We start from the raw sequence: 113326 nt of genomic DNA on the forward strand, positions 1-113326 counted from the left end.
CTATCTCGGCGAAGAGGACGAGGCGCTGGTCGATCCCGACGACGTGCCGCTGCCGCGGGAGAGCGCGGCATGATGGACTACGCCGGGCGCGCCGCACGGGCCGACACCTTTCCCAAGATACTGCGGCTCAATGCCAGGGAACATGGCAGCGAGATCGCGCTGCGTGAGAAGGATCTTGGTCTGTGGCGTGAATTCACCTGGGACGATTACCAGACGCGCGTGCGGGATTTCGCGCTCGGCATGATCGAACTGGGCCTCGGCCGTGGCGACGTGATCGGCATCATCGGCGACAATCGCCCGGACTGGGTGGCTGCCGAAATCGCGAGCCACGCGATCGGCGGCATGAGTCTTGGGCTTTACCGCGACGTGCTGGATGAGGAGGCGGCCTACCTCCTGAACTATGGTGAGGCGAAACTCGTATTCGCCGAGGACGAGGAACAGGTCGACAAGCTTCTGGGCCTGGCCGACCGCGCGCCGCACCTGAAGCACATCGTCTATTCCGATCCGCGCGGCATGCGGAAATATGACGATCCGCGCCTGATGGAGGCGAACAACCTTGCCAACCTCGGCCGCGAGCGCGCCCTGCGCGAGCCCGGCCTCTACGACACGCTGGTCGACGCCACTGATGGCGAAGACGTCGCGATCCTCTGCACGACGTCGGGCACGACAGCCAATCCGAAGCTCGCAATGCTCGCCGCTGGCCGCGTGCTCAAGCACTGCGCGACCTATCTCTCCTTCGATCCGAAGGGGCCGGACGACGAATATGTCTCGGTGCTGCCGCTGCCCTGGATCATGGAGCAGGTCTACGCGCTCGGCAAAGGTCTGCTCTGCCGGATGAAGGTCAACTTCGTCGAAGAGCCCGATACCATGATGCACGATTTCCGCGAGATCGCGCCGACCTTCGTGCTGTTCGCGCCGCGGGTATGGGAGGCGATCGCGGCCGACGTGCGCGCCGGCGTGATGGATTCATCGCCCTTGAAGCAAAGGCTGTACGACCTCGGCATGAAAACAGGGCTTGCGGCGCTCGCGCAGGGCAACCGCTCGGTGGTTGCCGACCAGCTTCTGTTCCGAGCGCTGCGCGACCGCCTTGGTTTCACGCGGCTGCGCTCGGCGGCAACCGGCGGCGCGGCGCTTGGCCCTGATACGTTCAAGTTCTTCCGAGCGATGGGCGTGCCGCTGCGCACGCTTTACGGCCAGACCGAGCTGCTCGGTGCCTATACCCTGCATCCGCCCGGCGCGGTCGATCCCGATACCACGGGCGTCGCGATGGCCGAGACGATCGAGATCCGCGTCGACAACCCTGATGTCAACGGCGTCGGCGAGATCGTGGTGCGTCATCCCAACATGTTCCTGGGCTACTACAAGAACCCGGAAGCATCCGCGGCCGACATGGAGGATGGCTGGATGCGTTCCGGCGATGCCGGCTACTTCAATGACAACAGGCAGCTCGTGGTGATCGACCGCATCAAGGATCTCGCCGAGACTTCGCGCGGCGATCGGTTCTCGCCGCAATATATCGAGAATAAGCTGAAGTTCTCGCCCTATATTGCGGAAGCGGTGGTGCTGGGCGCCGGCCGCGACGCACTCGCCGCGATGATCTGCATCCGCTATTCCATCATCTCGAAGTGGGCGGAAAAGAACCGGATCTCGTTCACGACGTATAGCGACCTCTCCTCGCGTCCCGAGGTCTATGCACTGCTGCGCAAGGAAGTCGAGACCGTCAACGCCTCGCTGCCGCCGGCCCAGCGCATCTCCCGCTTCCTGCTGCTCTACAAGGAACTCGACGCCGACGATGGTGAGCTGACCCGCACCCGAAAAGTGCGCCGCGGCGTCATCAACGAGAAATACGCAGATATCATCGACGCGATCTATCGTGGCGACGCGAATATTCCGGTCGACACCGTGATCCGCTTCCAGGACGGGACGACCCAACGGGTACGAACCACACTGAAGGTGGTGGATCTGGCGCCTGCGGCAACTGCGGAGGCCGCGGAATGATACTCCAGGAACAGAGCGTGATGCGCATTGTGGCGCCCTCTCCCCTTGTGGGAGAGGGCTGCTCCTCTAGCAGACAAGGCCTCGATAGGGTGAGGGGTTCCCTCCCCGCACTCCCGACGCCGAGACAACCCCTCACCCGGCGTCGCCTCGCGACGCCACCCTCTCCCACAAGGGGAGAGGGTGCAGCGGCGCTCCCCTCTTTCGCTAGTCGCAAATCAACATGAACATCCAGTTCCTGCTCCAGCTCCTGATCAACGGCCTTGTCGTCGGCACCCTCTATGGCGTGGTCGCCATGTCGTTTGTGCTGATCTACAAAGCGACGCAGGTCGTGAACTTCGCGCAGGGCGAATTGCTGCTGATCGGCGCCTGGGTGTGCTGGGCGCTGCTTGCCAAATACCAGCTGCCGTTCTGGCTTGGCATGCCGATCACGCTGGTTTTCATGTTCGTCTTCGGCATCGCGATCCAGATTGTGATCCTGCGGCCAATGATTGGAGAGCCGATCATCTCCGTCATCATGGTGACCATCGGGCTCTCGACGGTGTTCCAGGCCGCGCTGAAATGGATGTTCGGTGTCAACCCGCAGCCGTTCCCGCGCGTGTTCCAGAGCCAATCGGTCAACCTGTTCGGCCTGCAGATCCAGACCGTCTACGTGATGAGCCTCGTGGTCTCGATCGCGATGATGATCGGCATGGCCTGGTTCTTCCGCGCTTCCAAATACGGCCTGGCGATGCGGGCTACGGCCTTCAACCAGCAGGTCGCACAGTCGCTCGGCATTTCCGTGAAGAGCGTGTTTGCGATGGCCTGGGCGATCTCGGCGACCGTGTCGGCGGTCGCAGGCGTCGTCGTCGCCGTCGTCAACGGCGTCTCTTCCGGCCTCTCCGCCTACGGCATCAAGGTATTTCCGGCGGCGATCCTCGGCGGGCTCGATTCGGTCGGCGGCGCCGTGCTCGGCGGCATCATCATCGGGCTGCTCGAGAACGTCGCGCAATATGTCGACAGCGAGTACCTGCACTGGGGCAACCTCTACGAGATCGCGCCGTTCTACGTCTTGATCATCATCCTGATGATCAAGCCCTACGGCCTGTTCGGCACCAAGGATATTGAGCGGGTCTGACCATGGCGACGCGTTCCCTGATTCCCTCCGGCGACTTCCGCACCACCTACGCTGCCGACACCACGATCTTTCCGACCATAACCAGCCGCAACTTTGCGATTCTGGGGATCCTGCTGGCGTGCTTCGCGCCCTATGTGTTCTCCAACTACTGGCTCAGCATCTCGATCCAGATCGGTATCTTCGCGATTGCAGCGCTCGGCCTCAACGTGCTGGTCGGCTTCACCGGGCAGATCTCGATCGGCCACGCGGCGTTCTTCCTGCTTGGCGCCTTCACCTCGGCCTATATTTCGAACAATGCGCCGATCCCGGTGTTCTTCGCCATCCCGCTTGCGGGTCTCGTCACCGCGCTGGTCGGCCTCATCTTCGGCGTGCCGGCGGCGCGGCTGAAGGGGCTTTATCTCGCGATCGCGACGCTCGCCGCGCAATACATCCTGCTCGACTTCTTCTCCCGCGCCGAATGGTTCTCCGGCGGCTCGGTGCCGGCGAGCGCCGAGCCATTTTCGATCTTCGGCTATACACTGCGCGGCGACCGCCAGTATTTCTACGTCGTGCTGGCTTACCTTGTCGTCAGCTATCTCCTCGTCACCAATTTGATGCGCACGCGCGACGGCCGCGCGCTGATTGCGATCCGCGACCATTATCTTTCCGCCGAGATCATGGGCATCAACCTCACCAAATACCGAACGCTGTCGTTCGGTATTGCCGCGTTCTTCGCCGGTATCGCTGGCGCACTCTATGCGCACTATCAGCTTGTGGTCTCGCAGGAAGGTTTCGGCATCGAGCGCTCCGTGCTGTTCCTCGCCATGATCATCATCGGCGGCACGGGTTCGGTCATGGGTACGCTGATGGGCACGGCCTTCGTGGTGCTGCTGCCTGAGACAATGGAGTGGATCAGCCTGGAGCTGAAGGGGAGCGCGATCGACAGGGCGCTGGAGCTCAACACCAACATCACTTTCCTGCGCGAGATCGCGATCGGGCTGATCATCATCGCGTTCCTGATGTTCGAGCCGGATGGGCTCGCGCATCGCTGGCGGCAGATCAAGGCATATTGGAAACTCTACCCGTTCTCGCATTGAGGTCGGGGCAAAGACTTACAATCGTATCAACGAATAACAGGAGGAAAGACCATGACGATTAAATCCCTTTTGAGCACGGCCTCATTGGCGCTGCTGATCGGTGGCGCATCCGTGGCCGCGCAGGCCCAGATCGCGATCGGCCACCTCGCCGACTATTCCGGCGGCACCTCGGACGTCGGCACGCCTTACGGGCAGGCCGTCGCCGACACCTTTGCGTGGGTCAACAAGAATGGCGGCATCGGCGGCAAGAAGCTCAATGTCGATACCAACGACTACGGCTATCAGGTGCCGCGCGCGATCGCGCTCTACAAGAAATGGTCGGCGCCGGACGGCAAGGTCGCGGCGATCATGGGCTGGGGCACCGCCGATACGGAGGCGCTGACCGGCTTCCTCGCCCAGGACAAGATCCCGGATATCTCGGGCTCTTATGCGGCAGCGTTGACCGATCCGGAGGGTACCAGCGGCAAGGCAAAGCCCGCGCCCTACAATTTCTTCTATGGTCCGAGCTATTCGGACGCGCTGCGCGCGATGCTGATCTGGGCAGCGGACGATTGGAAAGCCAAGGGCAAGTCGGGCAAACCCAAGTTCGTTCACATGGGCGCCAACCATCCCTATCCCAACGCACCAAAGGCGGCCGGCGAAGCCATCGCCACCGAACTCGGCTTCGAGGTGCTGCCGCCGCTCGTATTCGCGCTCACCCCCGGCGACTATTCCGCGCAATGCCTCAGCCTCAAGAGCTCCGGCGCCAATTACGCCTATCTCGGCAATACGGCAGCGTCCAACATCTCCGTGTTGAAGGCCTGCAAGGCGGCCGGCGCCGACGTGCAGTTCCTGGGCAACGTCTGGGGCATGGATGAGAACGCGGCCAAGACCGCCGGTGATGCGGCCGATGGCGTGATCTTCCCGCTGCGCACGGCGGTCGGCTGGGGTGGCGATGCGCCCGGCATGAAGACGGTGATGGAAATCTCCAAAATCTCGGACCCGTCGGGCAAGATCTATCGTCCCGTGCATTATATCGCCGCCGTCTGCTCGGCCCTCTACATGAAGGAGGCGATCGAGTGGGCCGACAAGAACGGCGGCGCGACCGGCGAGAACGTCGCCAAGGGCTTCCATCAGAAGAAGGACTGGATACCGGCCGGCATGGAAGGCGTCTGCAACGCCTCGACCTGGACCGCAAAGGACCATCGCCCGACCACGAAGGTCGATCTCTACCGTTCCAAGGTCACCGGCTCGACCGACGGCGATCTCAACGACCTCATGGCCAAGGGCGCGATCAAGCTCGAGAAGGTCAAGACCGTGGAGCTGCCGCGCAAGCCGGAATGGCTGGGGTGGTGAGGCACACTGACATCAACAACACTCCGTCGTCATCCCCCGCGGAGGCGGGGGATCCAGTGCGCAGCGGCTTCGCAGTGGAATTGCAAGCGCCGCTGGAATACCGGGTCACCCGCCTTCGCGAGTGACGACTAGAAGGTGATCACGATGACCCAAACCGTCGAAGCAACTCATCCGGGACCAGCTGCGGTCCCCGCGCCGCCCCTCCTCAGTGTCAACAACATCGAGGTGGTCTACGATGACGTCATCCTGGTGTTGCGAGGCCTGAGCCTCGAAGTGCCCAGAGGTTCGATCGTGGCGCTGCTGGGGGCCAACGGCGCGGGCAAATCGACCACGCTGAAGGCGATCTCGGGGCTGCTCAAGACCGAAGACGGCGAGGTGACGCGCGGCGAGATCATCTTTAACGGCGAGCGCATCAACGGCATCGATCCCGACAAGATCGTCCGCCGCGGCATATTCCAGGTGATGGAGGGACGGCGCATCATCGCCGACATGACATCGCTGGAGAATTTGCGGCTCGGCGCGTTCACCCGCAGCGACGGCCAGGTCGATGCCGACATCGACATGGTCTTCAACTATTTCCCGCGCCTGAAGGAGCGCACGGGGCTGGCCGGCTATCTCTCCGGCGGCGAACAGCAGATGCTGGCGATCGGCCGCGCGCTGATGGCACGCCCGAAGATGATCCTGATGGACGAGCCGTCTATGGGTCTGTCGCCGCTGCTGGTGAAGGAGGTGTTCGCCATCATCAAGGAGATCAACCGCGACCTCGGCGTCACCATCCTCCTGGTGGAGCAGAATGCGCGGGCAGCGCTTTCGGTGGCGAGCCACGGCTACATTATGGAACAGGGCAAGGTGGTGCTTGACGGCAGCGCCGACGAATTGCGCGACAACGAGGACGTCAAGGAGTTCTACCTCGGCGGCGCTGGCGAGCAACGCAAGAGTTTCAAGAACCTCAAGAGCTTCAAGCGGCGGAAGCGGTGGCTATGAGCGCAGCCGGGTGCCTATTGCAGCACCTGCTCCGCTTCCGTCACCGCACAGAGAACATGATAGAACGAAGACGCAGGGATGGTGGCGACAAGCGACTTGCCGTCGCGGTCGAACTGATCGTACCAGCCGCCCGCAACGGGATGGCTCAGGTAATGCCGCTCAAGGCGCGCCAAGGCGGCACGCGCCTGGTCAGCAGCCCCCGCCTCGCCGGATTCGGCTTGCGCGATCCAGGCCTTTGCGATCTCGCTCTGCGGCCACAGACGCCGAGAGTTGCGCCGGATAAGGCCCTCGACATTGCCTTCGTCGGTCAGGCAACCGGTCGCCTCGTCACGATAGCGCAATGCCGAAGCCAGCAATTCACCGCGATAGCGTCCCGTCGGGCAGCCCGTGATGCGTTCAAAGCCTTTCAAGAGCCAGACCCATTCGGCCAAGTGTCCAGGCTCGACGCTGACGGGCGAAATCCTGGACCAGTCTTCCTCGAAATATTCGCCAAGCACATGGGTCTGCTTGTCGTAGAGATTGGCAAGGAAGAGCGCAAAAAACTCGCCGGCGCGCTGCTGGAACGCCAAGTCATGCGTGGCGTCGAATATGGCGATCATCGCCTCGAACAGATGCATCTGCGGATTCTGCCGCCGCGGCAGGGACGCCGGCACCCCCTCGAGAAAGCCGCCATTCGGCGAGCGCAGATGCGCGTCGAGATAGGCGAGCAGCGCGTCGATCTCCGAGCGCACCTGCGCGTCGCGATCAAGCTCATAAACAGTCGCGAGCGCCAGCAGCACGAAGGCGTGGTCATAGGTGTCGCGCCGCGCGTCGAGCACGCCACCGTCGGGTGTCAGCCTGTGGACGAAGCCCGGCCGGCCGTCTGGCGCCTTCGCCTTCGTCAAGAGATGATCGAGCCCCTTCAGCGCGATCTCGCGGCCTTCGCTATACCAGCCCATCTGCGCGGCCTTGGCGTAGCAATAGATCTGTCGGGCCTGAACGAATACGCGCCGCGGGGCGAGCCGATCGGCACCGCCGTCGGGGTCGAGCCGGTCGACAAAGCCCCCTGCCGCATCATCCCACCCTTCCGTGCGCCACAGCGGCAGGCAGTGCTCGATGACGCGACGCTTCAGCCTGCCGACGACATCGGCATCCGAAGGGTCGCTCGCTGCGGCGGTCTGCGTATCTGCCATTGCATTTCCCGGAGCATCGCCGATCCGGCGAGAAGCCGTCTGATAGCACGTCGAAGGCGGAGCGCAATCGCGCGAACCCGTGAGGATCACCCATGACGGACCACTATGACGCCCGCGAAACCCGCGATCCCGCCGAGCGCGAGGCGGAACTGTTCGCCCGCCTGCCTGATATCCTGCGGCGGGCCATGGCGGCACCGGCCTATGCCGAGCACCTCAACGGCGTCGATCCTGCCGCCATCACCAGCCGCGCCGCGCTGGCTCGCCTGCCGGTGCTGCGCAAGTCGGAACTCCCGGCCCTGCACAAGGCCGCCCCACCCTTCGGCGGCTTCGTTGCCGGGCCGCCAGGATCGTTTGCGCGCCTGTTCACCTCGCCCGGACCGATCTTTGAGCCCGAGGCCGCCCACGACGACGCCTGGCGCGGGGCGCGGGCGCTGTTCGCGGCAGGCTTTCGTCCGGGCGACGTGGTTCTTAACACCTTCAGCTATCATCTCACCCCCGGCGGCTTCATCTTCGATACCTCCGCCCGGGCGCTTGGTTGCGGGGTGATCCCCGCCGGCCCCGGGAATACCGAGCAGCAATTCGAGCTGATCGAGGCCTACCGGCCGATTGGCTACAGTGGCACGCCGGATTTCCTGAAGATCCTGCTCGATGCGGCCGCGGGCGCCGGACGCGATGTCTCCTCGATCAAGCGCGCGCTGGTATCGGGGGCCGCCTTTCCGAAATCGCTGCAGGAGGAGATCAAGGCGCGCGGCATCGACGCCTATCAGGCGTTCGGCACCGCCGATCTGGGCATGATCGCGTTCGAGACCGAGGCGCGCGACGGCATGGTGGTCAACGAGGATCTGATCCTAGAGATCGTCAGGCCCGGCACCGGCGACCCCGTCGCAACGGGTGACGTCGGCGAGATCGTGGTCACCTCCCTGGACCCGCACCATCCCTGGATCCGCCTCGCACTGGGCGACCTCACGGCTGCCCTCCCAGGAGTAAGCTCATGCGGGCGCACCAGCATGCGCATCAAGGGCTGGATGGGACGCGCCGACCAGACGACCAAGGTCAAAGGCATGTTCGTGCGACCTGAGCAGATCGCCGAGGTCAGCAAACGACACCCCGAACTCGGGCGGCTGCGCCTGGTGGTGACGCGCTCCGGCGAGACCGACGTCATGACGCTGAAAGCAGAGACAGCCGCAGCGAGCCCAGCCCTTCAGAGTGAGCTCGCCGTGACCTTGCGGGCCGTGACGAAACTCGGCGGCAATGTCGAGTTGGTCGGTGCCGGCGCGCTGCCGAACGACGGCAAGGTGATATCCGACGAACGCAGCGCGTAGCGTCAGCGCAGCTCCATCCGAATCAACCGTTCGCCAGGCTCATACTTGAGAATATCCTTTGGACCTGGGTGGCGCGTCAGATCCGCGCCGTCCAGCACGTAGAGATCGTCGGTGTGCTTGCAGCGCCATTCGCCGCGGCCGGACAGAGGCAGATCGATCTTCTCGCCGAACGCGCTCACCCAGCCGACCTGGCGCGCCGGCGTTCCCACCATCATCGACCAGTCCTTGGAGCTCTTGGTCAGCGTCGCGCCGGCGGCGAGGAAGGTGCCCACGCCGCAGGTAAGGTCGGGGACCACGGTCGAGTTCGCCCCGAGTGTCGTGCCGGTCTTCACCAGCGTCTTCTTGAACACCGCGTGGCGGTTGATCGCGGCACGGGGAAAGGAGATGTGGGTGAACACCATGTACGGGGCGCAGAAGATGAAGTCCTCGAGCTCGACATGCGAGAAGATCGAGACCGAATTGCCGAGGCGGCACGCATTGCCCACGATGGCGTTGCGCTCGACATAGGTGTTCTGGCCGAGGCTGCAATTCTCGCCGATGACAGCGCCCGGCGCGACATGCGAGAAGTACCAGACCTTGGTGAAGTCACCGACCTTTGCTCCCTCTTCAACGACCGCAGTCGGGTGAATAAACGGTGCTGCACCACCTTCTTGAAGCGTCGTCATGCCGGATTCTTGCCCTCTTTCGCGCCGTTGCCCTGCCGCGCGAGCGATACGTCGCCGGTGACGCACCCCTTCTGCCGGCTCCGTCCTATATTAAGAAAAGCCGCCGGGAATCAAGGCGGAAACTAGCTCCGAACGCCTCCGGATTTACCACGTTTGGCCTCCCGGAACTTGCATGATCTGCCTCCCATCGAATATCGGAGGGGTTGTTCATTGGATGGTTGCGGTGCTAGTGAACCTCGATGATCGGCTGGGGGAGCGCATCTATGTTCCGTGCCATGCGCCTCCTTTTGGCGAGGCCGAGCGACTTTGCTTGGGATCAGTGTGCGATAGTTCTATTTGCTGTCCTTTTTGCTGCTAGTCCGCTCGCAGTTTTAGCACACGGATGGTTCTCGACTGGCTCCTGGTTCACCGGGTTTCTGATGGCTGGATCAACCGTTGCTCTGCTCGTCCTCGGACGGTGGCGTGACTTCGAAATCGATACGCGCGACGTGATATTTTGCTGCTTGCTAGCGGTGATCGGCATTTCTCTGGCGTTGAACGGTATCGGTCCTAATCGGAACGAGTTCTATCTCCTGCTGCTTACGCTAGCTGCGTATCCGGCGGCGCGACTGTGTTCGATGCATGTGTCGTCCGGCGCCTTCATCCTCGTCATCGCGGTACTGGTCGCGGCGGGAACGCTGGCGACGATTCCTTGGCTGATCGAGCAGTGGAGCGATCCAAAGCATCCTAAGGTGGCGGTGTTCGGTGTCTATGACGCGGCGCCGGCGCAGTTCACGATGCTGTTAGGTTTTCTGCTGCTATCTGTGACTTCTCGGCGGCTGACCCCGCGCTGGACAATCCTCGTCGCTGGACTGTCGGCCATTCCGGCATTCGTATTCGCAGCCTGCCAGGTGAGGTTTACGTTCGTTGCGATAGCCGCAGCGATGCTGGTCGCAGTCGGCATCGCAAAGCAAGCGCAACAGCGCCTCTATATCATAATGATTCTGGGCGTCGTCTCGGTGGCGGGATTTGCAGGCACCGCGGCGCGTTGGGGAACAACTAAGCTCTTTGTTGAACATGCCTTCGAGAGTGCTACAACATCCTTGGACTCAGGATGTGCGCAGATCGACATCCGCAATTCAATCGACATCCGCAAGCAACTCTACATCGAGGCATTCCGACTTCTGGCTAGAGGCGAGGCATTTGGTATCGGCTTTGAGCGCTTCCCAACGATGTCGTGCATTCCGGGGACGCAGGTCCATAGCGCGCCGCTGCAGGTCGCCATCGAGTTCGGGCCACTGGCTGGCGTGCTGTTTGTGATCCTGATCGCGAAATGCATCGGCGCCCGGTTGTACTGGCTCGGACGGATCAACCCTGAAGCGCGATTCGTTGTAGCAGGCGTCGTCTTCGCCACCATTCTGAGCCTGGCACATGGCCGGGTCAGCCGCGAGATTCCCTTATTCTTGCTCTTGGGCTGCGCTGCCGCAGTTAGTAGCCGTGGCCATCACTGTGCCATGGAATGGATGCGGGACGCTTTAAGAGGATATTCGATGCCTTCAGACCCGTGGAGTTTCGACGTGTCCAAGCCGGCCCCGTCTGCAGGCCCTGCCGAGCGCGAACACGCACCCTCCGCTTTTTAGGCAGGTCGGAGTGCAGGGCGACACGACTGACGTGTTCGTTTGTAGTAAAGTGCTCAAACCTTCGTTTGCAGCAGCGGACGGATAAAATCTGCAAGATCGCCGCCCTCAAACAAATATCCTTGTATTCCAGCGGCTGCGGCGGCCTCCAGATCGTGCGGCTTGTCGCCGATCAGAATGCTTGCCTCTTTTCGCACCGGCCAATCTCTGAGGCAGTCCAGTATCATTCCGGGTGCTGGCTTGCGCCGGTCGCTGGCACGCCGCCACTGCTCCACAACCCCGTCCTCATGATAGGGGCAATATTGGAAGTCGTCGATGTGGGCACCAATTTTGGCGAGTTCGCTGTTCATCCATTTATGCAATCGATGGACGGCTTCGATTCCGTAATAGCCACGCGCAACGCCAGCTTGGTTCGTCACCACAAAGGTCAGGTAACCGAGGTCGTTGCAGAGCCTAATCGCTTCTCGTGCGCCGGCAATCCACTCGAAGTCCTCGACCCTATGGACGTAATTCTTGTCAACGTTGAGCACGCCGTCGCGGTCGAAAAAGACCGCTGGTCGGCTAATCCGATTTGTTGGCTCCATTTCTCGCCTGATGGTGATCAAGAGTCGGACCGTGATGCAAGCTTCAACGAACTAATTCGACATCCATGTGAGCACCTCCGTCTCATCGAGTCCGTCTCATCGAGTCCATCTGATGCTTCGGTCGCTGAGCCAAACACGATCCGCCAAAGCGATGCGGGCCTTACGGTCCCGTTCCTCAGCTTACCATAACACCACCATCAAGATACATATTGGCTTCTCAGGGCAATGCCGATACGCCAGCTCCCTTCTGCAACGCCATGATGCATCAGATCCTGACCGTAATCCAGGAACCGAAACGACCGCTGCCGTTCGACGACCACCCTGCGCCGGCTTCATCGACTCCTACAGGAACAACTGGTCGTCGGCGGGATCGAAGTGGTATCGATCGGACAATTACTTTATTGGACGGCGCCGCAGCATCGCGCATCTTCCTGCTGTGGTACCTGACGCCGCGCGAGATATTTCGCGAACGCGAGGCAAGCGATAGAGTGATGGCCTAGCAAGACATGCGGATACTCGTCCTCAATGCGGACTACCCACGCTTTCTGGCGTGGCTTTATCGCGGCCAACCCGGGCTTGAAAATGCGCCCTACGCCGCGCAAATGGCGGCGCGCAACGCGAGCCTGTTCGGGAGCGCCGATTTCTATTCGAAGAATTTCACCGCCTGGGGCCATCCGGCGGCGGAGATCCACGTTAACAACGCTTGGCTTCAGGCGGCATGGGCGCGCGAGCATGGCATGGCCGTGGCCGTTACTCAGCCGTCTACCAACACCGGAAACAAGCTCCCGGCGTGGCTATTGCAGGCGATCGCGCCGTTCAAACCGATGTTGAGACCGTTAGCCCGGAAGATTGGCCTCAGCCCGAAACTCGATGCCCAGGCCGAAGCGATCTTGGTCGCCCAGATCGAGGATTTCAGGCCCGATCTGGTGCTGAACCAGGATACCTTTCATATCGATACCGCCCTGATGCGTCGCATCAAGGGCATCGGCAAGCCGATCCTCGTTGGTCAGATCGGAATTTCGCCGACCCGCGGCGAAGACTGGAGCGTCTACGATCTGTTGATTTCGCAGTTGGCCGCGACAGTGAACTACTTCCGAGGTCTTGGCGTTCGCGCCGAGGTGAGTCACCTTGCGTTCGAGCGTGGCGTGATCGATGCCCTGCCCGCAGCACCGGCTACCGATATCGACGTCTCCTTCGTCGGCACCGTATCTGCCGATCACCAGCAGCGGATCGCGCTTCTGGAAGCGGTTGCCGATCGATACACTCTAAAGTTGTTCGGCAATATCGCACCGGGTCTTCCTGCTTCCTCGCCGCTGCACCGCTGCTTCCAAAGCGAGGCCTGGGGCGTCGACATGTATCAAGCCCTGCGGCGTTCGCGAATCACGTTGAACTCCCATATCGACATGGCTGGTCGCGAGGCGGGAAACGTACGGCTCTTCGAAGCGACAGGCGTCGGCACATTCCTGCTGACCGACTTCAAAGACAATCTGCACACGTTGCTCGAGCCGGATCGGGAGGTCGCAGTGTGGCGCTCGGTTGAGGACTGCATCGCCAAGATCGAGCGATACCTGAACGACGATGCGGCTCGACAGGAGATTGCTGCGGCCGGTCAACGCCGCACGTTGGCAGCACACAGTTACCGTGAACGGACCAAGCACATTCTGGCGTCCGCGCAAGAATTGTGACGCGCCGAATATCCTTGACGGCGAAGTGCAAAATAGCCACATTGCACCGCGATCGACCGCTTGGCGGTTGAATTTACTAAGCTTTTTGGCCGCCTGATGGATAGCGTCGAACACTGTCGCTTTAACGATCAGCTCTACGCGATCATTGTTCGCGCCTCTTTTCGGGAACCGGGGATCACGTTTTTCTCCACGCCCGAATTGTCGCAGCAGCTTGCCTATATGAGCCACCCCAAGGGCAAGAGCATCGCCCCGCATCGGCACAACAAGGTGACGCGCGAGGTTCACTACACCCAGGAAGTGCTGGTGATCCAGAGGGGCAAGTTGCAGGTCGACTTTTACACCGAGCGCGAAGAGTACCTAGAGAGCCGTGTGCTGTCGGCCGGAGACGTCATTCTTCTTTGCAGCGGCGCCCACGGATTCGAGGTGCTGGAGCCTCTTGAGATGATTGAAATCAAGCAGGGCCCCTACGCGGGCGATGGCGACAAGACGCGCTTCGCCGAAGCACCGGCTGCGGTGAAGCGGATCAAGGGCCCGGTTGCGTGACGCAGGATTTCGTTCCAGTCAACACGCCGCTCCTGAACGGAAACGAAGCTGAATATCTGGCCGAGTGCGTTCGGACCGGATGGATATCGTCCGAAGGTCCGTTCATTCCGCGCTTTGAGGCGGCCATGGCCGAGATTGCGGGACGCCGCCACGGCGTCGCCGTCACGAACGGGTCCGTTGCGCTCGATATTGCCGTTCACGCGCTTTCGCTTGAACCGGGCAGCGAAGTCATCATCCCGACGTTTACGATCATCAGCTGCGCATCCGCAGTGATCCGCGCCGGACTTGTCCCGGTGGTGGTCGACTGTGATCCGAACACTTGGAATATGACGGCGGACGCTGTGGAAGCAGCGATCACGCCAAAGACCGGCGCGATCATGGTGGTGCATATCTATGGCCTGCCAGTCGATCTAGACCCGATCCTCGAGCTTGCGCGCAAGCATGGCCTTCGCGTGATCGAGGACGCCGCCGAGATGCATGGCCAGACCTATCGCGGCCAGCCCTGTGGCAGCTTTGGCGACGTGAGCACGTTCAGCTTCTATCCGAACAAGCACGTCACGACGGGCGAAGGCGGGATGATCCTGACCGATGACGCGCAACTCGCCGATCGGCTGCGCAGCCTCCGCAATCTCTGCTTCAAGCCCGAGCAGCGCTTCGTCCATGAAGAGCTTGGATGGAACGCGCGCATGACCAACCTGCAGGCAGCGCTCGGCGTCGCCCAGACCGAGCGATTGGGCGAGATGATCGACATCAAGCGCCGGACCGGCCGGCGCTACGATGAGCTTCTGGAGGGTGTCGATCTGATCCAGCGCCCCGTCCCCCGTACCAATTACGCGGACAACATCTATTGGGTGTATGGCATCGTCCTGAAAGACGCGGTCGCGTTCGATGCCAAGGAAGCGATGCGTCGGCTGGCCGGCAAAGGCATCGGCACCCGCCCCTTCTTTTGGTGCATGCATGAACAGCCGGTTCTGCGCAGAACCGGCCTGTTCACAAACGATTCGCACCCTCACGCGGAGCGAATCGCGCGCCGCGGTTTCTATCTTCCAAGCGGCCTTGCGTTGACGGACGACCAGATCGTGCGATCTGCAGAGGCGCTGAAGGAGATCCTTGCTTGAGCGCCTTCGAACGCTATGCGCCGTGGTACGACCTCCTTTATCAGGATAAGGATTACACTGCGGAAGCATCCTTTGTGGACGCGCAACTCCGTCGCCATGGCGCTACGCCGGGCACGTTGCTCGATCTCGGTTGCGGCACCGGCGTACACGCCCATGAGTTCGCGCGCAGGGGATGGACGGTCACCGGCGTCGACATCAGCGCAGACATGATCCGCCGGGCCGAGGCGCGCACCGGAGACGGCTCGGAACGCATACGATTCCGGCAGGGCGACGTCTGCGAATCGGGCCCGGAGCGGGATTTCGACGCTGCGGTTGCCCTCTTCCATGTGGCGAGCTACCAGACCAGCCGGGGAAGACTTCAGAACATGCTGGCGAGTGCCGCCATCGCGCTCAAACCGGGCGGCATCCTCCTGTTCGACTATTGGTATGGCGGCGCCGTGCTGGCGCAAGGCGTCGAAACCCGCGTCAAGGTCGTTGACCGTCCACCACTGCGTGTCACCCGGATCGCTCAATCCGATCACAATGAGGCTTGCGCGACCGTTCAGGTGAACTACACGCTGTTCTGCGAGGACGTTGCGCAATCGACGATCCATCGGATCGACGAAGCGCACCACCTGCGTTACTGGTTTCCGTTTGAGATCGAGGCGCTTCTCGGCGCGACCGGTTTCGAGCCAATCGGTCACTATGCGTGGCTGTCGACGACCAGTCCACCGAACTCGCGGGACTGGGCGGCTTATTCCATTGCCAGAAAGACGGTTCAACCGTGAAGCAGTTTCACGTTGGCGTCGTGCTGGAGTTGCCGCTCGAGGTCGGCGGCGGCTTCCAGCAAGGGCTTAGCGACATCACATGGCTGCGCGGCTGGGCAAAGACAGCCGATATAGACGTGACCGTGTTCACCACCCAGCCCAGCAATATCGCCATCCTCGCCGAACTCGGCATCCAGGCCAAACTTTTGCGGATTGGTTGGTTCGACCGCCTGTTCTTGTTCCTGAAATATTGCGGGTGGTTCGATCTCCTGCAGTATGCGTTGCACCTGTGCCCACCCTTCGAGAAGCGGTTGATCCGGGAGAATGTCGATATCGTCTATTTCCTGACGACATCGAACTGGCAACTCGTGCTCTACAAGCTGCCCTTCATCATCACGATATTCGACGGTTGCCACCGCGATTCTCCCGAATTTGACGAGGCGCGCGAATTCGCCGAGTTCGAACGTCGCGAAATCGTCTTTCGCAGCGCCAGCACCAAAGCAGCCTTGGTCGTCGCCAACGCTAAAGAGGTGATCGATGCACTATGTCGTCGCTATGCGATGGAAGAGGATCGCGCGGTTTGTATCCCGTTTTCGCCCTCGCCCTATGTGACGCGATCGATTGAGGCTGGCGAGCAAACGGACGCGGACGCCACGATCCTGCGAAAGCACGGACTCGAGCCCGGTTATCTCTTCTACCCCGCGCAGTTCTGGTCTCACAAGAATCACGCAACCATCCTGCTGGCGATGCGTTTGCTGCAAGATCAGGGGATACAGACCACATTGGTGTTATGCGGATCGGATCGCGGTTCGCGCAGCGCAATCGAGGAGTTGACCACGCAACTCGACCTCGGCGGCCGCGTGCGCATCCTGGGCTTTGTTCCCTCCACCGAACTCGGCCCGCTCTATCGCAACGCAGCGGCATTGGTGATGGCGAGCTACTTCGGCCCGACCAATCTGCCCCCGCTTGAAGCCTGGTCGGTTGGCACGCCCGTGATCTATCCAGAAGCCTTCGAGGCGCAAGCTGGCGATGCCGCCATTCTGTTCGACTACGACAATCCGGCTTCGCTGGCGGAAGCCATCGTCAAGGCCGGCTTGCCCGAGGAGCGTGCCCGGCTGGCCGCCGCAGGCAAGCAGAGGCTCGAATATTTTGCGCGCCAGATCGACGAAGGACATCGTGAGTTCGCGAAGCACCTTCTGAGACTGAGATACCGTCGTTATCCTCGGATCTACTGAGGATCGCACGAGACCCTACTGGGGAATCGTCACGATCAGCTTCGCGCGGATGCTTCCAATCAGCAGCGGGATCGCCGCAACTCCTGCGACCGCCAGCCAGACGGCACATTCCGCGACGAAGCGCAGCACGCCGGTCCAGGGTATCGCGGAACGGATCATGATCCCCAATCCCCATCCGGCCAGTATCGTGGCGAGCATTATTCCCGCCAAAAACATCAGGTGTCGGAACGGGTGCCTGAGCGTTTGGCGCATGATGACGAGCGTCAACAAGCCGAACTGAACCAGGAGATCGCTCGCTACAATCGCAACCGCAGCGCCCAGCGGGCCCAGCTCCGGAATCATCAACAGCGATACGGCGAAAAAGACAATGAACTGCAGCCCCTTGCTCCGTACAAGAAGATCGGCACGATTGCTGTAATTGGCATAGCTTAGCGCCAGGATCGCGGGCGCGGCGACGCCCGTGCCGATCAACATGATCTTCGCCAGCAATGGATCATAGGTGATGGCACCGCGGGTCCAGAGCGCGAAGAAATCAGGCCAGAATGGCAGGAGTCCGGACACCACGGCACTGGCGAGTACTGCGACAAGCACCGAACCACGGGCATAAAGCGCACGTAACCGTTCGGTCGCACCAACAGCATAGTCGTGGCCGAGTTCGGCAGCGAGCGGAAGCGTCGCTTGCAGGCAGAGCGCCCGCAATAGCCCGGCGGCGACGCGGATCAACCCCCATTGCGCGACAGCGACACGATCGGCGACCAGCGCACTGACCAAGAGGACCGGGAGGTTCATCAGCGCCAATTCGGTGGCACCAGCGATTCCGAACGGCGCTGCCTTGCGTAGCTGACCGACCATCCAGCGGATCGAACGTGTGCCCCTCGCCTTGCGCAGGAATGGATGCAGGCGCGGCGCATCGATGGCGACGAGGTAGACTGCGCCCAATATTTGCATCGTGACGTAGACGAAGGTGACGGCAAACAAGCTTCCCGTCGCAACAATGGCAACCAGCTGCGCGATTTGTCCGATCAGCGTTGCGAAGCTCTGCAGCCAGACGGCGCGGCCGTACAGCCCCCGCGCCCGATAGAGCGCCGATACCAAGCCCGCTGGAAGCGTGAGCAGCATACCCACCGTCATCGCCACAAAAGCGGCATCGAAATTTTTGATCGCCTCGAACCGGAAAACCGTGGACGGCGAAACAGCCAGCGCCGCCGTCACCGCCAAACCGACGAGCGTGGCGCTGAGCCAAAGGTAGAGCCGCAGCGTCGCGATATAGAATGCCGCGGTGCGGCCATCGCAATCAACGCTGGACTTGAATGAGAAGAAGCGGTTGATGGCGCGAAGCTGCAGGCCGCCATCGGCAACCAGCACAAGGTTGCCAATCGCATAGATCACGAACCAGGCGGCCAACTCCTCGCCGCTCCAGAAATGCAGGAAGACGGGAACCAGCGCGACCTGCTGGATGATCCCTAACACCATCTGGAAAATGCTGGCGGACCAACCTGCAAGCAGCCTTCGTGCCCGGCTCGGGGGCAAAATGCCCGCGGGGACATCCTCTCTGCCGCCTGCGTTTGGCTCGTCGATCAAATCCGGGCACCCCTGTGGCGTACAGAGCGGGCTAGCAGCAACCCGAAGGGATGTCGATACTCGGCCTTCGAGCCACGTTGAAGAGGATCCGGTGGCCTTCCTGCATCATCCCGGTCAACCCACTCAAAACATCAAATCCGCCATGCCGTTGTCGGCAGGAAGCAGACCTTGCCGGGAGGTTGTCTGGCGCTATTGTAGCGCCGCCGTTCGACCCGGAGCCCCGTAATGCCCGTCCCGCATGCATCGCAAGCCCTGTCCCGATTCACCGTTCTCGACCTCACCCGCGTCCGCTCTGGCCCGACCTGTGTGCGGCAGCTCGCGGACTGGGGTGCCAATGTCATCAAGATCGATGCGTTGACGGAGGACGCCGGCGGCGAGCAACCGGGCGGCCCGCGGCATGGTTCGGACTTCCAGAATCTGCATCGCAACAAGCGCGCGATGACGCTCAATCTCAAGGATCCGAAAGGTCTCGAAGTATTCAGGCGGCTGGCCGAACAGGCTGATGTCGTGGTTGAGAATTTCCGTCCGGACGTCAAAACCAAGCTTGGCGTCGACTACGAGAGTCTCCGCCAGATTAATCCGCGTATTGTCTATGGCAGCATCTCGGGCTTCGGCCAGGACGGGCCCTACCACAAGCGCCCGGGTTTCGATCAGATCGCGCAAGGCATGGGCGGACTGATGTCGGTGACCGGCGCGCCCGGCGGCGGCCCAATGCGGGTTGGTATTCCCGTTGCCGACCTTGCCGCCGGCCTGTTCTGCGCGATTGGCATCCTCACCGCGCTCCTGGAACGCGACGTATCGGGTGAGGGCCAATGGGTGCAGACGTCGCTGTTGCAGGCGCAGATCTTCATGCTGGACTTCCAGGCCGCGCGCTGGCTGATGGAAAAGGAAGTGGCGCAGCAGGCCGGAAACAACCACCCGACGTCGATCCCCACGGGCGTGTTCAAGACGTCGGATGGTTACATCAACATCGCCACGACAGGCGGACGCATCTGGGAGCGCTGCGCGCAGGCGATCGGGGCGCCCGAACTAGTTAGCGATCCCGACTATGCCACAGCGCCGGCGCGCTCCAAGAACCGTGACGCGCTCAACGCGAAGATCAACGAGCTGACGCAGAAGAAATCCACCGAGACCTGGGTCAACGAACTGAACGCGGCCGGCGTGCCTTGTGGGCCGATCTATTCGATCGACCAGATGTTCGAGGATGCGCAAGTGAAGCATCTCGGCATCGCCCAGGACGTGCCGAACGCAGAGAACCGCGACATCCGGCTGGTGGCCCAGCCGGTGACACTGTCGCGGACGCCAAGCACCATGGCAGCGCGACCGCCCGAATTCGGCGAACAGACCGAGGAAGTGCTGGCGGAGTTCGGTTTCAGCAACGAAGAAATCGCCGAGCTCAGGCAGCGCAAGGTCGTGTGAGGCTCAAGCCTTCGCCGGCCGGAGCCGGCGGGTGACGCTGCTGAACGCCTTGTCGATCAAGGGCCAGAACAACAGGATGATCGCAAGCGTCGTGATCGAGCCGACGAGCCCGTTCGACCAGAACACCTTCATATCGCCGCCGGAGCCGATCATCGAGAGCCGGAACGCATCCTCCGCACGATTACCGAGCACGAGCGCGAGCGTGAACGGCGCCAGTGGAATGCCGATCTTCTTGAAGACGTAACCGACCACGCCAAAGCCCAGCATCAGCCAGATATCGAACATCGCATTCTGGATCGCGTAAGCGCCGATCGCACAGGACACCACGATCATAGGCGCAACCGCCGCAAACGGCACGCGCAGGATCGATGCGAAGATCGGTACCGTCGTCAGCACAAGAACCAGGCCAACGACGTTGCCAAGATACATCGAGGCAATCAGGCCCCAGACAAAGTCCTTGTGCTCGACGAACAACAGCGGTCCGGGATTGAGCCCCCATACCATCAGACCGCCGAGCAGGATCGCCGCAGTTCCTGAGCCGGGAATACCAAGTGCGAGCATTGGCAACAGCGCCGAGGTGCCGGACGCATGTGCGGCCGTTTCCGGCGCGAACACGCCCTCGATGCGCCCCTTGCCAAAACTCTCCTGGTCCTTGGCAAAACGTTTGGCAAGATTGTAGCCCATGAAGGAAGCCGCGATCGCGCCGCCCGGCGTGATGCCGAGCCAGCAGCCGATGAAGGATGAGCGAAACAGCGTCACCCAATACTTGGGCAGATCCTTCCATACCAACAGCACCACGCGCAGGCTGATGCCAGCGGCGTGGCCGCGCAGCGCCAGGCGCTCTTCCATCGTCAGCAGGATTTCGCTGATCCCGAACAGGCCGATGACCGCGACCAGGAAGTTGATGCCGCGGAGCAATTCGGCGGAGCCGAAGGTCATGCGGAGCTGGCCGGACACGGTGTCCATGCCAACGCCGGCCAGCAGGAGACCGAGCGACATCGAGGTGACGGTCTTGTGCTTGGCCTCGCGGCCAAGGCCAACGAAAGAGCAAAAGGTGAGGAGATAAACCGCGAAGAATTCCGGTGGGCCGAACTTTAGCGCAAATGAAGAGATCATCGGCGCGAGAAACGTGATGAGAAGCACCGCAACTAGCGAGCCGATGAAAGACGAGGTAAAGGCGGCCGTCAGCGCTTCTGCCGCCCTGCCCTGCTGCGCCATCGGGTAGCCATCAAACGTCGTTGCCACAGACCAGGCTTCGCCCGGAATATTGAACAGGATCGAGGTAATGGCGCCACCGAACAGTGCCCCCCAATAAATGCAGGACAGCATCACGATGGCCGAGGTCGGGTCCATCGTGAAGGTCAACGGCAACAGGATCGCTACACCGTTCGGGCCACCAAGCCCCGGCAATACGCCGACAAAAATGCCGAGCACGAGCCCGACCATCATCAACAGCAGCGTTTTCCAGGTGAGGAGAACGGCAAAGCCGTGGAGGAGCAGGCCAAAAGCTTCCATGACTGAAAGTTCCGCCGATCGATTAGTAGCCAAGAGCCGCTTCGAGCGGCCCCTTCGGCATGATGACGTCGAAGGCGATGTCAAACGTCACGAACATCGCGGCGGTGAAGATGAAAGCGGTAAGCAGAGACTTCCACACCGCGATCTTGCCAACAAAGCGCATGAAGCCGGAGATCAAAAGGAAACTCGCAACATAGAGCCCAAGGAATTGCGTGGCGAGACAGAACAAGACCGTTGGCACGAATACCGCGATGACCCGGCGAAGCTGTGCTCGCGTCACAAAGGTCTCGGAAGCCTCCCTACGAGAAAACGCTGCCGCAAACAGACCGTAAAGGCTGGCGCCGCCAAGAATGACCGAGAGATAGAACGGGAAGTAGCCAGGCTCCGGGCCGGTCGCATCCCAGGCCGCGCCCGTGCGCCAATTATCCCATCCAAGGGTAACGGCAAGCGCGAGCAACCCCAGCGACACGACGGCGTCCACGACGCCATTGCTAGCCACCGCGGGCGAATTGGCTTCGGGCGCAGTCGGATCGTCAACGACGATTTCGATATCGGTGTTGGACATGGAAACGGACGGCTCGGGCAGGCGCTCCAGCGTGGATACGTGCTGACGCAACGGGCGTCAATGCAGTGCTCAGCGTCTGCCAGTCCGCTCCGGGAACGCGCTCGCAAGTGCAGCATGATCAGGCCGGAGCACGCCACGTTCGGTAATCAGGCCAGTCACGAGCCGCGCCGGAGTGACGTCAAAGCCGTAATTGGCGATCGGCGAGCCATCCGGCACCACACGCACGTTCTCAATTCGCCCGTCAGCCGTGCGCCCGCTCATATGCGTCACTTCGCTTGCTGCACGCTGTTCGATCGGAATCTCTCGGCCATCACTGATACTAAAGTCGATGGTCGGTGACGGCAGTGCAACATAGAACGGCACGCCGTTGTCGCGCGCGGCGAGCGCTTTCAGGTAGGTGCCGATCTTGTTGCAGACATCGCCGTTGGCTGCGACCCGGTCGGTTCCAACGATCGCCAGATCCACCATGCCATGCTGCATCAGATGGCCGCCGGTGTTGTCGGGGATCACGGTGTGCGGGACACCGTGGTGGCCGAGTTCCCAGGCCGTGAGCGAGGCCCCCTGATTGCGCGGACGCGTCTCGTCGACCCAGACATGAACCGCAAGCCCGCGATCATGCGCACGATAGATCGGCGCGGTCGCCGTTCCCCAATCGACGGTGGCCAGCCAGCCCGCATTGCAGTGCGTCAAAATGTTGATGGTGTCGCCGGCTTTCTTGGTGGCAGCGATCGCCTCGATCACTTCGAGACCGTATCTGCCGATCGCCTGGTTGATACCAACGTCCTCGTCGGCGATCTCGCCGGCACGCTTGTAGGCCGCCTCGGTCCGCACGGAAGGCGCAAGTGTACGAAGCGCAGCCTGCATCTCGTCAAGCGCCCATTTCAGATTGATGGCCGTCGGTCGCGTCGCAAGCAGCAGCTTATACGCGCGATCGAGCGCCTCGTCGGACGGATCAGCCCGCATGGCCAGCGCCATGCCGTAAGCGGCGGTGGCACCGATCAGCGGCGCGCCACGCACCAGCATGGTTCGGATCGCGTCCGCGGCCTCCTCGGAGCTGGCCAGACGCGCGACGACAAATTCATGCGGCAGTCGTCGCTGATCGATCGCACCGACAGACCATCCGTCAGGCTCAAGCCAGATGCTGCGGAAATGCCGGCCATCGACTTTCATGAACGCAGGATCCGTCCCGCAACCGCATCCAGCTTCTTGAGCAGTTCCGGATCGCGGGCTTCGGGCGCCGTAATCAGTGCCGTCTCAAGCGCGCGGTCTGAGCCGATCGGGCATGGCTCGTGCTCGCGCGGAAAATCCTTTGCCAGGCGCGCCACCAGCGCCTTGGCCTTCTCGGCATTCGAGTTGAGCGCGCGAATGATGTCCTGCACGGTCACCGCATCGTGATCCGGATGCCAGCAGTCGAAGTCGGTCACCATCGCTACGCTCGCGTAGCAGATCTCCGCTTCGCGTGCGAGCTTCGCCTCAGGCATGTTCGTCATGCCGATCACCGAGTAGCCCAGTCCCTTGTACGTCAGACTTTCAGCAAGGCTGGAGAATTGCGGACCTTCCATGCAGAGATAGGTGCCGCCACGCGCAAACGAAATACCTTCGGCTTCCGCGGCAGCCGCCAGATGGATGCGCAAGCGCGGTGATACCGGATGCGCCATCGAGACGTGGGCGACACAGCCCTTGCCGAAGAACGAGCTTTCCCGCTTATACGTGCGGTCCACGAACTGGTCGATGATCACGAAGGTGCCGGGTGGCAGTTCCTCCTTGAACGAGCCGCAGGCCGAGAGCGATACGAGGTCGGTGACCCCTGCCCGCTTCAGGACATCGATATTGGCCCGGTAGTTGATGTCAGACGGGGACAGCCGATGCCCCTTGTCGTGCCGCGGCAGGAACACGATCGGTAGGTCTGCAATGGTGCCGAAGCGGAGCGGCGCGGAGGGCTCGCCCCATGGGCTCCTGATCGCCTCCTCGCGGACGTTTTCAAGACCCGGCAAGTCGTAGATGCCGGATCCGCCGATAATGCCTAGCACGGCGCTGGTCATGGCCTCTCCCGATCAGACTTTCGAAGCAATGTTCGACTATACTGCGACGCAATAATCAAGCATTCTCCTCGGCCGTAAACGGCGTTTGATAGGTTAACCATGAACGACAGGGAAAAACGCCAATCCATCATCGATGCCTGCCTGCGCATGAACGCGCTCGGCATCAATCAGGGGACCTCGGGCAACATCAGCCTGCGGCATGAAGCCGGCCTACTGATCACCCCGACCAGCATCCCCTATGAAGCGATGCAACCGGAGCAGATCGTCTATATGGGCCTCGACGGTTCATTTGATCCGGCGCAGCGCCCATCGAGCGAATGGCGCTTCCATCTGGACATCCTGCGCGCTCGCCCGGACGTGAACGCCGTGGTTCACGCTCATCCGACCTATTGCACGATCCTCGCCATCATGGGGCTGGAGATCCCGCCGATCCACTACATGGTCGCCTGCGCCGGCGGCGACACCATCCGCTGCGCGCCATACGCAACCTTCGGCACGCAGGAACTTTCGGCGCATGCCGTCAAGGCGCTTGATGGAAGGCTCGCCTGCCTCCTCGAACATCACGGCATGATCGCCGTCGGGCCATCGCTTGCGAAAGCCATGTGGCTCGCGGTCGAGGTCGAAACGCTGGCGCGGCAGTACCACGGCTGCCTGCAGATCGGGAAGCCGCCTCTGCTGCCCACGGAAGAGATTGAAAACGTGCGAACGCGCATGGCCGGATACGGCCATGCGGAGAAATGAGACCAGCGATTTTGGCTACTGCCGCGACAGGTTACTTCGCGACGAACCCCGCTTCGTTCATCAGCGCGGCGTTGAGCTTGTCGTCTTCCTCGAGGAACTGCACCATATCCTTGCCGGTGAGGAAGATCGGCTTCAGCGCCTGCTTCTCCATATAGTCCTTGTACTCCGGCGTTTGCGTCACCTTCTGAAACAGGTCGACGTAGAATGCCTGCTGCTCGGCCGTGACCTTGCCGGGCAGGAACATCGCCCGCAGCATCAGGTATTGGACGTCAAGCCCCTCTTCCTTACAGGTCGGGATGTCGTTCCAGGACTGCGTTTCGGTGACCTTGGTCTTATAGGAGATCCGCTCCTTGTCGAACACGCAGAGCGCGCGCACCTGGCCGGCGCGCCAGACTTCCAGATTTTCAGAGGGATTGTTGACGTTGGCTTCGGTGTGATTCCCGACTAATTGCGTCGCCGCCTCTCCGCCGGACTTGTAAGGCAGATAGGAGAATTTCGCGCCGGTCTTTTGCTCCATGAACACGGTGAGCACATGGTCCTCACGCTTGGAGCCGGTGCCGCCCATCTTGAACGGTGAGGATGCAGCTTTCGCTGCTGCAATGAACTCCTTCACGGTCTTTGGACCCGACGCGTTGTCCCACAATACGAACTGGTCCATTGCGACTACCGAAACCGGAGTGAGGTCACGCCAGTTGAACGGAATTTTCGCCGACAGTGGCAGCATGTAAATCAGGGAATAGGCGATCAGCACCTTGTTTGGATCACCCTCGCTCGATTTCATATACATCAGCGCTTCGGCACCCGATGCGCCGCCCTTGAGCGAAACCACCATCGGCTGCTTCATCAGATTGTTCTTCTGGATCGCTGCCTGCATCATGCGCGCCATCTGATCGGAAGCGCCGCCGGCTCCGGCAGCGACGACGATCTCGACTGGCTTGGTCGGCTCCCAGGCCGCAAAGGCCGGCGCGGTCATAAGAACGGCCGTCAAAGCGGTCGCGGCTCCTGCAAAATGTCTCACGTCTCTTCCCTATGTCTTTATTGGATTGGCGCCTCAGAGATGCGCCTCGCCGCTATTCTGCGGACTGGGAACGCGAAGTTCAAGCCGCGAACCGTCGCATTGCTGCTGACTTTGGGATGAGATTGTAAGAGCCGGCGCAATGGATCGGGCCGTCCGTGAGCCCGCCGACGGTTCGCGGCAGCGGCTGTCCAGCGTCCACCGCCCCCAGCAGACGATGATACCTACTTGCCCTTCCAATTCGGTGTGCGCTTGTTCAGGAAGGCGTCCATGCCCTCGCGAAAATCCTCGCTCATATAGGCGCGCAGGATCAAATCCTCTCCCTCATCACGTGAGAGTGTCCGGCGGATGCGACGCACCGCCTCCTTGGTCACCTCGAGCGTGATCGGCGCATGGCTCGCAATGAGCTTTGCCGTCTCGTCCGCGCGGCGCTGCAAGGTCGCGACATCAGGCACGACCTCATTGAGCAAGCCGAGCGCCAGCGCTTCCGGCGCTTCCACCAGGCGAGCCTTGAAAATCATATCCTTGGTGCGCGCCGGACCGATCAGCGCGACGATGCGCGAAATATTCGACATCGACAGGCAATTGCCGAGCGTACGCGCGATTGGAAATCCGATCCGCGTCGCTTCGGTACCAATCCGGATGTCGCAGCAGGCCGCAATCCCGGCGCCGCCCCCCGTGCAGGCACCGGCGATTGCCGCAATCACGGGAACCCGGCACAGTTCGAGAGCGCCGAGCACACGGTCGATCCGCGCTTCATAGTCGAGCGCGTCCTGTGCAGTCTTGAAAGCGCGGAATTGCGAGATATCGGTACCCGAGGCAAAAGCCTTGTCACCGGCACCGGTCAGGATCAGCGCCTTGATCGAGCGGTCCCCATTGATGCTCTCGCAGATCGAGGCCATCTGCTCGTACATCGCGAAGGTCAAGGCGTTACGCGCCTGCGGCCGGTTGAAAGTGATCCTGGCGATCCCCTCCTCGACGGCATAGATCAGGTCTTCGCTGGCAGTGACCGGGGCGTTCATGACGACCTCTCTGTTCTGTTGTTATTGGACCGGCTCAGGCGACAGCAGCGGCCTTGGGCATCGGCACCACATCGCGCCCCTTGAGGACCTCCATAGCCGCTAATACGCCGCCGCTTCGATGCGGTACCTTGGCCAGGTCCAGCCCCATCTCAACGCCCGACAGCGTGCCCATCAGCATCAGGTCGTTGAAATGCCCGATATGGCCGATCCGGAAAACCTTGCCCTTGATCTTGTTCAGGCCGGTACCGAGCGACATGTCGAAATTTTCCAGCACCACCTTGCGGAAATTGTCGGCGTCATGGCCTTCCGGCATCACCACGCCGGTCAGGGCCGGTGAATGTGCTTGGGGATCCTGGCACTGGGTTTCCAACCCCCACACCTTCATCGCCGCGCGGGTAGCCGCGCTGTGGCGCTTGTGGCGGGCGAAGACGTTTTCGAGGCCTTCTTCCTCGAGCATCTTGACGGCCTCCCTGAGCCCGAACAGGAGGTTGATCGCCGGCGTATAAGGCCAGGTGCCGGCCTTGTTGATAGCAATCACTTCCTGCCAGTCCCAATAGGAGCGCATCGACGACGAATTGGCCTTAGCCGCGGCGAGCGCCTTTTCCGACACGGCGTTGAAGCCAAGGCCGGGCGGCAGCATCATGCCCTTCTGCGAGCCCGCGACCGAAACGTCGATCCCCCAAGCGTCATGCTCATATTCCATGGAAGCGAGGCCGGAGATGGTGTCGACCATCAGGAGCGCGGGATGCTTGACCCGGTCCATTGCCCTGCGAACCTCGAGTGGCGGTGTGACGCAACCGGTCGAGGTCTCGTTGTGCACGACCATGACCGCCTTGATCTTGTGCGCGCGATCGGCAGCAAGCCTCGCCTCGATCTCGCCGATGTCCGCGCCACGACGCCAATCGCCCGGAATGAAATCGATGTCGAGCTTGAACTTGCTGGCGATGCCATGCCAGAGCACCGCAAACTGTCCGGTCTCGGCCATCAGAACCTTGTCGCCCGGCGATAGGGTGTTGACGATCGCGGCTTCCCAGGCGCCAGTGCCCGACGAGGGAAAGATGATCACCGGCTGCTTGGTGCGGAACAGGCGCTGCATGCCGGCCAGGACCGCAAAACCGAGCTCGGCGAATTCAGGGCCGCGATGGTCCCAGGCCGGCATATCCATGGCGCGCAGCACGCGGTCCGGCACATTGGTCGGTCCGGGAATCTGCAGAAAATGCCGTCCAGTATGCAGGGTCATGAGCCGTCCTTCCCGGTCCAGTCTTGGCGCTTCGAGCCGCTCGAATAACATTCTTTGGGCAGGCTTGTCCCTCACCGGGCGGGACCCGTCAATGCATAATCAAGGCACAGGGCCTCGACGCCCCTTGGCAGACAGGCAATTTTGGCATCTGCGAAGGACCGCTGGCCGTCGTAGGCACGATCCGCAACACCCGCTGCCTGCCCTATCATCATTCCGCAGCCACCGCCTTTCCGACCGGGACTCCGACCATGCCCCCATCAAATGGTTGCTCGGGACGCATCAAGAACGCCGAAAAACCGCCGAGCGTGAGGAGCCCCATCGACATCAAGAATGGCAGGTACCAGTTGCCCGTCGCATCGATGACGAAGCCGGCCACAAGCGGCGAGACGATCGCGGCGAACGCAGAGCCCGTGTTCATGATGCCGGCGGCCGTGCCCGAATATTGCGGCGCGATGTCCATCGGCACCGACCAGATCGGACCAATCACAAGCTCCGCGAAGAAGAAGCCAGAAGACAGGCACAAGGCCACGACCGTGATCTCATGGACGAACAAGATCGGAAGCAATGAGGCAAGCGCTCCGGCAAACCCGGCGATGATCAAGCTCAGACGCGCGAAGCGGATGCTGCCGGTGCGCTTGAGAATGCGGTCGGATAGAATGCCGCCCATACTGTCGCCGACGACGCCGGCAAAGAAGACGCCTGAAGCGAACAGCGCAGAGTTCTTGATATTAAGGCCAAAGTTGTTCTTGAAGAACAGCGGCAGCCAGTTGAGATAGAGCCACAGGGACCAGCCGTAGCAAAAGTAGGTCAGCGTAACCGGCCACATCCGCCGCAGGAGTGGAAACCACGGCACCTGAGGCCGGGCGCCGGTGGGACGGGGTGGCAATGACGCAAGCTCAGCCTCGGTCATTCCGGCGTGCTCCCGTGGCTCATTCCGGAAATACCAGGCCCAGGCGATCCCCCAGACCAGGCTTACGAACCCCAAGGCGATAAAAGAGCCGCGCCAGGTTACCCACGCTATCAGCAGCGCGATCAAAGGTGGCGTTGCCGCGTTGCCCAGTCGCGCGAAGGCATGCGTCAGCCCTTGCGCGAAGCCACGCTTATCCGATGGCGTCCAATACTGCATCGCGCGCGTCGCCGTCGGAAAGGTCGCGCCTTCGCCGAACCCTAACGCAACACGCGCGACGAACAGCGACACGATGCCAGTGACGAAGCCTGTCATGATCGTTGCCGCAGCCCAGATCATTCCGCACCAGAACAGCGTCTTGCGCGGCCCGAAATGGTCGCCGACCCAGCCTCCGATGATCTGGAACAGCAAGTAGGGATAGGCAAAGGCTGAAAATACGAGGCCTAGCTGCGTGTTGGTGAGGCCTAGCTCTTTCTGAATCTCGCCAGCAGCGGTGCCAATGTTCACGCGGTCGACATAGGTGATAAAGTACATCGCGCACAGCATCGCGAGCACGACATGCGTCGCCTTGAATCGGAACTTCAAGTTCGACCTCCCTGAGCTTTATGGTTGTTGTTCGATTGTTCGCATCGCCGCGCGCCCGCGGCGATACCCTAGCTTAAGGAGGGGAAGCCCTAGCTTCCGACGACTTTGAGATGTGTCGCGGAATTGCCCTCGGCGCGCTGTTCGAGAAGCTTCATCGCGACCTCGACGCCGCCGGCCCGGCGCGGAATGCCCGCGGCTGATAAGCCCATCTCCACGCCCGTCAGTGCCGCAAGCAAGGTGAGTTCATTGCATTCGCCGAGATGCCCGATGCGGAACACCTTGCTCGCCACTTTCGACAACCCAGAGCCCAGTGACATGTTGTAATTGTCGAGCACCACCTTGCGGAACTGATCCGCGTCATAGCCTGGTGGCATCAGCACGGCGGTAAGCACCGGAGAGAAGTCCTTTGGCTCCTGGCACAGCACTTCCAGACCCCAGTGTTCGACAGCCGCTCGTGTCGCGGCCGCAAGCCGCTGATGGCGGGCGAAGACGTTGGCGAGCCCCTCCTCCATCAGCATGGCAATCGCCTCGCGCAAGCCGTAGAGCAGATTAGTCGCCGGCGTATAGGGGAAGAAGCCGTTTGCATTCGGCTTCAGCATTTCCTCCCAATCCCAGTATGACCGCGGCATCCTGTTGTTCTTGGCGGCAGCGCGCGCTTTGTCCGAGATCGCGTTGAATCCGAGGCCCGGCGGCAGCATGAAGCCTTTTTGCGAGCAGCTGACGCTGACATCGACCCTCCATTCGTCGTGCCGGTAGTCGACCGAGCCCAGCGACGAGATCGTGTCGACCATCAGCAGCGCCGGATGACCGACGCGGTCCATCGCTGCGCGGACCTCTCCGATCCGGCTGGTCGCGCCGGTTGAGGTTTCGTTGTGCACGACCATCACAGCCTTCAATGCATGAGACGTATCACGCGCGAGCCTGTCTTCGATGGCGGCCGGGTCGGCGCCGCGGCGCCAATCGCCGGGCATGAAGTCGACATCAATCCCCCAGCGCGCCGCCATCTGGCGCCACAGGGTAGCGAAATGGCCGGTCTCCACCATCAACACCTGATCCCCCGGCGACAGCGTATTGACGATCGCGGCCTCCCAGGCGCCGGTGCCCGACGACGGGAAAATCAGCACCGGCCCGGAGGTTTGGAAGACCTTCTGGGATCCGTCCAGGACGGCGCGCCCGAGCTGCCCGAATTCGGCACTTCGATGATCGATAACGGGCATATCCATCGCCCGGAGAACGCGGTCGGGAACAGGGCTGGGGCCCGGAATCTGCAGAAAATGCCGTCCTTGCCGCATAATGGACCTCCCGTTCCCTGACATAGGGCATATTTTGCATTCATTTTTTCCCATGTAAATCGTATTCTACATGCAATTCCACCATCGACGCTGATGATTCTGCAAACTATCGTTACCCCCATGAAATCGACGATTCCCGAATCCGGGGTGCCAATCGCCCAAATTGCCGACAACGGCACACCTGAACTCTCGCTTCATGGGGAGATCCTGTCGCGTCTTCGCGACTATGTGGTCGAAGGCAATATCCCGGACGGCGCCCGGGTGCCTGAACGGCAGCTCTGCGAGCTATTCGGAGTCTCCCGCACCCCCCTTCGCGAGGCGCTCAAGGTCCTGGCCGCCGAGGGACTGATCGAGCTACTGCCCAACCGAGGGGCGCGCGTGCGGGAGCTTGGCAAGCGCGATCTGGAAGAGCTGTTTGATGTGATCGGCGGCCTGGAGAGCCTCGCAGGGCGACTCGCATGCGAGACCATCACCGATGAAGAAATCGCCGAGATTGAGCGCCTGCATTATGAAATGTACGGCTACTACTTGCACCGCGACATGCACAATTATTTTCAGGTCAACCAACGGATCCACGAACGGATCGTGGCGGCCTCCCGCAATGAGACCTTGCGCACCATCTATGCCAACTTGGCCGGCCGGATCCGCCGTGTGCGCTACTCCGCTAATTTTGCGCGTAAACGGCAGCGCTGGGCCGAGGCGATGCGCGAGCACGAGGCGATCCTGGATGCGCTGCGCCGCCGGGCCGGCAGCGAACTGAGCGACACTCTGTTCCAGCACCTGCGTAACAAGCGGACCGCGGCGGTCGAGCACCTCGGCCGCACATCGGAAGGTCTGACCACCGAGTCCGTCGACGGTTAGCTAGCCGGCGGCACATTATGAATTCATAATTGACGCCAACGGGAAATAAATTGCATCTATTGATGGAGGTTTACGGAAGGGGCCCTCCTGGACCAGGATTTGGGATGAAGAACGCGTCACCGCTTGAACGCCAGCTGCGGTCAAATATCACCGGCGACGTCCTTTTCGACGCCTTCAGCCGCGGACGCTATGCGACCGATGCCTCGTTCTACCAGATCATGCCCGAAGGCGTGGTGGTCCCCCGAACCACGGACGAGGCGCTATGGGCGCTGACGATTGCGCGCGACGCGGGCCGGATCGTGACCCCCCGTGGGGGCGGCACCTCGCAATGCGGTCAAACCGTTAACCACGGCATCGTGATCGACTTCTCCCGGCACCTGAACAAAATCCTCTCGCTGGACCTGGAGAATCGGACTTGCGTGGTCGAGCCGGGCATCGTCCTCGACGATCTCAATCGCCAGCTCAGGAAGCACGGTCTGTGGTTTCCGGTCGACGTCTCCACTGCCTCCCGCGCGACTATTGGCGGCATGGCCGGCAACAACTCCTGCGGCGGACGTTCGCTGCGTTACGGCACCATGCGCGACAATACGCTGTCGATGGATGCGGCGCTCGCCGACGGCACACTCCTGCATTTCGGCGAAGTGCCTCGGGATCTCGCGCGGGTGAATTCACCCGACAGCGGGCTCGCACTATTCCGCGACATGCTCCATCTCGGCGAGCGTGAGGCGGCCGAAATCGCGGACAAATTCCCGAAGGTGCAGCGTCGGGTCGGCGGCTATAATCTCGACGCGCTGGTGCCGCGCAACGCACCGAACAACTTGGCGCATTTACTCGTGGGCTCCGAGGGCACCCTCGCCTTCACCAGCAAGGTCGAGCTCAAGCTGTGGCCGACAATCCGCAACAAGGTGCTGGGTGTCTGCCATTTCGGCAGCTTCTACGAGGCGATGGATGCGACCCAGCATCTGGTCAAGCTGCGGCCGATCGCCGTCGAGCTGGTCGATCGCACCATGATCGCGCTCGGCCGCGATATCGCAATGTTCAAACCGGTCATCGCCGCCGCCGTGCGCGGTGATCCCGATGCGATCCTGGTGGTGGAATTCGCCGAGGAGGATCAGGCTGAGAATTTGGCGCGGCTGAAGCAACTCGGCGAGTTGATGGGAGATCTCGGCTTCGGCTGGGACAAGCCCCCGCGCAAATGGGGTGGCGTGGTCGAGATCGTCGAAGCTGCCCTGCAGAGCGCCATCGCCGACTTTCGCGCCGCCGGCCTCAACGTCATGATGTCGATGAAGCAGGAGGGCAAGCCGGTCTCCTTCGTCGAGGATTGCGCGGTGCCGTTGCCGCATCTCGCTGACTACACCGACCGCCTGAACGCCGTCTTCGCCAAGCACGGCACCAGCGGCACGATGTACGCTCACGCCTCCGAAGGCTGTCTGCATGTCCGCCCGGTGCTGAACCTGAAGCTCGAAAAGGACGTCAAGGCGATGCGTGCCATCGCCGAAGAGGCGTTTGCCTTGGTGCGCGAATACAAGGGCTCGCACTCCGGCGAGCACGGCGACGGCCTGGTGCGGTCGGAATTTCACGACACGATGTTCGGCTCGCGCATTGTCGCGGATTTCCGGGAGATCAAGCACCGGTTCGATCCGGATAATATCCTCAATCCCGGCAAGATCGTCGATCCGCCAAGGATGGATGACCGTTCGTTGTTCCGCTACTCGCCGCGGTACAAGGTCAAGGAGCTTAAAACGGTGCTCGACTGGTCGGCCTATCCCGGCGCCGGCGGGGGGTTCCAGGGCGCCGTCGAGATGTGCAACAACAACGGCGCTTGCCGGAAGCTCGAGGGCGGTGTGATGTGCCCGTCCTATCGCGCGACACGCAACGAGAAGGACGTCACGCGTGGGCGCGCCAACACGTTGCGGTTGGCTATCTCCGGACAGTTGGGACCCGACGCGCTTTCATCGGACGAGATGATGGAGACGCTGAAACTCTGCGTCTCCTGCAAAGCCTGTCGCCATGAATGTCCGACCGGGGTCGACATGGCCAAGATGAAGATCGAGGTATTGGCAGCGCGAGCGGCGAAGCACGGGCTCTCGCTACGCGACCGAATGGTTGGGTACTTGCCCCGCTATGCGGCCCTTGCGTCGCACTTCGCGCCGCTTGCCAATTGGCGCAACAGCAGCCGCTCGTTACGAATCTTGTTCGAGAGGTTCGCCGGCATCAGTTCGAAGCGATCGCTGCCGGCATTCCGGCGCGACGTCTTCAGGACGGACGCGGAAGTCCTTGGTCCGGAAGGGGGCCATGAAGTGGTGCTGTTCGCCGACACCTTCAACCGCATCTATGAGCGCGAGAATCTCGATGCCGCGCTGCGGGTGCTCGTGGAAGGCGGCTACCGCGTTCATCTCCCGAGGCCCATCGACCGCGCCCGGCCGCTTTGCTGTGGGCGCACCTTTCTCTCGGCCGGCATGGTCGATCAGGCTCGCATCGAACTGGACCGGCTAGTCGCCACATACGCACCTTTCGCGTCGCGCGGTGTGCCGATCGTCGGTCTCGAACCGAGCTGCCTCTTGACGCTACGCGACGAACTGCTCTCATTGCGCTCCGACGAAGTTGCAAAAAACATCAGTGCTCATGCGCTGCTGTTCGAGGAGTTCTTGGTACGCGAAGCGGAGGCTGGCCGCTTGCGGCTGCCGCTTGGCGCTGTTGCCGACAAAGCTTTGGTCCACGGACATTGCCACCAGAAATCATTCGGCGCGTTCAAACCTGTCGAAAAAGTGCTGCGCCTCGTCCCGGGCCTGAATGTTGAAAGCATCGAGTCCAGCTGTTGTGGGATGGCCGGCGCGTTCGGCTATGGGGCCGACACCTACCAGGCTTCGATCGATATGGCTGAACTCTCTCTCCTTCCGGCGGTGCGCCGCGCCGACGATGCGACGCTGATCGTTGCTGACGGTACCTCCTGTCGACACCAGATCAAGGATGGCACTGCACGTTCCCCGCTCCATGTCGCGCGCGTGCTGGCCATGAGCCTGGATCGTGCGAAACCCGAAAGTCTCTCCTCTCCCGCAAAGGACCCCTTCCATGACTGAGCTTACGCTTGATGTTGCCCGAAAGATCCTTGACGCCGCGCTCGCCAAGGCGGTCGAGAAAAAGCTCAAGCCGCTGGTCATCACCATTCTCGATGCGCGCGGCGCGATCAAACTGACCGCAGCTCAGGACGGGACCAGCCTGATGCGCGCCGAAATCGCGCACGGCAAGGCCTATGGCGCGCTGGCGCTCGGCATGGGATCACGGGCATTGTTTCAGCGCGCGCAGGAGCAGGCCTATTTCATCGGCGCGGTGAATGCGCTGGCGCAGGGTCGCCTGGTACCGGTGCCCGGCGGCGTACTCATTCTGGATGGCACCACCCTGCTCGGTGCCATTGGTGTCAGCGGCGACACCTCGGACAATGACGAGATCTGCGCGATCGCCGGCATCGAAGCAGCCGGACTCAAGGCGAATCCGGGATAGTCGGAACAGACGAGACGAGGCGGATTCCTTACTGGGTTGGCCCTATCGCCCGGGCCAGGACGGTTTGCGCTTCTCGCTGAATGCCTTGAGGCCTTCCTTGGCATCCTCGGTCATCGCCAACAGCGCGATCTGGCTTTCGGTATAGGCGATGCTCTCGTCGAATGACATCGAGGCGATTGCGCGCATGGCGTATTTGCCGCGCCGGATCGCGGTCGGTGACTTGTCGACGATGCGGCTGATCAACCATTCGACCTTCGCGTCGAGCTCGGCCGCTGGCACGACATAGTTCAGCAGCCCTGCAGCCTGCGCAGCCTTGGCATCGAAAGGCTCGCCGGTCAGCGCCCATTCGTTGACAAGGCGCGGCGGCACCATCGACTGCAACAGGCTCATCACCTGCATCGGAAAGACGCCGACCTTCACCTCCGGGAGGCCGAAGATCACGTGGTCAGCGGCCACGGCCATGTCGGTCATACATAGCAGGCCCATTCCGCCGGCCATGCACACGCCGCCTACGCGCGCGATCGCGGGTTTGGTCGAATCTTGCGAGAGCCGCAACAAATCAGCATAGTCGACATTCGGCTTGGAATAATCCATTGCGAAGGCGGCGCCGCTGTTCTGCAGGTCGGCTCCGGCGCAAAAAGCCTTATCGCCAGTTCCCGTCAGCACGATGAGGCGGACGTCGCGGTCATCATGAGCATCGCGGTAGCCCCTTGCGATGCCTGCGATCACGTCACCATTGAGCGCATTGCGCTTGTCCGGCCGGTTGATCGTGATCCAGAACGCCTGGCCTCGCTTCTCCAGGATCACGCTGCTGCTCTCGGTCATCTTTCCCGCCTATTCTTGCCGTTTCCGACAACCATTTGCGGCAGGACGACGACCGACTGCAAGAGCGATTTAGGCGGAAACGTCGGCCTTCCTGATCCAGACTTTGTTGTCGTGGAACGCGGCGCCGCCGACAGGGGCAACTGCCTCGGCTCCGGTCAGCGTATTGATGCCACGACCACCGATATGGGCCTTGTTTGGGTGGATGGACTCGGCGATCAGCACGCCGCGCCGCAAACCGTCGAACAGCCTTGCCGTCAGCGTCGTTTCGCCGCGCGTGTTGCCGAGCGTCACCGCATCACCATCCGCGATCGAAAGGGCCGCTGCGTCGTCCGGATGGATCATCACCGTCGGCTTCCCCTCACGGGCCCGGGATCCCGGCGTCTCGTTGAAACTGGTGTTGAGATAGCTCCGGGATGGCGAAGTCGCCAGCCGGAACGGATGCTCCTCGTCGGCCTCCTCGATGACGGTCCAATGGTCGGGCAGGGACGGCATCTGCTCCCATGGGCCCAGGCCAGCGATGCCAAAGGGCGGATGCGCCCAATCGGCCTTGAAGTGGAACTTCTTGTCCGCGTGCGCAAAGCCGTCGAGGTAGTGCGAGGCACGGAAATCCGGCTGGATGTCCCGCCACAGATCCGCCTCCAGCGTCTCGATATCGCCGTGGCCACTCTTCTTCAGCGTCACGTCGATCAATTCACGCGGCGACATCTCAAAGCCGGGATGGACGGCACCGAGGCGGCGGCCGAGCGCCTGAATCACTTGATGGTTGGTGCGGCATTCGGCCGGAGGCTCGATCAGCTTAGGTCCGACCGAAATGTGCTGGTGGCCACCGCCGTAGTAGAGATCATCGTGCTCCATGAACATCGTCGCGGGCAGGACGATATCGGCCATGGCCGCGGTCTCAGTCATGAACTGCTCATGGACCGCCACGAACAGGTCCTCGCGGGCAAACCCTTTGCGCACCAGCATCTGCTCCGGCGCCACAGTCATCGGATTGGTATTCTGGATCAGCATCGCCTTGACCGGCGGTCCGCCCTTCAAGGCCTCGGTATCGCCGGTCAGGATACGTCCAATCTTCGACTGATCGAGCCAACGCGTCGTGCGGTCGATCGCATCATGCCCCTCGATGACGGATTCGTTGAATCTCCAGATCGCGGCATTGTTGAAAAATGCACCTCCGCCTTCATATTGCCAGGCGCCGGTCACCGCCGGAATGCATAGCGCCGCGTGCATTTGCGCCGCACCATTTCGGCTTCGCGTGAACCCATAGCCCAAACGGAAGAATGAGCGCTTGGTCTGGCCGACCAGGCGGGCAAAAGCCTCGATCTCGTCCACCGGCACGCCAGATATCGATGAAGCCCACTCGGGCGTTCGGCTGGCAAGATGCGCCTCCAGTTCGTCCGGGCAGTCCGTATAGCGATCCATATAGGCCCGGTCCGCATACCCTTCGCGAAACAGCACGTGCATGACGCCGCACGCGAAAGCAGCATCCGTGCCGGGCCTCAGGATGATCTTCACGTCAGCCTGCTTCACCGTGTCATTGTTGTAGACATCGATCGCGGCAATCTTCGCGCCTCGCTCCTTCCGGGCGCGCATGGCGTGTGTCATGACGTTGACTTGCGTGTTCACGGGATTGGTGCCCCAGATCACGACGAGATCGGAGACTCCCATTTCGCGCGGATCGACGCCGGCGATCTTGCCGGTGCCCACCGAAAATCCGACACGCGCGATGTTCGCGCAAATCGTGGAATAGAAGCGGGAGTATTTCTTGACATGCGACAGGCGATTGATGCCATCACGCATCACGAGGCCCATAGTGCCGGCGTAATAATAGGGCCAGACAGACTCGGCGCCGAATTCGCGTTCGGCCGCATCGAAGCGCGTGGCGATCTCGTCCAGCGCCTCGTCCCAGGAAATCCGGGCAAACTGGCCCGCGCCCTTCGGCCCGATTCGCCGCATCGGGTAAAGCAGCCGTTCCGGATGATGGATACGTTCGGCATACCGGGCAACCTTGGCGCAGACGACACCCGCCGTATAGGTCTGCAACTTTGAGCCACGGACTCGGCCGATCGAGCGGCCCTCGATCACCTCGATATCGAGCGCACAAGCCGACGGGCAATCGTGCGGACAGGTTGAATGACGAATGTCGATCTTGGTGTCGATCTTGGCGCGTTCGTTCATGTTACATATGTAACATGAGATTCCGGTCCCGCCGAGGGGATCTGTCGGGCATTCGCTTGCGAAAACCGGGCATAAGCCATGCGGCAGGACGAGGTTAGGTTCCACCGTCAGGCAAAAGTTCGACAATTGTTGGCGAGACGATATAAGGAAACAGGTGGGAGTAGTGAAGGAATTCGAAAGAATTGGCCAGCCGTCAATTCGGGCCCTGCTATGTAGCCCATTCACCTCAATCGCGCGTTGAGATGAATATCGATGCCGATCCTCATGGTCGCTCGGGCTTGATCCATACTACGGCAAAACTCTCCGGCATCCAGCAACATCAATCGCCAGGAAGCGTGCGGATCCGACCCACCGGTAGAGCAAGTCGTGTCGGCCGGGGAGTGTCCGGTATGATATCCGGGCCGACGAAGTCCGGGCCGACAAGCTCGGCTTGCGTTCCGTCCGAAACCCATTTTACAGCCGACGGATGACTGACCACTATGCCGATCAGGGCGATGACGATGAGCAGAGGCAAAGCAATGAGCTTGATGCTCCAGCTCTGATAGATGTTCTGGTCATCTTCAGGAGGTTCGTCGAATGAGTCGTGCATGGATCTCTCCACGTTGCGGGTGTGATCCCCGATGTCTCGAGGTACCGCAACGCGCGCCAGGACCCTGTGAACGGCCTCACAGGTCAGACGAAGTCACCGTCTTGTGAGAGATGTTGTGGAGCGACGCTACTCGCTGCCGTTTTCCGATCCGGAATCGACCAGCGCCTGTAGTTCTTCCGGCTTCAGCACCACGATCGCGCCATGCTCGAGCCGCACCCAGCCGCGCGTGGCCCAAACCCGAAGCTGCTTATTGATGCTTTCGCGGGTCATGCCGACCATCTCACTGATCTCTTGCTGGGTGATGGCAATGACACGACCTTGCGGCTCGGGCTTGTGCTTTTCGGTAAGGCGAAGCAAAGCGCTGGCCAGCCGACCTGGCAGGTCTTGCAGGATGACCTGTTCGACTTGATCGCTGGTCCAGCGCAGCCGTACGCACAGGAGTTCGATGAACTTCATCGCAAGCGCCGGCTGGCTTCGGACGAAGGGAATGAATTCGCGCTTATCAATGATGAAAAGTTCGCAATTGCTGTTCGCCGTAGCGTCAGCCGTCCGCAACCCCGAATCGAGCACTGCGATCTCGCCGAAGATCTCCCCGGCCTCGATCAGGTTCAGGATCGCGTTGCGGCCATCGGGCGATGAGATGCTGATCTTCACCGTGCCCGATATGACTGCAAACAGGCTTGTGCCCGGATCTCCCTTCGAGAAGATCGCGGCTCCACGTTTCAGCGTCGTGTGCTTGGCGTAACGACAGAGCTGCTCGAACGCCTCGGGTTCGAGATCGACAAAATACGGATGCTTGCGGAGGACCGACAATTTGCTGGTCGAAAATCCGCGAGTCTCGCCCGTTTTATCCTGGGGCACGCTCGTTCCAACTCCGGAAGCAAGAACTGCTTGGGATGTAGTTCTTCCGTAATCAACCAAAACCGGCTTTTCAACCGGAAAGCGGCTTTCCACGTCCATGTGAGTGTAGCGCTCCGACCCCGATGTGGGAAGCCAGCCGTCCCGAGAGCCTTTCCGTCTCGCGCAAGTAGCCCTCACCCACATCTGCCACTTGGACGACACGTGCGACACATTTGACAACTCTACGACAAACTTAAGTAATTTCGGCTGCACCTTCCAAAGCGACTCCACCGATTTAGTGGAGCTGTGCCGTGCACCCCAACCTCGTCAACCGAGGCTACCTGGCCTACTTGCCGCTCTCGTCCGCGAGAAAGCGGCCGAACGCGCCGCGCGCAAACAGCAAGGGCTCCTGCCGGTTGTAGGAATAGGCCTCTACCGCACCCAAGAATATGACGTGATCGCCGCCATAGTAGCGATTGACGGCACGACATTGAAAGTTCGCGACGCTGCCCACGATCACGGGTGCATTTCCCAATCCAGGCGCCCAGTCCACCCCGGCGAATTTATCGTTCGAGGATTTTGCAAATTGCGAGGCCAATGCCTGCTGGGACTCACCCAGCACATTGACCGTGAAGTGGCTCGCATTCTGGAAGATGGACAGACCCTGTGAGAACAGGCCAAGGCTCCACAACACCAGCGGTGGATTTAACGATACGGAGGCAAACGAGTTGCAGGTGACACCATACGGCCTGCCGTCCGCGGCCATCGCCGTGACGATCGTGACGCCCGTTGCGAATGTGCCCAACGCATTCCGAAAATCCCGTGGATCGATCGGGGAGTTGCCGCTGGCAAATTCATTGGCCGGGTCGGCCGGATGCTTGGGTACGTCAGACATCCGGTGAACCTCAGAGCGTCAGATTTTCGGACGGCAAGCCCAGCGCCACACGTCCATAATTGGTCCCTGCCGCATCGAAATTGAAAGCAAGGTGTGAACTCACCGCGTGGGCGTCGCGGAACTGCCGCTGCAACGTACCTGACGTGAAGAGGCTGCGCGCCCCGCTTGCGGCAAACAACAGCGATACGGCCTCGCTGCAGAGATTGACTGAAAAGGCGCCATCGCGCCGCAGCCTGGTTTTGACGGCGATATCGGGGATACGGCCGCTCCGCGCATCGGCCATCGCGCCGATGCAGTTCGACCGCATGATCAGGCGCGCAGCGTCGATCTTGGCGGAAGCTTCCGCGATCTTGATCTGCGTGCTTTGCATGTCGCCAAGCTTGGCGCGATTGGAGGTCGAAACGCGATGGCGGGCGATCTCGACATAGTCGTCGAGACAGGCTTGCGCATTGCCGAGGGCCACGCCTGACAGGACATAGGGAAACAGTGCGAATACCGGCAGCGCATAGAGCGGATTCGGATTGACCGAACTGCCAGGCGTAGGCCCGCCCGTGAGGTCGCTCACTGCGATCGACATTGGATTTGCGACAAAGGCTTCCTCAACCTCAACCCCGTTCGACCCGGTCCCACACAGTCCGGTCGCATTCCAGATATCCTTGATTCTGTAATCCCGCCGGTTGAGCAGGAAGATCCGATATTCGACTCCATCAGCCTCGTCATCGGAGTAGACCACGCTGCCAAGCATGTTCCATTCGCAGGATTCGACACCCGACGAGAACGACCAGCTTCCAGTCAACACGTGGCCGCCACCGACCTTCCGTGCCCGGCCAGCCGGGAATATGAAGGAGGACGCAATCAGAGCATTCGGTTCCTTGCTCCAGACCGCATCCTGCGCCTGTGGATCGAACATCCCAAGCATCCAGTGGTGGCTCGCAAGATTGGCGAAATTCCACGCTACGGACGCATCGCCCTGCCCCAGCGCATCGGCACAATCGACCAGTGCGACATAGTCGAGCTCCGCACCTCCCACGCGCTTCGGTTGCAGGAGCCGGAACAGGCCGGCGCTATGCAGGTCGTACTCGGTCTCCGGCGGCAGACGCCGCAATCCCTCGGTCCGTGCCGCTCGCTCGCGAAGGGCTGGAATGAGGGCCCTCGCACGGGCAACCATGGCCACATAATCTTCTACTTGACGCTCGGTGGGCGAGCTTCCATCGGGCCTGCGGCCGTCTGTTGCCATTGGCGTTTTCCCGCTTGGCCTTTCTGATCCCAAAGTAGCCAAGACTGCCGGCAGTTTATCGCTTGAACACCACGGATCAAGACACCTCATGAGACCCGGACGTGAAGGAGCTGACGCCCGGAATCAAAATAAGCCCGGCGGCCAGGACGGCCAACCGGGCTTGTTCGGAACTCTCGCGGACCCGTCAGCCTCGCGCGACCTCACGGGCTCCGATCTCGGCTGATCGCTTCCAGCATCATCCCATGGTTTTCCGCCAGTACAGGGTATGCGGCCATGCCCAGGGAGCCTGCGGCTGGTACAGCCGATACCCAGCACGGATGAAGTTGTTGGCGGAGGCGATATTGTCCGTCGTATCGGAAACGATCGAATGCCATCCATTGCGGCGTGCGCGAGTCTCCAGGGCACGCATGAGGCGGAGCTGAAGGCGCTGGCCACAATGCGCCTGCATGCCGCGGAAGATGATAATACCGTCGCCGGGCGTTTCGATCTTGTCGGCAAACAGCTTGAAGCCGCTACCGATGCCGAGCGAGGCGATCTTGCTTTCGATCAGGCGCTTTGAGGATTGCGCCAGCGTCCGCTGCGCCTCGCGGATGCAGACCGCGAGCGTGCCGCGTTCGGCTTGGCAGGTCTCGACCAGAAGCTCTCCAAAGAAATGCGACTTTCCCGAGCCGCGGCCCCCGAAAGCTCCTTTGTATCGCCCCGACCGCAGAAGCGGTTCAAAGACTCTCGCTGTTGGAATCTTCAGGATGGACAATGACGCGCTCTATTCGGTGGACCAGCTCAAGCGTACCGTCACCGCCGTTCTCGATCGCCTGCGGCGCCTTGCCCCAGCCGCGGTCGAGAATGGCGTTGGCGGCGGAGACGCGCGCGGCCGGGGTTGCATCTTTGCTCCGCATGATGCCGACCAGGACGTTCAACGCCGTCCTGGTGTGACTGCGGGCGAGCGAGCGGATTTCGGTGAGGGTTTTTGCCACTTAGGTCTCGTGCAGATCGGGGACTTCGTCCAGCGGCGCGCTGGGTTGGTCGCTGATGGCATCGTCCGGCAGCGCCGAGCGAAAGACGATTATTGGAAAATCCGTCTGTTCATTGGCGTCGCTCGGCGGTCGAATGAATCGGATGATCTCCACGCTTATTCGAATGCCTCGCACAGCGCGATGGCGACCAGTCCGGCAAGCGCCAGCGATATCAGATAGGCGGTCATGTCAGCCTTGCTCTAAACCAGGGTCCTTGCGACAAGCGGCGCGGCGAGGCGTCTCCATCGCGTTGATGGCTTCGCTTGTGCGCGACGGCGTATTGAAGTTGCGGCAGATCGCCCGGGAGGCGGCGACCATTTGGGCGCGAACCTTATCCCCTCAATTGTCGGGGGCCGCATGCGGCGGTGGCACGTTGGCGCCACGCCGCGGGCCGGCGCGTTCGCGCGCGCCGGCTGATCGACGGTGAAGATGGTTCGGACGACGGCGCGCTGGCGACGCGCGGGGCGACGGGCATGGTGATGTGGCGTCGTGACGCGCGGCCGTCGTCCGATTCGAAAAACCCAAAGAAAAAGCCCGCCGCGGATTTCTCCGCGCGGGCTTCACAATGTTTGCGATGATGTCCTTATGCCCCTGATTTGCCCGACGTGTCAACGTCCATGTTGACGTGACGCCGGCGATCCGGCCACGCATCATCGGCGGCCGTATGCTGCTGCGACAGCAAAATGCCCGCGGCGGCGATTTCCGCTGCGGGCATTTCACGAATTCCGCGACGATGTCCTTATGCCTCTGATTTGCCCGACGCGGCAAGTGTTTTCTGGATCGTAAACAAAATGCACAAAATGCCGGGAGACAATTTCGACAAGATGAAACCGATCCTTGCGACGATACCAGTCAGTGCTGCCTGATTGGAATGACTTGGCGAGAACGCGCGATCGGAAGCGCAAGCATGTTGCCGAGCAGCACAAGCGCAACGGCGTCGGCCAGCACGCCGGCATTTGATCGCATGGCGGAGACCGTCGATGTATTTCGCTGCCGTCGCGCTCACCATTCTGTCGGGGGTGCTCTATGCCGCCGGCAAGCACGAGCTTGGTTCACTCAGCTCCGACGTCTGTCGTTACGGCGGCATGCTCTGCGACAGTCCGCATTATGTGTTGGTGGTCGCCATCCTCGCGGCCGTCTGGGGCAAGTTCGTCAGCATGCGCTGAACCGTGCTGATCCCGCGAGACCGCGGAAAATCGAAACCAGCCTCGAGGTTATTGCCGCATTGTGGGGTTGGCCGGGTGCGCAGGCTTCGGTCCGGGTGGAACGGGCTCGATCGGCGCCTTCGGCTCCGTCGGCATTACCGTGGCGCCTGCGGCCCGCGCAGCCTCCCCCGTTGTGGAGTAGTTGGCCGTTTCCGCCGGCTGTACCCTCGGCTTGCTCCATGGACCATGATCGACCACCAATATGCCAAATACACCCGCGGCGGCTACGGCCAATGCGACCAAGAGTGGCGCCCCGCCGTGCCGGTTCGAACGATTTGCCATCAATGAAGTCTTCTCCGTCAATGTGCGTGCCTGGTGAATAAATCCAGTGGGCCTCCAAGGTTCCCTGCCCGCTAGACCGAACAGGACCGCCCCAAGCGGAACAAATTGGCAGTTGACGCATTTGGTCGACCAGCCGTCCCAAGATGGCCTTCGGCGCGGAGTGCGCTGCCAGACCAGATCTCGTGAGGTTCGAGCCGTGAACTTCGAAACACCCGAATCCCCGCTGCAGCCCAGCCTTGGCGAACGCGCAATCGACACCGCAACCGACGTGTCGCGCACGATCACGGAAGTTTCCGATGGGCTTCGCGCTGCAACAGATCGGCTCGGCGATGCAATCAAGGCCTCGCGCCAACCCGGCGGCGCGCTTTCCACGATCAGCGCGATCACCCGCGAAGCGCCGTTGACGTGCCTGGTTGTCGCGTTCCTGTTCGGCGTGGCGGTAGCGCGACGTCGTTAACTGCTCCGGTCAGGACAGAGCCGCTGTCACCCCTTCTCGACAAATATTTCCTAGCGTCAGCGGTCCTGAAAGCATCTCCCGGATTCCAACGGTGGCAGCAATGTGGCACAATGATTCGGTGGGCTATTCGCCCACAGGTCAGTGGCGTCGCGTCTCTTGGGGAAGAGGGGATCCAATGCTGCGCACATTCCGGCCAACACCGACCTGCACGCGATTCAAGAGCAACATCGAAATGCCATGCATGAAATGCGGCGCCCAGATGCGGCTCGCTTTGGTCGAACCGCGAGATCAGGTCTACGACGTGCTGACCTACCGCTGTGCGCCCTGCGATTCCGGCGAGAGCTTCCTGCAGGCTCGCTAGAGGGGTCGCCTGCGTCAGCCGCTCAGCACCGCCATGCCGGCGTTGGTGAGAACGGGATTGTCATCCTGCAGCTCGATCAGACCAAGTTCGCTCAGGACACGCAGATCGTCGTCGCTGACAGGTGACAGCTTCAGGCGACAGGCCTGGATGTCTCGCAGCGCCCAGCGCAGCGCGATCGCTCTTTCGAGAGAAAAATCTGCGAACGGGTTATCTGCCATTCGGGTCGACTATTCCGGCATGCTCGCCGTCCCGCTTTGCGGATGCGACGGCAATGGCTGCGATAACGCGATAAGTGCCTTCGCGTTCCCTCGCCCCTTCCGCCGATCGGAAATTGCTGCTCCTAGTAGCGGTACGGCTCAATGTCCAACAGCGGAAACGCGCTGAACACGCCCGGCGGGTTGGTCGCCGTCGCCGGATGCAGGTAGGACTTGTCGAGTTCGGCGAAGCTGGTCACGCCGAGCAGGCCCAGGCAGCGGATCACCTCGTCCTCCAGCAATTCCAGCATCCGGGTGATGCCCCTCTCGCCGTCGGCTGCCAGTGCCCAGCATTGCAGGCGACCGATGCCGACGAGATCGGCGCCCGAGGCAATCGCCTTCACGATGTCAGTGCCGCGGCAGAACGAGCCGTCGACCATGATCTTGGCGCGCCCCCTCACCGCCTCGACGATCTCCGGCAGGACGTGCATGGCACCACGGCCGTGATCGAGCTGACGGCCTCCATGGTTGGACACGTAAATCCAGTCGACGCCATGATCCAGCGCGACGACTGCATCCTCCGCGGTGGCTATCCCCTTGATGACCAGCGGTATCCGGAACTTGTCCTTGATCAACTTCACGGTCCGCCATTCCAACCCTTTCTGGAAGTCGCCACCAGTGGCGCGAATGCGACTTTCCCGGACATACCGCTTGGCGATATCGCGCTCGCGACGGCTGTAGTGGGCTGTGTCGACCGTGAGGCAGAAGGCGGAATAGCCGTTATCAATACTACGGCTGACGACGTCCTCGACAAAGGCATCATCTCCGCGGACATAGAGCTGGAAAATGCGTAGCGCGTCGGGCGCGGCCTTCGCGGTATTCTCAAGCCCGGGCTCGGACACCGAACTCAGCATATGAGCCGCGCCGAATGTGCCGGCGCCGCGAGCGACCGCCGCTCCGGCCGCGGGATCGAAGATTTCGAGCGCACCAACCGGTGCAAGCATGACCGGCAGTTGCAATCTGCGGCCAAACACCTCCGTTGAAGGGTCGACGTGAACCACGTTGCGCAGCACACGCGGCCGGAACGCGATCTCGTCCAGCGCCATCCTGTTGCGCCGCAGCGTGGTCTCGGTCTCGGCAGCGCCGACGATGTAATCCCAGGCGTTCTGGTTCAGCCTGGCGCGGGCCTTGCGGACGAATTCGTGCAGGTTCTGGTATTCTTCGCCGCTTGCCCCGAGTTCGACATTGCGTGCCGGGCGGATCGAGGTCCCGTCATTCATGGTGGTTTCTCTCCCGTTTGGCTAGCACATTAGCCGCAGATAAGCGGCAAAGGCTACCGCCTTGAACGCATAAATTCCGCACGCGAACGAAACGCTGCTATTCGCTTGCAACGACCCTCTGCCGATGGCAGAGAACTCCTGCGCTCAACCGTCCGAAAAGCGGTTTCTGTATTCGGTCGGCGATACGCCGAGATGCCTGAGGAAGGCTCGCCGCATCCGCTCGTCGTCACCGAAGCCGGCACGTTTTGCGACCTCCACGACGCCACGTATCTGCCGGCTCTCCAGCAATAGCCGCGCGGTTTCGACACGCAGCGCCTCAACGCCATTTGCCGGCGTCATGCCGGTCCGACTGGCATAGGTGCGGGCGAAGGTGCGCGGCGTCATGCCGGCCTTCGCGGCCAGCGTCTCGACCCGGAGATCGCTGGCGATGTTTTCGATGATCCAGGCGTGGAGCGCGCTGAAGCGACCTTCAACGTCGGACGCCTGCGCCGCAAGCACGGTCGAGAACTGGCTCTGACCGCCCGGCCGTTTCAGGAACACCACTAGCCGCCGGGCAACGTCGAGCGCAATCGTATGGCCGAAATCCTCTTCGATCATGGCAAGCGCCAGATCGATGCCGGCGCTGACGCCAGCCGATGACCACACGTGCCCATCCTTGACGAAGATCGCATCGGGCTCGACGCGAACATTTGGAAAACTGTCCTGCAGCCGTGGGCAATAGCGCCAGTGCGTTGCAGCGCGCTTGCCGTCCAGCACACCGGTCCAGGCAAGCGCGAAAGCCCCAAGACAGACCGAGGCGATCCGGCGTGCCTGCGGCAGCGCCTGCGATATCCATTTCATCAAGCGGATGTCTTTGCGGATTTCCCAGATGCCGGGGCCACCCGGTATCACGAGCGTATCGATCTGCTGCGGTCGCACGCTGCTGATCGGAGCCGTGTCGATCATCATTCCCACATCCGTCGAAACCAGTCCGCCGCCGGTGGACAGGTAGGAAAGCGAATATCCGGGGCCCGGCAATTCGATCGCCTCCAGTTCAGCGAACACCTGCGCCGGGCCGGAGATATCGAGCAGCGTCACGCCGGGGAAGGCGACAATCGCAATCCGCCGCGTCGCAGCTTGGGGACGCGGAGGGAGCCGTCGGGGTTTGGCAGATTTCGAGGGCATATTGTCCTTTAAGCCATTCGAGCCTCGCCTGTATAGCTCTCTACCGACAGTGGAGTTCTGCCATGGTGCGAAAGCTCGGCAGCCAATACCAGGCGATCAACTCGCCCTGGACGGGGTATGCAGTCTACAGTTTTCCGGATGCGTCCCGCATCGTGGCTTCCGACCGCCAGCCGTTGATGGATGCCATGAATGGCATCATCGCAGTAAACTGGAAAGCGACCGAACCGCATTGGACGGCAAGCTCCTCCCCCTTCGACGGCAAGTATAGCCTTATCCTTGTGTTTGATAGCTTGGGATTGGCGGCCTTTTCCGTCTATCGCGTGCTGCAGATGTCATGCGGGCCTGCGGTGTATCGCAGCGGCACAGAGGTGCTTCCGGCCCACCAGGGCCGCGGTCTGTACGGCTTCTTCACCCAGGAAGTGCTGAAGCGCGCAAGCTCCGCAGCAAAGGGAATTGGCGGCCTGTTCTACGGATGGCGGACGCGCAATCCAATCGTCTGGGCCGCCAATGCCAAGATCTGCGAAAAAGTGACACCTTCGCTGCTCGACGACATCAGGGATTCCGACCTCCAGGCGGCCTGCGTCGAAATGTGCGCGACCCTTTATCCTGGCAAACCGCTCGAGGTGCCGGAAATGATCATGCGTGGCGCCTACGGCCACATTAAGCACCACCGGCAGGCTTACCGTGGCAACGCATCGCTGGTCGATGCGGCGATGTCCCGCATGATTCCAGATTCAGCGGACGCATTGTTCTCGGTTGGATTTGCGAGGGTGTGATGTCGATGCTGGGTCAGCAAACCGCGTACGCCCCGACGGCATCGAGGTTCGGTGACCGAGCCTATTTCGCCTGGGCGACGGTGGCTGTCGCCTACGCCATCGCCTTCCTGCAGCGCGTGTCGCCGCAATCGGTCAATCTGAGCCTGATGCATGACTTCAGCACCGACGCCGCCGGCGTCGCAATGCTCGCCTCCGGTTACTTCTGGGGCTACACGCTGATGCAGATTCCGGCGGGCCTTCTGGTCGACCGTTACGGCGTCAAGCGCGTGGTGCTGGCCAGCATGGCCGCTTCGTCGCTGGGCAGCGCAGCCTTTGCGCTGGCGCCGAACCTCCTTGACATCTTCGCCGCGCGCCTGATCGTCGCCTGCGGCGATGCGCTGGTGTTCACCGCACTCTTGAAGTTGGTCGCGCAGAACTTCTCGGATGAGCGGTTCGGCATCATGTCGGGCATCTCCCAGGTCTCGGGCTATGTCGGAGGCGTGATCGCAACGACACCACTTGCGGCCGCAGTGACGGGCTTCGGGTGGCGCGCCTGCTTTCTGTTCATCGCCGCTATCGGCCTTGCCAATCTCGTTGCCGCCAAGTTTGCGCTGAAGCCAAATCCGGTGTCATCCAGCAACAAGACGCTGAAGAGCGTCATGACCGCAGCGCGGCAATCGTTGTCGCATGTGGCCAATTGGGGATGCGCCATGACCTTTGCATCCCACTTCGCGGTGGTGACCACGCTATCGGGCGTGTGGGGCATTCCGATGGTGGCGCACTTCTTCAACATCTCGCCGACAGCGGCCGGAACACCGCTGCTTGCCTTCATGATCGGCAACGCCATCGGCTCCATCTTCCTTGGTCACGCGGCGGACCGTACGGCGGCACTCGATACTGCGCTGATCCGGATTTGCGTGCTGCGAATGATCCTCGTCGCGATGCTGCTGCCGCCGATCGCCAAGGCATTCGGTCTTGTTTACGTTACGCTGGTGTTCACCACGCTCGGCCTGGTCGCCGGCGGGACCGTTCCCCTCGTGCTCAAATGCACCAAGCGGCTCTACACCGCCGATCTCATCGGGGTCGGCGCATCCGTGAACACGACGGCGGCCGGAATCTTTGCCGGTATCGCGCAACCAATCATCGGCTTCGCCATGCTTGTCGCGAGCCAGTTCGCAGGAACCGATACCGCGCACGGCGCAGCCGCGATCGGTGACGCCGGCTACGGCGCCTTGATTGCAATTCTGCTGCTCATGTCGCTGCCCGGAGTTGCCGGACCGATGTTGATGAGAAGCAAACTGATAGTTCAGTAGTCGCGTTAACCGTATAGGGGCAGTTATGGAGCGTTTGTTCTTGAGAAGAGGAGAAGTCGCGTCGAAATTTGCGGTGAGCAGCTGGCAAAGCGTGATGTTCGCCGAGTTCGAAGCCCAGATGAGCAGCGAAGCGAGACCGTTCCCATGCGTGTTCGGCGTAGCCGGCCATCGCCAGGACCAGCTCCGCTACCTGTTCCTCGATCCCTACGACGTCGAAGTGCTTGGAGAACAGCTCGCGCATTATGTCTCGCAGGCTCGCTCATTCGGCCCCAATACGTCACTGATCATGTTTACACGGCCCCGTCCGGTGCAAACGATTGATGCCTACTATCGCAAGATGTGGTCGACGCTCGACCAGCTTGCACGGCTGGATAAGTCTCCCTGGCCAACCGACATTCCCGAACAGTTGGACCATCCGATGTGGGAATTCTCCTTCGCCGGCGAACCGATCTTCGTGGTGTGCACCACGCCCGCCCATGTGATGCGCCAGAGCCGCCGGTCCAGCGCGTTCATGCTCACCTTCCAGCCGCGATGGGTATTCGAGAAGATCCTGGGAACGGAAAAGGCGGCCAATGCGGCGTTTGCGGAAGTGCGCAAGCGGCTCATCCCCTACGACAGCACGAGTCCCTCGCCGCTGCTCGGACGCTACGGCGCGACCGACGGACGCGAATACCAGCAATATTTCCTGCAGGACGACAACCATTCCGTAGCGGGCTGTCCCTTCGCCAAGCTCGCACAGAACAAGTCGGCTCACACCAGCAACACGGAGCAAGCGGCATGACCAAGATCGTTACGGGTCAGCAGACCCAATTCGCGATCGATCCGGCGATCCTCAACCTGCTTCCGGAGCAGGGCTCGATCGAACTGCAACACGACGCTGCGGGCAAGGTGCACAGCTTCCACACCCATCCGGTCGACGAGATCCTGATGATCATCAGCGGCAGGCTCAATTTCACTTGGGATGGCGGCGAGCGCATCGTCAGCGCCGGCGACACGATCTTTCTACCCGCCGGCACACACCACCGATCGGAAGCGCTGGAAGGCGGTGCGGTCTATGCCATCGCGACCCAACCGCCGGCAAACCTGGCCGGGAACTAACCTTGCTCGATGGAGCTCCGAGCCACTTGCTGCAGCTCCGCAACACAACTCGAACTATTCAACCGCATATTGAGAGAGGAAGAATTTATGGCATACCCAGGCAAACGTGACGGCTTGGCCAAGAAGGTCGAAACAGCAGCGCAGGAGGCCGAGCGCCTCGGTCTGACCACGGCCACATTGATCCTCCGGATGGCGCGACTGGAGATCGATCGGGCTGAGCACAAGGAAGCGGACGAGATTGCAAGCAGCAATCTCCGCAGCAAGCCGAATTGAAGATCTCGCTAGGCTGGTCAGCGAAGCCGAGACCGGTCTAGAAACGGATATCTTTGGCGGACCGCACCCAGGCTGATCCGCCAGATGACGGACCACTCAGTCAGCGTTCGCCGTCTTCCCGAACGCACCGGCTCCGGCCAGTGCCGCGATGCGGTGGTCGTCATAGCCGAGGGTGTCGCGCAGCACGTCCCTGGTGTGCTGGCCAAGCAGCGGCGCGGCAACGGGATCAACGGTTGGCGTAACGCTCATCCCGATCGGCGTCTCGATATTGGGAACGAAGCCGGCGGTCGGGTGCGGGATTTTGCTGAGGCGATCACGGTCACGCACTTCCGGCGCATTGAACCCCTGCTCTACCGTGCGCAGATAGCCGACGGGAATGTTGGCCTTCTTCATCTTCGCCATCCAGTGCTCGAGCCGGTCGGTAGCAAAGATGCCCGCAATGATCGCGCGCAGCTTCTCCCTGTTTGCGGTCCGATTCTTGCGGTGCGCGAAATCGGGATGGGTGATCAGATCCGGCCGGTCGAACACTTCGGTGACAAGGCGGCGGTACAGCCGGTCATTGGCGCACGCCATGTAGAGCGGACCATCGGCGGCCTGGTAGAGGCCCACGGTCGGCGAGCCGTTTGGCGAATTGCCGAAGCGACCGGGATTCTGGCCGCTGATCAGATAGGCCATGCCGTAAAATCCGGTCATCGCCACTGCCATGTCGATCAGCGCGACCTCGACATGCTGGCCGCGACCAAGCCGGTCGCGTGCCAACAGCGCAAGCAGGATCGCATTGCAGGCCGACATGCCGGTTGCCATGTCGACGATTGGCGGCCCGGTCCTCACCGGCTCGCCATCGGGAAAACCGTTCAGCGACATGAAGCCGCTTTCGGCCTGCGTGATCGGATCAAATCCCGGACGCAAGGCAAATTCGCCCTTGCGGCCGTAGGCCGAGATCGAGCAGTAGATCAGCCGCGGATTGCCCGGCGCGACCGAAGCATAGTCGAGGCCGTACTTCTTCATCACGCCGCCGGAAAAGTTCTCCACCACGACATCAGCCTTGGCAATGAGCTCGCGCACCACCTCGATCGCGGCGGAATTGGTGAAGTCGAGCGCAATACCCTTCTTATTGCGGTTCAGGCTGAGATAGGCCGCGCTCTCGCCGCCGATTTCCGCATGCTCATAGGCGCGCGTGTCGTCGCCACCATCAGGATTTTCGATCTTGATGACCTCGGCGCCGAAATCAGCAAGTGTCTGCGTGCAGGCGGGACCGGCGACCACACGGGTGAAATCGATAACCAGCAGACCATCGAGGGCGGTCGGTTCGCCCGTTGCGCGCGACGCACGCTCGGGCAATTGTGGTCCAGCGGTCATGATTGGGCGCTTCCTCTTATTGTCAGTTCATGGGCCACGCCCACCATTGTCGAAGGGCGACGCCACGACGTTCTAGCGGAAGCACCAAGGCCAGGCCAAACCCGGATTTTGCAGGGCGGGATATCAGGCTGACATGGCTAGCCGCTCGGATCGGCGATATTCCGCAGCAAGAAAGAGCAATCAGGATATCGGCGACGCACCATCGAACCTCACTGCTGCTTTTCCCAGAACTGCAAGAGCCCCTGCGAGGCCGAGCCGCCGATCACGCAGGGGATGCCGACCGCGACTTGCCCGAGCGCCGCAGCCGAGACGCACCCGAGCGAGAGCGCGCCAACGCCGACCTGGCCCCAGAAGTTGAGGTCGCGCCGGCTATCGGAGCCTTTGGCTTTGAGCTCGTCGACGGCAGCCAGGGCATCCTTGCGGAGCGCCGCGATCTGCACCGTATCGGCGGCATCGACGACCTCCGCAAGCGGCGCCTTGATCGGCGGCTTCTGCCTCGCCAGTTCGTTACGCAGGAAATCACGCAGGCTGGCGTCGCGGATCGCGTAGCTCGCCAGCGTATAGCGCGCCATGCTGCCGACGGTGAGCTTGTCGACGGTATCGCGACTTTTGCTCCATGGCAGCATCTCGATGATGCGCTGAATCGGAACATGAGAGCCGGTCGCGAAATAATATCCCCACAGCGTATCCAGGAGATCCTGATTGGTGGCAAAGGTCAGCTTTGTGTTCAGCTTCTTCTCTTCCTTGGCAAACGGATTGCGCGTGAACGCGCCGCGCAGCTTGTCGATCATTCCAGGCGTCGCCTCCTCGAGCGGAATGTCGTTGAGCGTCGGCAGCCGGCCGGAAAGGTAGCTGTCGATCAGCACCTGGCGCCCCGGCATTCGCGGCGCAAGCCTGCGCACAATGTTCCGCCAATCAGCCAGCCCGGAATAGGCAACGGCGCGGATGATCACCCATTCGTCTTCCGGCGCGACGGGAGAGAAGCTCCCAATCAGCTGCTCGGCCTTTTCCGGATTGGAGCCGATCGCACCGGCGATGAAGCCGAGATAGATGCCGGCGTTTTCCGGCTCCTTGAAGCTTTGCGAATGGAAGAGAATGCGTACTGCGGCCGGCACATGGGCGTAATCCGGCTTGGCGCGATAATTGTAGATCCACTGCTGGACCACGGCGAGCGAGGCGCGCGGGTCGATATCCGGCGCCTTCTCCGCATGCGCCGATTGCATCAGCAACAGGGAGCCGACGACGAGAACTGCGTAACGCATCCGGCACTCCTGAACGAGCATTGATGCGTCACCGCACCAACGTCTCGAACGTTTTGGTGCAGAGGTTGATGCGGCCATTGCGACAATTCTGAGAACGCGCAGATTAAATAAGCGCGCTGAAATTATGGCGCGCGGCCGATTCCGGCCTGCAACTCACCTCAGGCGCGACATCGTTTCGCCCGGCGCCCGCAATTCGATATCGCCGCCCAATGGGAGACCGCAAGGGAAGTGAAGTTCGAGTGCATCACGCGGTGTCGGCGGCCGTCAAAGCCATTCCTGATCGGCGCGTCACTTGTTGCCGCTGCGGCTCTGTTGAACGGAGTCGCTCCACTCGCCGCCGAGAGCGTACCGTCATCATCTGCGGCCATTGTCGTCGAAGGTAGTCGCAGAGTTGAGGCCGATACCGTACGCTCCTACTTCCATGCAGGGCCGGACGGCCAACTTGATGAGGCGGCGCGCGACGAAGGCCTGAAGGCGCTGGTCGCGACGGGCCTGTTCGACAAGGTTTCAATCGACCGCGCCGGCGATCGTCTGACCGTGCATGTGACGGAAGCACCAATCCTCGACCGCGTCGCCTTCGAGGGCAACAGGAAGATAGCGGATGACAATCTGGCCGCAGCGATCGAGTCCAAGCCGCGGAGCAGCCTGCAGCGCGCGACGGTGCAATCGGACGTCGGCCGCATCGTCGAAGCTTACCGCCATGTCGGACGCGACGATGTCCGCGTGGCGCCCGAGATCATCGACCGTGGCAATGGGCGCGTCGATCTCGTCTTTGTGATCACGGAAGGCGCGAAGACGCCCGTACGTCGGATCAATTTTGTCGGCAATCGGGCCTTCGGCGCACGCCAGCTCAACGCCGTGATCAAGACGTCGGCTACCAACATGCTCAGTTTTCTGACCGGGAGCGACGTCTACGATCCCGACCGCATCGCGCAGGATCAGGGGCAATTGCGTCTCTATTATCGCGGCAAGGGTTATGCCGATGCCGACGTTCGCTCGGCAACGGCCGAATACGATCCAGCGGCAAAAGGATTTGTCGTCACTTTCGTGATCGATGAAGGCCCACTCTATCATTTCGGCGATATCAGCGTCGCCTGCAACATTCCCGGACTCGATCGCGAAAAGCTGCGCGGCATCGTACTCGCTCACAGTGGCGCGGTATTTGACGGCAATGCGCTGGACAAGAGCACCGAACTCCTCGCCGTCGAGATGGCTAAGCTCGGCTATCCCTTCGCCCAGGCTGTGCCGCGCATCACCCGCGATGCCGCCGCACAGAGGATCGATGTCGCGTTCGTGATTGACCAGGGCCCCCGCACCTATGTCGAGCGTATCGAGATCCATGGCAACACGCAAACGCGCGACTACGTGATCCGGCGCGAGTTCGATATCGCCGAGGGCGATCCCTACAATAAGACGCTGATCGATCGCGCTGAGCGGCGGTTGAAGAACTTGAACTACTTCAAGTCCGTCAAGATCACCAATCGGCCCGGCTCGACGCCCGATCGCGTGGTGCTCGATGTCGAGACCGTGGACCAGGGGACCGGCGAGTTCAACATCTCCGGCGGCTATTCGAGCACTGACGGCGCACTGATCGAGGTCAAGGTCGGCGAGCGCAATTTCTATGGGACCGGAAAGAACGTCCAGGCCTCCGTGAGCTACGGCCAATATGCCCGCGGCATCGACCTTGCAGCATCGGAGCCCTATTTCCTTGGCACAAAAGTGTCGGCAGGAATCGAGCTGTTCGGCCGGCAGAGCGAGGTGAACAGCTACCAGTCCTACAACAGCACGACCTACGGCTCGACGCTGCAATTCGGTACGCCGATCACCGAGCAGCTCGGCGTGCAATGGCGTTACTCGATCTATAACCAGGACATCTCGCTCGGCACGACCGGTTCCGGCCTGGTGCCTTCCCTCGCAGTCCAGCAGGCTGCCGCTAACGGCCCGGCGTGGGTTTCCGCCATTGGTACCACCTCGACCTACAGCACGCTCGACAACAACAAGAGCCCTACCAGCGGTTTCAGGTCACAGTTGAGCCAGGATCTGGCTGGCCTCGGCGGAGACGTGAGATTCCTGCGGACCAGCGAGGACGCTCGCTACTACCGGTCACTCACGGGCGACCTGGTCGGCATGGTCCGCGCTCAGGGCGGCTACGTCACCGGCTGGGGCGGCCAGCAGGTGCCACTGATGAACAGCTTTTTCGGCGGCCCAACCATGGTCCGAGGGTTTGCCACCAACGGCTTTGGTCCGCGCGATCTGACGCCCGGCACCACCATGGATAATGTCGGAGGCAGCGCCTATTGGGCGACGACGGCGGAACTGCAGAGCGGAATTCCCGGCGTGCCCGACGAATACGGCCTCAAGGCATCGGCCTTCGTCGATGCCGGAAGTGTATTCCGCTATACCGGTCCGACCGGCGTAGGCGGCATCGCGCTGCAAGTGGCCGACAAGAACGTCGTGCGTTCCTCGGTCGGCGTGGGCCTCACCTGGGCCTCCCCGTTCGGTGCCCTCACCGTCGACTATGCGGTGCCATTGACCAAAGCCGCCTACGATGTGGTGCAGCCGCTCCGCTTCAGCGCTGGAGGCTTTTGACGGGAACGGGGTGCGGCGTCGCAAAGCCGTAGATCAGCGCCAACCGATCGAGACATTCCTTGAGACGACGCGCGAAGTAGTCATTCCACCGCTGCGTACGCAGTCCCCGCCGCTCACCAACTTGCTCCATGGTCATGCCGAGGATCAGGACCTCGTGCACCAAGGCCGAACCGTCGGCGCCGAGTTCGCGCTCAACCCGGTTGAGCCGCGATACCGCCCGGCGCTGGGCCTCGGTGATCGGCTCGCGCCGCGTACCCCCATCGACATATTCCCTTGTCGTGTCGACCGCGCGCGGTCCACGCTCGGCCTTCTCCCAATCACCCTGGAAAGCGCGGCCAGCCCGAAGCTGCGCGTCATCGATCTGACGATGCGAATGCAACCGTCCGAGCGGATCGTTGCGGATCGAGCGCAGCGCGACAACCTTGTCTCCGGGCTCGAGCGCAAGGGGGTCGTCGACCTCAACGATAGCGACTTCGGCGTTGTACGGCAGATCCTGCGCGCGGCGGTCATGCACTCTGGCGGGATGATATGGTTTCTTGCGTTTGGCACGCGGCATCGCTTGGCTCCTTCAAGGCAAAATTCGATCAGGCGCCATCTCGCCAGCGGCAAGATGGATCGTTTGCAAAGTGGATGAGGGGGGTGCGTATGCGGCTATGCCGGCTCGTCCTCGCGCAGCGGCACGATGCTCGGCGATGGCTCCGTCTCGGGCTCCGGGTCGCGGCTCAAGTCGAAATGCGCCGTGCAGTAGCTTGAGCCCGGCCGCCTCCGATGACCGCAGAAGGTGATCGGTTCGCCGTCGCTGTCACCGCCATAGGGATATCGGCAGTCTCCGTGTTCGAGCTCCACCAGCGAAAGGTGGCGCGGCTCGATCTCGACACAGCGCAGCTCGACCGGCGGCGCCTTCTCGAACACGGGCATTGGCCAACGGAATTCGATCGATCTTGGCTCGCACTCGCGCCGCTCGCTCGACCTGTTCAACTGTGGCACTGGCGTCAGCCTCGGCGGTGCCGGCGGCAAACTGCCTGACGTCGTCAGGCCGAGCCGCCTGGCACGGCCGATCGCGGCACTTCGCGTATAGTCGGTGTTGAATCTGGCGTTGATCGCCTTGGCGATCTTGGCAAAGCTCATGCCTTGGGCAAAATATTCCCGCAGCGCGTCCGAATGTTCGGGCGCCCAGCCTGTCAGTTCCATTGTTGATTCTTGTCCTTCCCTTCGGCGCCCGACGCCTCGCCACCAATTTCGGATATTCCGAAATGAAAGTCAAGCTTGATTTCTGATTATCCGAATTGCTATGCTTTCCGCGGATTCGAAAAGGATGCGCCATGCTGGACGCCAGATTGATCGAGCGGGGACTGCAGAAGCCGGGCAAGACCAAGGGCGGGCTCGCCCAGGCGATGGGCGTTCGTCCCGGCGCGGTCTCCGAAATCCTGTCCGGGATACGCCAGATCAAGGCGTCCGAGATTGCACCGATCATGGACTATCTCGAGCTCAACTCGGTGCCGATCATGGGCCGGGTCGGCGCCGGAGCTTCGATCGAGCCGGAATATGAGCAGGTGCCGCCGGAAGGACTCGGCGACGTCGAGCTGCCTTTCCCGATCGCGGAAGAAACCATTGCATTCGAGGTTTCAGGCGATTCGATGCTGCCGAAATACGAGAATGGCGACATCATCGTCGTCTATCGCGAGCAGCGACATCCCCTATCGAGCTTCTATGGCGAAGAAGCGGCCGTTCGCTTGAAGACCGGCGAGCGTTATCTGAAGACGATCGAGCGTGGAAAGTCGCCGACACTGGTCAACCTGACAAGCTTCAACGCCAAGCCGATCAACGGGGTGAAGCTCGAATGGATCGGCGAGATCTGCGTGACCCTGCCGCGAGGCCAGATCGAGCGGTTGCGCGGCAAGGCGGCCGCACGCTCCCGCAAGGCCACCAAGGCGCAGGGACCTCAACCGCCGGAGAAATAGGCGACTAATTTCTGATTTTCAGAAACTGTACTTGACAAATTTCTGATTTTCGGAAATGATGGCGACCATCGTCTTCTGCCGAGAGAGGTGGCCGGTTTGGCCGACATGCAGTACTTCGTCGTGATGATCGATTACGGCCGGCGCGGCCGCGAGGCCATCGTTGATCCTGAAATCACACGGCGCGAGGTCATCGCGCGGGTCGTGTCGGGCGAATACCGGAACATCAGCTTCATTCACGAAATCTCCGATTCCGCTGTCGAGGACGTGACGGCCGATATTCTCGCCGACGCTGCCCTCCCCAACATCGACGCGGCCGAGGCCGACCTGCAGGCGAGCGCGTTCGACCATCTCCGGGATCTGCGCAAGCATGAGCAAGCCTGACTGGCCTCTCGCATCGCGCTGAATCACGTTCCAATTTCGAAAACGTGATCGCCTGCCGCTTTAATTCATCACTCGCGGATTAAATATTCTCCACGCAACGTCTATTCGGAGCAGCGGCGGGGCGCGATGGATTCGCGATTCGCTACTCCGAAATTGTGAAGTCTTGCGCTCAATGAATCCATCTGTGAAGGCCGAGATCGCGGCACGCGACGGCGATCTACGCATTTTCCTTCTGCTCGGCATCGCGAACTGGTCTTTGTTTCTGGATCACATTCCGCGCAACGCGGTCAGTGCGTTGACTTTGCGGAACTTTGGATTCAGCGGCGCGACCGAGCTGTTTGTATTCGTAATCGGCTATGCGGCGGCGATCATGTACGGGAAGGTCGTCGTGGAGCGCGGCTTCGTCGTGGGAGCGACTCGCATCTTCAAGCGGGTATGGCAGCTCTACGCCGCCTATGTGGTGCTGTTCGTGGTCTATGTCGACCTGATCGGATATGTCGCGGCCGAGGCCGCCGCGCCCGATCTGTTCGCCGAATTCAACATCACCGACTTCATCGAACATCCAATTCGCGTCATAATCCGCGGCCTGCTGCTGCAGGCCAAGCCGCTCAATCTGGACGTATTGCAGCTCTTCATCGTCCTCATGGCGTTCCTTCCTGCCGTGTTGTTCGGCATGATGCGCTGGCCACGCCTGACAATGATCGGATCCATCGCGCTCTATCTATTCGCGCGCCATTTCGATTGGAACCTGACCGCGTTTCCGGAAGGACGCTGGTATTTCAATCCATTCTGCTGGCAATTGCTGTTCGTGCTCGGCGCCTGGTTCGCGGTTGGCGGCGCAGGAGACGCGCACGTGATCCGCGCGATGCAGAAGCTTCCGGCCTTGCGTATCGCCGCGTTGATCTACTTGCTCGTCGCCCTGACAATCATGTCGGTCGGGAAATCACCCGCCTTGGCGGAAATCATACCCAATTCGGTGCTCGATGCCTTCCCGTCCAACGATAAGGAGAACCTCGCTCCCTATCGCGTCCTGCACCTGCTGGCGATGGCGTTCTTTTTCACGATGCTGGTTCCCCGCGACTGGCTTGGACTGCAATCTCAAGCCCTGCAGCCCCTCATCAAATGCGGCGAGCAATGGCTCGCGGTGTTCTGCTCCGGCATCTTTCTTTCATTCGCCGGACATCTCGTGCTGATCACGGGCCCCAAATCACTCGCGATGCAGGTGCTCGTCAGCGCCGCCGGCGTCCTCGGCATGGCCTGTGTCGCCTATTACGTGTCCTGGTCCAAGCGGCAGGACCACAAACCCGCGGTCGGCCTGCGATCCTGACCGTGTCGCCTCATGGAGGTGTGCAGCGCTAGCGCTGCATCTGCATGATCTGGTCCATCGGCATCATGTTCTGATTGAGGTTCGCCATGATCCACAGCGAGCCGCCGATCACCAGGAAGACGATGAGCACGCCGAAGGCAAGCGCCATCACGTTGTTGGTGTTGTCGGGCCCGGTCGTGATGTGAAGGAAGAAGACGAGATGCACGCCCATCTGGGCGATCGCCAGCACGATGATGGCGACGGGAATGCTCGGCTGCCAGACGAGATCCGTGCCGGCCACAAAGAACGAAGTCGCCGTCAGCAGGATGGCAAGGCCAAGGCCGACGACATAGCCGAGTACGCGCAGGCCGACGCCTCCCTCGCCTTCGTCGCCCGGGGCCAGATCGATGCGGTGCTGTTCCGAAAACTGATCGCTCATGGCTTGCTCCCGAGCAGATAGACCACCGAAAATACCGCGACCCAGATGATATCGAGCGCGTGCCAGAACAGCGCAAAGCACATGATGCGCCGCCCGATGTCGGCCCGAAACCCCTTCGCGAACACCTGCGCCATCATCGTCAGCAGCCAGAGGATGCCGGCGGAGACATGCAGGCCATGGCAGCCGACCAGACTGAAGAACGCCGTCAAGAATGCGCTGCGTGTCGGCCCCGCACCCCGTGCGACCAGGTCCGCAAACTCCGTCGCCTCAAGGTACAGGAAGGCGAGGCCGAGGACGCAGGTCGCCGCCATGCTCACCTGGAACCAGGGCTTGTTTCGGATGTCGGCTGCAATATTGGCGAGTCCGCAGGTGAAACTCGACAGCAACAGAAGGACGGTCTCGACCGCGACCCGCCTGAGATCGAACAGCTCGGAGCCGTTCGGCCCTCCTGCGGTCTGGTCGACCAGCACCGCATAGGTCGCGAAGAAGCACGAGAACATGACGATGTCGCTAAGCAGGAATATCCAGAAGCCGAAGCCCGTGACGATCCGCTTCGGCGCTGGCCCCTCGTGCACGACCGCCGCATGTGGGATGCCGCGCAGACGATGCGGATCGGAGTGAGCATATGCCATCGTTGTGTCGGCCATGGCTCAGGCCCCCGCAAGGCTGATCAGGGCGCGACGCTCTTCGATATTGGCGCGATCGATGCGCGCCACCTCCTTTGCCGGGATGACGTACTCGTCGTGGTCACGCCACGCGAATGCAACGAAGGTAGCGAAGGCGCCGATCGCGCCGGCCGCGACCATCCACCAGATGTGCCAGATCAGCGCGAAGCCCATGATGGTCGCGAAGAAAGCGCAGATGAAGCCGGTCGGAGAATTGCGCGGCATCTCGATGTCCTTGTAGTTCGGCTCGCGCTTCTCGAGATCCTGCTGCCTGGCGTGCGCCTTGAGTGACCAGTAAGCATCCTCTCCGGACACATCAGGCAAAATCGCGAAATTGAACACGGGCGGCGGCGAGGCCGTTGCCCATTCCAGCGAGCGCCCATCCCAAGGATCGCCGGTGCGGTCGCGCAATGCTTCGCGATGTCGAATGCTGACGACAAGCTGCATGATCTGGAAGGCGATCCCGATCAGGATAATGATGGCGCCGACCGCCGCGATCAGGAGCCACGGGCGCCATTCCGGGACATCGTAGTGCTGCATTCGCCGCGTCATGCCGAGAAAGCCGAGGGCATAGAGCGGCATGAACGCGACGTAGAACCCGATCAACCAGCACCAGAACGCCGCCTTGCCGAGCCCCTCATGCAGGCGGAAGCCGAATGCTTTCGGAAACCAGTAGGCGTAGCCGGCGAACGCGCCGAACAGCACGCCGCCGATGATCACATTGTGGAAGTGAGCGACCAGGAACAGGCTGTTGTGAAGCAGGAAGTCCGCCGGCGGCACGGCGACCAGCACGCCTGTGAGCCCACCCAGGATGAACGTCACCATGAAGCCGATCGCCCACAGCATCGGCGTGTCGAAGCGGACCCGTCCACCATACATCGTGAACAGCCAGTTGTAGATCTTCACGCCGGTCGGCACCGCGATGATCATGCTGGCGATCCCGAAGATCGCATTGACGTAGGGACCGGCGCCCATGGTGAAAAAGTGATGCAGCCACACCATGAAAGAGATGACGCAGATCGCCATGGTGGCGAGCACCATCGAGCGGTATCCGAACAACGGCTTGCCGGAGAATGTCGAGACCACTTCGGAGAAGATTCCGAACGCAGGCAACACCAGGATGTAGACCTCGGGGTGGCCCCATGCCCATATCAGGTTCATGAACATCATCACGTTGCCGCCGGCCTCATTGGTGAAGAAATGGAAGCCGAAATAGCGGTCAAGTATCAGCATCGCCAGCGTCGCTGTCAGGATCGGAAACGCCGCCACGATCAGGAGATTTGAGGCGAGCGTCGTCCAGCAGAACATCGGCATACGCAAGTATGTCATGCCCCTGGTGCGCAGCTTCAGGACGGTGGTGACGAGATTGATACCGGCAACCAGCGTGCCGACGCCGGAGATCTGTAGCGCCCAAAGGTAATAGTCGACGCCGACACCCGGCGAATAAGTGAGTTCCGACAACGGGGGATAAGGCAGCCATCCCGTGCGCGCGAACTCGCCGACCACGAGCGAGATGTTGACCAGCAGCGCGCCTGTTGCCGTAAGCCAGAAACCGACGGAGTTCAGCGTCGGAAATGCGACGTCGCGAACGCCGAGTTGCAGCGGCACCACCAGATTCATCAGCCCGATCACGAACGGCATCGCCACAAAGAAGATCATGATGGTGCCGTGCGCGGAGAATATCTGGTTGTAGTGCTCCGGCGGCAGATAGCCTTGCGACTGGAAGGCAACCGCCTGCTGTGATCGCATCATCAACGCGTCGGCGAAACCCCGCAGCAGCATGACCGTCGCGAGCAGAGTGTACATGACGCCGATCCGCTTGTGGTCGACGCTGGTGATCCATTCGCGCCACAGATAAGGCAGGTGGCCGGCAAGGACGACCCAGGCGAGAACGCCAAGGATGACGAGCCCGACCACGCCCGAGGCGATCATCGGAATCGGCTGATCGATCGGAATGGCGGACCAGCTCAGCTTACCGAACATCATGGCCTCCGATATAGGGCTGCGCGCTTTCGGACGTCAGCTTCGGTCCCGGGCCCGGGGGTATCTGCTGAGTCACGATGGCGTGGAACAGCCGCGGATCATCGAGCCGATAGGTCGATTCCACGGTCTCGACTGATTGCTGGGCAAGCCTTCCATAGCTCTCCGCGTTCAAGACGCGATCGGCCTGGGCGGTGCGTGCAACCCAGTTCGGAAACTCGAGTTGCGACACGACCTGGACATCGAACTTCATGTCGGGAAAGCCATCTCCACTGAAATGGGATGACAGGCCCTGAAGTGTGCCCTGATTGTCGGCCCGCAGCTTCAACCGCGTCACCATGCCGTTCATCGTGTAGATCATGCTGCCAAGCTGCGGGATGAAGAACGCGTTCATCACGCTGCCGGACGTCAATTCGAGATCAAGGGGAGAGCCGACGGGCACCGTCAGCGAGTTGACCGTTGCGATCCGCTGGTCCGGATAGATGAAGAGCCACTTCCAATCGAGCGATACGACCTGGATGCGGATCGGCGCGCCGGTCCCATCAATAGGCCGGGCAGGATCCAGTTGATGCGATCCGATCCATGCGACCCCGCCGAGCAGGATGATCGTCAGCGTCGGGATCGACCACACGACGAGTTCGATGCGACCGGAATATGCCCAGTGGGGTTGATAGGTCGCCCGTGGATTGGAGTCCCGAAACCAGAATGCGAAGGCAAAGATTGCCGCGATCGTCGGCAGGACGATCGCCAGCATGATCCCGATCGAGTCGATCAGGATTGTCTTCTCGGCAGCGGCGATCGGACCTTGCGGATCGAGGATGTTCATCGCGAAGCCGTGACGGTGTTGCTGCAGCGCGGCGGAACGACACTTCGGCGGAGAAGAATCGGCGTGATCAGAAACCGGCAACGGCTCGCCGCGGCCATGGTTCCGGCAGGAAGACTGTCACAATGACTTTAGAGGTTCATCGACGAAATGTCCGGTCAAATTTCACCTGCCCCGCTTCGATCCGGGGGGCAGTCGTTCATTTTTGAAAAAAGCGGAGAAGTTCTCACGCCGTATTATCTGGAGACACTCGGGATACCAGCCTCGCTGGAGCATCCTCAATCTCCCGGAAACACGCGTCTCAGCCGGGCCTCGCTCCGGCCCAGCATGGTCTGGTCCAGCTTTCCCTGCCGGGAAGCGTCAGCGTGCCCACCTTCTCTTGCACGGACCGTAAGTGGTGGGCACGCTTCGCTTTGGCCACCCTACGCACCTCACCTCCGCCGCAGCGCCAGGATCTTCTCCGCGGCGCGAAGGTGCGGCTTGTCCAGCATTTTGCCGTCCATCTTCACCACGCCGGACGGATTTCCCGCAAACGCGGCGACCACGCGCTCCGACCATGCGATCTCCTCATCGGTCGGCATGAAAGCGGCGTTGACGACATCGACATGCTTGGGATGGATCACCGCCTTTGCCAGAAAACCGTCCTGCCGCGCCGTGATGCATTCCTCCCGCAGCGCGTCGAGATCGTTGATGTCGGTCGCAATCGTATCGATGGCGACGACGCCCGCGGCGGCCGCGCTGATCAGGCACAGGTCGCGCGCCAGCCAGAACGGACTAAGAAAGCGGTTACCGATGCGGTTGCGCGAGGCTCCCAGAGACGCGGCGAGGTCCTCGGCGCCCCACATCATGCCCCAGAGCCGTGGGCTCATATTCTCGAAGTCGAGCAGTTTCAGCACCGCGCGTGCCGTCTCGGTCGCAACCGTTACGATGCGCGTCGAACCTTCCGCGATGCCGGATGCCGCCTCGAACGCGTCGAGGTAAAGCGCGAGCTTGTTGACGTCGGCGGCACCAGCACATTTCGGCAGGACGATGCCGTCAGGCTTCCCGGGCATGACCGCTGCGAGATCGCCCAGCGTCATGTCGGTATCGAACGCATTGACGCGGATGTACATCTTTTGATCGGGATTGCGCGAGCTCAGCATCTCGCGCGTGATGCTGCGTGCCGTCACTTTTTGCTCCGGCGCAATAGAATCCTCGAGATCGAGGATCAAGGCGTCCGCAGCCGTCTTCTTCGCGCTTTCGAATTTCCGGACGCTGTCGCCGGGAACGAACAGGAACGAACGCATAGCCTCACGCCTTCGGTTTGCAGAGCATCAGTCCGGTACGGCGGCAGGTCGCCACCACCTCGCCCCGCTGGTTGGTCATGGTGTGCTCGAATTCGACAATCCCCTGGGTCGGCCGCGACTTGCTCGGCCGCTTCGAGACGATCCTGGTGTGCGCCCGCAGCGTGTCGCCGTGAAATACCGGCTTCGGAAACTTCACATCCGTCATGCCCAGATTGCCGACAGTCGTGCCCAGCGTCGTATCGTAGACGCTCATACCGATCATGATGCCGAGCGTATAGAGGCTGTTGAACAGCCGCTGGCCATACTCGGTCTTCTCCGCAAAATGCGCGTCGAGATGCAGTGGCTGCGGGTTCATGGTCAAGAGACTGAACATCGTGTTGTCCATCTCGGTCACGGTCCGGCTGAATTCATGATGGAATTCCTGTCCGACCTCGAACTCATCAAAATATAACCCAGCCATCAGCTTCTCCTGTCGTCTGGCATGCCACCGCTCATTTTGATCGGGACTGGCGAACCGCACCCGCGTTGATCAAGTCGTTGATGGCTGCACTGTCGAAGCCAGCCTCAAGCAGCACGTCGTAGCTGTCCTGCCCGATATCCGGCGCGGGCCGCAGGTCGTCCTCTGAAAGGCTCGCGATCCCCGGCGTCCGCGGCGTGTAGACCGGGCCGACGCCGGGCGTGTCCTGGCAGACGGCTGCCCTGGTCGCCTCGACGTGAGCGTTGCGCAGCCATTCGCCGGGATTGTGAATCCGCTCCGCGATGATATCGGCCGCATGCAGGCGCGTAAGCCAAGCCTCGGCCGATTGGGTGAGAAAAACTTCCCGCAGCTGCGGCATCAGCGCGTCCGCCGCGTCCGCACGCCCAGCGAAATCGGCAAAGCGCGGATCGGTGGCGAGATCATCGCGTCCGATTGCCGTACACAGGCGCTTGTACTGCGCTTCGTTCACCAGTGTGACCATCATCCAGCCATCCTTGGCCTGGTAGGTGCCGGCCGGCACATTGAGGGCGCGCGGTGCACCGCCCTCAAGGATGAACTCTGCAACCTTGTGGCCGAGCAGCGCCGCTGTCGACTGACAGAGATTGACGTCGATCCAGCGCCCCGTGCCCGTCGTCGCCCGCGCGAACAGCGTGGTGGCGATGGCCTGGAAGGCATAGACGCCGGTGACGACATCGGAGATCGTCGAGCCGACCCGATGCGGGGTCCCGTCGGTGCCGACGTTGATCGAGACCAGACCCGAGAAAGCCTGCGCCACCGAATCCGATCCGGGGCGCTTCGCGTAAGGCCCGCTTTGTCCGAAGCCGCTGACCGAAAGATAGATCAGGCCGCGATTGTCGCGTGATAACGACTCATAACCAAGCCCGAGTCGCGCGGCCACGCCTGGCCGAAACCCTTCGATCAAAACATCGGCTTCCTTCGCCAGCCTCTGGGCGATCGCGATTCCATCCTTGTGCTTCAGATCCAGGCACAGGCTGCGCTTGCCGCGATTATAGACCGCCGACAGCGTGGTGTGATTGCCATAGGTCGTCCCGAGATAGCGCGACCAGTCACCCTCGGGCGGCTCGACCTTGATGACGTCGGCTCCGTAGACGCCGAGCAGCATCGCGCAATAAGGCGACGCAATGCCCTGTCCGAAATCGAGCACGCGAAGGCCGCGATAGGGCGCCTCATGCGTCGGCGCCAGCCTGTTTCCAACCGCCATTCATCCTCCCCATCCGGCCGAAGGTTACAGCGCAAGGTAGCGCTGCCGAATGTTGTCGTTGGCCTTCAGCTCTTCGATGGGAGATGTGTAGACGATTTGGCCCTTGTCGATAACCGTCGCGTGGCTGGCAAGGCCAAGGCAAAAATGCATGTTCTGCTCGGCAATCAGCACCGTGGCGCCGGTCGCGCGAAGCTGCCGCAAGAGTTCGCCTATCCGTTGCACGATGATCGGCGCCAATCCCTCACTGGGCTCGTCCAGTAGCAGCAGTGCGGGATTGCCCATCAGCGTGCGGGCGATCGCCAGCATCTGCTGCTCGCCGCCGGACAGCCGTCCCGCGATCCGATAGCGTAACGGCTCAAGCAATGGGAAGACGTCATAGATGCGCCGGATCGACCATTCGTCCTCGCCATTCGGCCCCTTCTTCTGGCCGATGACGAGATTGTCCTCCACCGTATGCTCTGGGAAGATCTGACGGTCCTCCGGAACGAAGCCGAGCCCGGCGCGGGCGATGCGATGCGGCCGCATCCCCGAGACGGTCCTGCCGTTCAGCGTCACCTTGCCGCGACGCGCCGGCGCCAGCCCCATGATCGCCTTCATGGTGGTGGACTTGCCGGCGCCGTTGCGACCAAGCAATGCCATGGTCTCGCCCCGCCGCACCGATAGCCCGACACCGAACAATATCTGGCTGGTGCCATAATAGACGTCGAGATCCTCGACCTGCACGACCGGCAAAGCGCTCATGTCACGGCCTCGGCATGTTCCTCAGTGCCCAGATAAGCATCGATGACGGCTTCATCGCGCCTGATGGCATCAGGCGTGCCGGTCGCAAGGATGCGGCCGTAGCAGAGCACGACGATCCTGGGCGCGATCTTGAACACGATGTCCATGTCGTGTTCGATGAAGACGACCGTGATCTTCTGCGTCTCCCAGAGCTCCCGGACCTTGTCGATCATCCGCCAGCGCTCTTCGGTGCCCATGCCCGCGGTCGGCTCATCCAGCAGCAGCACCTTTGGGTCGAGCACCAGCGCCAGCGCGATATCCAGAAGTTTCTGGTCGCCATGTGACAGCGTCGCGGCGGTGCGGTGGCGCTTGTTGGCAAGGCCCAGCAATTCCATCGCGTGCTCGGCGCGATCCCGCGTCTCGGCGAGCGGGAAGCGCCGGTGCAGTACGGTCGAGCGGCGCTGATCCGCGCAGACGGCGGCGAGCATGGTCTCCTGTACGGTAAGGGACGGAAAGATGCTGGCGACCTGGAACGCGCGCCCGATGCCGTGCCGCACGATCTCAGGTGGCGACTTGCCGGCGAGATCGATGCCATCGAGCAGAACCTCGCCGGAATCTGGCCTGAGCGCGCCTGTGATCAGGTTGAAGAACGTGCTCTTGCCGGCGCCGTTCGGACCGATCACGGCCGTCAGCGAGCCGTCGGCGAAATCCAGCGAAACGTTGTCCGTCGCTTTCACGCCGCCGAACGATTTCGAGAGCCCGCGAATATCCAGCATGGCTAGCCGCGCTCCCCTGATCCGTCGCGACGTTGCGTGTACCACTCCAGCACGTAGTCCATCAGGCCCTTGCGCAGGCCGATGGCAAAGAACAGAATCACGACGCCAAGCACGATGCCATGATATTCCGTGAAGCGGGTGACGGTGTCGTTGAGGTTCAGGAGCAGCACCGTACCGACCATGGGCCCCAGGAACGTGGTGACGCCGCCGAGCATGTTGATGAAGATACCTTCGCCCGAAATCGTCCAGTAGGCGAATTCGGGGTAGGCGCCGGAGACGAACATCGCCATCACCATACCGCCCGTGGACGCAAACAGCGCCGCCAGAACAAAGACCGTCAGCTTGGCGCGCCAGACATCGATGCCGATGAAGCTCGCACGCCGCGCATTGTCGCGGATCATGCGCAGTGTATAGCCGAACGGCGATTGCGCGATCTGGCGCATCAGCAAGAGGCCGAGCACGAGCAGCGCGCAGCTTGTGATGTAGAGATGCACGTGATTGGCAAGATCGATGCCGAGGAACGCCGGCCGCGGGATGCCTCCGCGCAGGCCCTGGTCGCCGCCAGTCAGCGACGTCCAGGTCAGGATCGTCGAGTGGATCAGCATCTGGAACGCCAGCGTGACGAAGGCGAAATAGATCTCCTTCAGCCGGACGCAGATCGCACCTATGATCGCAGCGACGACAGCGGTGATCAGGAGCGTCGCCACAAAAGCTACGGGTATCGGCACGCCGGTGCGCTGCATCAGCAGGCCGAAGCCATAGGCGCCGAGCCCGAAGAACATGCCATGCCCGAACGAGATCATGCCGGTGTAGCCGACGAGCAGGTTGAGCGAGGTCGCGAACAGGCCGAAAGCCGAGCAGCGGATCACGAAATCAAGCAGCGCCTTGCTGCCGAAGAACAGCGGCAGCGCAGCCAGCACCGCAAAGGCGACCAGCGCGATCAAAACGTCCAGATAACGCGAGCGGAACGAACGCGTTTCGATGCGCGGCGCGCTCAACGTTTCCGGCGTGCGTTCCGCCTGCAATTCGGTCATGCGACCTCCTTGCCGAACAGGCCGCTCGGCCGCGACACCAGCACGATCACCATGAACAGGTACATCAGGCCTTCGGTAAAGAGCGGAAAGCCGAGCGAGCCGAACGAGCGGATCAGGCCGATGAGCAGCGCCCCGACCAACGCGCCCAGGATCGAACCCATGCCACCGATCACGGTGACGATGAAGGATTCAATCAGAACCGAAAATCCCATCCCCGGTGTCAGCGAACGCACCGGCGCGGCGAGCGCCCCGGCAAGCCCGGCAAGCATGCCGCCGAGCGCGAACACGCCGCCATAGATCAGCCCGGTGTTGATGCCGAGCGCGGACACCATGCCCGGATTGTGGGCGGCCGCGCGAATCACCTTGCCGATCCGGGTGCGGGCAAGCCCAAGGCCGAGCACCATGGCGGCCACCAGCGCAACGCCGATCAGCAGCAGGTAATAGGGCGGCACGACGCCGCCGGCGATGAACAGCGGCGGCACCTGGAACGCCGACGGCATGCCCATCGATTTGAATTCGGGGCCCCAGATCATCCGCACCACGTCGTCGAAGATCAGGACGAAGGCGTAGCAGACCAGCAGTTGCATCAGCACGTCAGCGCCATAGACGCGGCTCATGAACACGCGCTCGAAGATGAGCCCGAGGATCGCCGTGCCCGCCGCGCCGCACAGCATCGCGAGCGCAAAACTGTCGGAGAACTGGTAGGCCGTCATCGCGAAATAGGCGCCGAACATATAGAAGGCACCGTGACTGAAATTGACGACCTTGAGCACGCCGAAGATCAACGTCAGCCCGACGGCGACGAGAAACAGCAGCATACCGATGATGAGACCGCTGGTGGTTTGCGTCACCAGACAGGCCGGGCTGGCGAGACAGCCAGCGAGCGCGTCTATATCCAATGCAGCATTTCCATCCCAGCGCGCCGAGACCACTGGCGCGCAAACTCACGAACCGTGAGTGGAAGCAGCCTGCCCGCCTCCACTCACAGACCGGTCAGGTGTAGCCCTTGCTCTTCTTCCACTCGGCTTCGAGTTCGAAGATGGTCTTCCAATCCCCGGCTTTCACTTCCGGCACGTAGGGCTCCTGCGGAATCGTAGTGCCCCAGCCGATGGCGTAGCCGACCAGAGTGTTGTCCTCCGCGCGCATCGTCACGGTGCCGTCGGCGCCGAACGGACATTTGATCGTCAGCCCGCGCAGCGCTTCCGCGACCTTCTTGCCGTCGGTGGAATTGGCTTTCTTCACGGCCTCGGCGAGCAGCATCACCGCAGTCGCGTTCTGCCAGGACCAATTGGTCGGGTATTCGTTGTATTTCGTCCGGTAGGCATCGCCCCACGCGGCGTTCTCAGGCGTTTTCGGGAAGGTCTTGATGTAGCGGTTGCCGGAGTGAATGCCCTTCGGCAGGTTCTTCACCACGGTGAGCGCGGTATAGTCCGCCATGTTGACGGCGAAGACCTCCATCTGCGTGAACAGCGCGTAGATGTTGGCCTGATCGATATAGGAGGTGAGATCGCCGCCCCACAGGCAGGTGTACAGCCCCTGCGGCTTCGCCTGCAGGATCTTCGTCACCACCTCGGTGTAGTCAGGCTGGAACAGTTTTGGCCAGGACTCGCTGATGATCTCGACATCCGGCGCAAAGCGCTTGAGGTAGAGCGCGAATTCGCCGGTGGTATCGCGACCATAGGCATAATCTGGCGAGCAAGTCGCCCATTTCTTCAGGCCCTTGGCTTTCGCGATCGCCGCCGCATAGCTGCCGCCGACGATGGAATCATGAATGCCCTGCCGGACGCAGCGGAAGGCGTTGGGAATATGCTGCTTCGGATCGGCGGTCAGTGACGATGCTTCCGAGCAGGTATGGATGCAGAGCACGCCGAGATCGCGCGCCACTTCGTGCACCGCGAACGATCCCGACGAGGCCTCGCCGTCGAACAGCATCTCGCAGCCGTCGGTGTTGACGAGCTCACGCGCGACGCGGGCTGCTTCCTGCGGCTGGCCCTTGGAGTCACGGATCACCATCTCGATCTGCCGGCCGGCCAGGCCGCCCACGGCGTTGACCTTCTCGACCTCCAGCAACACGGCGTTGCGCGAGGACGTGCCGAGCTGCGCAACGCGGCCCGACAGAATGGTCGGCATGCCGATCTTGATGGTCTTGGCCTGCGCGCGTGCCACCCACGGCGCAGCAATCGTCACCGCACCGGCGCCCATCAGCGCCAGAGTCGCACGGCGGCTGATGCCCGGTTGACGGGTTCTCTTCATTTTCCCCTCCCAGTCGGGTTGTCGTTCCCTATTCCCTTGCCGGAGATCATCTCGTCTCCGTGGACACAAGGATTTCAGAGCAAGGGGGGTGACGTCAAGCCAAAGATGAATTACGAGTCACGGTTCATCAGGGAAGGAAACGAGGCCGAAACGGCCCTTTGAGCGGCAGATGATCAACCTATCGAGTTTCATCGCCTTTCACGCCAAGCGAACGCCTGATCGGTGTGCGCTGAAATATCGCGGCGAGGACATCTCCTACGGAAGATTCGACCAGCGCATCCACCAGGTTGCTGGCTGGCTTGCCTCCCGCGGAATCGGTCCTGGCGAAATCGTCGCTGTGCTGATGAAGAACAGCGCTGCCTTTCTCGAACTGGCCTTTGCGACCAGCCATATCGGCGCGGTGTTCCTGCCGATCAACTTTCGCCTTTCCGCCGAAGAAGTCAGCTACATCGTCGGCAATTCCGGCGCGCGCATCCTGATCGCGGACGAAGAACTCGCCGCGATCGCAGCGGGTCATGCGCCGATCGTGCTGCTCGATGAAGCCGCGCAATCGACCGCCACGCGACTCGCATTCGACATCGCCCCTGCGCCGATGCATGTCCGCCGGCCGCAGGACTTGATGCGGCTGATGTACACGTCAGGCACGACGGACCGCCCCAAGGGCGTGATGCTCAGTTACGAGAACATGTACTGGAAGTCGGCCGACCAGACGCTGGTGCTCGGCCTCAATGCAGATACGCGCCTCCTCGTCGTTGGCCCGCTCTATCATGTCGGCGCGCTTGATCTGCCTGGGCTTGCGGTGCTCTGGCACGGCGGCATGCTCTCGGTCCATCGCGAGTTCAAGCCCGAACAGGCGCTCGGTGCGATCGAAGCGGAGAAGCTGAACGCGGCGTGGTTCGCACCGGTCATGACCACCGCGATCCTCACTTGCGCCACGCGTGACCACTACGATGTCTCCAGTCTGAAATGGGCGATCGGCGGCGGCGAAAAAACGCCGGAGCTGCGCATCCGCGCCTTCTCCGACTATTTCAGGAATGCCCGCTACATCGATGCCTATGGTCTGACCGAGAGCGTCGGCGGCGACACCTTCATGGAGGCGGGCCGCGAGATCGAGAAGATCGGCTCGACCGGCCGCGCCATCGCCCATGTCGAAATCGAGATCCGTGACGATCGCGGCAATCGGCTTCCAGCCGGCGAGAAGGGCGAGATCTGCCTGCGTGGACCGAAGGTCACGAAAGGATACTGGCGCGATCCGGAGAAGACCGCAGCCGCCTTCTTCGGCGACTGGTTCCGCACCGGCGATGTCGGCTATCTCGACGAAGAGGGCTTCCTCTATCTCACTGACCGCAAGAAGGACATGATCATCTCCGGCGGCGAGAATATCGCCTCCTCGGAGGTCGAGCGCGTCATCTATGAAATGCCTGAAGTTCGCGAGGTCGCTGTCATCGGCCTGCGCGATGAGCGCTGGGGCGAGAGGCCGGTCGCGATCGTCGTGCCGGCGGAAGGCGCTGTGCTCGATCTGCCCGCCCTGACCGATTACTGCCGCGCACGGCTCGCCGGCTTCAAAGTTCCGAAGCAACTGATCATCCGCGACAGCTTGCCGCGCAATCCCTCAGGCAAGGTGCTGAAGCGCGTGCTCCGCGCTGAACTGGAGGCCACTGCATGACACACGTACCGCATGCCGCGCCCGGCAAGATCACCAAGCTGAACCGGGTCGAGCGCAACGCCTGGACCAAGCAGAAAATCTTCGACGCCGCGACCAAGGTGGTTGGCAAATACGGCTACGCCGAAGCCTCGGTCGCCCGCATCACCGAGGAAGCCGGCGTCGCGCAGGGCACCTTCTACAATCATTTCGAGAGCCGCCAGGAACTGCTCGAGCAGCTCTTGCCGAAGATTGGACTGGACATGGTGCGCTTCATCCACGCCCGCACCGGCACCGCGCACACCGCGCGGCAGGAGATCGAGCGCTTCAGCGCCTTCTTCGATTTCATCCTCGAGGTGCCGGAGTTCCTGCGTATTCTCAACGAAGCCGAATTCTTTGCGCCGATCGGCTACCAGAAACATTTCGACAATATCTCGACCGCCTATGTGCGCATCCTCCGCCGCGCGCGGCAGGCTGGCGCAATCATTGATTTCAGCGACGAGGAGTTCGAGGCCATCGTGCAGATGCTGATGGGTGCGCGCGGCTATCTCAGCCGCCGCTATTCCTACGCTGAGGGAAAAGTCACTGCCCCGCCCGCCCATGTGATCTCCGCCTATCGGAAACTCGTGACCCGCGGGCTGTTCAACGCAACAAAGGATAACGGTCATGAGCGCTGACGGCCTCGTTCTCGTCACCGGCGGCAGCCGCGGCATCGGTGCCGCCACCGCAACGCTGCTTGCCAACCAGGGCCAGCGTGTCGTCATCGTCGACATCGCGCCGGAACCGCTGGTCGGGACCGATGCGATCCTGTGGCCTGCCCCGTTCGATGTGGCGAGCGAAGCGACGGTTACGGCCGGCATTACCGACATCGAGGCCGCGCACGGGCCGATCACCGGCCTCGTCAATGCCGCCGGCGTGTTCGGCAAGATGCATCGGATCGAGCGCGTGCGGATGGAGCAATGGGACCGCGAGGTCAATATCGACCTGCGCGGCACCTTTCTGGTCGCGCGCAGCGTCGGCGTGCGGATGGCCGGACGGCGCAACGGCGCCATCGTCAATGTCGCCTCCGTCGCCGGCATGACTTCCGGCCCGATCCACGCCTATACCGCCGCGAAGGCCGGCGTCATCCAGATCACGCAGACGCTTGCGGCCGAATGGGGCCGCGTCGGCGTGCGCGTCAACGCGGTGTCGCCAGGCTTTACCCGCACGGCGATGCTGGAAGCCGGCATCGCCTCGGGCGCGCTCGATAAAGAACTGCTGTCCCGGCCATCGGCCATGAACCGGCGGGTCGAACCGTTCGAAGTGGCGCAGGCGATCGCCTGGCTGCTTTCACCGCAAAGCAGCGGCGTCACCGGCATCAACCTGCCTGTCGATGCCGGTTTTATCGCGGGAAGTACGTGGGCCGCCTATGGCGGACTGCCGGAAGCACCGGAAGCGTGAGGAAAAGAGCATGAACATCGAAATGCCGCGCAAGAAACTCGACCTCGCTTCCGCGATCGCCGAAGGCGATATCCGTGTGCTGCTGATGGTGCTGGTTCACATGACCGGCGATCAGCGCTGGCTGGAACCACCATACAAGCCCAAGCGCGACGTGCGCCTGATCCCCGATCCTGACGCCGGCGTGCCGAAAGAGATCCAGGACGAAATCCGCGCCGCGGTCGTGAGGCTCTACGAGAACGGAGAGCCCAAGCCCGTCATTACCGATCCCGGCAACGAGCTGATGCTGAAGATGATGAGCGCGACGCTCGGCGAGAACGTCGCGCCCGAATATGCGCCGCTGATGCGCGAGGAAATGGGTTTCATCCCGCGCGATGCACGCTGGACCAAACGTCCGTCGGACGAGAAGCTCGCCGAGCAGCACGTCCTGATCGTCGGCGCCGGCGTCTGCGCGATCGCGCTCGGCGTTGCCCTGGACCGGCTCGGCATTCCCTACACCATCGTCGAGAAAGAGGACGAGATCGGCGGCACCTGGTACGTCAACCGCTATCCCGGCTGCGGCGTCGACACGCCGAACCACTCCTACTCGTTCTCTTTCGGCGAGCGAAATCAGTGGACGCGTTATTTCGCGCCGCGCCAGGAACTGCTCGACTATCTCTTGAAGGTGGTGCGCGAACACGGCATCCGCCGCCATGTCCGGCTCAACACCGAGCTGACCTCGTCACGCTGGGACGAGGCCAGGCGGCGCTGGATTTCCACGCTCAAGACCGAACGCGGAGAAGAGACGTTCGAATCGACGGCCCTCGTCAGCGCCATCGGCCAGCTCAATGACCCCGACCCGGCTCACTTCAAGGGCGAGGAAGACTTCAAGGGCCTCGCCGTGCACTCGGCGCTGTGGTCCGATGATATCAAGCTCGACGGCAAGCGCGTCGCCGTGATCGGCACCGGCGCGACCGCGATGCAGCTCGTGCCTGCCATCGCCAATCGCGTATCGTCAGTGACAGTCTATCAGCGCACAGCGCAATGGGCGCGGCCGGTCAAGGGTTACTCCGACCCGATCACCGAGGGCGCGCAATGGCTGCTCGCACACCTGCCCTTCTATGTGCAGTGGTACCGCTTCAACATGTTCTGGCGCTATGGCGATGGCCTGCTGCCGTTCCTGCGCAAGGATCCGAATTGGCCGCATCCGGCGCGCGCCGTTAACAAGGGCAACGATCGGCACCGGCAGGAGCTGACCGACTTCATCCTGTCGGAGCTCAAGGGTCGTCCCGACCTGATCGAGAAATGCGTGCCGACCTATCCGCCCTATGGCAAGCGCATCCTGCTCGACAACAACTGGTTCAAGACGCTGACCAAGCCGAATGTCGAGCTGGTCACCGATCCGATCGATCATTTTGCGCGCGACGGCATCGTCACGGCGGATGGCAAGCAGCGCGCGCACGATGTCATCGTCATCTCCACCGGCTTCAGGGTTTCGGAGATGGCGGCGCGACTCAACATCACCGGGCGCGACAGCAAAAATCTGCGCGACGTCTGGACCAACGATAACCCCACGGCCTATCTCGGCTTGACCGTGCCAAGCTTCCCAAATCTGTTCCTGATGCTGGGTCCGAACTCGGGACCTGCGCATGGCGGCAGCGTGATTTTCCAGTCGGAGTGCCAGAGCCGGTACATCTCGGCTTGCCTGGTCGAGATGATCGAGAAAGGCATCGCCGCCATCGATGTCAGCCAGGACGCGCACGATCAATATGTCCGCAAGGTCGATGCCGAACATGAGCAGTTGATCTGGACCCATCCAGGCATGACGACCTATTACCGCAACAGCCAGGGCCGCGTGTTCTCCGCCATGCCCTGGCGTTTCGTCGACTATTGGGCGATGACCCATGATCCCGATCTGAGCCAGTATCGGCAGACAAAATAGCGAAGGACCCGGGATGGAAAGGCCGCACGTACGCATCTACACCGATTACAAAAGCCCTTACGCCTTCGTCGCCAACAAACGCCTGTTCGAGCTGGAAGAGCAGTATGGCGTCGAGCTGGAGTGGCTGCCCTATACGCTGCGGGTCGCGGAATTCATGGGGACGGTGGAAGAGCGCACCCCGCATTTCTGGCGCAAGGTGCGTTACGCCTATATGGACGCACGGCGTTTCGCCAACGCGCAGGGCCTGACAATGAAGGGACCGCGACGGATCTACGACGCGTTCTATTCCAGCGCAGGCATGCTGTTCTCCCAACGCCACGGCCTGTTCCGGCCCTATCACGACACGGTTTTTCGCCGCTTTTGGAACCATGATCTGGAGATCGACGAACTATCTGATATCGCTGGCGTGATCGCCTCGATCGGCGGCTCGCCGAAAGCTTTCGAGGAATATGTTCATGGGCCGGCGCGCGCGGAACATGATCGGATCATCGAGGAAGCGGAAGCGCTTGGCGTGTTCGGCGTTCCGACAATGGTGTTCAACGACGAGCTGTTCTGGGGCGGCGACCGCATCGACATGCTGATCGAGCGCATCAAGGATCCGACCTCCGTCGCGACGGCGCTTGGCAGCCGGCACAAGAGGTGATCTGAAGCGCGATGGTTCCCTCACCATTGGGGAACCACGACTTCGCTTGACAGTCACCAATATCTGCCGCAGCATTTTATCGATGCACCTGTTGGGGTGCTGGAGCCTTGGCTCCCCGCCTTGCAGGAGTTGCCGACTGATCATGTGGTCGGACGGCAGGCAGAGGATACGGACAGATGTCCGTCGGGTCACTCTTGGAGAGGAGCATGACGCCACCGGGCCAGTCCAGTGACCTTGCTCAGCGGCAAGGTCTCGGCGCATACGAGGTGAACAGCAGCTGCTAGCCGCGTTGCGCCGTCGACAATCTGAACATATCCACCGGATTGGAGCGCAAAGGCCACGCGCTTGTCGATCCAGAGTCATCCTGGTGTCTACCAGAATCCTTCGCTAAAACGAAGATGCAGGGCCCCGCGATGCTCCAATGCACCGGGGCCCATCAATTTTTGCGGTAAGGTCCGCCGCCCCCGATCCGGAACCGATCTCCTTTTCGCGCGCTAACTTCTCTCGAACCGAGGGAGGTCATGATGAAACGCTATCTGCTTTGTCTCGGCTTGGCTGCGTCGCTTGCAGCTGTCTGCCTCGCCCCTGTCCTCGCCCAGAGCACGAGAACGGGTCCGGCGTTTTATGTCGTGTTGAATTCGCTGACCAAGAATTGCTCGGTCGTCGACAAGACGCCCAAGACGGACACGCCGAACATCACCGTCGCCAGCGACACGGTCTACAAGAGCCGGGCCGAGGCGGAAGAGGCCATCAAGACGTTGCCATCCTGCTCGCGATAGGCCCGGTTCGCTTGTCGCAAACAGAAGCCGATCAGTTCGCGGCAGCACCGATAGCGTCCTTCGGTCATGGCTCGCTCGATTGCTCGCGCAACGGACGGAAGAACTCGCGCACTTCGCGCACGAACAATTCAGGCTGCTCAAAGGCGGCGAAGTGACCGCCCTTTGGCATCTCGCTCCAATGGCGGATATTGGTGTAGTTCGCCTCCATCCACTTTCGGACCGGCGTGACGATCTCCTTCGGAAAGACGGTGACCCCCGTCGGCACGGTGACCTTGTGCGCGGTTCGCCGTTTCGGTCCAAAGCTTTCCCAATAGAGTCGCGCCGAGGATGCCGCGGTGGCGGGCACCCAATACAGCATGACATTGTCGAGCAGTTCGTCGCGCGACAGGATGTTCTCGGGATGCCCGTCGCAATCGGTCCAGGCCCAGAACTTCTCCAGGATCCACGCGGCCTGGCCGCTGGGTGAATCCGTGAGCCCATAGCCGAGCGTCTGCGGCCGGGTCGACTGCTGCTTGGAATAGCCGGAATCCCAGTCGGCGTAATATTTGATGCCGTTCAGCGCCCGCGCCTCTTCCGGTGTCGGCTGTCCCTCCACATCGGGTCGCGTCGCCATCGCGAGCGTGATGTGAATGCCGGCACAATGCGCGGCGTCTTGCGCGCCCAGCGCGGTTGTGATCGCCGAGCCCCAGTCACCACCTTGCGCGCCATATCGCGCGTAGCCAAGGCGCTCCATCAGCACAGCCCAGGCCGAGGCGATGCGATCGATGCCCCAGCCGGTTGTGCGCGGCTTGGCGGAAAAGCCGAACCCCGGCAATGACGGACAGACCACGTGAAAGGCATCGGCCGCGCGGCCACCGTGGGGTGTCGGGTCGGTAAGCGGTTCGATCACCTTGTGGAACTCGACGATCGATCCCGGCCAACCATGAGTGACGATCAGCGGCAATGCGTTCGCATGCGGCGAGCGAACATGCAGGAAATGGATGCCAAGCCCATCGATCTCGGTCGTGAACTGAGCAAAGCGATTGAGGCGCGCTTCGCGGCTGCGCCAGTCATATTCGTCGGCCCAATAGCGGCAGACCTCCTGGATCCAATTCAGCGGCGCGCCCTGACTCCAGTCTTCGACCAGCTCGGCCTCAGGCCAGCGCGTCCGGCGCAACCTCGATTTGAGATCCTCGAGCACATCGTCATCGACCGAGATCCGATAGGGATGTATCGCTGTGCTCATGGCCTGCTCCTTCAAACGATACGCTCAATATCGGAGAAAAAGCAGGCCACGCGCAAGTCGCACAGCCAGGCCACCGGCTCTCACCGATTTGCGCAATGTTACGCTTCGGGATCCAGACAGGCGATCTCGACGCGGCAGCCCGGGCCAGGATGGATCGTCAGCCGGAAGCCGTGCAGCTTGACGATCGCAGCCACCAGGTTGAGGCCCAGGCCGACGCCCGGCGTGTTGCGCATCTTGTCGGACCGATAGAACCGCCGCAGCACCGCGTCGCGCTCCTCTTCCGTGATCCCGCCGCCGGTATCGACAACGCGGATCACTGTTTGATTCCCGCTCCGCAGCAGTTCGATATCGACCTTGCCGCCCTCCGGCGTGAACTTGATGGCGTTGTCGACGAGATTGGTGACCGCCTCGATCAGAAGGTCCCGGTCGCCGCGTACATTGAGCAGATGCTCGGCGTGGACATTCAGCGCGATATTCTTGTTCTCGGCAATCGGCTCGTAGATGTCGCAGACCTCCCGCAACATCTCATGCAGCGGCACGATGCCGAAGCCGGCCGACCGCCGGCTGTTCTCGATCTCGGCAAGCCGTAGCAGCGCAGTGATGATCGTGAGCGACTGATCGATCCCGGCGATCGCCTTGTCCGCGACCGCCTGAAGCTGCTCCAGCGACGTTGCATGGGTGCGGCCACGCTCGAGCGTGAGTCTCGCGCGCGTCAGCGGCGTTCTGAGATCGTGGGCGATATCGTTGCCGACGCCGGCGAGCGCGTTGATCATCGTTTCCATCTCATCGAGCATGCCATTGACGATGACGGCGAGCCTTGAGAACGGTTCGCCGCCGTCGCGATATGGCAGCCGTTCGCGCAGATCGCCAGCGACAATGCGCTGGACGCGCTGGTTGACCTCCTCGACCTGCCGCTGCGCCCGGACGCTCAGCCAGGCGCCGGCCAGAAGACAGATGATGAATGCCGGCAACAGTCCGAACGCGAGGGCCTCTCCAACGACATGCGAGATCTCCTTGGTCTCATCGACATTGCGCGCAATCACCAGGACGTTGCCGCCGGGCATGCGCTTGCCAATGGCACGAACTGAGTGATCGTGACTCGGCTGGTCTAACCTTGCCGCCGCGACGCTCTGCGCCGGACCGTCGATCCTGAGACCGACCGGAAGACGCTCCATGTTGCCGGCGAGCCTCTGCCCGTCCGAGCCGAACAGCCCTGCAAATTGAACGGCCCTTGAATCCTGCCGCAAATGATCTTCGATCGCATTCAGCTGGCGCTCCATCGGCAGCGTCGTCATGAACGAGATCTGACGGGCGAGCATGCGGTCGGTCCGGTCGATCAGGTAGTTGTCGATCTTCACGTAGATGAAGCCAAACAACGCGATCATGAAGACCGCGAGGACGCCGGCCACCGCGAGCGCCCAGCGAAAACTATTCGAGTGAACGAATTGCCACTGGCCCATCGATTTCAGATGTTCCTGAATGACGTCAACGGCCATCGATCGAATCCCGCGCAATGTCTCAGGAGGCCGCACGAAGGATGAAGCCGGCACCACGGACATTCTGGATCATCGGAGTTTCGCCCGGCCCGTCCACCTTGTGGCGCAAGCGGCCCATATGCACGTCAACCAGATTTGTCGCCGGGACGAATTTGTAGTTCCAGACCTCCTCCAGCAGCATGGCGCGCGTCAGCAGTTGGTCGCTGCGTCGCATCATGTATTCGAGCAGGCGAAATTCTCGCGGCAAGAGATCGATCACCCGGTCGCCGCGCCTGGCGGTGCGTTCGATCAGGTCGAGTTCGAGCTGCCCCACGCGCAGCAGCGTTTCGCGCGATTCGACCGGCCGGCGCAGCAGCGCCTCGATCCGGGCGATCAGTTCCACGACGGCGAAAGGCTTGGTGAGATAATCATCGCCGCCCATGCGCAAGCCTCGCACGCGGTCGTCCACCGCGCCGAGCGCACTCAGCACCAGCACCGGCGTGCGAACCTGCTCCTTCCGCAGGGTCTCGATCACACTGAGCCCGTCCATTCCAGGCAACAGGCGATCGACGATCATCGCGTCAGGCCGCAGGTTGCGCGCCTTGTCGAGACCATCCCGACCATTGGCCGACCATTCGACCTCAAAGCCGCGTTCGGCGAGTTCGGCCGTGATCTCCTCGGCGGTCTCGCCGTCATCCTCGATCAAGAGCACTTTTGTCATCATCCGTTCTCGACAACCACCATGCCGACGGCCCAACTGCCGCCCGGTCCGAAGGAGCCGGACGGCGTCGCCAGCCTGCATGTCATCAGGTCAGAGCGTGCGCCATCCGCTCAACGGCCGTCTGGTCACCGCCTCGGGGGCAAGCGCGGTGGGGCCGCTCTTCAACCAAGATAGGCCGGGCGGCGGAACCACGCCATTAAATTGCATTTTATGGAGGGATTTTGCGGCCGATCCAGCCGAATCGGCGGGAGATATCAGGAAACAGCCTGCGTCCTGAGGGCCACGCGGCTGCCATCGGCGAGATCGACCGGCGGATTGAGGATCACCTTGTCGCCCGCCTTGACGCCGCTGTTGATCTCCACCTGCTGGCCGAGGTCACGCACGACGTTGACCTTGCGCAGGTGGACCACCCCGTTCTCGACCACGGCGACCTGCAGGCCGCCTTGATTGAAGATGATCGCATCCGCAGACACTTTGAAGCTTGGTGTCTTGCGTGGAATACGCAGCTCGATCGTGCAGTAAATGCCGGGCGTGAGTGTGCCGTCCGGGTTCGGGATATCGATCTCGGTCAACAGCGTTCGCGAACCCGGCTGCAGAGCATCGGCGATCCGCGTCACCTTGCCGGGAAAGGTCCGGTCGGGCAGTTCCGGAACGTGCACGATGGCATCGATTCCCGGGCGGACCCCGAACGCCGCATCCTGCGGCACAAACACCTGGGTGCGGATGACGCCGCTCTGCATGATCGTGAACATGAACGTGCCGCTGGTCGCATCCGCCTGCACCAGGCTGCCGACATCGATATTGCGCTGGGTGATCACGCCGTCAAACGGTGCAACGACGTGCTGATAGATCTTCTGCTGATGCAACACCTGCAACTGCGCTTGCTCGGCGACGACATTGGCCTGCGCGACCGAAACCGCGGCTTCCTGCGCCTTCAGGGTCTGGGTGTCGATCGTTCCCTGCTGCGCGGTGAGCCAGCCCTTCTCGACCAACGGCTTGTCGCGGTCCCAGGTCACCTGGGCCAGTTCCCGGTTGGCCTGCGCCTGCTGCAGCGCCGATTTCAACTGCCCGAGCGTTGCGTCGGCCTGCGCGATCTGATGGTCGAGCTCCGGCGCGACAATCTCCGCCAGCAATTGCCCTTCCTTGACATGATCGCCGATATCAACCTCGCGCCTGGCGATATAGCCGCTGGCGCGCGCGAAGATGTTGGCAGCGGCAAAAGCCGAGGTGGTTGCCGGCAGGTTCACGACGTCGATCCCGCTGCTAGGCTCGACGGTAGCCACACGAACATCCGGGACGAAATCGTGGCGCTGCTCGGCGGTCGCCATGGTCTGGCGATACTGTGCGTAGTGGCTCCAGGCTCCGGACGCCAGCGCGCCCGTTCCGATCAGCCCCAGGGCCACGCCCGCAGTCCGGCCAATCCACCGCCTTGAACGGCCATGCCGCACCGGCGCTGGATCGCGCTCACGATCCACCTCGGGCGTCGGCTCGATCTTCAAAGGGCGATTGAAATTCATTCCAGCACCTCGTCGAACACCCCGTGATGTTTCTTGCCGTCATTGCCCTTGCGCAGCATGGCAAACAGATAGGGCACCACCAGCAACGTGGTCGGCGTCGCAAACAGCAATCCGCCGATCACAGCGCGCGCAAGCGCCGCATTCTGCTCCTCGCCGGCGGCTCCGATCGCCATCGGGATCATGCCCACGATCATTGCCGCCGCGGTCATCAGCACCGGCCGGATCCTGGTATGCCCGGCCTCGATCGCGGCCTCGAAGGCGGTCTTGCCGGCAAGCTGCTGCTCGCGGGCGAAAGTCACCAGCAGGATCGAGTTGGCCGATGCCACGCCGACCGCCATGATCGCTCCCATCAGCGACGGCACATTCAGTGTCGTGCCGGTGACGAACAGCATGGTCAGGATGCCGCAGAGCGTCGCGGGCAGGGCCAGGATGACGACAAACGGATCGCCGAAATTCTGATAGTTCACCACCATCAGCATGTAGACAAAGACCGCGGCAAACAGCAGGCCGATGCCGAGATTGATGAACGAGCTGTTCATGCTGTCGATCTGACCGATCACCTGGATCGAATTACCCGGCTTGAGCTGCTTCTGCAGGTCGGCGACGATATGGCTGATCTGGCTCGCGACGCCGCCGAGGTCACGGCCTTGCGTGCTGGCATAGATCTCGTAAACCGGCTGAATATTGGCCTGATTGGCGTTGGTCGGCACACTGCCGCGCCTGAAGGTGGCGACGTTGCTGAGCAGTCCGGGCACAGGCGTGTCGGTCAGTGATGCCAGGGATGTCGAAACCGGCGTGTTGCCGAGGTCGCTGACGGACGTAATCCTGCTCTCGGGCGTCTGCACCGCAAAATAATACGGAATGCCGGATGTGGGATCGGTCCAGAAATTCGGCTGCACCTGCTCGGACGAGCTCAGGCTGACGTTGAGATTGGTGGCGATCGTGTTGGCGTTCAGGCCGAGCTGGGCCGCGCGGCTACGGTCGATATCGGCATAGAATGCGGGCGCGTTTACTTCCTGCTGCAGATGCGCATCCACCACGCCTGGGATATCGGCGATGCGCTGCCGCAGTTCCTGCGCGACGCGCAAATTGTTGTCCTTGTCGTAGCCGACGGTGCGGACGTCGATCTGCGCCGGCAGTCCGAAATTGAGGATCTGCGTCACGATATCCGCCGCCTGGAAGTAGAATGTGTCCTCCGGGAAAGCCTTGGGCAGCTCCTCGCGCAGCTTGCGCACATAGTTCGCGGTCGGCGCGTGGCCTTCCTTGAGTGCCACAAGGACCACACCGTCGTTGACCCCGATGGTCGAGCCGTCGCTGAAGGCGAGATTATACGGACGAGCCGGCAGTCCGATATTGTCGACGATCAGCTCGCGCTGATCGGTCGGAATGATTTCGCGTATTTTGTTCTCGACCTGCTGAAAGATACGTTCCGTCGCCTCGATCCTGGTCCCGGCTGGCGCGCGGACGTGAAGCTGGATCTGTCCACCGTCGATCGCCGGGAAAAAGTCGCGGCCGACCATCGGAAACATCACGCCGCCCAGCAGCAATATGAGCCCCATGCCGATCGGGATGATGAAGCGATGCTTCAAGAGTTCGGCGAGCCAGCGCGAATAGGCATGGCGCATGGTCTCAAAGCCGCGTTCGAACGCGGCGTGGAAGCGGGCGAACAGGCCGACCGCCGCCGCTCCCGGTGCACCGTGATGTTCGCCCTTGAGCAGAAGGCCGATCACGATCGGCGTGAGCGTTCGAGAAAGGCCGTAGGAAGCCAGCATCGCGAACACGACCGCAAGCCCGAGCGGTGTGAACAGGTATTTTGCCGGCCCGTCCAGGAACACCACAGAGGTGAACACGCAGCTGATCGCGAGCGTCGACACCAGGGTCGGCACGGCAATGCCGGCGGCGCCGTGCAGCGTCGCCTGCGGCAGCGGCATCCCCTCTTCCGTAAGCAGCCGATGAGTGTTCTCGATCGTGACCGTCGAGTCGTCGACGAGAATGCCGACCGCGAGCGCCAGCCCGCCGAGCGTCATCGTGTTCAAGGTTTCGCCGAGGAAATAAAGCACGATCAGAGAAGCCAGGATCGAGAGCGGGATCGAGATCATGACCACGACCGTGGAGCGCCATGACCCCAGGAACAGCAGGATCATCAGCGCCGTGAGCGCCGCGGCGATCGCGCCCTCGCGCAGCACGCCCGTGACCGACTCCTTCACGAACACCGACTGATCGAACAGTTCATTGATCTGCATACCCGGAGGCGCTGCGGCACGCGCCGTCTGCAATGCCTGATGCACAGCGTTGACGACCGAGAGCGTGGACGCATTGCCATTCTTGATGATGCTCAGCAGGACCGAGCGCCGGCCGTTCTGCCGCACGACGTTCTGCTGCACCAGCCAGCCGTCATGCACCTGCCCGACATCCTTGACGAATACGGTTGCGCCGTTCACCACCTTGATTGGAATGTTGTTGAGGTCATCGATGCTCGGCGGCGTCGCATTGGTGCGGATGGCATACTGCGTTCGGCCGAACTTCGCGGTACCCGCCGGCAATGTCAGGTTCTGGGTGTTGACGGCATTCACCACATCGAGCGGCGTCAGTCCCTTGGCGAGCAGCTTTTCCGGATCGATGTCGACCATGATCTGGCGGTACTTGCCGCCGGCCGGCGTCGGCAGCGTGATGCCGGGGATTGGCGCCAGTTGCTGGCGGATGCGGTAAATGCCGTAGTCGTAGAGCTGCTGCTCATTGAGCGTGTCGGAGCTCAGGCTGATCTGCAGCACCGGAACGCTCGAGGCATTGAACTGCACGACCACCGGCGGCTGGATTCCCGCCGGCATCAGCGCGCGGATCGAATTGGTCGCGGAGACGATCTGGGCGATGGCAAGGTCGAGATTGACGTCAGGCTGGAAATAGATCTTCTGCACCGACAGGCCCGCCATCGTCTGGGCTTCGATGTTCCTGATGCCGTTGACGTTTGAGCTGATCGAATATTGGCTGTAGGTGGTGACGCGCTGCTCCATCTCGGGCGTGCTGAGCCCGGTGTAGCTCCAGATCACCGTCACCACCGGAATGTTGATTTCCGGAAAAATGTCCGTCGGCATCTTGTAGCTGGCGACGGCTCCCAGAAATAGGATCAGCGCGGCAACCACGTAGAACGTATGTGGAAACCGCAGAGCGAAGCGAACGATACCCATAGTCGATCCTTAACCGCGCCGCCCTGCTGGTCCTCACGCAACCGGCAGCGCGCCTATTTCAATTGCACCTGGGAGCCTGCCCCGCCCAGGCCGCGGTCGCTCCGCCAAGGCGTGCGCCGGCGAGTAGCGCGAGAGCCGATGTCCTCATGGTTTCCGTCCCCTATTGCATGTGCATGGAGTGGTGAGACATCGCGTCCGGTGATTGCATGGCAGGCATCGCATCCGGCTGTGGCGCCGGACTACCCGCCTGTGTCGGCGCCGCAACCGACGGCGGCAAGTCCTCTCCAACCGCAAGCCGCATCGCCGCGATCTCCTGCTGCTGGCTGACGGCAATTTCCTGGGCGCGACGGCGAAGCTGTTCGTTATGGCCGTAGCGAAGAACAGCCTTTGCCATATCGATCGCGCCTTGATGGTGTGGGACCATCATCGCGACGAAGTCGCGGTCGACATCACCGGTCGGCTTGATCGTCATATCCGCCATCATCTTGTTCATGGCGGCATCGTTTTCCGAAAGGAAGGGCTGCTCGTCGGCGTAATCGGGACGGTCGGCTACATATTGGACCGGCATGACGCCGCGAAGGTGGTAGGCTCTGGTGGGATTCTGCGCCAACACGATCGATGTCGCCGCCACAGTGGCCGTCGTCGCGAGTGAGATCACGCGTTTGCGAACGAAAGAACGTGAGAGCACAGTCATACATGCCTCCAAGCAAAACCTGCCGCTGCGCGGAGCGACCGCGGCCCGACCTCTTCCGTTTCCGAATACCTAGTGGGTGGTTCGCCCGAACAAGCCCAAAAACGTCGTGTCGCCGACGCCATTCAAGTGGCGGTCGAACATCCCATTCTCAACTAAAAAACGATTTAGGTTCTGACGGTGCCGATTGGATGTCTGATCGACCTGTTTGGCATCAACTAACTGCTACGATCAGCCAACATTCGGTGATGACGCCGGTCACGACGCTCAAGATCCGGTGAGCTGGCGTGGACTTTTTCGCTCACAGATGAGGCCGCGTCGAAAATCGCGCGATTCGACTCTTGATCGAGCTATGCGCAGAAGGCCGATCTGTTCATTCGATTGTGACCGCCGCCCCTCGCGTTGATCTCGACGACGTCAGAGAAATGACGATGCCAGAGCCGGACTTTCGGCGAGCGCGTGTGCGGTGTACTCCAGCGCGCTCCTGATCTGCGGCCGATTGACGGGACCGCCGAGACATATCCTTACCGCCTCGGGCGGCGGTCCGTTGACGACGAATGCATCGCTTGCGACCACGCCGATGCCGGTGGACCGCATGTGCTCGACGAATCCCGACCGCGTCCACGGCGCGGGCAGTGGGACCCAGATGTTGAAGCTGAGCAGATCCCCACGATAGGAGCCCTTCGGCAATATCTCCGCCGCCAATTTCTGCCGCGCCGACGTCTCGGAGCGGATGAACCGCAACATCGTGTCCGCGGTACCATCCTCGATCCAGCGCGTCACCAGCGACACAGTGAGCGGCGAGGCCATCACCGTCGCGGCACGAAGCGCGGAGGCGAACGGCCAGGCCGATCGCGTATCGGGCACCACGACGTAGGCCGCGCGCAATCCGGCGCCGATGCATTTCGCAAGGCCCGCGACATGCCAGGTGAGATCGGGAGCAATCGCGGCAAACGGCGCGTGGCCGTGACCATGTTCGGGGATGAAGCCATAGGCATCGTCCTCGACGATTGGCAGCTTGTAGCGCCGCGCGATCGCGACGATCTCGCGCCGTCGCGGATCGGGAATTGTCAGCGTCGTCGGATTCTGCAGCGTCGGATTGAGATAGATTGCCTTCGGCTTCAGCTTCTTGCAGGCGTCGGTCAGCGCTTGCAGCTCGACACCTTCATCATCCATCGGCAAACCGACCAGGGTGATGCCGAGTTGGGCGGCGATTGCGCGTATGCCGGGATAGGTAATGGCTTCGCACAGCACGACCTCGCCCGGCTTCGCGAGGATGGAGAGAATTCCGAGCAGCGCCGGGTGCGCGCCGGGCGACACGAAGATGCGGCTCTGCGCCGGCACCAGCGCGCGCCGGCCGAGCCAGCTCGACGCCGCATCCTTGTCGGCCTGGGTGCCGCCGAATCCCTGATAGCGCAACAGCGAGACGACATCGCGCATGATGTAGTCCGCCCCCGCCTGCATCCGCGCGATCAAGTCGGGATTATCGGGCTCGGGCGGCAGGTTCATCGAGAGGTCGACCGGCCGCGGCGGAAAGGCCTGCGCCGAACGGCGCGGCCGCGGCTTGTCGCGCACGAAAGTTCCCTGCCCGACCTTGGATTCGATCAGCCCGCGCTTCTGCGCCTCGACATAGCCGCGCGCCACCGTCGTGAAGTCGATGTCGAGGCGCTTGGCCAGTTTGCGCTGCGGCGGCAATCGGTCGCCGATGACAAGTTTTCCGGCGGCGATATCATCGGCGATGGCATCGGCAATTGCGAGATAGCGCGGCTTGTCACTGTTGGAGAGGTCTGGTCGCCAGTCGGTCATTCGTTGAGTCTAGCCAGGTGAAATCAGAATTGACCGTATATTGTTGCGTGGAGTCTCGCAATTGGGTTCGAGATGCTGTCGTTCTTGGTGCGGTGCATAACGATGGACGACTGCATAACAATAGAGCGCGCTGCACAGCGTCTTGAGGCAGCTTTTTCTGAACTCAGCAAAAGAATCCAGCAGCCCCGTCAGGTTTCCAGTCAATATTGACAGGATATTTGACTGCAAATTGACTGTTCTGATGATTTGTCGCGCAAACAGGGACTTGGCACATTGATTGCAAATCCTGAATTCGATCCGGGAGGCCGGACGAGAGCAGGAGGTGCAAATGCCCGCAGTAACGACGCCCGCACGACAGAAAGGCGATTTTCTTGTCGATTATGAGGAGAAGGTTTTCGAGGACGTCAAAGCCAAGCCCGGCGAAAAGGCGCTGGTGACGTTCCACACCGTCGCGTTCGAAGGCTCGATCGGTCTCGTGAATATCCTTCAGGCGCTCCGGCTAAAGCGTAAGGGCTTTGACACCTCGATCCTGCTCTACGGTCCTGGTGTCACGCTCGGCGTCCAGCGCGGCTTCCCGAAGATCGGCGACGAAGCATTCCCGGGTGCCCAGAACTTCAACAACCAGCTCGCAAAATTCATGGACGAGGGCGGCAACGTCTACGCCTGCCGCTTCGCGCTGCAGGCGCTGTATGGCCATGGCGAGCCGTCGCTGATCCCCGGCATCCGGCCGATCAATCCGCTCGATGTGCTGGATCTGATCCTGATCCACCGCAACGACAACGCCTTCATGCTCCACACCTGGACGCTCTGACCGCAGCCGAGCGAGCGGACGACGGAGGAAACCGTGACAGCGAAGCGCATCGTCAAGGCTGCGGCGATCCAGATTGCGCCCGATCTGGAGACGCCGGGTGGAACCGTCGATCGGATCCTGGCTTCCATCGCGGAGGCAGCCGGCAAGGGCGTCCAGTTCGCCGTGTTTCCGGAGACGCTGGTTCCCTGGTATCCGTACTTCTCCTTCGTCCGCCCGCCGGTGCTGAGCGGCGCCGAGCATATCCAGCTCTACGACAACGCCGTCGTGGTGCCGGGGCCCGCGACCGATGCGATCGCGCAAGCCGCCAAGCGCCATACCATGGTCATTGTGCTCGGCGTCAACGAGCGCGATCACGGCTCGCTCTATAATGCGCAACTGGTGTTCGACGCGACCGGTGCGATTGCGCTGAAGCGCCGCAAGATCACGCCGACCTTCCACGAGCGCATGATCTGGGGCCAGGGCGACGGCGCCGGATTGAAGGTGGTCGATACCGCAGTCGGCCGCATCGGCGCGCTCGCCTGCTGGGAGCACTACAATCCCCTCGCCCGCTACGCGCTGATGGCGCAGCATGAGGAGATTCACGCGGCGCAATTTCCAGGATCGCTGGTCGGACAGATCTTCGCCGACCAGATCGAGGTGACGATCCGCCACCACGCGCTCGAAAGCGGATGCTTCGTCGTCAACGCCACCGGATGGCTCTCCGAGGAGCAGATCGCGAAGATCTCGCCGGACGAAGGCCTGCGCAACGGTCTGCGCGGCGGCTGCATGACCGCGATCGTTTCGCCGGAAGGCAATCACCTCGTTCCGCCGCTCACCAGCGGCGAAGGAATCCTCGTCGCCGACCTCGACATGGCGCTGATCACCAAGCGCAAGCGGATGATGGACTCGGTCGGCCATTATGCCCGCCCCGAGTTGCTGTCGCTCGTGCTCAACGACCAGCCGGCGCGCCCGATGCACGGCCTTCACCCCAATCGCCTCATGCCCAATCCGGGAGATGTCTCCGATGACACAGCAGATGCCGCACGAGCCCCCCAAGGCGATGCCGACCGAGCAGCTGATCAACGAGTTGCAGTCCTTCGGAGTACGCCTCGCTGATCCCCGGAACGGCGGCATCAGCCGCCGTGGCGGGGCCGGCCCGTCCGACCACACGCCGTTCACCATCGACGGCTCTACCGTGATGGTGCCGGTCCATAACGCGCCGGCCTTTGAAAGCCCCTATCTCGTCGAACGCCCCGATGCTGCCGGCCGCAGCCGCATCTCGCGGGACGGCATCGTGCTGGCCGACGTCTCTTTCCCGCTGCGGCCGAAGTTCTATGAGCTCAGTACCGCCGACGGCACTCCCTATTCCAAGATCGCGACGCTGCATGGGCGTGACGTGCTCGCCACCACGGTGCTGCAGACCTGCATCCGCTACCAGAGCCGCACCAAGACCTGCCAGTTCTGCGCGATCGGCCAGTCGCTCGCGGCGGGACGCACGGTCGAACGCAAGACGCCGGCGCAGCTTGCTGAGGTCGCCAAGGCCGCTGTCGAGCTCGACGGCGTGCGCCACATGGTGATGACCACAGGCACGCCGCGCACGCCCGATCGCGGCGCCGCGATCCTCGCCGAGAGCGCCGCGGCCGTCAAAGCCGCCGTCGAGCTGCCGATCCAGGCGCAATGCGAACCGCCGGATGATTTCGCCTGGTTCGGCCGCATGAAGGATGCCGGCGTCGATGCGCTCGGCATGCACCTGGAAGTCATCGGCGCCGACGTGCGTCAGAGGATCATGCCGGGCAAGGCCCAGGTGTCCATCGACGACTATTTTGAAGCCTTCGCGGCGGCCGTACCCGTGTTCGGCCGCGGCCAGGTCTCGACTTATATCCTCGCCGGCCTCGGCGACAGTCCGGCGGAGATTCTCGCCACCTCGCAGCGCCTGATCGACATCGGTGTCTATCCTTTCGTCGTTCCCTTCGTGCCGATCGCCGGCACTCCGCTGGAGAGTCATCCGACACCACCTCCTTCGTTCATGCACGAGATCCTGCATCCGCTGGCGGACATGCTGCAGGCCGGAGGCTTGCGCGCTTCCGACATCAAGGCGGGCTGCGGCAAATGCGGCGCCTGCTCGGCGCTGTCGACCTATGAGCGGAGGGCCACCGCATGATCTTCGAGTCCTTCAAGCCGTTCATTGCGCCGGAATTCCAGGTGAAGTTCGCGACCGAAGCCTGGGAGAAAGCTGCGGCGGCTGCGCTGCGTCGCAAGGTGTTCTGCGAGGAGCAGAACGTCTTTGTCGATGACGATCGCGATGAAATCGACAACTTCGCCGTTCCGCTGGTGGCGGTGTCTCTGCTCGGCGTCGTTGAGGACGAGGTCGTCGGCACGGTACGCATCCATCCTGACGAGACCGAGCCCGATATCTGGTGGGGATCGCGGCTGGCGGTCGCGAAGAGCTATCGGCGGCTGAGCGCGGTCGGTGCCGGTCTGATCCGGCTTGCGGTGTCGTCGGCGCACGCGCGCGGCTGCCGACGTTTTCTGGCCAATGTGCAGAGCCAGAATGCGCTGCTGTTCCAGCACATGCATTGGCGCTCGCTCGGCGAGTTCGAGCTGCATGGCCGACCGCATCACCGGATGGAAGCCGACCTCGATCACTATCCGCCATTCGGCACCCCCGAGATTGGCTTCCTCTCGCTGGCCAAACTGGCAGCCTGATCATGCTCTCCGGTATCTCCATCGATCAGCTTGCGGAACGGCTGCGGCAGAGCCGCGGCATCGCCGCCAAGGCCGACATCGCGGCGGTGGCCGCCGCGCTCGAGCTGTCGGGCGATCAGGCAATCCCGGTGGGCGACGACTGCGCGGCGATCGCGGATGGTGATGGGTATCTCCTGTTTGCCATCGAAGGCTTCATGAACGAATTCGTCGCCGCCGATCCCTGGTTTGCCGGCTGGTGCGGTGCGATGGTCAACATCTCCGATGTCGCGGCGATGGGCGGGCGGCCCACTGCAATCGTCAACGCGATCTGGTCCGACGGCGCGGATAATGCGTCGCCGATCCTCGCCGGCTTGAAGGCGGCGGCGAAGGCATTCGGCGTGCCCGTCATCGGCGGCCACACCAATGTCCGCAGCAGCCAGAGCCAGTTCGCGGTTGCGATCCTCGGCCGTGCCAGACGGCTGCTGACGAGCTTCGATGCAAAGCCAGGCGACAGGCTCATTGCAGCGATCGATCTGCGCGGCCGATACCGCGAGCCGTTCGCGAACTGGGAGGCCGCAACCGATGCGCCACCGGAACGGCTGCGCGGCGATATCGAGATCCTGCCGTCGCTCGCCGAGTCCGGGCTTGCATGCGCCGCCAAGGATATCAGCCAGGGCGGCATCGTCGGCACCGCTGCGATGCTCGCTGAATGTTCGCAGGTGGCGCTTGCGCTCGATCTCGAAGCGATCCCGATTCCGGACGGCGTTCCGCTCGAACGCTGGCTGCAGACGTTTCCGAGCTTCGGCTATCTCTTGTCGGTCAAGCCGGAACATCTCGACGAAACGCTCGCCCGTTTCCGCCAGCGCAGCATCGCCGCGGCTTCCGTTGGCGACGTCACGGCCGGGACCACGGTGGACATTCGCGCCGGCTCCGAGCGCGCCACGGTGTGGGACTTCGCGCAGCAGCCCTTGATCGGCTGCGGCCCTGCCCGGCCTCCCATTCAGCGGAGCGTCGCATGATCGCTTCATCGCCAAAGCTCCGCATCGCGATCCTGACCCACTCGACCAATCCGCGCGGCGGCGTGGTGCACGCGCTCGAGCTCGCGGACGCCCTGACGAGGCTCGGCCATGTCGCCGTCGTGCACGCGCCCGATCGCACCGGCAAAGGCTTCTTCCGTTCCAGTCTCGCGCCGACCATCTCGGTTCCGGCGTCGGCTATTTCAGGCGACGTCACGTCGATGGTGGAAACACGCATCGCGGACTACGTGCGGCATTTCGAAAATCCGGCGCATCGGCAGTTCGACGTCTACCATGCCCAGGACGGCATCTCCGGCAATGCGCTGGCGACGCTGAAGCAGCGCGGGCTGATCCAGGGTTACGTCCGTACCGTCCATCATGTCGACGATTTCAGCGATGCGCGGTTGCGCGAGCTCGATCAGCGCTCGATCGTTCTCGCCGATCAGCTCTTCGTCGTCAGCCGGATGTGGCAGGAGCGACTGAGGATCGAACTGGCCTGGACGTCGACACTGGTCGGCAACGGCGTCGACACCGCCAGCTATTCGCCAATCGCCACTGCCGCCGACAGCGCGCTGCGCGACCGTCTCGGCCTTCGCGAGGGACCGGTGCTGCTTTCGATCGGCGGCATCGAGCAGCGCAAGAACACCCATGCCATTCTCGATGCGCTCTGCCAGGTGCATGCCGTCCGCCGCTCCGCACAGCTCGTGATCGCCGGCGGCGCTTCGCTGCTTGACCATGGTACCTATCAGCAGCAGTTCCGGTTGCGACTGCAGGATGCCGGTCTGCCGGCAGGTGCGGTGATCGAGACCGGGCCGCTCGTTGACGCCGAGATGCCATCGCTCTACCGGCTTGCGGACGCACTCGTGTTTCCGTCGCTGCGCGAAGGCTTTGGGCTCGTCGTGCTCGAAGCGATGGCGAGCGGTGTCCCTGTCGTCGTCTCGCACATCCCGCCCTTCACCGAATATCTCGGTGATGATGATGTCGCCTGGTGCGATCCGCATCATGCGGGCTCGATCGCCAATGCCATCATCAGCGCGCTGTGCGAACCGCTTCGCTCCCGTCTCGCCGCGAACGGACGCATGATCGCCAAACGTCACGATTGGAGTCGCACCGCGGAGGCGCACCTTCCCATCTACCAGAGCATGAGCGAGGTGCACTATGCCTGAAATGCGTTTCCATGTGCGCTGGCCGGATGAGAGCATCGAAGTCTGCTATTCGCCTTCACTGGTAATCAAGGACCATCTCGCCGTCGGCGCGACCTACCCGCTCGCCGATTTCCGTGAGCGCAGCCGCATCGCGCTGACGATCGCAGCCGAGCGCGTCCGCGAGAAATACGGCTTTTTCTGCACGCGTGCGCTCGGCCAGCTCGCCCGGATCGAGGAAACGGCCAGTCGGTTCAACGCCGCGCCGGGGGCCTCCGTCACCATCGTTTCGTTCGAAGAATAACAGGAGCTCATGATGTCTGATCTCGACTCTTACTACCCGGTCGTCGTGATCGGCGGCGGACAGGCCGGCCTTGCGATGAGCGCGCAGCTCAGCCGGCGCGATATCGACCATGTGGTGCTGGAAAAGAACAGCATCGCCCATTCCTGGAAGACGCAGCGCTGGGACGCGTTCTGCCTGGTGACGCCGAACTGGCAGTGCCAGCTCCCCGGCTTTCCCTATGCCGGCAACGATCCGCATGGCTTCATGCTCCGGGATGAGATCGTCGGCTATATCGAGGACTATGCGAAGTACATCAAAGCTCCGCTCCGCGAAGGCGTTGCGGTCGTCAGGCTGAAGCAGGCAGGTGGCAAATTCCTGCTCGAGACCACCGCGGGCGAGATCACCGCGGATAGCGTCGTGCTCGCGGTCAGCGGCTATCACGTCCCGAGGATTCCCGAGTTTGCGGAGCGGCTGGATCCGGCCATCACCCAGATCCATTCTTCCGCCTATCGCAATCCTGACCAGTTGCCGCCGGGCGAGGTGTTCGTCGTCGGCAGTGGTCAGTCCGGCTGCCAGATCGCCGAGGACCTGCATCTCGCCGGCCGCAAGGTTCATCTCGCGGTCGGCAGTGCGCCGCGCTGCCCTCGCTTCTACCGCGGCCGCGACGCCGTCGATTGGCTTGATGATCTCGGCCAGTACGACCTGCCGGTGGATCAGCATCCGCTGCGGGAAAAGGTTCGCAAGAACGCCAACCACTATCTCACCGGCCGCGACGGCGGCCGCGACATCGACCTGCGCAAGTTTGCGCTCGAAGGCATGAAGCTCTATGGGCGCTTGAGTGACGCGCGCGGGACCATGTTGCGGCTCGGCGACGATCTGCAGACCAATCTCGACAATGCCGACCGGGTCTACAACGGCATCTGCAGCCTGATCGACGATCACATCACGAGAAACGCGATCGATGCGCCGCTGACGCCGCACTACGTACCGGTGTGGTCGCCGGCCGTTATTCCCACGGAACTCGATCTTGTGGCGGCCGGCATCACCAGCATCATCTGGACCACCGGCTTTCGTTCGGACTGGTCGTGGGTGGATTTGCCTATGTTCGACGGCGCGGGCTACCCCACGCACACGCGCGGCATCACCTCGGTCGATGGTGCCTATGTGATCGGATTGCCCTGGCTTTACACCTGGGGCTCGGGCCGGTTTGTCGGCATCGGTCGCGACACGGAGTTCGTGGCGGATCACATCGTGAGCCGGCGCAACGCGGTGGAGAATGCAACGCGCGCAGACGGCCGCATGCTGGCGCTTGATGCGGCGGGTTAAGCTCTGGCGTTGTTATTGCTTCGGCGTTTGCTCCTCGCTCTCTGAGCTACAATCTCGTACCGCTGTCGTTCCCTGCGAAAGCCGGGACCCATAGCCACAGAAGGTTGTGACGTGCTTCGCTGTAACCGATTGCTCGCGCCATAACATCTTCCTGTGGCTATGGGTTCCGGCTCAAGGCCGGGACGACGGGAGGAGAGGTTCTGATTCAAATTTCGAACAGCTCTCCGCTGTCGTCTCCGCGAAGGCGGACGCCGCAGGTGGGGGCATGGATCGCTTCGGCCCGCTCGCAATGACGGAGGTGACGCACGAACCGCCGTACGCTCGGTAAAAGGCCTTTTCAACCAATATCATTTGTATACTAATAAACAATCCGACTTGATCGAAGCGTCAGGCCGCGGGCACAATCGGCGGCAAAGGCATTGAGCGAAAAAGGACGAAGCATGGCCCACGATGCACCCCAGGCGACCGGACCGAGCAAGCTGGTAATCCGCAATATCGGGCTGTTGCTGTCGGGCGCACTGGAACAGCCGATCCTCGATGCGGACACCATCGTGGCCGAGAACGGCAGGATCACGGGTATTGGTCGCGCCAAGGACGTCGACAGCGAAGGCGCCACCACCATCGTCGATGCCAATGGCACGACGGTGGCGCCCGGGCTGATCGACAGCCACGTCCATCCCGTCGCCGGCGACTGGACCCCGCGGCAGAGCCAGATCAACTGGATCGACAGCTATCTGCACGGCGGCGTCACCACCATGATCTCCGCGGGCGAGGTGCACATGCCGGGCCGCCCACGCGACGTGGTGGGCTTGAAGGCGATGGCGATCTTTGCGCAGCGCGCGTTCTGGACGCTCCGGCCCGGCGGCGTGAAGGTTCACGCCGGCGCGCCGGTGATCGAATGCGAAATGGTGGAAGAGGATTTCAAGGAAATGGCCGCCGCCGGCGTCAAGCTGCTCGGCGAAGTCGGCCTCGGCGGCGTCAAGGATGGCCCGACCGCGCGGAAGATGGTCGGCTGGGCTCGCAAATACGGCATCCAGAGCACGATCCACACCGGCGGTCCCTCAATCCCGGGCTCGGGCCTGATCGACAAGGATGTCGTGCTGGAAGCCGACACCGACGTGGTCGGCCACATCAATGGCGGCCACACCGCCCTGCCCGACGACCAGATCCGCTGCATCTGCGAAGGCTGCAAGCGCGGCCTCGAACTGGTTCACAACGGCAATGAGCGGTCAGCGCTGTACACGCTGCGCACCGCGCGCGAGATGGGCGACCTTCACCGCGTCATCCTCGGCACCGATGCGCCGGCCGGCTCCGGCGTGCAGCCGCTCGGGATCCTGCGCATGGTCTCGATGCTGTCCTCGCTCGGCGAACTGCCGGCCGAGCTCGCGTTCTGCCTCGCCACCGGCAACACCGCGCGGATGCGAGAGCTGGATTGCGGGCTGATCGAAGTCGGCCGCGCGGCCGATTTTGTGCTGATGGACAAGGCGCAGCATTCACCGGGCAAGAACATTTTGGAGAGCGTGCAGCTCGGCGACCTGCCCGGTGTCGGCATGACCATCATCGATGGCATCGTCCGCACCCAGCGCAGCCGCAATACGCCGCCGGCGGGGAAAGTGCCCGAGATCGTCGGGCGGTGACTTAAACGCTGTTGCGCGCCGCCCCGCGTGCGGGGAGAGGTCGAATTCGAGCGCACCTCGAATTCGGGTGAGGGGAGTCTCCGCGAGCTCATCTCTGACCGCATGTGCGGATAGAGCCCCTCACCCCACCCTCTCCCCGTAAGAACGGCGAGAGGGTGAAGATGCTTCAATCGATCACCTGCACGACCTTCTGCTGCTGCGGATCGACCAGCACGATCTGGTCGCCAACGGCGAGATAGCGGTAGTTGCCGAGATCGGGATTGTTGCGCACCATCTCCTCCGGCACCGGCTGCAGCGACAGGCAATTCGATGCCGACATGCCGCCCGACGGCGCCGTCGCACCGACCGTGGCCGACGAACCCCGCACCAACTCCCTGAACCTCGGACGCATATCGTCGCTGATGACGATGCGCTCGCGGCCGTAGGCTGCGACGCCACCGTAGCCCGGCCTATCGTCGAGGATGTCGACGACTTCGCGCCGGCGCGGATCGATGATGACGACCCGGTCGTCGACGAGCGTGTAATCGTAGTCGCGATATTGTGGAACGATCCGCACGATGTCCCCAGGCAGCCGGTGCGGCTGGATGCCCGGCGGCAACCGCTGTCCGATATTGACCGTCACATTGGAGGTCCGGGTCGCCGTCCGCTCGCGCCGCAGCTGGTCCACGATCTGCCTGCGCTGGTCGTCATTGACGTTTGCGGCACGCTGACCAGCCTGTCCGGTTCTGGCGCCCTGGTCCTGGGTGGTGTCGGTCGGCCGCGCACCCTGCTGCGTGGACGTGCCCGAGGGCTGGGCCGCCTGATCACGCTGATCCCTGCGGTCGCGGTCCATCTGCTGCTGCGTCTGCTGTCTGCTATCGGCGGGCTGCCGAGTGTCCTGCGCGCGGTCCCGTCCGGTCTGGTCTCCACGGCCCCGCTGCTGTTCGGTGGCCTGATCGGAATCACGGCCGCGCTGCTCGTCCCGGCTCTGCTGCCTGGTGCCTGCCGCCGGACGATCACGGCGATCCTGATCCTGGGTTTGCCGGGTCGGCTCCCTGCTGTCACGCCCTTGCGGCTCCTGAGCCTGCTTGCCTCGCTCACCCGGGGACTGGCTCTCGCCACGTTGCATATCCCTGCCGCCGCCCTTCTGTTCGGATTGAGTGCGCTCCTTCATCCGATCGGCCGCGCCGGAACGATCCATGTCCCTGGATTGGACGTCCCTGGACTGAGCGCCCGAACGATCCATATCTTTCGACTGAGCCGCCGGCGTCTGTGCGTGGGGGCTATCCTCGCGCCGCTGCGATTGATCCGGCGCCTGCGCAATCGCCGCGCCGGCTCCAATCGTCAGGGCGATTGCTGTCGTATAAAGCCAATTCATCCTCATTGGGGGAACTCCTGTTGGTTCCTCCTGCCCGCCTATTGAATGTTCCAATGTAAGCCGCGGGCTTTTGTTCCGCCGACGTTAACGCGCATGTCGATCGTTTCAGCGCAGTTTGCTCAGCAGCGCGATCAGCGTTTCCCGCTCCTTGCCTTCGAGTGGCGCCAGCGTTTCCTTCGTGATCGCCAGCGCGTTCGGCGCGGCTTTTTCGACCGTCAGGTGGCCGGCGCGGGTCAGGCTCACCAGCAAACGACGGCCGTCCTCGGGGTCAGGACTGGTCTCGGTCAGGCCCCGCGCGGTGAGGCGGTCGATGACCCCTTTGATGGTGGCGACATCCATCGCCGTCAGCCGTCCGAGCTGGTTCTGCGAGCATGGCCCGGTCTCGGCAAGCTTCGACAGTGCCGCCCATTGCGGGGACGTCAGGTCGACGCCGATCTCGCGGGCGAAGATGGTGGCGTGGCGCTGCCAGACCTGGCGCAGCAGGAAACCGATCTGCTCGTCCAGAATGTAGCTGGTCTTTTGCGGCTTCGGACTGCGCTTCGCGACCCCGTTCCTGGCCATGACTAGACCCTCCCCTGTCACAGCGACAGATGCGCGTCGCGGATGTCAGGCCGCGCGTCGAGCTCGGCCATGGTGCCGCCGAAGCAGATGCGGCCGCGCTCGATGATGTAGGCGCGATCCGAGATCAGGCGCGCGAAATGCAGGTTCTGCTCGGAGACGACGATGCTCACGCCTTCCCTCTTCATGGCAAGGATCGCGTCGACCATCTGCTCGACGATCTTCGGCGACAGGCCTTCGGACGGCTCATCGAGCAGCACCAGCGATGGATTGCCCATCAGCGTGCGCGCGATGGTGAGCATCTGCTGCTCGCCGCCGCTCATGCGCCCGCCCGCACGTCCGCGCATCTCGCCGAGATTTGGAAACAGCGCGAACAGCTTCTCGCGCGTCCAGTATGGCGCGTTCTCGCGCTTCGGTTGACGGCCAACCTCGAGATTCTCCTCGACTGTCAGGTCGGTGAAGATGCGCCGCTCCTCCGGCACATAGCCGAGCCCGCCGCGCACGATCGCATGTGTCGGCTCGCGTGAAACGTCCCTGCCCTCGAACACGATGCGACCCGAGCGGTTCTCGACCAGGCCGACGATGGAGCGGAAGGTGGTCGACTTGCCGGCGCCATTGCGCCCGAGCAGCGCGACCACTTCGCCCTCGCCGACATCGAGCGCGATATCGAACAGGATATGCGCCGGGCCATAGAAGCTGTTGAGGTCCTTCACCTGGAGCTTCATCAGTGCGCTCCCTCGCGGTGGCGCGCGTCATAGACCAGGCCCTCGCCTAGATAGATGGCGCGGACCTGGGCATTGCCGCGGACCTCCTCGGGTGAGCCTTCTGCGATCAGCGCACCGCGGTTGAGCACCAGGATGCGGTCGGCGTGCTCGAACACGACATCCATATCGTGCTCGGTGAAGAGCACGCCGATCGACTGCTCCCGCGCGATCGTGGCGGTGAGCCGCATCAACTCGATGCGCTCGCGCGGCGCCATGCCGGCGGTCGGCTCGTCCATCAAGAGCAGCTTCGGCTGGTTGGCAAGCGCGACTGCAAGCTCGAGCCGTTTGAGATCGCCATAGGCGAGCTCGCCGCAAGGTCGCTCGGCATAGGCGCCCATGCCGACGAGATCGAGCAACCGGCCAGACTCGTCGCGCGCAAAACCGGGCGTCGAGCTCCAGAGATTGAAGAGCTGGTGCCGATGCGAGACCAGCGCGACCTGCACGTTCTCGCGCACCGTCATGGTCGGAAAGGTCGCGGTGATCTGGAAGGTGCGCCCGACGCCGAGCCGCCAGATCGCGCGCGGTTTCTTGCCGGAAGTATCCTCGCCCAGGATCGTGACCCGGCCGGAATCCGGCGTGTTCTGACCGTTGAGCATGTCGAAGCAGGTGCTCTTTCCCGCGCCGTTCGGACCGATCAGCGCCAGGATCTCGCCGGCGCGCAGTTCGAAGGAGACGCCGCGCACGGCGTGCACGCCGCCATAGGACTTGGTCAGGCCTTCGACCGACAGCAATGTGGGGACCATGCTCATTCGGCGGTCTCGATGCGCGAGGTGAGAAGCGGCGAGTTCGATGACGACGATTTGCGGCGGCGGTTGAGGATGGATTCCAGCGTGCCCACGATGCCCTTCGGGAAGGCGACCACGATCAGCACGATGAAGGCGCCGAGCACCAGTTTCGACCAATCGGTCTGGCTGACCAGCCAGATGTTCAGCGCCTTGTAGACGATGGCGCCGACGACGCCGCCGAACACCGTCTCGACGCCGCCGAGCAGCACCATGACCAGCGCATCGACCGAGAGCGAGATGCCCATGTTGTCGGGGAAGACGCTGCCCTTCAGATATGCGAATAGCGCGCCGGCGAGGCCGGCTACGGTGCCCGCGATCACGAACGCGGTCCATTGGATACGCTTGCCGTTGATGCCGATCGCCTCGCTCCGCAGCGGCGAATCCCGCGTCGCCCGCAACGCAAAGCCGAACGGCGAGAACACGATGATACGGAGGATCAGAACCGCAAGCGCGGCGATGCCGAGCGAGAGCCAGTAGAAATGCGACGGGCTCGCCGCCCATTTCTCCGGCCAGACGCCGAGGATGCCGTTGTCGCCGCCGGTGACCGCGACCCATTGGAACGCGATCGACCACACGATCTGCGCAAAGGCGAGCGTCAGCATCGCGAAATAGACGCCGGAGAGCTGCACGGCGAAGAAGCCGAACACGGCGGCGCCAACGAGCCCGAGCAGCGGACCGAGCAGCAGGCAGGCGATCATCGGCAACCCTGCGAGCTTGGCGAGGAAGGCAACGCCATAGGCGCCAAGGCCGAAATAGGCGGCATGGCCGAAGGAGGCGAGCCCGCCGACCGACATCAGGAAATGCAGGCTGACGGCGAAGATCACGAAGATCGCGATCTCCGAACCGACGGTGAGCGCGTAATTGCCGCCGAAGAACGGCAGCCCCGCTGCCACGATCAGCGCGGCAACGGCGGCAAGCCGCTCGTTCGAGGTCCAGGGACGCCAGGGATTGACGGTGAGGCCCGGTGTGCGGCGCGCCGGTGCCTCCGGCTTGCCGAACAGGCCCCATGGCCGGACGATCAGCACCACCGCCATCACCAGGAAGACCAGGATGATGGAGATCTTCGGGAAGATCAGGATGCCGAAGGCGTTGAGCTCGGAGACCAGCACGGCGGCGACGAAGGCACCGATGATGCTGCCGAGGCCGCCGATCACGACGACGACGAAGACCTCGACGATGATGCGCAGATCCATCGCGTGATGCACGGCATCGCGCGGAATCTGCAGCGCGCCGCCGAGCGCGGCAAGGAAGACGCCGACCGCAAACACGCTGGTGAACAGCCATTTCTGGTTGACGCCAAGCGCGGCGACCATGTCGCGGTCCTGCGTCGCCGCGCGCACCAGAATGCCCCAGCGCGTGCGCTGGAACAGCAGCCACAAAACGCCGAGCACGACAGGGCCGAGCACGATCAGGAACAGGTCATAGCTCGGCACGCTCTGGCCGAAGAAATCGACCGCGCCCTTGAAGCCGGGCGCGCGGCGGCCGAGCAGATCGCTCGGGCCCCAGATCAGCACGACGATATCCTGAACCATCAGCGTCAGGCCGAAGGTCGCGAGCAACTGGAACAGTTCGGGCGAATGATAGATCCGCCGCAGCAGCACCATCTCGACGAGCACGCCGACCACGGCGACGACAAGCGCGGCGGCAACGATGCCGCCCCAGAAGCCGAGCGCGCCTTCGAGGCGCTCGGTCAGCGTGAAGGCGAGATAGGCGCCGAGCATGTAGAAGGCACCATGCGCAAAATTCACGATCCGCGTCACCCCGAAGATGATCGACAGCCCAGAGGCGACCAGGAACAGCGAGGCGGCGCTGGCAAGTCCGGTCAGGAACTGAACGACGTAAAAGGCCATCGGCGATCCGGGTTGGAGTGGTTGGCTACGTGACTTGGTTCCGAGTGCGTGGCGCATCCTTCGAGACGGCCGCTACGCGGCCTCCTCAGGATCAGGTCTGAATTCCCGGAGCTCTCAGAACTCCGGGACGAGGTCTGAGACCCTCATGGTGAGGAGCGCGGCAATGCCGCGCGTCTCGAACCATGAGGCCCAGTCTGACCCGTTCATCAATCCTTCGGCCGGAGCTTTTCGATCTCGGCGTCGCTGGGCAGATAATCGGAGCCCTTCTTGTAGGAGGACTCCACCATCACGCCCTTGCCGTCCTTCAGTGCGGTCTTGCCGACGTAAGCACCCAAAGTCGACTGGTGATCGATCTTGCGGAAGGTGATCTCGCCGAATGGCGACGGCACGGACAAATCCTCGGTCGCCGCGATCAGCTTCTCCGGATCGGTCGAATTCGCCTTGGTCAGGATCGCCGCCGCCGACTTGATGGTCTGGTAGCCGACGATCGAACCGAGCCGCGGATAGTCCTTGAACTTCGCCTGATACGCTTTCAGGAATTTGTCGTGCTCCGGCGTATTGATCGCGTACCAGGGATAGCCGGTGACGATCCATCCCTCCGGCGTCTCGTCCTTCAGTGGATCGAGATATTCCGGCTCGCCGGTGAGGAACGAGACCACCGCGCGGTCCTTGAACAGGCCGCGGGTATTGCCCTCGCGCACGAGCTTGACCAGATCGGCGCCGAAGGTGACGTTGAGGATCGCTTCCGGATTGGCGGCGGCGACCGCCTGTACCACGGGGCCGGCGTCGATCTTGCCCTGCGGCGGCCATTGCTCGTCGACCCAGACGATGTCGGGGCGCTTCTCCGACATCAGCTTCTTGAACACGGCGACTGCGGACTGGCCGTATTCATAGTTCGGCGCGATGGTGGCCCAGCGCTTGGCCGGCAGTTTTGCGGCGGCTTCGACCAGCATTGCCGCCTGCATGTAATTCGAGGGACGCAGGCGGAAGGTGTAGCGGTTACCCTTCGACCAAGTGATGGCGTCGGTCAGCGGCTCGGCCGCGAGGAAGAACACCTTCTTCTGGTTGGCGAAGTCGCTGACGGCAAGGCCGATGTTGGAGAGGAAAGTGCCCGCGAGCATCGCGACGTTCTCGCTCGAGACCAGTTCGTTGGCCGCGGTCTGCGCATCCGCCGGCTTGCCGTTGTCATCCTTGGAGATGACGACCAGCTTCTTGCCGTTGATGCCGCCGCTCGCGTTGATCTCCTCCACCGCGAGCTGCCAGCCCTTGCGATAGGGCTCGGTGAAGGCGGGCAACAGCGAATAGCTGTTGATCTCGCCGATCTTGATCTCGCTCTGGGCCATGGCGGCATCAGCCATGCCCGCAACCAGGACCGCGAGCCCTGCCCCAATCAAATAATTCCGCATCCCTTACCCTCCGATGTCCAACAAAATTATCTCAAACCGTCTTCGCCCTTGATCTCCGCAACCGTCAGCCCGCCGACACGCGGCAGCGGCCGGCCAGAATCGGTGACCGCAACCGCAACCATGATCTCGTCCGCCCGCGGCGCATCGTTGATCTGTACCTCCATGCCATCGAAATGGCTGCGGACAAACGCCGCATCCTTGTGGCCGAGCGGGATATCTAGCGTCGTGCCTGGACCAGAACGCTTTTTCGAGGACGGAATCAATGCGGCTCCTTTACCCAGGACCTTGCGGACGGGCGCACCCATCTTCGGATGCAAGATCGCGGCCGCATGCTCGAGCTCGCCGTTTTCGCCGACGGCGGCGGCCTTTCCATAGGAATGCGCCTTGGAGCCCTCGATGCCGAGCGCCGCCACCGCCCGTTTCGACAGCAATTCGCCGAGTTCCTCGCCAATCGCAATCAGGGGCGAGAGGTCCTCGACATAGCGGCCGGCAAAGGGGTTCTCGATCACCGCGATCGCCGCCGCGCGCCTTGTCGGCGGGACGATGGTCTTGCCCATCTCGATATGGGTCTCCTCGACCACGGTGACGATCTTGCGAATGATGGCATTCATCGTTGTCAGCCCTGTTCGTTTCCGCCCCTGTTCCTGCTCAGGCCCGCGCATTCTCTGTCGCGCCTGCATGAACGAGTCGCGATTCCGGTATCTTGAGCGCTTGCGCCCTCACGATAACGGTCTCGCCGAAGAGGCGCAGCGCTGCCCCTTCGATCAGTCCAGCGCCAAGACATTGTCGCGCGCAAACCGCACCCGCTTCAAGGGCATCAGCGATCTCGCGGTCGGACAATTCGCCGACCTCCCGCGTCACCAGGCGGGGGCCGAGGTCGCTGTCAGTCTGGAATTCGTTTGCCGGGCGGCGGACAATCGCCGGATGCCCGGGCAGGTCGACCGCGTTGGCGATGACGGTTGCGGCGGCATCCGCTTCGGAGGCGGTCCGCGCCAGCACGGTGACGGCATCGGCGATGCCGAAAGAGAAGCTGCGGCCATGACGACCGCTGGTGGCGACGCCGCGGACGGGATCGTCGGCGTGGATCACCATGGTCTGCAGCAGGCCATGGCTATCGGGGCGATCCATCAGGCCGACGGTGAACTGCTCGTCGCCGGCCAGATGCAAGGCGATGTCGCCGCCATTATTGACATAGGCGTGATCGAGCCGCGCGGCCTCCAGCATCGCGCCGAGAATTTCCTCCGCCACGCTGCCCGCGACCGCAGCCATCGGCGTGATGAAGCGATTAGCGGCAAATGGCACGACTGCCGCATGCATGCGCCGCGCGATCACGCCTTCCAGGGCGCAGTGCATCGGATGGGCCGCCTTGCGCAATTCGCCGAGCTCCATGCAGAGCCCATCCAGGAGGCCAGTGAAGCGGCACACCGCGGCATCATAGGCCGCCCGAATCTCCAGCTCGCTTCCCGTCGCCTCCACGATCAAGTCGATCGGTCCGTCCTGCAAATGCAGCCGCTTGCCATCCGGAAGAAGCGCGATTTGCGGACGTCTCGTCATGGTCGCCTCCCCGAAGTGAAGGGCATGGGTCGAATTTCCGCGCTGTCTCGCAACGACGACAGCGGCCGCACATAATCCATGTGGCCGCCGAGCGCCGCATAGTCGGAAAGTCTTAGCGTGAACTCGATCGGCGCGACCAGCGCCGGCGTCGGCACGTAGCCGAACGCGCCGGCCGGCATCTGCGTGACATCGACCATGAAGGTGATGCCGCCGCCCGGCCAGACATAGACAGGCGCGCCGCCGCTGGTGACGCGGGTCAGTGCCTCCTTCACCGAGCGCGTCAGCCGCACCGGATTGTCGGTGACGCCGGCGCGCAGCGAACCGCCGGCGCCGGCCATGAACAGCACGGTGCACAGCGCCGGCTCGCAATTCTCCTGGATGCGCTCGACCGAGAATTTCAGGTCAAGCGGCATCTCCTGCTCGATCGGCCGCAGCGCCTCGTCGAGCACGTAATAGGCCGCGTGCTCGCCTGTCGTCGAGACCATCAGCATGGTCAGCCCTGGCCGCGCTTCCTTGGGATCGAACGGGCCCAGCACGGAAAGCGGATCGGAGATCCTGGTGCCGCCCCAGCCCGTGCCGGGCTCGGCAACCTGGAAATAGCGGCCGGGCGTCGAGCGACGGCCTTTCATCTTGATGCCGGTGTCGGCGATATCGAGCAGCTTGCCGGCCTGGTGCTCCGAAAGCACACCGGTGATGTGGTCGTCGACGACGACGACCTCGTCGACCTTGCCGTGCCACTGCTTGGCGAACATGCCGATGGTCGCCGAGCCGCAGCCGACCCGCATGCGCTCTTCCTGCACGCCGTTGACGACAGGCGCCTGGCCCGCCTGCACCACCACCGTGGCGCCGCCGTCGATGACAAGTTCCACCGGCTTGCAGTTGGAAAGATCCATCAACGTGTCGCAGGTGACGCGGCCCTCCTTCTTGGAGCCGCCAGTCAGATGATGCACGCCGCCGAGCGACAGCATCTGCGAGCCATATTCGCTTGTCGTGACATGCCCGACCACCTCGCCCTGCGCGCGCACCGCGGCGGTCTCCGGGCCCAGATAGCGGTCGGTGTCGATCTTCACCTTGACGCCGCAATAGGAGAAGATGCCTTCGGTCACGACCGTGACCATGTCGACGCCGTCGATTTCCGACGACACGATGAACGGCGCCGGCTTGTAATCGGGATAGGTGGTGCCCGCGCCGATCGCGGTAACGAAGATATCGCCTTGGTGGACGATCTTGCCATCCCAGTCGCCGCTCGCCTGGAACGGCACCACGCGCCCGCCATGCTCGAGCGCGCGCGACAGCACGATATGCGGATCGACGCGCACCAGCCTGCCGTCGTGATTGGCATAGCGATCGCAGGCGCCTGCCGCGCCGGGCTTGATGTAGCACATCACCGGACAGGCATCGCAGCGGATCTTGTCAGAAGTGGCAACGTCGGCCATCGCGAACAAGCCTGGTGTTGGGAGGCGGCGTCATCTAGTCCCGGCATCAACTGCCGGGCATATCGTTCGTATACGAATGATCCTGCGCGCAGGTGGTAAGCCTGTCAAGCGGTTGCAATAGCGAAAAACCACGGCTGCCGAATAAAACCTCATTTGCCTCCCCGCTTTGTCCAGAAAGCGGGCAACGCAGTGCAGCAATAAGCTGATGGCTTGCACGTTTGTACACAAACGTTATCCTCCGATCTCGCCGCTCGCCGATTTTGCGATCGCGATTTTGCAACGCAATCATCGAAACTCTTAATCGAAGCCTTTGGAGACCACGAGCACGATGCGCCTGACCGTCAACGGCAGGATTTTCGATGTCGACGCCGCTCCGGACACCGCACTGCTTTACGTGCTGCGCAACGATCTCGAACTGAACGGACCGAAATATGGTTGCGGGCTCGGCGAATGCGGCGCCTGCGCCGTGCTGATCGACGGCGTCGCGGCGCGGTCCTGCGTGATCCCGATCGAGGGCTGCGTCGGACGCGACATTGTGACGCTCGAAGGGCTCGGCACGCGCGAACGTCCCGATCCCGTGCGGCAAGCCTTCATCGCCGAGCAGGCCGCGCAATGCGGCTATTGTCTCAATGGTATGATCATCACGACCAAGGCGCTGCTCACGCGTAACCCGCATCCGACCGAAAACGAGGTGCTGGAGGCGCTGCGCTACAATCTCTGCCGCTGCGGCGCGCATATCGAGATCATCCGCGCCGCCATGCGCGCGGCCGGTCACGAACTCGGGGCGCGCGATTGATGGCGTCGCAGGACAATCCCACGCGGCCGCAAGGCTCGCTATCCGTCGTTCGGCGATCGGAAGCGAACGGCGCGTTCGAGACCTTCATCAAGATCACCGCGGATGGCTTTGTCACCGCCTATAACGGTCATGTCGATCTCGGCACCGGCATCCGCACCGCGCTCGGCCAGGTCGTTGCCGAAGAGCTCGACGTGTCCTTTGCGCGCGTCGTCGTGGTGCTCGGCGATACCTCGCAGACGCCCAACCAGGGCGCGACGATCGCCAGCGAGACCATGCAGATATCGGCTGTGCCGCTCCGCAAGGCGGCAGCGCAGGCGCGTCATTTTCTGGTCGCGCGCGCAGCAGAGCGGCTGGCGCTGTCACCCGAAGCACTGACCATTGAGGATGGTCTGGTGCGCGGCAAGGACAACCGCAGCGTCACCTATGGCGAACTGATCGCGGACGAGACCATTCGCCTCGAACTCGCCGACGATGTGCCGGTGAAGACCGTCGACGCCTACTCCGTGGTCGGCCGCTCGGTGCCGCGTGTCGATCTGCCAGCCAAGGCGACCGGCGAACTGGTCTATGTCCACGACGTGCGCGTGCCCGGCATGCTCCACGGTCGCGTGGTGCGGCCGCCCTATGCCGGCGTCGATGCCGGGCCGTTCGTCGGCACCAGCCTGGTTGCAGTCGATGAAAGCGCGGTGCGCGATATTCCTGGACTTGTCGCGGTAGTGCGGATCGGCGACTTCGTCGGCGTCGTCGCCGAGCGCGAGGAGAACGCGATCAAAGCAGCGGCGCAGCTCAAGGTCACCTGGAAGCCGGGACCGACGCTGACCGGTCTCGATAATGTCGAGCAGGCGCTGCGCGCGAATCCATCGACGCCACGCATATTGCTCGACAAGGGCGACGTCGACGCGGCGATCAAGGCCGCCGCAAAGCCGATGCAGCGGACTTATCTCTGGCCCTACCAGATGCACGGCTCGATCGGCCCATCCTGCGCGGTGGCGGACTATCGCGACGGCGCGATCCGCGTCTGGTCGGGTACGCAGAACCCGCACATCCTGCGCGGCGACCTCGCACTCCTGATCGAGCGGCCAGAAGCTGAGATCGAGGTGATCAGGATGGAGGCGGCCGGCTGCTATGGCCGCAACTGCGCCGACGACGTCACTGCGGATGCGCTCTTGCTCTCGCGCGCGGTCGGCCGTCCCGTGCGCGTGCAGTTGACGCGCGAGCAGGAGCACGCCTGGGAGCCGAAGGGAACCGCGCAACTGATGGATGTCAATGGCGGCCTGAATGCCGATGGCAGCGTCGCCGCCTACGATTTTGCCACGCGCTATCCCTCGAATGGCGCGCCGACACTGGCGCTCCTGCTCACCGGGAGGATCGCGCCGACGCCAGCCGTGTTCGAGATGGGCGATCGCACCGCGATCCCGCCTTACGATTACGAACATATGCGCGTGGTCGCGAACGACATGCCGCCGATCGTGCGCGCCTCCTGGTTTCGCGGCGTCTCGGCGCTGCCGAACACCTTTGCGCATGAATCCTATATCGACGAGCTCGCAGCCGAAGCCGGCGTCGATCCGATCGAATACCGGCTGCGCTACCTGAAGGACAAACGCGCCATCGACCTCGTCAACGCGGTTGCCGAACGCGCCGGCTGGAAACCGCGGCCGGTGCGCGAGGAGAAGGTCGCGGACGGCGACATCGTGCGCGGGCGCGGCTTTGCCTATGCGCTCTACGTCCACAGCAAGTTCCCCGGCTATGGTGCGGCATGGTCGGCGTGGATCGCCGACGTCGCGGTCAACAAGGCAACCGGTGACGTCAGCGTGACGCGCGTGGTGGCCGGGCAGGATTCCGGGTTGATGATCAATCCGGACGGCGTGCGCCACCAGATCCATGGCAACGTCATCCAGTCGACCAGCCGCGCGCTGATGGAGGAAGTCTCGTTCGAGCGCGGCGCGGTGACGGCGCGCGAATGGGGCGCCTACCCCATCATCAAATTCCCCGAGCTTCCCAAGATCGACGTGCTGATGTTGCCGCGGCAGGACCAGCCGCCGCTCGGTGTCGGCGAGTCCGCTTCCGTGCCAAGCGCTGCCGCGATCGCGAACGCGATCTATGATGCGACCGGTGTTCGTTTTCGGGAGTTGCCGTTCACGCCGGAGCGCATCCTCAAGGGATTGCACGGTGAGCAACCGACTGCTCCGGCCGCGTTGGCGCCTCCGCCGCCGGCTCCACCGGACAAATGGCAGAGGCCGTTCGCAAAACGCACCGGCCTGCTTGCCGGCGTCGCCGCACTGTGTGCCGCCGTCATCGGCATCGGCGCAGCCGTGCTGCCGTGGCGGGCGATCGCGCCGATCGCGCGGCCGGATGCGTCGGTCTATTCGGCCGCGACCATCGCCCGCGGCAAGAAGCTGGCGGCACTCGGCGCCTGTGCCGTGTGCCATACCCCAACCGGCGGAATGCTCAATGCCGGCGGGCGGCCGCTGGAGACGCCGTTCGGCATCGTCTACGCGACCAACATCACACCTGACGTCGAGACCGGCATCGGCGCGTGGTCCTATCCCGCGTTCGAGCGCGCGATGCGCGAAGGCGTCCATCGCGACGGACGGCATCTCTATCCGGCCTTCCCCTACACCCATTTCGCCAAGGCCAGCGATGCCGACCTGCAGGCGCTCTATGCCTACCTGATGGCCCAGGCGCCGGTGCGCGCGACAACGCCGGAGCATGAACTGAAGTTTCCGTTCAACCTGCGTCCGCTGCTCGCCGGATGGAATGCGCTGTTCCACGATACGACAACATTCCAGCCCGATCCGACCAAATCGGAGATTTGGAATCGCGGCGCCTATCTGGTCGAAGGTCTCGGCCATTGCAGCGCCTGCCATTCGCCGCGCAACGCGCTCGGCGCCGAACTCAAGCATGCCTATCTCGCCGGCGGCTTTGCCGAGGGCTGGGAGGCGCCGGCGCTGACGTCGCTTTCGAAAGCGCCGATCCCCTGGAGCGAGGACGAGCTTTACGCCTATTTGCGGACCGGCCAATCCCGCTTCCACGGTGTCGCGGCCGGGCCGATGACGCCGGTCGTGAAGGAATTGGCCGCCCTGCCCGATCAAGACATCCGCGCCATGGCCGTCTATCTCGGCTCCTTCAATGACACGGCCAAAGACAGGCCGGCACGGGAGGCGGTCGTTGCGAAACTCGAGGCCGCAACGGCGACGAGCGCGGTTGTGCCGGCCTCCATCGGCGCCCGCCTCTACCAGGGTGCGTGCGCGGTCTGTCACGAGGTCGGCGGGCCGCCTTTGTTCGGCAGCCGGCCATCCCTGTCCTTGAACAGCAATCTGCACAGCTCGGTCCCGGACAATTTGATCCAGGTGATCCTGCACGGCATCCGCGAACCTGTAGCCAGCGATCTCGGTTATATGCCGGGATTTAGGGACAGCATGACCGACGGCCAGATTGCCCAGCTCGCCTCCTATCTCCGGCGGCAGTTCGCCCCGGACAAGCCGGCCTGGACCGAGATAGAGGCCACCGTCGGCAGGATCAGACAGGGAACACGCTGAGCTGCCCTGCTTTGGCTCTGGGCAAATCCTACTGGTTGGGCGGCTTTTGGCAGGCTAGAGTTCCGTCATGACGTTTACGGATATTGCAACCCGGACCTACAACCATGGCTGGCGGCTCGACCCGATCGTGCGCAGCCTGCTCGACACCGATTTCTACAAGCTGTTGATGCTGCAGATGATCCGGGAATTCTATCCGGACACGCGCACGACCTTTTCGGTGATCAACCGCACCAGCCGGGTCCGGCTCGCCGAGGTGATCGACGAGGGCGAATTGCGCGCCCAGCTCGACCACGCCCGCACCATCCGCTTCAGCAAGAAGGAACTGATCTGGCTCGCCGGTAACACGTTCTACGGCAAGACCCAGATGTTCTCGCCAGACTTCATCAACTGGCTTTCGAATTTCCGCCTGCCCGAATATGAGCTGCACAAGGTCGACGGGCAGTATGAACTGCATTTCCACGGGCCGTGGACCCACACCACGATGTGGGAGATCCCGGCGCTCGCGATCCTGAACGAATTGCGCTCGCGCGCGGCGATGAAGGGCCAGGGCCGCTTCGCGCTCGACGTGCTCTATGCCCGCGCCAAGGCCAAGCTGTGGGCCAAGGTCGAGCGGCTGCGCAAGCTGGACGGCTTGCGGCTGTCGGACTTCGGCACCCGCCGCCGCCACGGGTTCCTCTGGCAGCGCTGGTGCGTCGAGGCCGTGAAGGAGGGGCTGGGACCGTCCTTCACCGGCACTTCGAACGTGCTGCTCGCCATGGACAACGACCTCGAAGCGATCGGCACCAATGCGCATGAATTGCCGATGGTGGCTGCGGCGCTGGCCAATTCGGACGAAGAGCTGCGCTGGGCGCCCTACGCCATCCTCGATCAGTGGCGCCATACTTATGGCGGCAACCTGCTGGTTGCCCTTCCCGACGCCTTTGGCACCCGGGTGTTCCTGCGCGACGCGCCGGATTGGGTCGCGGACTGGACCGGCTTTCGCCCGGACAGCGCACCGCCGATCGCCGCCGGCGAAGAGATCATCAAGTGGTGGAAGCAGAAGGGCCGCGATCCCAGGGAGAAGCTCCTAGTCTTCTCCGACGCCATGGATGTCGACTCGATCGAGGAAACACACAGGCATTTCGCCGGCCGCGTCCGCATCAGCTTCGGTTGGGGCACCAACCTCACCAATGACTTCGTCGGCTGCACGCCTGACGGTTCCGCCGATCTCGACCCGATCTCGATCGTCTGCAAGGTGACGTCGGTCGACGGCAGGCCGGCGGTGAAACTCTCTGATAATCCGGAGAAGGCGACCGGCATCCCCTCCGAGGTCGAGCGTTACGTGCGCGTGTTCGGTAATGCGGGCCGCGTGCGCGCCGCCGTGCACGTCTGATATAAGCCCGCCCCAACCC

At 62.4% G+C, this 113326-nt stretch carries 107 protein-coding genes (1 of these 107 running past the window's edge); 49 read left to right on the plus strand and 58 right to left on the minus strand.

Features of this window, described 5'->3' with window-relative positions; all coding sequences use genetic code 11:
* From I6F35_RS18945 to I6F35_RS18970, 6 genes are all read left to right on the plus strand, one after another.
* A protein-coding gene (locus I6F35_RS18945) for an ABC transporter ATP-binding protein (protein WP_225119182.1) crosses the window boundary here: on the plus strand, positions 1 to 73 show its 3' portion. It extends 749 nt beyond the left edge of the window; only the last 73 of its 822 coding nucleotides appear in the window; its start codon lies off the left edge, out of view; its stop codon occupies positions 71 to 73.
* Positions 70 to 1998, plus strand: a complete 1929-nt coding sequence (locus I6F35_RS18950) for a long-chain fatty acid--CoA ligase (RefSeq protein WP_225119183.1) — start codon at positions 70 to 72, stop codon at positions 1996 to 1998. The genes I6F35_RS18945 and I6F35_RS18950 overlap by 4 nt, the downstream gene beginning before the upstream one ends.
* Before the next feature lie 220 nt (positions 1999 to 2218).
* Positions 2219 to 3112 (plus strand): branched-chain amino acid ABC transporter permease, encoded by an 894-nt coding sequence (locus tag I6F35_RS18955; protein ID WP_225119184.1) that lies wholly within the window; start codon positions 2219 to 2221, stop codon positions 3110 to 3112.
* A 2-nt stretch (positions 3113 to 3114) separates the two neighbouring features.
* On the plus strand, positions 3115 to 4188 hold the full coding sequence (locus I6F35_RS18960) for a branched-chain amino acid ABC transporter permease (RefSeq protein ID WP_225119185.1): 1074 nt from the start codon (positions 3115 to 3117) through the stop codon (positions 4186 to 4188).
* A gap of 51 nt (positions 4189 to 4239) precedes the next feature.
* Positions 4240 to 5523, plus strand: coding sequence for an ABC transporter substrate-binding protein (locus tag I6F35_RS18965; protein WP_225119186.1), 1284 nt, complete (start codon positions 4240 to 4242; stop codon positions 5521 to 5523).
* Between the two features lie 144 nt (positions 5524 to 5667).
* Positions 5668 to 6507 (plus strand): ABC transporter ATP-binding protein, encoded by an 840-nt coding sequence (locus I6F35_RS18970; protein WP_225119187.1) that lies wholly within the window; start codon positions 5668 to 5670, stop codon positions 6505 to 6507.
* A gap of 14 nt (positions 6508 to 6521) precedes the next feature.
* Here I6F35_RS18970 and I6F35_RS18975 read toward each other — a convergent pair whose 3' ends face one another.
* Complete coding sequence (locus I6F35_RS18975) at positions 6522 to 7679, minus strand: AGE family epimerase/isomerase (RefSeq protein ID WP_225119188.1); 1158 nt, start codon at positions 7677 to 7679, stop codon at positions 6522 to 6524.
* Positions 7680 to 7771: 92 nt separating this feature from the next.
* On the opposite strand from I6F35_RS18975, the gene I6F35_RS18980 reads away from it, so the two are divergent.
* Positions 7772 to 9001, plus strand: a complete 1230-nt coding sequence (locus I6F35_RS18980; protein WP_225119189.1) for an AMP-binding protein — start codon at positions 7772 to 7774, stop codon at positions 8999 to 9001.
* A gap of 2 nt (positions 9002 to 9003) precedes the next feature.
* On the opposite strand, the gene I6F35_RS18985 is transcribed toward I6F35_RS18980, so the two are convergent.
* Positions 9004 to 9666, minus strand: coding sequence for an acyltransferase (locus I6F35_RS18985; RefSeq protein ID WP_225119190.1), 663 nt, complete (start codon positions 9664 to 9666; stop codon positions 9004 to 9006).
* Positions 9667 to 9929: 263 nt separating this feature from the next.
* On the opposite strand from I6F35_RS18985, the gene I6F35_RS18990 reads away from it, so the two are divergent.
* A complete protein-coding gene (locus I6F35_RS18990) occupies positions 9930 to 11285 on the plus strand; it encodes a hypothetical protein (protein ID WP_225119191.1) in 1356 nt (451 codons plus the stop codon).
* Positions 11286 to 11338: 53 nt separating this feature from the next.
* Here I6F35_RS18990 and I6F35_RS18995 read toward each other — a convergent pair whose 3' ends face one another.
* On the minus strand, positions 11339 to 11887 hold the full coding sequence (locus I6F35_RS18995; protein WP_225119192.1) for an HAD family hydrolase: 549 nt from the start codon (positions 11885 to 11887) through the stop codon (positions 11339 to 11341).
* Between the two features lie 188 nt (positions 11888 to 12075).
* Between I6F35_RS18995 and I6F35_RS19000 the strand changes: the two genes are divergently transcribed.
* The 6 genes from I6F35_RS19000 to I6F35_RS19025 are packed head-to-tail and all read left to right on the plus strand — an operon-like array spanning position 12076 to position 17193.
* A complete protein-coding gene (locus tag I6F35_RS19000) occupies positions 12076 to 12366 on the plus strand; it encodes a hypothetical protein (protein ID WP_225119193.1) in 291 nt (96 codons plus the stop codon).
* Positions 12367 to 12372: 6 nt separating this feature from the next.
* Positions 12373 to 13551 carry a glycosyltransferase gene (locus I6F35_RS19005; RefSeq protein WP_225119194.1) on the plus strand — a complete coding sequence of 393 codons (1179 nt, stop codon included), beginning with the start codon at positions 12373 to 12375 and terminating at the stop codon, positions 13549 to 13551.
* A 60-nt stretch (positions 13552 to 13611) separates the two neighbouring features.
* Positions 13612 to 14094, plus strand: a complete 483-nt coding sequence (locus I6F35_RS19010) for a hypothetical protein (protein WP_225119195.1) — start codon at positions 13612 to 13614, stop codon at positions 14092 to 14094.
* The gene (locus I6F35_RS19015; RefSeq protein WP_225119196.1) at positions 14091 to 15212 is read left to right on the plus strand and encodes a DegT/DnrJ/EryC1/StrS family aminotransferase; all 1122 of its coding nucleotides are present in this window, start codon (positions 14091 to 14093) and stop codon (positions 15210 to 15212) included. The genes I6F35_RS19010 and I6F35_RS19015 overlap by 4 nt, the downstream gene beginning before the upstream one ends.
* Positions 15209 to 15979, plus strand: coding sequence for a class I SAM-dependent methyltransferase (locus tag I6F35_RS19020; protein ID WP_225119197.1), 771 nt, complete (start codon positions 15209 to 15211; stop codon positions 15977 to 15979). Before I6F35_RS19015 ends, I6F35_RS19020 begins: the two co-directional genes overlap by 4 nt.
* A complete protein-coding gene (locus I6F35_RS19025; protein ID WP_225119198.1) occupies positions 15901 to 17193 on the plus strand; it encodes a glycosyltransferase in 1293 nt (430 codons plus the stop codon). The genes I6F35_RS19020 and I6F35_RS19025 overlap by 79 nt, the downstream gene beginning before the upstream one ends.
* Before the next feature lie 15 nt (positions 17194 to 17208).
* On the opposite strand, the gene I6F35_RS19030 is transcribed toward I6F35_RS19025, so the two are convergent.
* Positions 17209 to 18666 carry a hypothetical protein gene (locus I6F35_RS19030; protein ID WP_225119199.1) on the minus strand — a complete coding sequence of 486 codons (1458 nt, stop codon included), beginning with the start codon at positions 18664 to 18666 and terminating at the stop codon, positions 17209 to 17211.
* Between the two features lie 333 nt (positions 18667 to 18999).
* Between I6F35_RS19030 and I6F35_RS19035 the strand changes: the two genes are divergently transcribed.
* Positions 19000 to 20193, plus strand: a complete 1194-nt coding sequence (locus tag I6F35_RS19035; protein WP_225119200.1) for a CoA transferase — start codon at positions 19000 to 19002, stop codon at positions 20191 to 20193.
* 3 nt (positions 20194 to 20196) lie between these two features.
* On the opposite strand, the gene I6F35_RS19040 is transcribed toward I6F35_RS19035, so the two are convergent.
* From I6F35_RS19040 to I6F35_RS19055, 4 genes are all read right to left on the minus strand, one after another.
* Positions 20197 to 21708 (minus strand): tripartite tricarboxylate transporter permease, encoded by a 1512-nt coding sequence (locus tag I6F35_RS19040; RefSeq protein WP_225119201.1) that lies wholly within the window; start codon positions 21706 to 21708, stop codon positions 20197 to 20199.
* A 22-nt stretch (positions 21709 to 21730) separates the two neighbouring features.
* The gene (locus I6F35_RS19045) at positions 21731 to 22273 is read right to left on the minus strand and encodes a tripartite tricarboxylate transporter TctB family protein (protein ID WP_225119202.1); all 543 of its coding nucleotides are present in this window, start codon (positions 22271 to 22273) and stop codon (positions 21731 to 21733) included.
* Between the two features lie 69 nt (positions 22274 to 22342).
* Positions 22343 to 23443, minus strand: a complete 1101-nt coding sequence (mtnA, locus tag I6F35_RS19050) for an S-methyl-5-thioribose-1-phosphate isomerase (RefSeq protein ID WP_225119203.1) — start codon at positions 23441 to 23443, stop codon at positions 22343 to 22345.
* The gene (locus tag I6F35_RS19055) at positions 23440 to 24315 is read right to left on the minus strand and encodes an S-methyl-5'-thioadenosine phosphorylase (RefSeq protein ID WP_225119204.1); all 876 of its coding nucleotides are present in this window, start codon (positions 24313 to 24315) and stop codon (positions 23440 to 23442) included. Before I6F35_RS19055 ends, mtnA begins: the two co-directional genes overlap by 4 nt.
* 99 nt (positions 24316 to 24414) lie before the next feature.
* Here I6F35_RS19055 and I6F35_RS19060 point away from each other — a divergent pair, with 99 nt between their 5' ends.
* Positions 24415 to 25056: a class II aldolase/adducin family protein gene (locus tag I6F35_RS19060; RefSeq protein WP_225119205.1), complete on the plus strand. Its 642-nt coding sequence runs from the start codon at positions 24415 to 24417 to the stop codon at positions 25054 to 25056.
* 31 nt (positions 25057 to 25087) lie between these two features.
* Here the strand turns inward: I6F35_RS19060 and I6F35_RS19065 are convergent, their stop codons facing one another.
* From I6F35_RS19065 to I6F35_RS19085, 5 genes are all read right to left on the minus strand, one after another.
* Positions 25088 to 26029, minus strand: a complete 942-nt coding sequence (locus I6F35_RS19065) for a tripartite tricarboxylate transporter substrate-binding protein (RefSeq protein ID WP_225119287.1) — start codon at positions 26027 to 26029, stop codon at positions 25088 to 25090.
* 266 nt (positions 26030 to 26295) lie between these two features.
* Positions 26296 to 27093 (minus strand): enoyl-CoA hydratase/isomerase family protein, encoded by a 798-nt coding sequence (locus tag I6F35_RS19070; protein ID WP_225119206.1) that lies wholly within the window; start codon positions 27091 to 27093, stop codon positions 26296 to 26298.
* A gap of 34 nt (positions 27094 to 27127) precedes the next feature.
* The gene (locus I6F35_RS19075; RefSeq protein ID WP_225119207.1) at positions 27128 to 28333 is read right to left on the minus strand and encodes an aminotransferase class V-fold PLP-dependent enzyme; all 1206 of its coding nucleotides are present in this window, start codon (positions 28331 to 28333) and stop codon (positions 27128 to 27130) included.
* Between the two features lie 208 nt (positions 28334 to 28541).
* Positions 28542 to 29825, minus strand: coding sequence for an MFS transporter (locus tag I6F35_RS19080; protein WP_225119208.1), 1284 nt, complete (start codon positions 29823 to 29825; stop codon positions 28542 to 28544).
* An 89-nt stretch (positions 29826 to 29914) separates the two neighbouring features.
* Positions 29915 to 31117, minus strand: a complete 1203-nt coding sequence (locus tag I6F35_RS19085; protein ID WP_225119209.1) for an alanine--glyoxylate aminotransferase family protein — start codon at positions 31115 to 31117, stop codon at positions 29915 to 29917.
* A 120-nt stretch (positions 31118 to 31237) separates the two neighbouring features.
* Between I6F35_RS19085 and I6F35_RS19090 the strand changes: the two genes are divergently transcribed.
* From I6F35_RS19090 to I6F35_RS19100, 3 genes are all read left to right on the plus strand, one after another.
* A complete protein-coding gene (locus I6F35_RS19090) occupies positions 31238 to 31978 on the plus strand; it encodes a GntR family transcriptional regulator (protein ID WP_225119210.1) in 741 nt (246 codons plus the stop codon).
* Positions 31979 to 32082: 104 nt separating this feature from the next.
* Positions 32083 to 35058 (plus strand): FAD-binding and (Fe-S)-binding domain-containing protein, encoded by a 2976-nt coding sequence (locus I6F35_RS19095; RefSeq protein WP_225119211.1) that lies wholly within the window; start codon positions 32083 to 32085, stop codon positions 35056 to 35058.
* Positions 35051 to 35479, plus strand: coding sequence for a heme-binding protein (locus I6F35_RS19100; protein WP_225119212.1), 429 nt, complete (start codon positions 35051 to 35053; stop codon positions 35477 to 35479). Before I6F35_RS19095 ends, I6F35_RS19100 begins: the two co-directional genes overlap by 8 nt.
* A 42-nt stretch (positions 35480 to 35521) precedes the next feature.
* Here the strand turns inward: I6F35_RS19100 and I6F35_RS19105 are convergent, their stop codons facing one another.
* The 9 genes from I6F35_RS19105 to I6F35_RS40210 all read right to left on the minus strand — a co-directional run bounded on the left by I6F35_RS19105 (position 35522) and on the right by I6F35_RS40210 (position 43771).
* Positions 35522 to 36304, minus strand: coding sequence for an enoyl-CoA hydratase/isomerase family protein (locus I6F35_RS19105; RefSeq protein ID WP_225119213.1), 783 nt, complete (start codon positions 36302 to 36304; stop codon positions 35522 to 35524).
* A gap of 69 nt (positions 36305 to 36373) precedes the next feature.
* Positions 36374 to 38482, minus strand: a complete 2109-nt coding sequence (locus I6F35_RS19110; protein WP_225119214.1) for a molybdopterin oxidoreductase family protein — start codon at positions 38480 to 38482, stop codon at positions 36374 to 36376.
* Between the two features lie 319 nt (positions 38483 to 38801).
* Entirely contained in the window at positions 38802 to 39071 is a 270-nt protein-coding gene (locus tag I6F35_RS19115) for a hypothetical protein (protein WP_225119215.1), read from the minus strand.
* A gap of 126 nt (positions 39072 to 39197) precedes the next feature.
* Complete coding sequence (locus I6F35_RS19120) at positions 39198 to 39932, minus strand: Crp/Fnr family transcriptional regulator (RefSeq protein WP_225119288.1); 735 nt, start codon at positions 39930 to 39932, stop codon at positions 39198 to 39200.
* A gap of 325 nt (positions 39933 to 40257) precedes the next feature.
* A complete protein-coding gene (locus tag I6F35_RS19125; protein ID WP_225119216.1) occupies positions 40258 to 40806 on the minus strand; it encodes a flavin reductase family protein in 549 nt (182 codons plus the stop codon).
* Between the two features lie 10 nt (positions 40807 to 40816).
* Positions 40817 to 41974 carry an acyl-CoA dehydrogenase family protein gene (locus tag I6F35_RS19130; protein WP_225119217.1) on the minus strand — a complete coding sequence of 386 codons (1158 nt, stop codon included), beginning with the start codon at positions 41972 to 41974 and terminating at the stop codon, positions 40817 to 40819.
* Positions 41975 to 42278: 304 nt separating this feature from the next.
* Entirely contained in the window at positions 42279 to 42797 is a 519-nt protein-coding gene (locus I6F35_RS19135) for a phage terminase large subunit (protein ID WP_225119218.1), read from the minus strand.
* Positions 42760 to 43017: a hypothetical protein gene (locus tag I6F35_RS19140; protein WP_225119219.1), complete on the minus strand. Its 258-nt coding sequence runs from the start codon at positions 43015 to 43017 to the stop codon at positions 42760 to 42762. The genes I6F35_RS19135 and I6F35_RS19140 overlap by 38 nt, the downstream gene beginning before the upstream one ends.
* Positions 43018 to 43639: 622 nt before the next feature.
* A complete protein-coding gene (locus I6F35_RS40210) occupies positions 43640 to 43771 on the minus strand; it encodes a hypothetical protein (RefSeq protein ID WP_275945474.1) in 132 nt (43 codons plus the stop codon).
* Between the two features lie 265 nt (positions 43772 to 44036).
* On the opposite strand from I6F35_RS40210, the gene I6F35_RS19145 reads away from it, so the two are divergent.
* The 3 genes from I6F35_RS19145 to I6F35_RS19160 all read left to right on the plus strand — a co-directional run bounded on the left by I6F35_RS19145 (position 44037) and on the right by I6F35_RS19160 (position 45361).
* Positions 44037 to 44222 carry a hypothetical protein gene (locus I6F35_RS19145; RefSeq protein WP_225119220.1) on the plus strand — a complete coding sequence of 62 codons (186 nt, stop codon included), beginning with the start codon at positions 44037 to 44039 and terminating at the stop codon, positions 44220 to 44222.
* A 517-nt stretch (positions 44223 to 44739) separates the two neighbouring features.
* Positions 44740 to 45000: a hypothetical protein gene (locus tag I6F35_RS19155; RefSeq protein ID WP_225119222.1), complete on the plus strand. Its 261-nt coding sequence runs from the start codon at positions 44740 to 44742 to the stop codon at positions 44998 to 45000.
* A gap of 175 nt (positions 45001 to 45175) precedes the next feature.
* Complete coding sequence (locus I6F35_RS19160) at positions 45176 to 45361, plus strand: hypothetical protein (protein WP_225119223.1); 186 nt, start codon at positions 45176 to 45178, stop codon at positions 45359 to 45361.
* A gap of 14 nt (positions 45362 to 45375) precedes the next feature.
* Here I6F35_RS19160 and I6F35_RS19165 read toward each other — a convergent pair whose 3' ends face one another.
* The 3 genes from I6F35_RS19165 to I6F35_RS19175 form a co-directional block, all read right to left on the minus strand.
* Positions 45376 to 45579, minus strand: a complete 204-nt coding sequence (locus I6F35_RS19165; protein WP_225119224.1) for a hypothetical protein — start codon at positions 45577 to 45579, stop codon at positions 45376 to 45378.
* Between the two features lie 122 nt (positions 45580 to 45701).
* On the minus strand, positions 45702 to 46835 hold the full coding sequence (locus I6F35_RS19170; RefSeq protein ID WP_225119225.1) for an alpha-hydroxy acid oxidase: 1134 nt from the start codon (positions 46833 to 46835) through the stop codon (positions 45702 to 45704).
* A gap of 144 nt (positions 46836 to 46979) precedes the next feature.
* The gene (locus I6F35_RS19175; protein WP_225119226.1) at positions 46980 to 47999 is read right to left on the minus strand and encodes an AraC family transcriptional regulator; all 1020 of its coding nucleotides are present in this window, start codon (positions 47997 to 47999) and stop codon (positions 46980 to 46982) included.
* A 62-nt stretch (positions 48000 to 48061) separates the two neighbouring features.
* On the opposite strand from I6F35_RS19175, the gene I6F35_RS19180 reads away from it, so the two are divergent.
* From I6F35_RS19180 to I6F35_RS19200, 5 genes are all read left to right on the plus strand, one after another.
* On the plus strand, positions 48062 to 48775 hold the full coding sequence (locus I6F35_RS19180; RefSeq protein WP_225119227.1) for a hypothetical protein: 714 nt from the start codon (positions 48062 to 48064) through the stop codon (positions 48773 to 48775).
* On the plus strand, positions 48775 to 50067 hold the full coding sequence (locus I6F35_RS19185) for an MFS transporter (RefSeq protein WP_225119228.1): 1293 nt from the start codon (positions 48775 to 48777) through the stop codon (positions 50065 to 50067). Before I6F35_RS19180 ends, I6F35_RS19185 begins: the two co-directional genes overlap by 1 nt.
* 73 nt (positions 50068 to 50140) lie before the next feature.
* A complete protein-coding gene (locus tag I6F35_RS19190; RefSeq protein ID WP_225119229.1) occupies positions 50141 to 50848 on the plus strand; it encodes a YqcI/YcgG family protein in 708 nt (235 codons plus the stop codon).
* Entirely contained in the window at positions 50845 to 51165 is a 321-nt protein-coding gene (locus I6F35_RS19195; RefSeq protein ID WP_225119230.1) for a cupin domain-containing protein, read from the plus strand. The genes I6F35_RS19190 and I6F35_RS19195 overlap by 4 nt, the downstream gene beginning before the upstream one ends.
* A gap of 87 nt (positions 51166 to 51252) precedes the next feature.
* A complete protein-coding gene (locus I6F35_RS19200; protein WP_225119231.1) occupies positions 51253 to 51438 on the plus strand; it encodes a hypothetical protein in 186 nt (61 codons plus the stop codon).
* A 96-nt stretch (positions 51439 to 51534) separates the two neighbouring features.
* Here I6F35_RS19200 and I6F35_RS19205 read toward each other — a convergent pair whose 3' ends face one another.
* Entirely contained in the window at positions 51535 to 52797 is a 1263-nt protein-coding gene (locus I6F35_RS19205; RefSeq protein ID WP_225119232.1) for a CoA transferase, read from the minus strand.
* A gap of 209 nt (positions 52798 to 53006) precedes the next feature.
* On the minus strand, positions 53007 to 54059 hold the full coding sequence (locus I6F35_RS19210) for a hypothetical protein (protein WP_225119233.1): 1053 nt from the start codon (positions 54057 to 54059) through the stop codon (positions 53007 to 53009).
* 312 nt (positions 54060 to 54371) lie between these two features.
* Between I6F35_RS19210 and bamA the strand changes: the two genes are divergently transcribed.
* On the plus strand, positions 54372 to 56648 hold the full coding sequence (bamA, locus tag I6F35_RS19215; RefSeq protein ID WP_225119234.1) for an outer membrane protein assembly factor BamA: 2277 nt from the start codon (positions 54372 to 54374) through the stop codon (positions 56646 to 56648).
* On the opposite strand, the gene I6F35_RS19220 is transcribed toward bamA, so the two are convergent.
* Both I6F35_RS19220 and I6F35_RS19225 read right to left on the minus strand, forming a co-directional pair.
* Complete coding sequence (locus I6F35_RS19220; RefSeq protein WP_225119235.1) at positions 56629 to 57204, minus strand: DUF6456 domain-containing protein; 576 nt, start codon at positions 57202 to 57204, stop codon at positions 56629 to 56631. The genes bamA and I6F35_RS19220 overlap by 20 nt on opposite strands.
* A gap of 95 nt (positions 57205 to 57299) precedes the next feature.
* Entirely contained in the window at positions 57300 to 57839 is a 540-nt protein-coding gene (locus tag I6F35_RS19225; protein WP_225119236.1) for a GcrA family cell cycle regulator, read from the minus strand.
* Between the two features lie 131 nt (positions 57840 to 57970).
* Between I6F35_RS19225 and I6F35_RS19230 the strand changes: the two genes are divergently transcribed.
* The 3 genes from I6F35_RS19230 (at position 57971) to I6F35_RS19240 (ending at position 60317) form a co-directional block, all read left to right on the plus strand.
* Positions 57971 to 58609, plus strand: a complete 639-nt coding sequence (locus tag I6F35_RS19230; RefSeq protein ID WP_225119237.1) for a S24 family peptidase — start codon at positions 57971 to 57973, stop codon at positions 58607 to 58609.
* A 105-nt stretch (positions 58610 to 58714) separates the two neighbouring features.
* Positions 58715 to 58990 (plus strand): hypothetical protein, encoded by a 276-nt coding sequence (locus tag I6F35_RS19235; RefSeq protein WP_225119289.1) that lies wholly within the window; start codon positions 58715 to 58717, stop codon positions 58988 to 58990.
* Between the two features lie 172 nt (positions 58991 to 59162).
* The gene (locus I6F35_RS19240) at positions 59163 to 60317 is read left to right on the plus strand and encodes an OpgC domain-containing protein (RefSeq protein ID WP_225119238.1); all 1155 of its coding nucleotides are present in this window, start codon (positions 59163 to 59165) and stop codon (positions 60315 to 60317) included.
* 28 nt (positions 60318 to 60345) lie between these two features.
* On the opposite strand, the gene cyoD is transcribed toward I6F35_RS19240, so the two are convergent.
* From cyoD to I6F35_RS19300, 12 genes are all read right to left on the minus strand, one after another.
* Entirely contained in the window at positions 60346 to 60735 is a 390-nt protein-coding gene (gene cyoD, locus I6F35_RS19245) for a cytochrome o ubiquinol oxidase subunit IV (protein WP_225119239.1), read from the minus strand.
* Positions 60732 to 61382, minus strand: coding sequence for a cytochrome (ubi)quinol oxidase subunit III (locus tag I6F35_RS19250; RefSeq protein ID WP_225119240.1), 651 nt, complete (start codon positions 61380 to 61382; stop codon positions 60732 to 60734). The genes cyoD and I6F35_RS19250 overlap by 4 nt, the downstream gene beginning before the upstream one ends.
* Before the next feature lie 3 nt (positions 61383 to 61385).
* On the minus strand, positions 61386 to 63383 hold the full coding sequence (gene cyoB, locus I6F35_RS19255) for a cytochrome o ubiquinol oxidase subunit I (protein ID WP_225119241.1): 1998 nt from the start codon (positions 63381 to 63383) through the stop codon (positions 61386 to 61388).
* On the minus strand, positions 63373 to 64206 hold the full coding sequence (gene cyoA, locus I6F35_RS19260; protein ID WP_346283185.1) for a ubiquinol oxidase subunit II: 834 nt from the start codon (positions 64204 to 64206) through the stop codon (positions 63373 to 63375). Before cyoA ends, cyoB begins: the two co-directional genes overlap by 11 nt.
* A gap of 428 nt (positions 64207 to 64634) precedes the next feature.
* Positions 64635 to 65489, minus strand: coding sequence for a CoA ester lyase (locus tag I6F35_RS19265; RefSeq protein ID WP_225119243.1), 855 nt, complete (start codon positions 65487 to 65489; stop codon positions 64635 to 64637).
* A 4-nt stretch (positions 65490 to 65493) separates the two neighbouring features.
* Positions 65494 to 65952: a MaoC family dehydratase gene (locus I6F35_RS19270; protein ID WP_346283186.1), complete on the minus strand. Its 459-nt coding sequence runs from the start codon at positions 65950 to 65952 to the stop codon at positions 65494 to 65496.
* A 28-nt stretch (positions 65953 to 65980) separates the two neighbouring features.
* Positions 65981 to 67189 carry a CoA transferase gene (locus I6F35_RS19275; protein ID WP_225119245.1) on the minus strand — a complete coding sequence of 403 codons (1209 nt, stop codon included), beginning with the start codon at positions 67187 to 67189 and terminating at the stop codon, positions 65981 to 65983.
* A 24-nt stretch (positions 67190 to 67213) separates the two neighbouring features.
* Positions 67214 to 67930 (minus strand): ABC transporter ATP-binding protein, encoded by a 717-nt coding sequence (locus I6F35_RS19280; RefSeq protein ID WP_225119246.1) that lies wholly within the window; start codon positions 67928 to 67930, stop codon positions 67214 to 67216.
* Complete coding sequence (locus I6F35_RS19285) at positions 67927 to 68685, minus strand: ABC transporter ATP-binding protein (RefSeq protein ID WP_225119247.1); 759 nt, start codon at positions 68683 to 68685, stop codon at positions 67927 to 67929. Before I6F35_RS19285 ends, I6F35_RS19280 begins: the two co-directional genes overlap by 4 nt.
* 2 nt (positions 68686 to 68687) lie before the next feature.
* Positions 68688 to 69719 carry a branched-chain amino acid ABC transporter permease gene (locus tag I6F35_RS19290; RefSeq protein WP_225119248.1) on the minus strand — a complete coding sequence of 344 codons (1032 nt, stop codon included), beginning with the start codon at positions 69717 to 69719 and terminating at the stop codon, positions 68688 to 68690.
* Positions 69716 to 70618: a branched-chain amino acid ABC transporter permease gene (locus I6F35_RS19295; RefSeq protein WP_225119249.1), complete on the minus strand. Its 903-nt coding sequence runs from the start codon at positions 70616 to 70618 to the stop codon at positions 69716 to 69718. Before I6F35_RS19295 ends, I6F35_RS19290 begins: the two co-directional genes overlap by 4 nt.
* A 94-nt stretch (positions 70619 to 70712) precedes the next feature.
* Entirely contained in the window at positions 70713 to 71972 is a 1260-nt protein-coding gene (locus tag I6F35_RS19300) for an ABC transporter substrate-binding protein (RefSeq protein ID WP_225119250.1), read from the minus strand.
* 169 nt (positions 71973 to 72141) lie between these two features.
* Between I6F35_RS19300 and I6F35_RS19305 the strand changes: the two genes are divergently transcribed.
* The 6 genes from I6F35_RS19305 to I6F35_RS19330 all read left to right on the plus strand — a co-directional run bounded on the left by I6F35_RS19305 (position 72142) and on the right by I6F35_RS19330 (position 78394).
* Positions 72142 to 73638: an AMP-binding protein gene (locus I6F35_RS19305; protein ID WP_225119251.1), complete on the plus strand. Its 1497-nt coding sequence runs from the start codon at positions 72142 to 72144 to the stop codon at positions 73636 to 73638.
* Positions 73635 to 74291, plus strand: a complete 657-nt coding sequence (locus I6F35_RS19310) for a TetR/AcrR family transcriptional regulator (protein ID WP_225119252.1) — start codon at positions 73635 to 73637, stop codon at positions 74289 to 74291. Before I6F35_RS19305 ends, I6F35_RS19310 begins: the two co-directional genes overlap by 4 nt.
* A complete protein-coding gene (locus I6F35_RS19315; RefSeq protein ID WP_225119253.1) occupies positions 74281 to 75054 on the plus strand; it encodes an SDR family oxidoreductase in 774 nt (257 codons plus the stop codon). Before I6F35_RS19310 ends, I6F35_RS19315 begins: the two co-directional genes overlap by 11 nt.
* A 10-nt stretch (positions 75055 to 75064) precedes the next feature.
* Entirely contained in the window at positions 75065 to 76972 is a 1908-nt protein-coding gene (locus tag I6F35_RS19320) for an NAD(P)/FAD-dependent oxidoreductase (RefSeq protein ID WP_225119254.1), read from the plus strand.
* 13 nt (positions 76973 to 76985) lie between these two features.
* On the plus strand, positions 76986 to 77615 hold the full coding sequence (locus I6F35_RS19325) for a DsbA family protein (protein WP_225119255.1): 630 nt from the start codon (positions 76986 to 76988) through the stop codon (positions 77613 to 77615).
* A 524-nt stretch (positions 77616 to 78139) separates the two neighbouring features.
* Entirely contained in the window at positions 78140 to 78394 is a 255-nt protein-coding gene (locus I6F35_RS19330) for a hypothetical protein (RefSeq protein WP_225119256.1), read from the plus strand.
* Positions 78395 to 78458: 64 nt separating this feature from the next.
* Here the strand turns inward: I6F35_RS19330 and I6F35_RS19335 are convergent, their stop codons facing one another.
* The 7 genes from I6F35_RS19335 to I6F35_RS19365 all read right to left on the minus strand — a co-directional run bounded on the left by I6F35_RS19335 (position 78459) and on the right by I6F35_RS19365 (position 89014).
* Positions 78459 to 79619: an epoxide hydrolase family protein gene (locus tag I6F35_RS19335; protein WP_225119257.1), complete on the minus strand. Its 1161-nt coding sequence runs from the start codon at positions 79617 to 79619 to the stop codon at positions 78459 to 78461.
* 98 nt (positions 79620 to 79717) lie between these two features.
* Entirely contained in the window at positions 79718 to 81115 is a 1398-nt protein-coding gene (locus I6F35_RS19340) for an ATP-binding protein (protein WP_346283182.1), read from the minus strand.
* Positions 81116 to 81137: 22 nt separating this feature from the next.
* A complete protein-coding gene (locus I6F35_RS19345) occupies positions 81138 to 81815 on the minus strand; it encodes a response regulator transcription factor (RefSeq protein WP_225119258.1) in 678 nt (225 codons plus the stop codon).
* A 254-nt stretch (positions 81816 to 82069) separates the two neighbouring features.
* Entirely contained in the window at positions 82070 to 83332 is a 1263-nt protein-coding gene (locus I6F35_RS19350; RefSeq protein WP_225119259.1) for an efflux RND transporter periplasmic adaptor subunit, read from the minus strand.
* The gene (locus I6F35_RS19355) at positions 83329 to 86517 is read right to left on the minus strand and encodes an efflux RND transporter permease subunit (RefSeq protein ID WP_225119260.1); all 3189 of its coding nucleotides are present in this window, start codon (positions 86515 to 86517) and stop codon (positions 83329 to 83331) included. Before I6F35_RS19355 ends, I6F35_RS19350 begins: the two co-directional genes overlap by 4 nt.
* Positions 86518 to 86677: 160 nt before the next feature.
* Positions 86678 to 87211 carry a DUF305 domain-containing protein gene (locus I6F35_RS19360; RefSeq protein ID WP_346283183.1) on the minus strand — a complete coding sequence of 178 codons (534 nt, stop codon included), beginning with the start codon at positions 87209 to 87211 and terminating at the stop codon, positions 86678 to 86680.
* 414 nt (positions 87212 to 87625) lie between these two features.
* Entirely contained in the window at positions 87626 to 89014 is a 1389-nt protein-coding gene (locus tag I6F35_RS19365) for a PLP-dependent aminotransferase family protein (protein ID WP_225119261.1), read from the minus strand.
* 328 nt (positions 89015 to 89342) lie between these two features.
* On the opposite strand from I6F35_RS19365, the gene I6F35_RS19370 reads away from it, so the two are divergent.
* The 9 genes from I6F35_RS19370 (at position 89343) to I6F35_RS19410 (ending at position 97893) form a co-directional block, all read left to right on the plus strand.
* Complete coding sequence (locus I6F35_RS19370; protein WP_225119262.1) at positions 89343 to 89825, plus strand: MSMEG_0572/Sll0783 family nitrogen starvation response protein; 483 nt, start codon at positions 89343 to 89345, stop codon at positions 89823 to 89825.
* A gap of 33 nt (positions 89826 to 89858) precedes the next feature.
* A complete protein-coding gene (locus I6F35_RS19375; protein WP_225119263.1) occupies positions 89859 to 90920 on the plus strand; it encodes a Nit6803 family nitrilase in 1062 nt (353 codons plus the stop codon).
* On the plus strand, positions 90820 to 91965 hold the full coding sequence (locus I6F35_RS19380) for an MSMEG_0568 family radical SAM protein (protein WP_225119264.1): 1146 nt from the start codon (positions 90820 to 90822) through the stop codon (positions 91963 to 91965). The genes I6F35_RS19375 and I6F35_RS19380 overlap by 101 nt, the downstream gene beginning before the upstream one ends.
* Positions 91962 to 92510 carry an MSMEG_0567/Sll0786 family nitrogen starvation N-acetyltransferase gene (locus I6F35_RS19385; protein ID WP_225119265.1) on the plus strand — a complete coding sequence of 183 codons (549 nt, stop codon included), beginning with the start codon at positions 91962 to 91964 and terminating at the stop codon, positions 92508 to 92510. Before I6F35_RS19380 ends, I6F35_RS19385 begins: the two co-directional genes overlap by 4 nt.
* Before the next feature lie 2 nt (positions 92511 to 92512).
* The gene (locus I6F35_RS19390) at positions 92513 to 93508 is read left to right on the plus strand and encodes a sll0787 family AIR synthase-like protein (protein WP_225119266.1); all 996 of its coding nucleotides are present in this window, start codon (positions 92513 to 92515) and stop codon (positions 93506 to 93508) included.
* A complete protein-coding gene (locus I6F35_RS19395; RefSeq protein ID WP_225119267.1) occupies positions 93505 to 94671 on the plus strand; it encodes an MSMEG_0565 family glycosyltransferase in 1167 nt (388 codons plus the stop codon). Before I6F35_RS19390 ends, I6F35_RS19395 begins: the two co-directional genes overlap by 4 nt.
* On the plus strand, positions 94664 to 94951 hold the full coding sequence (locus I6F35_RS19400) for an MSMEG_0570 family nitrogen starvation response protein (RefSeq protein WP_225119268.1): 288 nt from the start codon (positions 94664 to 94666) through the stop codon (positions 94949 to 94951). Before I6F35_RS19395 ends, I6F35_RS19400 begins: the two co-directional genes overlap by 8 nt.
* A 12-nt stretch (positions 94952 to 94963) precedes the next feature.
* A complete protein-coding gene (locus I6F35_RS19405) occupies positions 94964 to 96256 on the plus strand; it encodes an MSMEG_0569 family flavin-dependent oxidoreductase (RefSeq protein ID WP_225119269.1) in 1293 nt (430 codons plus the stop codon).
* A gap of 440 nt (positions 96257 to 96696) precedes the next feature.
* Complete coding sequence (locus I6F35_RS19410; RefSeq protein WP_225119270.1) at positions 96697 to 97893, plus strand: amidohydrolase family protein; 1197 nt, start codon at positions 96697 to 96699, stop codon at positions 97891 to 97893.
* A gap of 166 nt (positions 97894 to 98059) precedes the next feature.
* Here I6F35_RS19410 and I6F35_RS19415 read toward each other — a convergent pair whose 3' ends face one another.
* The 10 genes from I6F35_RS19415 to I6F35_RS19460 form a co-directional block, all read right to left on the minus strand.
* A complete protein-coding gene (locus I6F35_RS19415; RefSeq protein ID WP_225119271.1) occupies positions 98060 to 99256 on the minus strand; it encodes a DUF1236 domain-containing protein in 1197 nt (398 codons plus the stop codon).
* A 99-nt stretch (positions 99257 to 99355) separates the two neighbouring features.
* Positions 99356 to 99811, minus strand: coding sequence for a MarR family winged helix-turn-helix transcriptional regulator (locus tag I6F35_RS19420; protein ID WP_225119272.1), 456 nt, complete (start codon positions 99809 to 99811; stop codon positions 99356 to 99358).
* Positions 99812 to 99828: 17 nt separating this feature from the next.
* On the minus strand, positions 99829 to 100533 hold the full coding sequence (locus I6F35_RS19425; protein ID WP_225119273.1) for an ABC transporter ATP-binding protein: 705 nt from the start codon (positions 100531 to 100533) through the stop codon (positions 99829 to 99831).
* The gene (locus tag I6F35_RS19430; protein ID WP_225119274.1) at positions 100533 to 101321 is read right to left on the minus strand and encodes an ABC transporter ATP-binding protein; all 789 of its coding nucleotides are present in this window, start codon (positions 101319 to 101321) and stop codon (positions 100533 to 100535) included. The genes I6F35_RS19425 and I6F35_RS19430 overlap by 1 nt, the downstream gene beginning before the upstream one ends.
* Positions 101318 to 103207 carry an ABC transporter permease gene (locus I6F35_RS19435; protein WP_225119275.1) on the minus strand — a complete coding sequence of 630 codons (1890 nt, stop codon included), beginning with the start codon at positions 103205 to 103207 and terminating at the stop codon, positions 101318 to 101320. The genes I6F35_RS19430 and I6F35_RS19435 overlap by 4 nt, the downstream gene beginning before the upstream one ends.
* Positions 103208 to 103413: 206 nt before the next feature.
* Positions 103414 to 104613 (minus strand): ABC transporter substrate-binding protein, encoded by a 1200-nt coding sequence (locus tag I6F35_RS19440; protein ID WP_225119276.1) that lies wholly within the window; start codon positions 104611 to 104613, stop codon positions 103414 to 103416.
* A gap of 26 nt (positions 104614 to 104639) precedes the next feature.
* The gene (locus I6F35_RS19445; protein WP_225119277.1) at positions 104640 to 105224 is read right to left on the minus strand and encodes an amino acid synthesis family protein; all 585 of its coding nucleotides are present in this window, start codon (positions 105222 to 105224) and stop codon (positions 104640 to 104642) included.
* A 37-nt stretch (positions 105225 to 105261) separates the two neighbouring features.
* Positions 105262 to 106167 carry a UPF0280 family protein gene (locus I6F35_RS19450; RefSeq protein WP_225119278.1) on the minus strand — a complete coding sequence of 302 codons (906 nt, stop codon included), beginning with the start codon at positions 106165 to 106167 and terminating at the stop codon, positions 105262 to 105264.
* A complete protein-coding gene (locus I6F35_RS19455; protein WP_225119279.1) occupies positions 106164 to 107603 on the minus strand; it encodes a 6-hydroxynicotinate reductase in 1440 nt (479 codons plus the stop codon). The genes I6F35_RS19450 and I6F35_RS19455 overlap by 4 nt, the downstream gene beginning before the upstream one ends.
* Before the next feature lie 46 nt (positions 107604 to 107649).
* Complete coding sequence (locus I6F35_RS19460) at positions 107650 to 107892, minus strand: hypothetical protein (RefSeq protein WP_225119280.1); 243 nt, start codon at positions 107890 to 107892, stop codon at positions 107650 to 107652.
* Between the two features lie 39 nt (positions 107893 to 107931).
* On the opposite strand from I6F35_RS19460, the gene I6F35_RS19465 reads away from it, so the two are divergent.
* The 3 genes from I6F35_RS19465 (at position 107932) to pncB (ending at position 113307) form a co-directional block, all read left to right on the plus strand.
* A complete protein-coding gene (locus I6F35_RS19465; protein ID WP_225119281.1) occupies positions 107932 to 108399 on the plus strand; it encodes a (2Fe-2S)-binding protein in 468 nt (155 codons plus the stop codon).
* On the plus strand, positions 108399 to 111935 hold the full coding sequence (locus I6F35_RS19470) for a molybdopterin cofactor-binding domain-containing protein (protein ID WP_225119282.1): 3537 nt from the start codon (positions 108399 to 108401) through the stop codon (positions 111933 to 111935). The genes I6F35_RS19465 and I6F35_RS19470 overlap by 1 nt, the downstream gene beginning before the upstream one ends.
* Before the next feature lie 67 nt (positions 111936 to 112002).
* Positions 112003 to 113307 carry a nicotinate phosphoribosyltransferase gene (gene pncB, locus I6F35_RS19475; RefSeq protein ID WP_225119283.1) on the plus strand — a complete coding sequence of 435 codons (1305 nt, stop codon included), beginning with the start codon at positions 112003 to 112005 and terminating at the stop codon, positions 113305 to 113307.
* The last annotated feature ends 19 nt before the right edge of the window (positions 113308 to 113326 follow it).

Origin of the sequence: Bradyrhizobium sp. BRP22 (genome assembly GCF_020194175.1) — a bacterium.
Classification (GTDB): Bacteria; Pseudomonadota; Alphaproteobacteria; order Rhizobiales; family Xanthobacteraceae; genus Bradyrhizobium.

Bases quoted from the DNA above. Each gene is read 5' to 3' on its own strand.
- I6F35_RS18950 (WP_225119183.1), top strand. From the start codon at position 70: ATGATGGACTACGCCGGGCGCGCCGCACGGGCCGACACCTTTCCCAAG.
- I6F35_RS18955 (WP_225119184.1), top strand. From the start codon at position 2,219: ATGAACATCCAGTTCCTGCTCCAGCTCCTGATCAACGGCCTTGTCGTC.
- I6F35_RS18960 (WP_225119185.1), top strand. From the start codon at position 3,115: ATGGCGACGCGTTCCCTGATTCCCTCCGGCGACTTCCGCACCACCTAC.
- I6F35_RS18965 (WP_225119186.1), top strand. From the start codon at position 4,240: ATGACGATTAAATCCCTTTTGAGCACGGCCTCATTGGCGCTGCTGATC.
- I6F35_RS18970 (WP_225119187.1), top strand. From the start codon at position 5,668: ATGACCCAAACCGTCGAAGCAACTCATCCGGGACCAGCTGCGGTCCCC.
- I6F35_RS18975 (WP_225119188.1), bottom strand. From the start codon at position 7,679: ATGGCAGATACGCAGACCGCCGCAGCGAGCGACCCTTCGGATGCCGAT.
- I6F35_RS18980 (WP_225119189.1), top strand. From the start codon at position 7,772: ATGACGGACCACTATGACGCCCGCGAAACCCGCGATCCCGCCGAGCGC.
- I6F35_RS18985 (WP_225119190.1), bottom strand. From the start codon at position 9,666: ATGACGACGCTTCAAGAAGGTGGTGCAGCACCGTTTATTCACCCGACT.
- I6F35_RS18990 (WP_225119191.1), top strand. From the start codon at position 9,930: ATGTTCCGTGCCATGCGCCTCCTTTTGGCGAGGCCGAGCGACTTTGCT.
- I6F35_RS19005 (WP_225119194.1), top strand. From the start codon at position 12,373: ATGCGGATACTCGTCCTCAATGCGGACTACCCACGCTTTCTGGCGTGG.
- I6F35_RS19030 (WP_225119199.1), bottom strand. From the start codon at position 18,666: ATGGTGTTAGGGATCATCCAGCAGGTCGCGCTGGTTCCCGTCTTCCTG.
- I6F35_RS19035 (WP_225119200.1), top strand. From the start codon at position 19,000: ATGCCCGTCCCGCATGCATCGCAAGCCCTGTCCCGATTCACCGTTCTC.
- I6F35_RS19040 (WP_225119201.1), bottom strand. From the start codon at position 21,708: ATGGAAGCTTTTGGCCTGCTCCTCCACGGCTTTGCCGTTCTCCTCACC.
- I6F35_RS19045 (WP_225119202.1), bottom strand. From the start codon at position 22,273: ATGTCCAACACCGATATCGAAATCGTCGTTGACGATCCGACTGCGCCC.
- mtnA (WP_225119203.1), bottom strand. From the start codon at position 23,443: ATGAAAGTCGATGGCCGGCATTTCCGCAGCATCTGGCTTGAGCCTGAC.
- I6F35_RS19055 (WP_225119204.1), bottom strand. From the start codon at position 24,315: ATGACCAGCGCCGTGCTAGGCATTATCGGCGGATCCGGCATCTACGAC.
- I6F35_RS19060 (WP_225119205.1), top strand. From the start codon at position 24,415: ATGAACGACAGGGAAAAACGCCAATCCATCATCGATGCCTGCCTGCGC.
- I6F35_RS19065 (WP_225119287.1), bottom strand. From the start codon at position 26,029: ATGACCGCGCCGGCCTTTGCGGCCTGGGAGCCGACCAAGCCAGTCGAG.
- I6F35_RS19070 (WP_225119206.1), bottom strand. From the start codon at position 27,093: ATGAACGCCCCGGTCACTGCCAGCGAAGACCTGATCTATGCCGTCGAG.
- I6F35_RS19075 (WP_225119207.1), bottom strand. From the start codon at position 28,333: ATGACCCTGCATACTGGACGGCATTTTCTGCAGATTCCCGGACCGACC.
- I6F35_RS19085 (WP_225119209.1), bottom strand. From the start codon at position 31,117: ATGCGGCAAGGACGGCATTTTCTGCAGATTCCGGGCCCCAGCCCTGTT.
- I6F35_RS19090 (WP_225119210.1), top strand. From the start codon at position 31,238: ATGAAATCGACGATTCCCGAATCCGGGGTGCCAATCGCCCAAATTGCC.
- I6F35_RS19095 (WP_225119211.1), top strand. From the start codon at position 32,083: ATGAAGAACGCGTCACCGCTTGAACGCCAGCTGCGGTCAAATATCACC.
- I6F35_RS19100 (WP_225119212.1), top strand. From the start codon at position 35,051: ATGACTGAGCTTACGCTTGATGTTGCCCGAAAGATCCTTGACGCCGCG.
- I6F35_RS19105 (WP_225119213.1), bottom strand. From the start codon at position 36,304: ATGACCGAGAGCAGCAGCGTGATCCTGGAGAAGCGAGGCCAGGCGTTC.
- I6F35_RS19110 (WP_225119214.1), bottom strand. From the start codon at position 38,482: ATGAACGAACGCGCCAAGATCGACACCAAGATCGACATTCGTCATTCA.
- I6F35_RS19115 (WP_225119215.1), bottom strand. From the start codon at position 39,071: ATGCACGACTCATTCGACGAACCTCCTGAAGATGACCAGAACATCTAT.
- I6F35_RS19125 (WP_225119216.1), bottom strand. From the start codon at position 40,806: ATGTCTGACGTACCCAAGCATCCGGCCGACCCGGCCAATGAATTTGCC.
- I6F35_RS19130 (WP_225119217.1), bottom strand. From the start codon at position 41,974: ATGGTTGCCCGTGCGAGGGCCCTCATTCCAGCCCTTCGCGAGCGAGCG.
- I6F35_RS40210 (WP_275945474.1), bottom strand. From the start codon at position 43,771: ATGCCCGCAGCGGAAATCGCCGCCGCGGGCATTTTGCTGTCGCAGCAG.
- I6F35_RS19145 (WP_225119220.1), top strand. From the start codon at position 44,037: ATGTATTTCGCTGCCGTCGCGCTCACCATTCTGTCGGGGGTGCTCTAT.
- I6F35_RS19160 (WP_225119223.1), top strand. From the start codon at position 45,176: ATGCTGCGCACATTCCGGCCAACACCGACCTGCACGCGATTCAAGAGC.
- I6F35_RS19165 (WP_225119224.1), bottom strand. From the start codon at position 45,579: ATGGCAGATAACCCGTTCGCAGATTTTTCTCTCGAAAGAGCGATCGCG.
- I6F35_RS19170 (WP_225119225.1), bottom strand. From the start codon at position 46,835: ATGAATGACGGGACCTCGATCCGCCCGGCACGCAATGTCGAACTCGGG.
- I6F35_RS19175 (WP_225119226.1), bottom strand. From the start codon at position 47,999: ATGCCCTCGAAATCTGCCAAACCCCGACGGCTCCCTCCGCGTCCCCAA.
- I6F35_RS19180 (WP_225119227.1), top strand. From the start codon at position 48,062: ATGGTGCGAAAGCTCGGCAGCCAATACCAGGCGATCAACTCGCCCTGG.
- I6F35_RS19185 (WP_225119228.1), top strand. From the start codon at position 48,775: ATGTCGATGCTGGGTCAGCAAACCGCGTACGCCCCGACGGCATCGAGG.
- I6F35_RS19195 (WP_225119230.1), top strand. From the start codon at position 50,845: ATGACCAAGATCGTTACGGGTCAGCAGACCCAATTCGCGATCGATCCG.
- I6F35_RS19200 (WP_225119231.1), top strand. From the start codon at position 51,253: ATGGCATACCCAGGCAAACGTGACGGCTTGGCCAAGAAGGTCGAAACA.
- I6F35_RS19205 (WP_225119232.1), bottom strand. From the start codon at position 52,797: ATGACCGCTGGACCACAATTGCCCGAGCGTGCGTCGCGCGCAACGGGC.
- I6F35_RS19210 (WP_225119233.1), bottom strand. From the start codon at position 54,059: ATGCGTTACGCAGTTCTCGTCGTCGGCTCCCTGTTGCTGATGCAATCG.
- I6F35_RS19220 (WP_225119235.1), bottom strand. From the start codon at position 57,204: ATGCCGCGTGCCAAACGCAAGAAACCATATCATCCCGCCAGAGTGCAT.
- I6F35_RS19225 (WP_225119236.1), bottom strand. From the start codon at position 57,839: ATGGAACTGACAGGCTGGGCGCCCGAACATTCGGACGCGCTGCGGGAA.
- I6F35_RS19230 (WP_225119237.1), top strand. From the start codon at position 57,971: ATGCTGGACGCCAGATTGATCGAGCGGGGACTGCAGAAGCCGGGCAAG.
- I6F35_RS19235 (WP_225119289.1), top strand. From the start codon at position 58,715: ATGCAGTACTTCGTCGTGATGATCGATTACGGCCGGCGCGGCCGCGAG.
- I6F35_RS19240 (WP_225119238.1), top strand. From the start codon at position 59,163: ATGAATCCATCTGTGAAGGCCGAGATCGCGGCACGCGACGGCGATCTA.
- cyoD (WP_225119239.1), bottom strand. From the start codon at position 60,735: ATGAGCGATCAGTTTTCGGAACAGCACCGCATCGATCTGGCCCCGGGC.
- I6F35_RS19250 (WP_225119240.1), bottom strand. From the start codon at position 61,382: ATGGCCGACACAACGATGGCATATGCTCACTCCGATCCGCATCGTCTG.
- cyoB (WP_225119241.1), bottom strand. From the start codon at position 63,383: ATGTTCGGTAAGCTGAGCTGGTCCGCCATTCCGATCGATCAGCCGATT.
- cyoA (WP_346283185.1), bottom strand. From the start codon at position 64,206: ATGAACATCCTCGATCCGCAAGGTCCGATCGCCGCTGCCGAGAAGACA.
- I6F35_RS19265 (WP_225119243.1), bottom strand. From the start codon at position 65,489: ATGCGTTCGTTCCTGTTCGTTCCCGGCGACAGCGTCCGGAAATTCGAA.
- I6F35_RS19275 (WP_225119245.1), bottom strand. From the start codon at position 67,189: ATGGCGGTTGGAAACAGGCTGGCGCCGACGCATGAGGCGCCCTATCGC.
- I6F35_RS19280 (WP_225119246.1), bottom strand. From the start codon at position 67,930: ATGAGCGCTTTGCCGGTCGTGCAGGTCGAGGATCTCGACGTCTATTAT.
- I6F35_RS19285 (WP_225119247.1), bottom strand. From the start codon at position 68,685: ATGCTGGATATTCGCGGGCTCTCGAAATCGTTCGGCGGCGTGAAAGCG.
- I6F35_RS19290 (WP_225119248.1), bottom strand. From the start codon at position 69,719: ATGACCGAATTGCAGGCGGAACGCACGCCGGAAACGTTGAGCGCGCCG.
- I6F35_RS19300 (WP_225119250.1), bottom strand. From the start codon at position 71,972: ATGAAGAGAACCCGTCAACCGGGCATCAGCCGCCGTGCGACTCTGGCG.
- I6F35_RS19305 (WP_225119251.1), top strand. From the start codon at position 72,142: ATGATCAACCTATCGAGTTTCATCGCCTTTCACGCCAAGCGAACGCCT.
- I6F35_RS19310 (WP_225119252.1), top strand. From the start codon at position 73,635: ATGACACACGTACCGCATGCCGCGCCCGGCAAGATCACCAAGCTGAAC.
- I6F35_RS19315 (WP_225119253.1), top strand. From the start codon at position 74,281: ATGAGCGCTGACGGCCTCGTTCTCGTCACCGGCGGCAGCCGCGGCATC.
- I6F35_RS19320 (WP_225119254.1), top strand. From the start codon at position 75,065: ATGAACATCGAAATGCCGCGCAAGAAACTCGACCTCGCTTCCGCGATC.
- I6F35_RS19325 (WP_225119255.1), top strand. From the start codon at position 76,986: ATGGAAAGGCCGCACGTACGCATCTACACCGATTACAAAAGCCCTTAC.
- I6F35_RS19330 (WP_225119256.1), top strand. From the start codon at position 78,140: ATGAAACGCTATCTGCTTTGTCTCGGCTTGGCTGCGTCGCTTGCAGCT.
- I6F35_RS19335 (WP_225119257.1), bottom strand. From the start codon at position 79,619: ATGAGCACAGCGATACATCCCTATCGGATCTCGGTCGATGACGATGTG.
- I6F35_RS19340 (WP_346283182.1), bottom strand. From the start codon at position 81,115: ATGGCCGTTGACGTCATTCAGGAACATCTGAAATCGATGGGCCAGTGG.
- I6F35_RS19345 (WP_225119258.1), bottom strand. From the start codon at position 81,815: ATGACAAAAGTGCTCTTGATCGAGGATGACGGCGAGACCGCCGAGGAG.
- I6F35_RS19350 (WP_225119259.1), bottom strand. From the start codon at position 83,332: ATGAATTTCAATCGCCCTTTGAAGATCGAGCCGACGCCCGAGGTGGAT.
- I6F35_RS19355 (WP_225119260.1), bottom strand. From the start codon at position 86,517: ATGGGTATCGTTCGCTTCGCTCTGCGGTTTCCACATACGTTCTACGTG.
- I6F35_RS19360 (WP_346283183.1), bottom strand. From the start codon at position 87,211: ATGACTGTGCTCTCACGTTCTTTCGTTCGCAAACGCGTGATCTCACTC.
- I6F35_RS19365 (WP_225119261.1), bottom strand. From the start codon at position 89,014: ATGACCGACTGGCGACCAGACCTCTCCAACAGTGACAAGCCGCGCTAT.
- I6F35_RS19370 (WP_225119262.1), top strand. From the start codon at position 89,343: ATGCCCGCAGTAACGACGCCCGCACGACAGAAAGGCGATTTTCTTGTC.
- I6F35_RS19380 (WP_225119264.1), top strand. From the start codon at position 90,820: ATGTCTCCGATGACACAGCAGATGCCGCACGAGCCCCCCAAGGCGATG.
- I6F35_RS19385 (WP_225119265.1), top strand. From the start codon at position 91,962: ATGATCTTCGAGTCCTTCAAGCCGTTCATTGCGCCGGAATTCCAGGTG.
- I6F35_RS19390 (WP_225119266.1), top strand. From the start codon at position 92,513: ATGCTCTCCGGTATCTCCATCGATCAGCTTGCGGAACGGCTGCGGCAG.
- I6F35_RS19395 (WP_225119267.1), top strand. From the start codon at position 93,505: ATGATCGCTTCATCGCCAAAGCTCCGCATCGCGATCCTGACCCACTCG.
- I6F35_RS19400 (WP_225119268.1), top strand. From the start codon at position 94,664: ATGCCTGAAATGCGTTTCCATGTGCGCTGGCCGGATGAGAGCATCGAA.
- I6F35_RS19405 (WP_225119269.1), top strand. From the start codon at position 94,964: ATGTCTGATCTCGACTCTTACTACCCGGTCGTCGTGATCGGCGGCGGA.
- I6F35_RS19410 (WP_225119270.1), top strand. From the start codon at position 96,697: ATGGCCCACGATGCACCCCAGGCGACCGGACCGAGCAAGCTGGTAATC.
- I6F35_RS19415 (WP_225119271.1), bottom strand. From the start codon at position 99,256: ATGAGGATGAATTGGCTTTATACGACAGCAATCGCCCTGACGATTGGA.
- I6F35_RS19420 (WP_225119272.1), bottom strand. From the start codon at position 99,811: ATGGCCAGGAACGGGGTCGCGAAGCGCAGTCCGAAGCCGCAAAAGACC.
- I6F35_RS19425 (WP_225119273.1), bottom strand. From the start codon at position 100,533: ATGAAGCTCCAGGTGAAGGACCTCAACAGCTTCTATGGCCCGGCGCAT.
- I6F35_RS19430 (WP_225119274.1), bottom strand. From the start codon at position 101,321: ATGAGCATGGTCCCCACATTGCTGTCGGTCGAAGGCCTGACCAAGTCC.
- I6F35_RS19435 (WP_225119275.1), bottom strand. From the start codon at position 103,207: ATGGCCTTTTACGTCGTTCAGTTCCTGACCGGACTTGCCAGCGCCGCC.
- I6F35_RS19440 (WP_225119276.1), bottom strand. From the start codon at position 104,613: ATGCGGAATTATTTGATTGGGGCAGGGCTCGCGGTCCTGGTTGCGGGC.
- I6F35_RS19445 (WP_225119277.1), bottom strand. From the start codon at position 105,224: ATGAATGCCATCATTCGCAAGATCGTCACCGTGGTCGAGGAGACCCAT.
- I6F35_RS19450 (WP_225119278.1), bottom strand. From the start codon at position 106,167: ATGACGAGACGTCCGCAAATCGCGCTTCTTCCGGATGGCAAGCGGCTG.
- I6F35_RS19455 (WP_225119279.1), bottom strand. From the start codon at position 107,603: ATGGCCGACGTTGCCACTTCTGACAAGATCCGCTGCGATGCCTGTCCG.
- I6F35_RS19460 (WP_225119280.1), bottom strand. From the start codon at position 107,892: ATGATTGCGTTGCAAAATCGCGATCGCAAAATCGGCGAGCGGCGAGAT.
- I6F35_RS19465 (WP_225119281.1), top strand. From the start codon at position 107,932: ATGCGCCTGACCGTCAACGGCAGGATTTTCGATGTCGACGCCGCTCCG.
- I6F35_RS19470 (WP_225119282.1), top strand. From the start codon at position 108,399: ATGGCGTCGCAGGACAATCCCACGCGGCCGCAAGGCTCGCTATCCGTC.
- pncB (WP_225119283.1), top strand. From the start codon at position 112,003: ATGACGTTTACGGATATTGCAACCCGGACCTACAACCATGGCTGGCGG.